Raw genomic sequence first — 115,343 nt, 5'->3', positions numbered from 1 at the left:
AGGATGCTGCAATGTCAACGACAGTGCTAAACTGCGATGCCCTTCAGCTACCCCAGCCCCTTGATATACATCGAATAAGTTTAGGTCAACTAAATGATTTACGCCAATATTTTCAATTGCTGCGAAAATTTCACCCGCTGCAATTGAATCTTTTACCACAATGGCTAAATCACGACGAATCGATGGGTATTTCGAAATCGGCTGTGCTTGCGGCACTGTGCGCTTAGCAATCGCATCGAGTTCTAGTTCAAACACGAAGGTACGACCATTTAAGCCGAGCTTTTTCTCAAACTGCGGGTGCACCGCGCCCACATAACCAACACGTTTCTCGCCACGGAAAATCGCAGCCGATTGGCCTGGGTGCAACGCTGGGTGTTGATCGGCAACAAAACGAAACGCATGCGCAGCGCCAGTTAACGCGAGCAGTGCCTCAACATCGCCTTTGATGTCGTAAAAATCGACTGCACGTTCACCGTCACTCCAATGTTCTGGATAGGCTTTACCCGCACGGATGCCGGCGACCATGGGCTGTTGTACAACGCCATTCTCGGCTGTCTCATCAGGCAAGAAGCGCAATCCGGTTTCACAGAACGCTAAGCTTTGTTGTTGGCGTTTTTGGTTGTGTGCCACAGCCCCAATCAAACCCGGCCATAAGCTAACGCGCATCGACGACATCTCAACCGAAATTGGGAATGGCAACGTTAAAGCGGCCGTTTCATCAAACAACATGGCTTGATGTTTTGGGTCAACGAAGCTGTAGGTAATCGCTTCTTGATAACCACGATCAATCAACGTGCGCTTCATACCGCCTGCGCTTAACTGGGCTTCTTGGCGTGGAATCATTCGCAATTGCGCCGCTGGTGCCGCCGCTTGAATGCGGTGATAACCATAGATACGGGCTACTTCTTCAATCAAATCTTCTTCAATACTGATATCGAATCGGAACGTTGGTACTGTCACATTCCAACCAGAATCGGTGGTGATAACCACGAACCCGAGACGCTGCAGAATTTCAGTGACTTCTTCGGTGGCAATGCGGATACCAAGCACTCGCTCTAAACGCTCTGCACGCAAGGTGACATGCGCCGCCTCAGGTAAATGCTCAACACTGACGGCCTCAACAATTGGACCAGCTTCGCCGCCACAAATCTCGAGTAATAGTGCCGTTGCACGTTCCATCGCGGTACGTTGCAGTTCTGGGTCAACACCACGCTCATAGCGATGCGAAGCGTCCGTATGCAAACCGAAACGACGGGCGCGACCAGCAATCGCATCGGGGCTAAAGAACGCACTCTCTAAAAACACGTTTGTGGTGTTTTCAGTCACACCGCTGCCTTCGCCGCCGAAAATACCGGCCATCGCGAGTGGTTTTTGCTCATCGGCAATTACTAATACATCGTTTTGCAAGGTCACTTCGTTACCATCAAGTAACGTCAGTTTTTCTTCTGGCTTCGCCATACGCACATGCACAGCGCCTGCTAACTTATCGTTATCGAAGGCATGCATTGGGTGACCCAGCTCGAGTAGCACATAGTTGGTAATATCAACCACAGGGTCAATGCTACGAACACCGCTGCGACGCAAGCGTTCTTGCAACCACAACGGTGAGCTCGCACTGACATTAACGTTACGAACCACACGGCCTAAATAACGCGGACATGCCGCTGGTGCATCAAGTACTACCGCACGCTCTTCGTCATGAGCCGCCGGAACAGCTTTAATTTCTGGCTCAGTGACTTCTAGACGATTCAATACGCCAACTTCACGCGCAATACCACGTAAACCTAAACAATCGGCACGGTTTGGCGTTAAATCAACATCCAGCACCACATCGTTGAGCTCTAAATACTCACGGTAATCCATGCCTATCGGTGCATCGAGCGGCAGTTCAATAATACCGTCATGATCGTCGCTCAGCCCTAACTCTGAGCTCGAGCACAACATACCGTGTGACGGCTGACCGCGCAGTTTCGCCTTTTTAATTTTGAAATCACCTGGCAATACAGCGCCAACGGTTGCTACAGCAACTTTCAGGCCCTGACGGCAGTTTGGTGCACCGCAAACAATTGTCGCCAACTCATCAGCACCAACGTTTACTTCCGTCACTTGCAGCTTATCGGCATCTGGATGCTGCCAGCATTTCACAACTTCGCCTACAACCACGCCGGAGAACACTTCTGCCACTGGCTCAATGCCGTCCACTTCAAGGCCGGCCATACTTAACTGTTCAGATAACGCCACGCTATCTAGCGCAGGATTCACCCAGGTACGTAACCACTGTTCACTAAATTTCATCTGCTTACCCGGCTAATTAATTGAATTGTTTCAAGAAACGCACGTCATTTTCGAAAAATGCGCGCAAGTCATTGACGCCATAGCGGAGCATAGTCAAACGCTCAACGCCCATACCGAAGGCAAAGCCCGTGTATTTTTCACTATCAATACCAACCGCTTGTAAAACACTTGGGTGAACCATGCCACAACCAAGTACTTCAAGCCATTTGCCATCTTTACGGCGTACATCAACCTCTGCTGAAGGCTCAGTAAACGGGAAGTACGATGGACGGAAACGTACTTCGAGCTCTTCTTCAAAGAAGTTCACTAAAAAGTCTTCTAAAATGCCCTTTAACTGCGTGAAACTCACGTCAGTGTCTACCATCAAACCTTCCACCTGATGGAACATTGGCGTATGTGTTTGATCGTAGTCATTCCGATACACGCGACCAGGCGAAATAATTCGCAGTGGTGGTTGCTCTTGCTCCATGGTACGAATTTGAACGCCTGAGGTTTGCGTACGTAACATGGTGGTTGGCGTGAAATAGAACGTATCGTGATCAGCACGCGCAGGATGATTCGCTGGAATATTCAGCGCATCAAAGTTATGGAAGTCATCTTCCACTTCAGGGCCTTCCACCGTACGAAAACCTAAATCACCAAAAAACGCTTCAATGCGCTGAATGGTTTTCGTGACTGGGTGAAAGCCACCAAGCTGAGCACGACGGCCTGGCAAGCTCACATCAATGCGCTCGGCGGCAAGTTTTTGCGCGAGCTCAGCTTGTTTTAATTCGTTGTTACGTGCGTTGATTAACTCTTGCACACGTTGTTTGGCTTCGTTAATGGCTTGTCCTGCCGCAGGACGCTCTTCTGGGCTTAGCTTGCCTAAGCTTTTCAACTGCTCAGTTAATTGGCCTTTTTTACCCATATATTCCACTCGAACAGCGTCGAGTTCTTGCGGGGTCGTTGCGTGTGCAACGGCTGCTTCAGCGGCAGCAACAATGTCAGATAACGCCATGATCGTCCTCAGTTATGACCCGTGCGGTTTCACGATGATTTTTCAAAACTAAATAAAGTGCTCAATGATACCGAAAAAGCACAAAAAAAGGGAGCAGTTACGCTCCCTTTTTCAACTTTTCAACCTGCTTACAGAGAGCCTTTCGCTTTCTCTACCAAGGCAGCAAAACCGTTTTGGTCGTGAACTGCGATGTCAGCAAGGATTTTACGATCGATTTCTACAGATGCTTTTTTCAAGCCATTGATAAAGCGGCTGTATGACAAACCGTTTTGACGCGCTGCAGCGTTGATACGAACAATCCACAATTGACGGAATTGACGTTTCTTCGCACGGCGGTCGCGGTATGCGTACTGACCTGCTTTGATAACAGCTTGCTTCGCTACGCGATAAACGCGTGAACGAGCACCATAATAACCTTTCGCCTGCTTCAGGACTTTCTTGTGACGCGCACGCGCGATCACACCACGTTTTACTCGTGCCATTTGCTATCTCCTTCCCTTACGCGAATGGTAACATACGCTGAACTAAGCCAACATCAGACTCGTGCACCATGCTCTTCGCACGTAGGTGACGCTTCCGCTTTGAGCTCTTTTTGGTCAGGATGTGACGCAAATGAGACTGTTTACATTTGAAGCCGCCTGAAGCGGTTTTCTTAAAGCGCTTCGATGCGCCTTTCTTGGATTTCATTTTCGGCATGAAAATTACTCCGCATTGTTAATTAAAAGTGTAACAGGGTGAGTTTGGTTCTTACTTGTTCAAGTAAAAAACCGCCCTACTTGTGTACCACAGTTACTTCTTAGCAGGGGCCAGAACCATAATCATCTGGCGACCCTCAGCACGTCTTGGGAACGATTCGCAAGTTGAAATTTCGGCTAGGTCATTCTTAATGCGCTCTAGCAGTTCGATACCCAACTCTTGATGTGCCATTTCCCGGCCACGGAAACGGATAGTGACTTTCGTTTTGTCACCTCCCTCCAGAAAGCGAGTCAGGTTGCGCAGTTTTACCTGATAATCGCCCTCGTCAGTTCCAGGACGGAATTTAACTTCCTTCACCTGGATCTGTTTCTGGTTTTTCTTTTGCTCTTTCGCGTTCTTAGCTTTCTCGTAGAGGAACTTACCATAATCCATCAGACGACAAACTGGTGGCTCCGCATTTGGGCTAATTTCCACCAGATCAACACCAGCCTCTTCGGCTGCAGTAAGAGCTTCTTGAATACCTACGACGCCAATCTGTTCACCTTCAACACCAATGAGTCGTACTTCATTGACGCGAATTTCTTCGTTGATCCGATTTTTGTCACCAGCTTTCTGAGTTCTTTTTCCGCCTTTAATGGGTCATTCCTCCAGTCAATTAACTAATTTTGCGGCTGTTTACTTCGTCGCTGAGCTCAGCAATAAATTGCTGTAGCCCTTTAACACCATGGTCTTCACCACGACGAGTACGCACCGCAACCGCCTGGTTTTCGACTTCTTTATCGCCGACAACCAATAAGTATGGAACACGTTTTAGAGTGTGCTCGCGGATTTTAAAGCCTATTTTCTCATTTCTCAAGTCAGCAATGGCTCTAAATCCAAGTTTATTCAATTCTTTTACTGTTTTGATGGCATAATCGCGCTGATTATCGGTAATATTCATCACCACAACCTGCGTTGGTGCCAACCAAGTCGGGAAATATCCCGCATATTCTTCAATGATAATTCCCATAAAGCGCTCAAGTGAGCCCAAAATGGCACGGTGAATCATCACCGGTGTGTGACGCTCGTTATCTTCGCCCACATAAGTCGCGCCTAAACGACCTGGTAACGCGAAGTCGAGTTGCACAGTACCGCACTGCCAAGCACGACCTAGACAGTCATGCAGGGTAAATTCAATTTTCGGACCATAGAACGCGCCCTCACCCGGCAAGTACTCAAACTCAATGCCGTTAGTCTTCAGGGCATCGGCTAACGCTTGTTCGGCGTGATCCCAAGTGGCGTCGTCGCCCAAGCGCTTTTCTGGACGCGTTGATAGCTTCACCACGATGTTGTCGAAACCAAACGTTTTATAGGTTTCGTACACCATCTTAATACAGCCACTCACTTCTTCTTGCACTTGTGCATCGGTACAGAAAATATGCGCATCATCTTGGGTAAAACCACGTACACGCATCAAGCCATGCAATGCGCCTGATGGCTCATTCCGATGACACGAACCGAACTCAGCCATACGCAGTGGCAAATCACGGTAAGATTTTAGCCCTTGATTGAAAATCTGCACGTGACCTGGGCAGTTCATCGGTTTAATCGCATATTCACGGTTTTCTGATGCGGTGGTAAACATCAGCTCTGAGAACTTCTCCCAGTGGCCAGAACGCTCCCACAACACGCGGTCCATCATCAACGGACCTTTTACTTCCTGATACTGATACTCGCGTAACTTTTCACGGATAAAACGCTCAAGCTCAAGGAACACTGTCCAACCATTGTTATGCCAGAACACCATACCAGGTGCTTCTTCTTGCCAATGGAACAAGTCTTGCGTTTTACCAATTTTACGGTGGTCGCGTTTTTCCGCTTCTTCTAAGCGCTGCAAATACGCTTTCAATTGCTTCTTATCAGCCCACGCGGTGCCATAAATACGCTGCAACATTTTGTTGTCAGATTTACCACGCCAGTAGGCACCCGCCACCTTCATAATTTTGAAGTGTTGGCAAAAACGCATATTGGGTACGTGCGGACCACGACACATGTCGACGTATTCTTCGTGATGATACAAACCCGGACGATCATCGCGACTAATATCATCATCTAAAATTTCAATTTTGTACGGTTCATGGCGGCTCACGAACGTTTCACGGGCTTCGGCCCAGCTCACCTTCTTCTTCACCACGTCGTATTCAGTTTTTGCCAGCTCAAGCATACGCTTTTCGAGCGCTTGCAAATCATCTGCAGTTAACGTGTGCTCCATATCGACGTCATAATAAAAACCGTTATCGATAACCGGACCAATCGCCATTTTTGCATCTGGGAACATTTGCTTCAGGGCATGGCCTAGCAAATGCGCACAGCTGTGACGAATAATATGAATACCATCGTCGTCTTTTGGCGTAATGATCTGAACGGTCGCGTCATCGGTAATTAAGTCACAAGCATCAGCTAATTCACCATTTATACGCCCGGCCACAGTCGCTTTGGCTAAACCAGGGCCAATATCTTGGGCAACGTCGAGAATAGAAACAGGCTTGTCGAATGAACGTTTACTTCCGTCGGGGAGCGTTACTACAGGCATTATTTTCTGTCCTTTTTACAGTGGTGGCACCTACCAAGTGTCACTTGTTATTTTGAAAGGCCACACTATAGCGTATGATGCCCGCCATGGAAACCCTAACCGCCACAATCATTGGCCCTCTGGCCGCATTAACCGCTGCGTTATTTTGGGCGCTGGCGACCCTTTTATATAGCCAAGCTGGCAGTTATTTGTCGGCTGCCCAACTGAATCTGGTGAAAGGCATCGTCGCTTGTCCACTATTGGTGCTGGCTGGTTGGTTTACCGGTCAGTTATTAGCGATTGAAGGTAACCTCGCTACCTACCTGCTACTTGCGAGCGGCGTTATCGGTATAACTTTAGGTGATACCCTGTATTTCGCTGCTTTGCGACGCTTAGGCCCTTGGCACACCATGCTACTTGAATATCTTGCGCCACCATTTGCTGCATTGCTGGCATGGATACTGTTGGCACAAGGTATGCGCTGGTTCGAAGTGGTTGCTGCTTTGGTGATTATTAGCGGTATTTTTGTGGTCATCAGCGAGAAGCCGAAAAGTGCCGAGCGCGTGCAACTGAATATGAGCGGCATTGCCGCAGGTGTCGGTGCCGCACTCTGTCAGGCCTTGGGCCTCGTCATGTCGTTTCATGCCTTACAAGAATTTGAAATGAGTCCGTTAAATGCGGCGTTGCTGCGATTGCTTGCCGGCACCTTTGCGTTAACCATTGCCTTACTGCTGTTAAAACCCAGCTTGATTCAATCCACTCGTTCAGCCTTGCGCCATACCTCTATTCCTTGGTTACTCGTAGCGATTATCATGGGCACCTTCTTAGCTATTTGGCTACAGCAAACCGCCATTGCTTATATCAACCCAGGGCTTGCACAAACCTTGCTCGCCACGGCGCCGCTATGGCTTATTCCCATTCAATGGTTTCGGGGCCAACCATTATCAGCGCGGAGCATTGTCGGAGCACTCATTGCGGTAAGTGGCATCGCACTGTTATTTGGAATTCAATAAGTTAGGTTTTGCCTACGCCAAATTGGGTTAAATTCGAGTGAACTTCCAAGCAAAATTTCAATTCTAAGCCATACTCAAAGGTAGTTATTGCATAGCACTTGGAGGTATTCATGAACGCCGACAAACTGTATGACGCCGGCCTACGCTGCCCCTACTGTGGGCATCACATTCACGTGAGTATTGACGCCTCAGCGGGCGATCAAGACTACCAAGATGAATGCCGCGCTTGCGGTGCCGATATTCACTTGTTAGTCAAACTCGACGAAGTTAACGACAAAATATTTGTCCGCGTCGCCAGCGACGACGAGAATTTCTATTAACGTTGAACCACTTCAACATGCATAGCAGCTAAGCGCTGAAGTAATTGTTTGTGGCGGAAGAGCGGCCACCATTCGTACAAAAATATTTGTAACGGCTGCCACATCGCAACCCAACACACGATGAGAAGTCCTTCAGATACAAAATCCAATGGCTTCGAGTGTGGGAAATAGTGCTGAAGCGCATCACTTGCGCCAAAGCAGATAATCAAGAAGATAACACCGACCAGTAAACTGAATCGTCCGCGGCGCATCAGGCGGCTGAACTCTTGACCTGAACGCGCGACACTTGCAGTAAAGTAACTTCGTACCGCGTCACTAACTCGCGATTGAGCGCGTTCAATATCGGCAACTTCGGTCACTGTAATTTGTAGCTTAAATGAACCATGACGGGGATGTTCTTGCGCCCATCCTAAGATGAACTCCTCGGCAGCAGGATCTAGATCGCGTCCAACAAACGGCGATGGATCAAACGAGTTGAACAGTTGTTCGACGGTGCGTAACTGCAACTTGATAATATGTTCGTTGTTTTCCACACCGTTCTACCTCGTTACTTAACGCCGCGTTGATTTAACACCCGTTCAACGGTTTCAACAATGGTCATGGTTTGCTGATCGAATTCAAGATTGACGATGTCAGCATGTTCCAAATTGGTTAAACGCAGTGTTTCTGGAATCAAATGTAAGCTAAAACGGTTACTTTCGACTTGCCCGACCGTTAAACTTGCACCGTTGACACTAATAAAGCCCTTCGCCAATACATAGGCCTTGAACGATTCAGGAAACTCAATCCACAGTGCCAGATTATCGGCGCTACGCTCACGTTTCACAATGGCGCCGGTGCAATGAATATGACCCGATACATAATGACCACCCATTTCATCGCCAACTTTTAATGAGCGTTCAAAATTGACTTTATCACCTACCGCTAATCTGCCAAGGTTAGTTAACCGTAAGGTTTCATCAATAATGTCAAAACTCACAGTGGTTTCAGTAAATGCCACCACGGTTAAACAACAACCGTTAATCGCAATACTCGCGCCTAGCGCTACGTTATGCAGAAACTCTGGTGAAACTTCGACAGTGAGTTGGCGAAAGTTGTCGCGATCGTGTAACTGGGCAACCGTCGCCTGAGTTTGTACAATTCCAGTAAACATGATATCTCTTTAAAGGCTTTATGAATGACACAGATTGTAACGCTAAAACAACTTATTGGCTACGCTAGACGGGTGGGTGCGGCGGTTATCCTATTGCTAGCGGCAACCGCCTGCAGCCCTGCGCCAAGCGGCCTAATGCAACTGCATGATTACCAGCAGCGGGTTGCCAATACGTTGTCGCGCGAAGCAATACCCTATCAGCCACAAACACCAGAACAGATTCCCGCTGCCCGCGAACTGCGTGTGACGATTCCGCGTCTGCAATTATCATTGTTAGACTCAATGCGATTGGATACCTGTCGCGCCGGTTCGCTCATAGCCGAACGTAACAGCTCACTCGGCCGATTAACCAGTGGTGTAATGCGTTATTATCACGATCGCGAGTTGTTAGATGCGTTGTACGACTGTGCCGAACAATTAGAAACCAGCGAGCCCGAACTTGCACAGCGTGTACGCCAACAGGCACAAGCAAAGCAAGCCACGATGCCGCAATTGCGTATGCAGGCGATTGTTTCAGATGATAGCCTGCGCAATGTTTTGCGTAAGGCAGATAGAGCATTACCTGAAGTTGAAGGCGCACAGCTCGCGCCACTTTTTCAAGCCTTCAACATCATTTTAAACACGCTAAATAACGACGCTGAATTGCCAGCAGAAAATCAGCTCGAACAAGCCCTTGAAGCATTGGCGAAAAGCGCCTATTTAAGCCAATTATGGCGAGCGTTATTCGATAACCAGCAATACCTACAACAGCTCAACCCCTTAGTCATCAATATAAGTGCAGAAGCGGGCTGTTTAAGCAAAGGTGTACCGGAACGCGCGCGCGTTTTACGACAGGTTTTTATTGCACGCTTTAGTGGCCCAGTACAACAACACATTAGTGCGCTGGTGCGGCAAGCTCAGCAACTTGAAGCGTATTTAGATGCACTTTATGCAGAACCAGAATTATTGCAAACACAACCCACCCTGGTTAAGTGGAATAACTACCTGCGGCATATCGCCGCACTTGATGATCAACTGGTTGCAGAAACCCGTAACCACGTTGAATTTTGGCAACAATTATTTACTGACTGCGAGTTTACGCCCGGCGCCTAATTCGAGAATAAGCGGGTATAAACAGTTGGCGACACCGACAAAAAATGGTAATTTGTTGATAACGATTCTCATTAACGAACTGAATTTCGCTTACAAGGAGCACCTATGAAACTTTTATCAATTGCAAGCGCCATTGCGCTTTCCTTTGCGTTTGCAGCAGCACCTGTCATGGCTCATGACGATGGTAAAAAAGGTCACAAACATGAAGAGCAAGAGCGTCCTGATCACTACAAAGGCAAGCCTTCGGAAAATCTTGTTCAGGCGCTAAATAACTTGCGTGAGTACAACAAGCTTTTGAACGCTGAACTGCAAGGCGAATTAACGCCGCAGAAAATGGCAGAAATTCATCAATTGACGTATACCCTTGAGCGCGCGCTTGAGCGTATTGACCATGAAGTGGATGAAATGAAAGAAGTATTAGAGGAAGTGCATTTGGGTTCTGAGCGTATGGAACTGGATAAAGTGAAGAAAAACGGCGCTAAATACCTCGATTCATCAAACAAGTTAGTTGAAGCTGGCCGAGCGTACAAATAATGAGTTTTAAAAGTACCGACAGCTATATCGTGGCCGATGACCTCGGCCTTGCGGTCAATGCGGCAGTAACCCTCGAAAAGCCACTGCTACTCAAAGGTGAACCCGGTACTGGTAAAACCCGGCTGGCGGAAGAACTTGCCGCCAGTTTGGGGGTGCCGCTGATTCGTTGGCAAATTAAATCGACAACCAAAGCGCAACAAGGCTTGTACGAGTACGACGCCGTATCGCGGTTGCGTGATAGCCAGCTCGGTAGCGACAAAGTGCATGACATTGCCAATTACATAAAGCCAGGCAAATTATGGCAAGCCTTTACTGCGGCTGAACGCCCCGTACTGCTCATCGATGAGATTGATAAGGCGGACATCGAATTTCCGAATGACTTGCTTCACGAGCTCGACCAGATGGAATTTCATGTGTATGAAACTGGCGAGCAAGTACGCGCCGAACATCGCCCAATTGTCATCATCACCTCAAATAATGAGAAAGAACTGCCGGATGCGTTTTTGCGCCGTTGCTTCTTTCACTACATCAAGTTTCCGGATGCCGACACCTTGGCGCAAATTGTGCAGGTGCACTACCCTGATATTCGCAAAGACTTGCTTAGCACCGCACTCGAAGTGTTCTTTGATTTACGCCAAGTGCCAAGCTTGAAAAAGAAACCGTCAACGTCGGAGCTGATCGATTGGTTGAAGCTTTTGTTGGCCGAAGACATCAAACCGGCGGAGCTTACCAAGAGCAATGGCTTAATGCCGATGTTTGGTGCGTTGCTGAAAAACGAACAAGACGTGCAGCTGGTTGAAAAATTAGCGTTTATGGCACGCCGTCAGTCATCCTAATTTATGCTCATTGAGTTTTTCTTATGCCTGCGTAAGCACGGCCTCAAAACCAGCCTCACCGAGCTTTTAGACTTGCTCAGTGCGCTGGAGCGCGGTGTCGTATTTGGTAGCGTGGATGACTTTTACACCCTCGCCAGATTAGTGTTGGTGAAAGACGAAAGCCAGTACGATCGTTTTGATCGGGCGTTTGCTGAATACTTTGAAGGCGTTGAACAGGTGGACTTAGCCGCAGCTATTCCCGCCGATTGGCTTGAGCGCAGTCTGCAACGGCAGTTGAGTGACGAAGATAAAGCGAAACTGCAATCACTCGGCGGCCTTGATGAACTGCTGAAAACCTTCCGCGAGCGCCTCGCTGAACAACAAAAGCGACACGCTGGTGGCAATAAATGGATTGGTACAGGCGGCACCTCGCCGTTTGGCGCCTACGGTTATCATCCTGAAGGCATTCGTATTGGCCAAGATGGTAGCAACGCACGACGTGCCGTGAAGGTATGGGATAAACGTGAGTTTCGTGATCTCGATGGTGACGCCGAGTTAGCGAATCGAAACCTGCAATTGGCGCTACGCAAACTACGAAAGTTTGCACGCACCGGCGCCGCCGAAGAGCTGGATTTAAACGGCACCATTCGTGCTACATCGCAAAAAGGCGGATTACTCGATCTGCAATGGCAACCAGAACGTCATAACGCCGTGAAAGTCTTGTTGCTATTTGATGTCGGTGGCTCAATGGATGACTACATTTACGAGTGCGAACAATTATTCGCCGCCGCTCGCAACGAATTCAAGCATCTCGAGTTTTTCTATTTTCACAATTGCGTGTACGAGCACGTTTGGAAGGACAATAATCGGCGTTACGACGAAAAGCTACCGCTGCTAGAGCTGATTAATCGCTATGGCCGTGATTACAAGCTGATATTTGTCGGCGATGCCACCATGGGGCCGTATGAAATTGCCTACCCCGGCGGTAGCGTCGAACATTGGAATGAAGAGCCAGGCGCGGTATGGATGCAACGCCTACTAAACCATTTTACCGATGCGGTATGGTTGAACCCGCAGCCAACCAGTCACTGGCGCTACTATCAATCAATTGATTTAATGCAGCAGTTGATGAGCCAACGCATGTATCCGCTGACTCTCGACGGCATTAGCGCTGCCATTACGACGCTGTTGAAAAAATCTGTCGCAGCTGCGGCGCCTTCACCATTAAACTCTTAAGCGAATACTGGCTTAGGTAGTCATAAAACAACTCTTTACCACGTGCGACAATACCCTTCAGTTCGCACGCTGGTAGCGCCACACAGTATGGATTTTCACACTCAATCCATTTTTCATCGCCTTCAAGCTGGCGAATCACAAACGCAAGTGAGATATCTTCCGGTTTTTTCGCCAGTAAAAATCCACCGTTCTTACCTCGACGCGTTTCAATGAGTTCTAATCGCCCCAAATGATGTACCACTTTATTCACATGGTTGGCTGACAGACCAAAGGTGTCACAGATTTCACGAATTGTGGCTAGCTTCGGCTCGGCGCAGTTTTCATCTGCTTCAAAGCTCGCCAAATACATCAAAATGCGCAAGCCATAGTCTGTATATTTTTTCAGCTGCATAGATTGTCCAAAAAGGTACATTTTCGAAGCATTATAGTATAGCAAACCTTGATCTCCATCAAACATGCATTCATAATGCGTTTTATATAAACATGTATTGGAGATGTATTTTATGAATCAGCAAAGTTCCGGTCATAAATTACTCAAGGGCGCTAACTTGGCCATGGTGATTTTCTTAGTCTTATTCTTAGTTGTTGCCTATTTAGCTTGGGGATTAGAAGCGCAGTTTCCATTGATGGTGATTGCCGTATTACATTTCTTACAAATATTATTGGCCGGCTTGTTTAAGCTTTCGTACGTGGTGCGGTTAATCGCGCAAAACCAATTAGGCCGTCCATTGCACTAATGGTTTTTAATTTTGGGTAATTGGTTTGACCAAACGCAAAGAATTCACCAGCTAGTTTCATATACTGACACTTACATACATTTCAGTTGTGGAGGTGATCATGAGCGCTGTATTAACCCGTCATCATGATGTACTCGCTGCGCTTCATGCGCCTGAGCAATTTAGTAATAAGGTTTCCTCTCATTTAAACGTGCCAAATGGTATGGATGGTGCTGAGCACCTGGCTTACCGCGCTCTTATTGAACCATTCTTTAGCGACGTTGTACTCACACAATTTCAGCCTAAATTGCAAGTGGTGATTGACGAACTTCTCGTTAATCTTGATGCGTATGATGACGTGGAAGTAATGGCGACGCTTGGTCATCCATTCGCATTGCGTGTGCAGTGTGCATTTATGGGATGGCCCGTGGCATTGGAGCAACGTTTGACTGAATGGATCGACGCGCAAAATGCCGCGACCTTGGCGCAAGACCGCCCTACTCTGCGGCGCTTGGCTGACGAATTTAGCGATATCGTTATCGAACAATTTGATCGCGCTCTGCGTGGCGAAGGTGACCCGGACTCTATTACCGCACAGCTCACACGGTTGCGCTTAAATGGTACCCCTGTAAGTGATGACTATTTAGTCAGCATTGTGCGCAATTGGACGGTCGGCGAACTCGGCACCATTGCCGCTGCCATTGGCTCAATTGTCGGATTTCTTGCACAAAATCCGGTTGTACAAAAGCAATTGCGCGAAGCACCAATGCACATTGATCATGCTATTAATGAAATACTACGGCTTGATGCGCCGTTGTTGACCAATCGCCGTCGCACCACCTGCCCTGTTAACTTCGGTGATATGTCGTATGAAGCGGATACCACAGTGACCATCGATTGGCGCGCAGCAAACAACGACCCAAAGGTATTTGTCGAACCCCAGCAATTTAAATGGGATCGCGACCCTCACTTGAATCTGCTCTACGGTGCTGGGGTTCATGTATGCCCAGGCAAACCATTAGCGCAACTTGAGCTTGGTTTGTTCACACGCAGTTTGCTCAATAAATTTGAAACCATTCAACTCGGTGGGCAACCATTCGAACGCGCACAACCGCCGCGTGGTGGCTATCGGCGTATCTGGGTGAAATTTAATCATTGATCTAAAAACTGAATCATGATTCACTTCTTGGTATACATGACAACAAACCAAGAAGCATATGGCCTATCGAGAAACATCGCGAGTGCGCGAGCGCAAGCAAGCCACTCGCACGAATATTCTGACAAACGCTTTAGCATTACTTAATGAAGTCGGTTTTGGCGGCTTGCAAATGGCTACCCTCGCCCAACGCTGTTCGGTCGCTACCGGCACGTTATATCGTTATTTCCCATCTAAAGAAGACTTATGCACAGCGGTTTTTGAGCACGCAACCGAAATTGAAATCGCACAAGTGCAACAACACCTTGAAGCACCAGAGACCTCTACAGATGGACTCACCGCCGCCGATCGCATTGCTGATGCGTTGACCACCTTTGCCAAACGGGCACTGCGCGCACCAGTTACTGCATGGGCACTGATTGCCGAGCCGGTTGAGCCTGCCGTGGTTGCCGCTCGTTTGCGTTACCGTGAACGCTATGCGGGATTATTCGCACAAGCAATTCAACAAGGCATACGGGATAAAACACTCCCACCACAAGACTGTGCACTGAGTAGTCGCGCGCTGGTTGGTGCTATTGCCGAAGCGTTAATCGGCCCACTTGCTCACAAAAGCGAATTTGATCCAAACCAAGCCATTACCAACAGCGTGCGCTTTTGCTTACAAGCTATCACCGCCAGCAGCTATACCGATAGCGATACGAAAGGCTAACAAAGGAATCATAACCATGAACACAACCGACCGATTTCTGGCACAAACTCACACCGTTGAGAACCAACCACCGGCATTAGAAGACTACAACCTCTTCGCTGAAGACCAAGCCTTGCAAGAAGCGGTAAAGCGTGAGGGAGCAGCATGGGCCGAACAAGAATTGCTGCGCTTCGGTGCCGAATGCGGTTTACCCGAGCGTATCGCTCTGGGCTTCGCTGCGAATGCCAACAAACCGCAATTGGTTACTCACGACCGTTTCGGTCATCGCATCGATCAAATCGAATTTCACCCAAGCTATCATCAGCTTATGGATATTGCGATCAGCGAAGGCTTACATGCGAGCCCTTGGGCGAATCCAAAGCCCGGCGCTCATGTTGCGCGTGCCGCAAAATATTATCTTCACACGCAAGTCGAAGCCGCCCATGGTTGCCCGATTACCATGACATTTGCTGCTATTCCGGCATTGCAACACCAACCCGACCTGTTAGCAAAATTTGGCCCGAAGATCATGGCGCCTGACTATGACGGACGTAACGTTCCCGACACCATGAAACACGGTATGACCATTGGCATGGCCATGACTGAAAAACAAGGTGGTTCGGATGTACGAAGCAACACCACGAAAGCGTATGCCATCGGTGCAGAAGGCTCTGGGCAAGCGTACGAGCTTGTCGGTCATAAATGGTTTGTATCAGCACCAATGTGTGATGCCTTTTTAGTACTGGCGCAAACCAATAAAGGGCTATCGTGCTTCCTATTACCGCGCTGGCGTCCCGATGGCAGCAAAAATGCCCTGCACATTCAGCAATTGAAAAACAAAATGGGCAACGTCGCAAATGCCTCAAGCGAATGCGAGCTACGTGGCGCTTTTGCCTGGATGGTTGGCGAAGAAGGCCGTGGCGTGCGCACCATCATTGAGATGGTCGCGATGACACGCTATGACTGCATGATTGGTTCATCATCAGGTATGCGTCAAGCGACTGTGCAAGCGGTTCACCATGCTCGTCATCGCAGCGCCTTTGGCGCAACACTCGTTGATCAGCCGTTAATGCAAAACGTGTTGGCCGATCTTGCCCTCGAAAGCGAAGCGGCAATGACCTTAACCATGCGCATGGCACGTGCTATGGACCAACAAGACAATGAGCACGAACGATTATTAGCGCGTATCGCCACACCAATTGGCAAGTATTGGATTTGTAAACGCACACCAAATCACGCCTACGAGGCCATGGAAGCCATTGGCGGTATGGGCGTGATGGAAAACACCATCATGCCACGATTGTTCCGAGAATCACCTGTAAACGCCATTTGGGAAGGTAGCGGCAATGTCCAGTGCCTCGATATCTTACGTGCGATTCAGAAAGAACCTGACGTGTTAGAGGCCTATTTTAACGAACTTCATCGTGCGGCTGGCACCGATAAGCGCTTTGATGCCTTTGTTACCAAACTAAAAGCAGATTTTAGTAACACGCCAAAAGACCAATGGCAGTATCAAGCGCGCTATTTCGCCGACCATATGGCGCTTGCGCTGCAGGGAGCATTATTGCTGCAGCACGCCCCTGCCTACATTGCCGATGCCTTTTGCGCGGCTCGCTTGAGTGCCCACACCAGCGCCAACTACGGCTGCTTACCAACCGGCCTCGACCACCGCGCCATTCTCAGTAGAACACTGTAGCCCGGCGTTATACGCCGGGTGGCGCAAAGCGCCGTTATCGCCGACTGAAAAAAATAAAAACAAGGAGCCCAACATGATCATCCCAGCATACGTCGCCCGCAACGCGCGCAAGTACCCCAACCAAGAAGCCGTTATCGACGGCAGCTTGCGTGCCACCTGGCAGCAACTCGATCAACACGTCAACCAATTCGCCGAGCATCTCGCCTGTGACCACAATATTAAAGCCGGCGACCGCGTTTGCCTCGTGCTGCCGAACAATTACGCATTTATCGTAGCGCATTTCGCCATACAACGTCTGGGCGCCATCGTTGCCCCTATTAACGTGAAACTTACCGCTACCGAGTTAGCCTATATTTTTGAGAACGCTGAAGCCAGTTTGGTCATCACCTGCGATTTAACCAGCGACCAAGCACTCAAAGCCTGCGGCGTAAGTAAGTTACCAAGCCTTGTCATCAACGACATGCCAGCACACGCCGCAGAAAATAGTAGCGGACGTCAGTTCGAAACGCTCAACGAGCAAGCGATTACCGAATCAGCAACCTTACTTTACACCTCCGGTACGACAGGCCTCCCCAAAGGTGTGTTGTTCGACCACAAAGCCCTATTATTCGTGGGCATGATGTTTGCCACTGAAATGCACTACGGTCCACAGAGCCGGTTGTTGTCGCTAATGCCATTCACTCATTCTGCTCCCCTGAATCTGTCGTTGGTTGGCGGCACCTTGGTTGGCAGTACTCATGTGATTGCCCCAACTTTCACTCCCGATCTCCTACTTGGGCTCGTACAAAAAGAGCGCACCACACACTTTTTCGGCGCGCCAGTTGCGTATTTGCTCACCGCACAGCACCCTGAAATAGCCCACGCTGATTTCAGCAGCATGAGCCATTGGATTTACGGCGGTGGCCCACTTGCCGGTGATCATGCACGCCGGGTGCAGCAAGCCTTCCGTAGCGACCAGTTCTACTGCGTTTACGGCTTAACCGAAGCGGGCCCAACAGGCAGTTTATTGCTACCAAACGAACATGCCGGCAAAGCGGGTTCCGTCGGTCAGCGCGCTGCGGCGTTCACGGAAATACGTGTGGTCAATGCGAGTGGCAAAATAGCCGACATTGACGAAGCTGGCGAAATTCACATTGGCGGCGAAGGTGTCATGCGCGAATACTGGCGCAATGAACAAGCAACCCGTGAGATATTTACCGACGATGGCTGGATTCGCACCGGCGACATTGGCGTACGCGACGCCGATGGCTTTTACTGGGTGAAAGACCGCATTAAAGATCTCATCATTAGCGGCGGCGTGAACGTCTATCCACGTGAAGTGGAAGATGCTTTAGCGAGCCACCCCGCGGTGCTTGAAGCGGCCGTAATTGGGGTACCGCATGATGAATGGGGCGAAACCGTGAAAGCCTGCGTGGTGCTTCGCGAAACCATCGATGAAGCCGAACTGCGCACCCACGTTGCCGAGCGACTCGCCGACTACAAACGACCGCGTGTGTACGCCTTCATGGATGAACTCCCCCACAACGCTAACGGGAAAGTGCTCAAACACCAACTACGCTAACCAGAATGCACTCGGCAAAGGAATGCCGAGTGCTACGAATCGGCCCAAGTCGCCGCCAACCCTCGACACCACCAACAAACTTTAATACCATCAGCCAAACCCTAACCAATAACCAACAATTAATTAGGAAGTACCCGTGTCATCCAACCAAACTCCAGCCTCCGAAAACGGTGGCTTCATCGCGTTTGTTGAACGTGCCGGCAAACGGATCCCAGACCCCGTTATCATTTTCATTTATTTTCTCGCTGGTGCCCTTCTACTTACCTGGGCCATCGGTGGCCTAACCTTCACAACCTACGGTGGTGACGGGCAACCCATCGAGTACGAAATTCGGAACATGCTGGCCACAGAAAACGTGATTTGGTTGTTCGACAATGCGCTACTGGCAAACTGGCTTGGCTTTGGCGGCGGCGTACTTGGCGTCATCTTAATTGTCATGCTCGGCGTTGGCGTTGCTGAACATTCCGGATTATTCGCTGCCATCTTGAAAAAAGTTTCACGCGGACTGCCGCTTAACTGGCTGCCACTATTTTTAGTTTTCATCGGTATTATGAGCTCCATTGCCACCGATGCCGGTTATCTCATCCTAATTCCACTCGCCGGCCTTTTATACGCCGGCCTCGGCAAAAATCCGCTCATTGGCATGGCCGCGGCCTTTGCAGGTGTATCAGCAGGCTTCAGTGCCAACCTCATTCCAGCGACACCAATTGACGTGATTATCGGCGTAAACGCCAAAGTATTCGCCGAAGCGCAAGGTATTCCATTCGTCAACGCAGGCGGTGAGGCCTTAACCCCTGCCACCATGAACTACTATTTCATTTTGGCTTCAACATTCATCCTTGGTGGTGTTGGCGCATGGGTCACTCTAAAGTTTGTGCAACCGCGCCTTGAGCAAAAGCCGTACACCATTCCAGAAGAGCTCAAGCTCGACGATTTTAACGTTACCAAAGAAGAGAAACGTGGTTTACGCGCTGCTGGCATTGCACTGGTGGTGGCGTTAATTGCTATTTACGGCCTAGCTGTTGGCCCCCTTGCGCCGTACGAAAATGAACAAGGCGCAACAGTCACCCCCTATTTAAACAATGTGATTCTGCTTATAACCTTCGTATTTTTGGCGGTGGGTGTTGCATTTGGTGTTGCCAGCGGTCGCTTTAAGTCCATGCAAGACGTGGTAAAAGCCATGGTCAAACAGATGGATACCATGGGCTACATTCTGGTACTCACGTTTTTCTGTTATAACTTTTTAGGGGTACTGAGCCACAGTGGCTTAGGCGCGTATATCACCTACTTAGGTGCGACATTACTGACAAACCTCGGCCTACAAAGCTTCCCAGTGTTACTGCTGATTGGCTTTATCATTGTGACCGCCATTATCAACATTTTTGTGGGTGGTTTAACGTCGAAGTGGATGTTGCTTGGCCCCATTTTTATTCCGATGTTGTATCTCGTGAATAACGAAATGACGCCAGACCTCGTTGCCGCGGCCTTCCGTGTTGCTGATTCATCCACGAATATCATTACGCCAATGATGAGCTACGCCGGCATTATTCTTGCGTTTATGCGCAAATATAATCCACAGTTAACCTTTGGCGAGATGATTGCGATGATGTTGCCATATTCGCTGGCATTTATGGTGGTATGGACGGCATTACTCGTGGCGTTCTTCAGCTTCGGCATTCCGCTTGGGTTCTAGCGGCTGGTTGAAAGTTATTCAATTGAACCGCGGCGGCGCAAAAAGCACTTGCACCGCCGCATTGGAATGACTAATATAGCGCCCGTTCGCATTCGTGAACGTCAGCAATACAATGTGCGTCCGTAGCTCAGTTGGTTAGAGCACTACCTTGACATGGTAGGGGTCGGTAGTTCGAGTCTACTCGGACGCACCATCTTCCTAAAGTTTCTGAGTATTCGCAAACAATCGATTTAAAACAAACTTAATTGGTTGTCATCTAACTGCGACTTTGTGCGGCGTTTTTTTCGTGAGGCCGGCTGACGGCGGCGCTCATTGAAGCCTTTGGCGGGCTGTAAGTTATAGCGACTTCGAAGTTCCGCAATAGCAGCTTTGATTTGGCGATGGGATTGTTCGAAATCGACTAACGGCGCAGGATAGTAAAAATCATCGTGCCAACCAGCTTGTTGCTTCAGTTTATTGGGCATCTGCCATGGCTCGAATAACCATGCGCCCTCTACGTTCTGCAACTCAGGTATCCAGCGCTTTACGAACACACCATCTGGATCTAGCCGCTGCGCCTGCATCACCGGGTTATAAATTCTAAGAATGGAGTTACTCGCCTGCCCGCTTTGCATTTGTACTTGCGGATAGTGAATGCCAGGTTCGTAATCGACAAACAGTTGCGCGAGCCATTTGGCGACAGGTTGCCAGGGTAAACCCAGTGAATACGTTGCTGCCGAAACCAACATGGCCCGCATACGAAAGTTAATCCAGCCGTGGTGATGCAAATAGCGCATACAGGCATCAACCATTGGCCAACCGGTACGTCCGTGTTTCCATGCTTCAAACTTTACGGCGTCAAATACGGGTTCTAGCTGCGCCATTTGCGGAACTAACGGTCGGTTTTCCATGTAGCAATAGCTTTCAAAGCGCTGAGTAAAATAACAGTGCCACCACAATCGCTTGGCAAAATCGTTCAAACTTCGTAGCCAGTAACTGTTCACAGTGCACTCTTGTGCCGCATCAGTTTGCTGAAATAATTCTTTCAGGCTAATACAGCCGTACGCCAAATAAGGGCTCAACCGTGAGCAGGCAGATGGCGCGGTAAGTGGTGAGCTGATTGAACCACGATAGCGTTCACTTCGGCGGGTTAGAAAGCTCGTTAAAGTCGCCAAGGCTTGCGTACGTCCGCCGCTTTGGCGTTTTAGGCACGGATATTCATCTTGCGTGACATCTACAGGTAAGTTGATTGATGGCTCATCGAAATTGACGAAATTAATTTCACGAGACAATTCAGCCTGTGGCTGCGACATATGCGCAAACCAGTGCTCGTGAAACGAACCTTCACGTTGTTTTACCGGTCGCACTACACCAAACTGAGCATATTCATGCCATACAACACCGTTTGAACGACACCAGCGTTTTACCGCCTTATCACGCTCAAACGTCCACGAGTTGCCCTGCTCTTCATGGCTATGTAACGTGAATGTCCCAAACCGCTGCTTTAATCTTGTCAGCGTTTCGACCACGTTTCCCTGTGTTATCCACAAGACACCGCCAAGGCGCTGAAGCTGCTCTTGCAAGTCAATCAACGATTCGCGCACAAATTGCCATTGTCGATTACTGGTATCTGGTAATTGCCAGTAGTCCGGTTCAACTACATAAACGCACAGCACAGGCCCTGTCTTGCTTGCTGCAGCCAAAGCTTGGTGATCAACTGTACGTAAATCGCGTTTAAACCAGACAACTTGGAGATTCATGAAAAGCACTTAGAGTGAAATACCTAAGTGCTAAAACGTGGGGAAAAGATGAACAGATCACCAATAGCTAATCTCACACGCTGCAACCACTTTACTATGCGTTATCGTTCTTCTTGAAAATGGTTTCGCACATCCATATCCTGATGCAAAACACGAACAATGGTAATTTGGCTTGCATTGGATGTATAAAACACAGAATGCTTTCCGAGAACCAATCGACGATACCCAGGGATTATATGGTCGCAATTTGTTCCAAGTAATGGATGTTCGCTTAACTGCTCAATGCCATTTGCTAAATGATCAAGATAATCATTCGCTTGGGTTTCACCAAATAATTCTGCGGTAAACTGCCAAATTTGAACGAGATCACTTTCCGCCTGTGGTCTTAACGAAATACCGATCATTTTGTGTGTGCGTTCAAGCGCTCTTGCGCTTTACGCTTAATAGCATCAAGGTCGAGAGCCTTAGCTTCACCACTCTCTTCACCAGCAATTAGTGCCATTCGAAGACGCTCTAATTGTTCTTGTGACTGTTGATCACGACGAATTAACTCACGAATATATTCGCTGTCATTTCCAAAGTGACCACTTTTAATTTGTGTTTTCACCCAAGCATCCTGCTGTTCGGTCAATGTAATGGTTTTTCGTTGCATGCTCATAGGAAAACCTCTCAACTAAAAAGAGTATGATAAAATCATACTCACGATTTTGGAGTCTGTCCAACTGTAATGCGCAACCGAGTATTTCTTGTCAATTGAAAACGAAGTAGCAAACTAGAATCAAAAGACATTTTGTACAAGTTTATTAATTTGTAAGAGATCTGAGACTAGTCTTGTAACTACGTCGCTTTCTCAGAAAACTTATTGATTTGTATGAGACTCACTAGTATGAGTTATCTTGGTCATTGAGAATTGTGCGGTTTTATTTGCCCATCCCAGTGCCCTTCACTTACTCTCGCTCAAGGTCAGTTAATATGAATAAAGTTTTAAGATCCAGTTGCTTAATACTGCTAATTTTCTTTGGGAATGATATTCAAGCCACCGAAAGCCAAGAAATGAAACAGGGGCCTCTAGAACGCTACACGACGGAGTTAATGTCGGCCGTAAAGACGAATTTACCAGAAACACCACAAGTGAGTAACGGCGAAAGTTGCCGAGTCTCGATCAAGCAAGACCGTTCTGGATACATCCGAGAATTGAGAGTGTTAAAGTGCTCATCTGGTACCCTTGGTAATTTAGTAATGAAAGCTATCATTGCCGCATCACCTTTACCTCAACCAGAAAATTCAGGGGATTTTCAAGAGGATGTGACAATTGTTTATATCGTCGATAACTAGTTATAAAGAATCTAGAGCATGACTGCTATGTGCCAATTCCAGACGATGGTGATTATTCAACCACGCGTTCGCTGTCGACTTAGAGCGGACGTTTCATGCCCGATTTTTTAACTGTTCAGAGCGTAGCCGAAGTCTTTTTCAAGTGTCTGTAACTAAAAGGGGAGGCTCCAAACTATGCCTCCTAATACATTTTTATTTCATCATACTCTTGTAATGGTCTTCATACTCAGTTCGGACAAAAACCTGCCGGAATATTTCCAAAAACCTGCCGGTATCAATGTCTCCAAAATCTGTTAAGTTCACCATATCTGAATGCGACTCTCTGCTGATGTATCTGAGCAACGGTCTAAAGTTGATGTGCTCATCTCCCAAGTTACCTAAAACTTCTGACAGCTTGTCTTTTTTATGAACAAACGAAAAGAAGTGTTCGAGCACATTCCGCATCGCGTTAGGAAGAGTTGGGCTACAAACCATATCAGCTTTAGCGTCTCGGATTATTTGCCAATAGCCATCATATTCGTTACGAATATCGTTTCTTTTAATGGGTACGATGTTGCTAACCTCACCCTTGCGTACTCTATACAAGCTATATTGTTGGGCAAATTCATCATTCTTGAGTCCAGATTGATTCATAACCTCATGAAAGAAAAACAGGTTGTGAGTCAGTAAGAAAACTTGCTGGTACGCTTTTTTAACAATATCTTTTTGGAAAAGCGTTGCTATTTCGTAGACAAAATTATGCGATAAGCTAGATACAGGATCATCAATTACAACTATTTTATCCGCTACCCCCAAATGTGAATCTGGCTTAAGTAGCCCCTTACACACCTCCAAAAAGTATAAAAAGGTTACGAGGGTCTTCTCACCTTCACTTAGCGTCTCGTATACATTGAGGGATGCTCCGCTTTTTCTAACTATCCTGTATCTAGCTTCAGCATCATCAACTTTTTCAATATGAAAATCATCAACTCCAACGCTGATGAGCTTATTCCTTATGTTCTGAATTGCTGTTTCTATATTAGAGGTTTTTTTTCGTTGTTCAGCAATAACGGTTTGTTGTTCTGCAATAGCTTCTGATTTCTCTCTATATTGCTTCCTAAGCTCCTCAAGCTCTTCATCTAAGCTTTTAAGTCTGTCATCGACTAAATCTATCGCTGCACTATAAGTTCGTTTATGAATCTGCCAAAAATGTTTCTTTATTGTTGCTCTGATTTGAGGCTTACTGGAGATGCGGGCATTGAATGCGTGAATTTTCTCGTTTATTGCATCGATAGAGCGATTTAGTTCGGCTAGATATCCATCAGAGCTAACAAGTGTAACCTCCTTACTTGGCTTTGCCTCTTTTTCTCTCAGGAGAGCAAGATTGTTTAGGTAAACTTCTAATAGTTTTGATTTTGCGTTAGCGAATTCAACGCTTTCAATTACGTACTCATCATTAAATGCTTCAGTTGAGAGGACTGATTGAATAGAATTTACAGCTTCTTGATAGCTCTTTCTGTTTGATTCAATATTAATGCATTTCTGCTTATATGTTTCATCAAACAAGGACTTCAGATTTGCTTCAAAAGATTCACTTGGTGTCTCCTGACAAAATGGACAAACACCCTCTGAATTTTCGTAGTGAACAAGTCCCTCACTAACCCAATCAGAATGTCCAACTCTATCAATCAATGCAGATAGATAAGAACTCGATGACCCCACTATTACTTCAGAGCTAATCGTATCAAGTTCAATCGAATTGCCATCAAAGCCGACAGTAGGAACAGTTGTCTTCGGTTTAATATCAGGCTTTTCAAGTTCCTTAGCCTGTTCCTTCAGGCTCTCCAGTGTAACTTCGTCGTTAGCTATGTCCGCTTTTTTAACCGCCTCTAAAAACAAGTTTTTTCTTAGTTTCCCTTCCAAACAAAACTCTAATGGGGTTTTCACGAACTTTTCTTTCTCTGACCAAACTTGATTCTCTAGATCTGTTTGCTCTTGGAGCTTTTGTTTTTTTAATCGATCAGCCTTTTCTTGCAATTCAAGTTGCAACCCCTTTATCTCTTCAATTTTTGACTCTGCAGTCTCAATTGCTTTTTCCGCCTCAACGTTACCCTCATTGACTGTAAAAACACCGGGCTGATCTTTACTATCCCAAAAGTTATCTTTGATAAATTTTTGGTTGTATACAAAGACGCGTTCTCTAAGGTCTGGCTTGATTGAACAAGAGGAATAATCTAGTTCGGAAGGTGCCTGAAGGTACTTGGCAATCGTAGACTTACCGGACCCGTTCAACCCATAAAAGCAGTTTATTCTTTTTAAGCCATCTATTAGCTGAGGAGTAGCAGCAGAATAACTGGCTACTCCTTGAATTTTTATGACTTCAATCATTATTAGTTCCCTCTAATCTACCTTTGGAGTTTAAACCCCAAAAACAACCTGAGTTATGGCTTAACCACATTTATAATTGCTCTATCAAACATTCTCTCACTGAAGCATTCTTAAACGAATAGAAGAGAGCTTACGCATAATCCAGCAGCGTAATGATTTGAGTCGCTTCTTATTCAGTAAACACATCATAACCTTATTTTCTAACGGAGGGTAAGCATGTGATTGAATGTCTGCTTTGGAGATGTATTGAAGTTAAGCAGTCGGCCTTGTGAAGGTCGGCAATTCGCTCATAACGGACCTTGATTATTCACTAAGTATCGATTTACCGAATTCAACAGAGCTTAACCGACCACTACTGGTGTTGTTTCAATCTCATGTGTCTCGATTTTCTTTATCGCATCGTCGACATCGATAAAGAAAAACTCCTTTCGCTTATTGATAAGGTTTAAGCGCTTATCATCAAATGTTTTGTGAATGTCTGACTCTAGTCTTGGTGCATCCTCACAGTAGAAGAAACCATGTACATCGAAAGTATCCGGTACTGATGCATCACCCAACTCACGGACTCGCTCATTCGGGTCGGCACGGCGTGTCATTCCGATCTTCACAACCCCCTCACCAAATGAATTAACGTTCGAGATAACATAAACAAAACCAGCTCTGGTCTGCTGCGCCATCGACACAGCTCTTTGTTCGCGACTTTTAAGCTCCTCAAGCTCCCTCTTATGCATTTCCAGCTCTTGGCGTTGTGCCTCGGTCATTTCATCTAACTTAGCCAACTCTCTTTCGACAAGCATCTCCATGCGTTCTCTGTCTTTTCTCGCTTTCTCAGCTGCCTCCTTTATCCTTTGCTCTTCTCTCTCAGCTTCACCCTCTAAAAGACGTTCTTCGCGCTCTTCTTCCTTTTTCAAAGTCTTCAGCTCGGATATTTCGAAACTCAAATTAAGCTCTTTAAGGCTAAGCTCTAGATATTTTTTATCTATGAATGTTTTAACCAATTGCCCTCGGTCATTAATCTCTTTGAACACTCGTCTAACTCGCTCATTTAGTCGTCCAATATTATTCCAATTAGCCAACGCAATGGCTGATTTCACCTCATTATCAAAACATCTGAGACGCAGCCGTATTTCACGATTGAAAAGCGTCTTAACACCGGCCTTACGACCATTAATGGTTATGTCATCCCCCATATAACAAGCACACGCACGCTTGGCCTTCACCATCGCTTTTATTGAGTCTTTCACACTTGATAGCTGAATCTGTAAGTCATCAATATCGTCCGTGCTATGCGTTATTTGTATTAGCGAGTCATCAACCGTGCCTGCGCCAATTTCATATTGCGCTATAACTCGGCGGTTTGACTCTAACTCTTGTTTTTGACGGGCATACTGTGTTTGTAAATCTCTGTACTCCTGCTCAACCTCATCAAGCTCAGCCTGACCTTTTTCAACCTCGGAAAAAACCGCAGACAGCCGCTCATAATCTGCCGCGACCGATGCTGCCCGACGACGAGCTTTAACTGCAAAATAGGCACTTACACTAAAGGCCAGTATGGTGATCCCCCAAATAATTAGTCCTGTCATCATATTGCTTCCGGTAGAGCTGAGTCTTCACGCTCTTTACGTGCACGCTTTGCCTGTTTCATAGCGTTTCGCATTAACTCCGACTCATGGTACTCCTTAGCCTCTGCTGTCAGGTACCAGTCCGTACCAATTCCCTTTTCTTCTAGGGCCGATCGCACCTCTTCCGGTGACACACGGAAAAATTCTTTACGGAAGTTCTGCGTGTTCACCCGTCGATCATTAAAGACATTATGTAGTGTATTTTCTAATGTTGGAGCATCTTCAACAAAAAACAGCGCATGGACATCAAATCTGAACGGCACTGATGCATCACCAAGTTCTCGCACCCTATCCATTGGCTCTAAGCGCCGAGTCATACCAATCTTAACCACACCTTCACCAAAACTGCCGTTATTCGAGATGACATAAATATAACCGGCTCGCGTAATCTGCGCTTGTGACATCGCCCGAGTCTGCTTTTCTTCTAACCGCGCTTTCTCCGCCTTGATATCTTCAATCATCCGCTCTAATCGCGCCCGCTCAGCTCCTGCCAGCTGCTCAGCCTTCTTCTGCGCTTTAAGTAACTCAATATCCCGTGATGCAATCTCTTCTGACAACTCTTCAGAATCGTCCCCCGAACTTTGCTGAGAACGCAATAACTCTCTCTGCCGCTTACGCTCCTGCTTGAGCTCTTCGCGATGGTCAAGCTCTGTATGCCAACACTTAAGTTCATCTTCTTTAAGCAATGCATAACGCCGCGATATTTGAACCCCCGCTGTCTCACCAAGCTTGGAAAGCTGATCAACTAACCGTTCTAGCTTCTCCAAGGCTTTATCAAACGTGGCCGCCCGCATTTGTCGCCGGATAACCTCAAACTCAGCATTAAAAGCATCGAGTAACAATTTTCGATAATCACTGATCATACGGTTCCCATCTGAGCGACTTCCCATCCACTCCCACCGAGTATATGAATCTGTTGCTAAACCTGAGCGAATACACTCAAACTGTTCTTTTCGGCACTTTCGAATGCTCTCTTTTAGACCTTCACTGTCGTCGAACCGAAAAATAGGAGGTACCAAACCCACTTCAATTCGCTTTAGTTGCGCGGTTGTTGGTTCAATCGCTTTCTCAAGTTTATCCAAGTAGTCGCGCCCCACACGCTGTTTCTCCTGAAAATATCCTTTTTGCTTTAACTGTCTGGAGAGGCGCTCGTCAACTGATTCGTCCGATAACATAGACTCTCGTTGCGCAATGTACTTCATGCGTGTTTGGTATTCTTTGTTTTTGGAAATACCGTAAAAAGCTAAGATAATCGATACGGCAAAAAGGCCTAAAGGTAGGTACACTGCTATGCTATCCATCGCACATTGCCCTTTTTGTGATTAATTGGGAAAGGTTCGTTATAACATGGTTACAAATTAAGCCAAATTGAAAATTAGGCTCTGTATCTGAGCTTTCAAAGTGGCTAGCAAACATTGTGTATTTTACGGTGGTAACTACTTGCCCGACGCTCAGCGCTTTTTAAATGTGACGCTAAACTGGCCGGCCGCAGCGAGCAGCTGACGCTCTCGTGGACTGTAATTTAGTCCGCTCCTCGCTCATACCAGCCCTTCACGCCACCACCCCGCGGCATTTCGGAAATTCAGAGCAGCCCCAAAACTGTCGCCCTACATGTTCGCCTCGTTTTACCGTTCTCTTAACCATGCTAGAGCCGCATTTTGGGCAAACAGGCTCTGAGCTATCCGTTACAGGTGACGTCTGCTTAGTTCGAAGCTCTTGTACGTGTTTTTTATGGGCTCTATTGGTGGTAAATGACTTTATCAATGCTTGGTTTTGAATCGCATGAATAATGCTGTTTACTTGCTCTTCAGTCAGAACCTGAGTGGTTTTAGACAATATGTAATTTACATATCGCCCGCCAAAAGCAACATTCTCCGGCATTGCTGACTTGAATTGACTATCGCCGGTGAACACGACCAATGAGAATATTTGTTCGTCTGACAATTGCAAAAGCTGTTTCAAGGTCTGCACGTGTTTGTAATTCTGATGCAGGGGATTTTGAAACTTGTACTTATTTCGATAAATGGTTTGCGTCCAAATTTTTTCCTTCTCAGAACCAAATATCCAGCCTCTAAAAAATTTGGTTTCAACAACAAATACGCCATAAATCGAAACGATAATGTGATCGATTTGCGTCGTGCCCTCGCCGCTAGGTAATGTCACGTCGTTAATGATGTGGTAGGTATTTTTATCCAAGTGAATCTTAGCGGCAAGGCTCACTAAAAATTCACCAACTTTGCCTTTGAACCACGGTGTTTTGAAAATTGTGATCAACAACAGCATTACGGCCACAAGACCAAGGTTCGTCATTAACTGTTCGTTCTCAAAAAGTGCCTGAAAAATTGTATCCAACATTACCGTTGTCCTTCACCAGACATGCCGGTCAACGCATACATCACTGTCTCAATTTGTGCCCCATTCACCATATCGTCACCAAAGCTTGCACATAGCGCTTGGTCAAGTGCGGCCTCCATGACCATACCCTGTTGAATATGCTGTAGTACTTTTGCTGCAATTTCCTCATACTCATCTTGGCAATTGTTTTCTTTGCAGCACGTGTTCATCGGGTCAGTCTCAAATAGCGCGGCATTAATGGTCTCAACGCACATGCGCTGTAATTGACGCGATGGACGCGATCCTGTGTAGCCACGTTTATCAAGCTCGGCATGTAATGCATCAAATCGTGATTGACGGTTCTGCATTGCCGCAGAGTCTGCACACGGCAGTGTATGCAAGCGCATGAGTTGATGAATAATTTGGCAAATGGACGATGAGGTCATTACTTCTCTTTTTATTAATTATTTTTTAATATTTTTACAACATCAGAACTATACAGGATGTCAGCGACAGAACGTGTCGTGTATCTTCAAATTCGAGTTATTATTCCGTTCCAAACCAATTTCACAGTTCAGCAGGTACGAAAATATGCTATTGAAGAAGTCAGATATCGACGCGATGCCAGATGAGCATAAAATCCATTTTCTCAATCCGAATGCACAACGACTGAATAAATCACTCGGCGATGCCACTGGAATGAAGTCGCTCGGTATTCATTTAATTACAATACAACCAGGGCACGACTCCACTGAACATCACTTTCATCATTTCGAAGAGGAAGCGATTTACGTGCTTTCAGGGGAAGGAATTGTGACCATTGGGCAAGAACAGCATGCAATTGGCGCCGGCGACTTTATCGGCTGCCCGATTGATCACGTACCGCACTCAATGCATGCGACTGGCGCCGAACCGCTACAGTGCTTAGTTGTTGGCAACAGGCTACAAGCTGATGTTAGCGATTACCCGAATGCCGGGAAGCGCCTCTATCGTTACCCTAGCGCTTGGGATTTGGTTGATATCAGCGACGCGACGAACGTCAAATAAGTGGGGTGCAGTCCAAGGACTGCACCCCTCCTTTACCTAAGTACGAGGGTTGGGGTGCGGCTCTCTTTCAGCATCGCCATGGTGGTACTACCTACCAAGAATTGGCGAATGCGCGAGTGGCCGAATGCGCCCATGACCATGAGGTCAATGTTGTGTTCGGTTTGATACTGGTGCAAGGTCGCTTCCACGTCGCCGGCACGCAGCGCGACGTGAACCTCGTGGCCGCCTTCACTCAGAGCCTTTTCCGCCCACTTGAGTTTTTCCCAGTTGTTCGCGGTGTCAGCGTCAACCATCACCACATGCACCGGCATGCCTTTAAACAATGGGCTTTGCGCGAGCATTTCAACGCCCTTCTCGGTGGTTTTGCTGCCATCGAAAGCGAGCATGGCTGAGCGCGGCTCGTTGAACGTATCTGGTGTTAATAATAGCGGGCGATGTACCGTGCGAATCACGGTTTCCAACTGGCTTCCTACTTGATGCAGTTGATTCGCCGATGCTTCGCCATGCAGACCTAACACTGCAAGACGCACATCACCTTCCAACGCTAACAAGTTTTCAGCAAGCTCGCCGTGGCGCTGACGCTGTGTCACGTCGCTCACACCCAACTTCTTTAACTTTTCATCGGCTAGTTGCAACAACACATGACCGTGCTCCAACGCCACTTTCGCGCGCTGTGCATCCAATTCAGCGAGTTGCTCAAGCAAATGTTCACGCGTACCCAAACCAATATTGCCAGAAAGCTCGGTTTCAGCCTGCGTTTTTAGCTCATCTAAAACATGTAATAACATCACTGGCGCAGCCAATTGCTTCGCCGCCCAGGCGGAATATTCACACACGGCTGTGTTGCGCGAAGCGCCATCAATACAGCTAACTACGTAAGACATAATCATCCCTTATTATTCTAATGGCCGCCCATAATGCTGTCGGCAGCGTCGGGTTTATCATGAACACCAAAACGGTCGACGATGGTCGCGCTGGCTTCGTTGAGCCCTTGCACCTCGACTTCAGCGCCCTCGCGACGGAATTTGAGCACAACTTTATCAAGCGCTCCTACCGCAGTGATGTCCCAAAAATGTGCTTTCGTGAGGTCAATAATGACCTTATCCAGCGCTTCTTTAAAGTCGAACGAGTCAATAAACTTATCAGCAGAAGAGAAAAATACCTGACCGATCACCTGATAACGGCGTTCGCTGCCTGATTCATCAATGGTTGATGTCACACTCATAAAGTGGCCAATTTTGTTCGCGAAGAACATGGCAGCAAGTAATACACCCACGCCAACACCAATCGCTAAGTTGTGAGTTGCCACAACAACCACGACGGTGCTGACCATCACAATGTTGGTCGACAACGGGTGTTTCTTAAGGTTACGAATGGAGTCCCAACTAAAGGTACCAATGGAGACCATGATCATCACAGCAACGAGCGCCGCCATCGGTATTTGTTTGAGCCATTCGTCCAGCACAAGAATCAAGACCATCAGGAAAATACCAGCCGTTAACGTCGACAAGCGGGTGCGACCGCCTGATTTCACGTTAATCACCGACTGACCAATCATCGCACAGCCAGCCATACCGCCCATCAAACCAGCACCGATGTTGGCGATACCCTGTCCTTTACACTCACGGTTTTTGTCACTTGGTGTATCGGTTAGGTCATCAACGATGGTCGCTGTCATCAGTGATTCGAGCAAACCAACCACAGCCAAACCAGCAGAGTACGGAAAGATAATGGCTAAGGTTTCTAGGTTCAGCGGTACATCAGGCCATAGGAAAATTGGCAAGGTATCCGGTAACTGGCCCATATCCCCAACAGTACGAATGTCAATGTTCCAGAAAATAGCCACAACGGTTAACGAGATGATGCACACCAACGGCGACGGCAACATCTTGCCGATGACAGGCACGTACGGGAATAGGTAAATAATACCAAGTCCGGCCGCCGTCATGGCGTACACATGCCAAGTTACGTTGGTCAGCTCAGGTAGTTGCGCCATAAAAATCAAAATAGCGAGCGCGTTAACGAAGCCAGTCACCACCGAGCGCGAAACAAACCGCATCAACGAGCCCAGTTTTAAGTACCCTGCTCCAATTTGAAGCACACCGGTTAATAATGTGGCAGCCAATAGATACTCAAGGCCATGGTCGCGCACTAAGGTGACCATCAACAACGCCATTGCGCCGGTTGCGGCTGAAATCATGCCAGGACGACCACCAGTAAACGCAATGATCACGGCAATACAGAACGAAGCATAAAGCCCTATTTTCGGATCAACGCCGGCGATAATCGAGAAGGCTATCGCCTCAGGAATAAGAGCAAGGGCTACGACAATACCCGCGAGCAGATCGCCACGGATATTCGAAAACCACTGGTTCTGAATGGTTTTGAACATAAGTTTATTTTCGCTTATTGATTAAAGGTATTTTAAATAAAACAGAAATACAGAAATGCGCCACGTTCACACTCTTGTTTATTAAAGAGATTAAACGCAACGTTTAAAGAAAATATGAACGCTAGGGTGGCGTAAGGTTGAACAAACCAACTTTCTCCGTGCTCGTTCTTACCCCATGTAAGAACTACCCAATTTAAGAAGCGGCGGATTATACGGAAATGTTTGATTAAACGCAAAAGACAGACTTTGAAATATAGTTTGACTTATCTAGGAATCAGCGTAGAGTGGGCGGCGTTGGTTAGAAACAGCAAGTTAAATCTCCTCTACGTCGCATTATTAGCATTATTCTTCGTCCTGTAGCTTTAAATTTCCTTTTTTTACCCCGCATGACTCTGTCAGTGGCATTTGCCATGGCAGCAAATTTTTAAATTTTCAGGATTAATATTATGTCTAATACAGTAACTGGCGTTGTAAAATGGTTTAACGAAGCAAAAGGTTTTGGTTTTATTGAGCAACAAGGTGGCGCAGACGTATTTGCTCACTTTAGCGCAATTGCTAGCACCGGTTTCAAAACCTTAGCCGAAGGCCAACGTGTATCGTTTTCGATCACTCAAGGTCCTAAAGGCCCACAAGCTGAAAACATCGTTGCCGTTTAATCGCCGATAGTTTTGCTTGATAATGAGGAGCTCTTTTGAGCTCCTTTTTTTATGCCTTGAATTTGCTTCTGTTCAATAACCCGCTATGATTGTGTTAATTATTCACACACCTTCTTGGGTATGACGATGGCACGCACAACAAGTATCACTATTGGTTCTCAACTTGATGAATTCGTTAACGAGCTCATTGAATCCGGTCGCTATGGCTCCACCAGCGAGGTAGTACGATCAGCGTTACGTTTGCTTGAAGCACAAGAGCGCCAACTTCATATGCTGCGCAACGCTATTGCTGAAGGCGAAGCTAGTGGCATCAGCGAATTATCCCTTCGCGACATAGCTAATCAAGTAAAGCAAAAGCATGGCTTATAAACTCTCCTCACTTGCAGCTGAAGATTTCGCTGAGATATACGAATATACGTTGGTAAACTTTGGAGAGCTGCACGCACAAAGCTATTTGTTGGACCTTGAAAAAATCATGGATTTGCTGGTGAGTTCACCAATGATTGGATATGAGTGCGATGATATATCGGAGGGAGTTCGACGCTTTAATCACAACCACCACGCTCTCTTCTATCGTATCATTAAAAAAGACAATTTAAGTTCTGACGTTGTCATCGTTCGGATATTGCATCAACAGATGAATCCTCATCTTTATTTCCCCAGTTAAAAACCTTCTACATTTTATTTCCTTGAATTAATTCAAGTTAGAGCCCATATACTTGGTATAGAGTTTTCTTAAAGAGAAAGTATATGTCTGACAATATCATCGTGGCATGCCCCATTTGCCACAAGAAGAATCGTGTCGCTACCGATAAACCGAGGAGTGAAGCGAAATGCGGTGCGTGTAAAGCGCCTCTTTTTACTGGAAAAGCGTTTGCTGTTAACGCCGATGAGTTTCGCTTGCATCGCGACAGCGATCTACCATTAGTGGTGGATTTTTGGGCGAGTTGGTGCGGGCCATGTAAGCAATTCGCACCGATATTCGAACAGGTTGCGCAGCAATATGCTGAGAAAGCTCGCTTCGTGAAGGTTAGTACCGAAACGGAGCCTCATTTGGCTCAGCACTTTATGATTCGGAGTATTCCGACATTAATGGTGGTTAAAAACGGACAAGAAGTTGCGCGCCAAGCCGGAGCGATGGGCCCGGCGCAATTGGTGCAGTGGCTGAATCAACACCTTTAAAAGCGTTATTGGTTAGTCGTTATTGGTTATTCGTCCTTGGTTATTCATCAAGAGAGCACTGTAGGCAGCGCTCCTTACCGGTGATTAACTTCGAAATGCCGTTACGATTGCGGGCAAAGAACAAATAGCCTTTGTCTGCAAACCATTTGATGACTGGCCAGCGTAACATCGCCGTCATCCAGCCACGCCCGACTGCCGACCACGCTGCGTGCGTCACATCTAGGCCATAAATCATCTCACCGTTTGCTTTTTGCCCATGCAAAATACGGTTGGCTTCCGCTACATCAATTTGCGGATAACGCTGTGCAAAATCGGCCGCCCAAATATTCTCAAACTTGAGTTGCTGCCGTGTATCTTTGGCTTTTAAATGCTTCATTTCTTTTACGCACAGCGGACACCCGCCATCGTAAAAAAGAATAAGTTGTGTCGCCACGAGCACTCCAACTGACTACAAATGATTGTTAATAACAATACGTGAAGCTGAAGAATTTGATCACGCTCTATAAATCAATGACAAACTGTTTAATTTTCAATCAGTTGATTTGTTAATAACTTGATTACATCTCTCTATATCAATATGATTCGGTCACCGTATATTTACGGATTCTTTACAATAATTAAAAAAATGGACTTCTAATGAAAAACTATAAACTAATACTTGCTTCTTCAATTGCAATTATCGGCCTTTCTGGCTGCGCCTCTACTACCCCAACCACAGAAACTTCAAAGTCATATATTATTTATGATCTTAAAGGCCATGATGTGCCAGGCGATATTATCTCAAATGCAATTGTGAAGGGTATTCAGTCTCAAACAAGTAGCGTAAAAGCAGTTCGCGATATACCTCCTTACCCTTTGCCAACTGAACCGGGTAGATTTGAATTAACTCGCCCGCAAGTAACTGGCAACTTGGCTGCATTTGTTGGTGAATTACCGCAGCGTCCAAGCTGTAAAAATTCGATTCTAACTATTAACGCAGCAAATACAGGTATGGCGGCGCAAGGTGAGAAGACAACATTCTTTGCTTGCTTGATTCCTTACACTGAAGGATATCGATTGAGCATTTACACCACATTTATAAAGAAAAGCGGCGCATTTAGCGCTGAAATGCTCGGTGCAACACTTGCACGTAGCATCGTGGGTGACTCGAGCCAATTCATACCTCGTACAGTTAACGCAATTATGGAAGAAGTTGGTACGCTGAATGTTAACTACGAAGTTGTAGAACAATATCCTACGCCAGTTTCCAACGCTGGCTAAATAGACGGGTGCAGTCCTTGGACTGCACCTTTCTGCCGCTTTTTCACCTCTATCACATTCACCTTTGACTTTACCTACAGATCTTATAAACTCTGCGCCATTGTATTTAAGTAGTTACTAAATTACGGTGGTAAGCTGCGATGAAGAAATTGATTTTCCCAGCCTTAATGAGCTGTTACATGGCGTTGTTGATGACCTGTTTAATCACGTGGATCAACACCGGCTTTGACTCTGGATTTTGGGGTCGTTGGTTTACAGCGTTTTATATCGCTTGGCCAATTGCTGGCTTATTGGTTTTAATCGGCGGTCAGCGTATTCGCGCTATTAGCGAAAAAATCGCGCAAAAACTATAAAAAAGAGGGGTGCAGTCCTTGGACTGCACCCCTCCTCTTTCGTCACTCGAGCGGTTAGCCTTAGAAGGTGTAGCGCACACCTACCATCGCCACAGTTGGGTCAATTTCAACGGCTACGCTTTCAATAGTAGTGCCGTTCAAACGAACGTCGGCATCGGTGTCGATATCCATTTTCGATACCATCACATGCACACCCCACTCGTCTGTTAACTTCCAGTTCAAGCCCGCTTGTAGCGCGTAACCGAAGCTGTCTGACAGTGCCAAATCGACGTGGTCGTCAGCGGTTGCAACGCCTAGCGCCCCAAGAGTCGAAACCAATTCGTTCGATACGTTATCTTCAAAGAACGTGGTGTAGTTCAAGCCGAATCCAACGAATGGCTTTACGTTTTCTGAGCCGATATCGAAGTGATACTGGGCTAATAATGTCGGTGGCAAATGTTTCGTTTCACCAATCTTCATGCCTGCTAACACCCCAGTACCATGAATTTCGTGGCTGAATGGTGTTGCCGCTACTAATTCTAACGTCCAATTGTTCGTCATTTTGTAGTCGATGGTGATACCAAGTTGGGTGTTGTTATCAACCGTGACGCCGGTACTGCCGGTTTCAAATCCAGCAATAGATTCAATAACTGGCAGGTTCGAGCTACTATCACTTGGCATAACGCCGATGGCGCCAACATTCACGCTGAATGTATCTGCGTAAGCCGGTGCTGCGCCAATAATGGCGACTAAACTACAAACTAATAATGACTTTTTCATACAGCTCTCCTTAGTAATTTCCGCACATTTTATAGGGTCACTGTCGAAATAAATTGATCGCGATCAATAAATGTAACCACAAGAAAATCAGGGGTATTTCTTGGAGCAGCCAATACCTACTTGGTGGTACGAGGAGGGGTGCAGTCCTAGGACTGCACCCTTCTTTTCTCTATAATCAGTGGAACCAAACAAGAGGAAGTGCGAAATGAAACTGACTGTCGACATCAGCAAATATCCGTTAGCTGAAAATTACATAGACCCAATTCGCGAGTTTATTGATGAACTGACGAAGCACCCAAACATTCACATCATCACCAATACACTCAGCACCCAAGTTTTTGGTGACTTCGATGACGTGATGGAAGCCATACAGGCGTGTATTAAATGGTCATTCAATAAATACGGGAAAGTCGTATTCGTATGTAAGTTCCTGCACGGCGATCTTCGCCCAGAATAAGAGACGTGCAGTCCAAGGACTGCACCCCACCTTCTTTTCTGTAAACTTACAATCTCTTACAAATCAATCTATTGCCTAAAAGATATATCCACACATAGACTGCAGTTGAAGTCCCCCAAAACTACAACAAGGAATTTCTCGTGAATAAATGGACAAATTGCGCGTTAGCCATCGCTTTAGCTACTTCATCAACCTTGGCTTTTGCTCAAACAGCAACTTCGCCGAGTTTTGATTTTATCAGTGGCGGTTATTTAAGTGCTGATTATGAGGATGAATCAGTCAACGGTTTGACTGCTTCATTCAGCCAATCTTTTGGAAACGATTGGTTCGTTACCGCTGATTACATGACAGCGTCTGAAGATTATGAAGAAGCATTAATGGACGACATTATTTATCGTGCTAAAGCTGAGATTTCGCGCTTGTACGGAAACGTGGGTTATAAATTTTATAACGAGGGTAACACCACCGCTTATATTTCTGGTGGTCTCGCGTGGGTTGAAGCCGTTATCAAAACCGATACATTCGGAGATTTCGGTGCTGATGAGACAGGCTGGAACCTAAAGGTTGGTGTACGTAACCGCTTTACCGATTCGCTCGAGGTCGACGCCAGTATTCGCCACTACGATGTCGGCAACATGGATAGTCAGGAAATCAGCGTAGCCGGACGTTACTTCATCAATTCAAATGTCAGCGTTGGTCTTGGTTACAGCATTGTTAGTAGCGAAGAGAATCATACTTTCTTAACTGCTTCATATCATTGGTAAAAATAAGGGTGCAGTCCAAGGACTGCACCCCACCTCTTACTCCACGGCGTGGCGGAATAAGGTCTCAAAACGCTCAAGCGCTTCATCAAGAATTGGTTCTTCAATTGTCAGAGCAGGCAAAAATCGAATTACATTCCCGTAGTACCCGCAGGCCAATAGAATCAACCCGTACTCCGGCGCCAAGCTAATAATCCGCTGCACTAATGCGGCATTGGGTTGCGCTGCATCACCGTCTACTACTAATTCAAGTGCGATCATCGCACCCACTTGACGCACTTCTAAAATCAATGACGGAAATTCCTGTTGAAGCTCATGCAAAACGGTAGAAAATTTCTCACCAACCCAGCTCGCGCGTGAAACTAATTGCTCTTCTTCAATAACCTGCAATACCGCAAGCGCTGCGGCACACGCAACCGGTGAACCACCATAAGTACCGCCCAAACCGCCTGGATGCGCCGCATCCATGATTTCAGCTTTTCCAACTACCGCAGCCAGTGGCAAGCCACCAGCAATTCCTTTCGCCATAGTCATAAGGTCAGCTTCAACGTCACTGTACTCGGCACAAAACATCCGCCCTGTACGACCAAACCCAGTTTGTATCTCGTCAAGAATCAACAACATGCCATGCTCGTCGCATAAAGCACGTAATGCCTGCAGAAACTCAGGCGATGCCATATAAAATCCGCCCTCACCTTGCACCGGTTCGACAATAATGGCTGCCACATCAGACGGTTCTATCGAAGCCTTAAACAAATGCTTCAAAAAACCAAGTGTTTCAGCAACAGTGACGCCGTGCGCTTCGTTAGGAAACGGCACATGATAAATATCGCCAGGGAAAGGACCAAAACCTGATTTATAAGGTGCATTTTTACCGGTTAATCCCATCGCCAAATTTGTACGACCATGAAATCCTCCGGTAAATGCAATCACCCCGCGTCGTCCTGTCGCTGATCGCGCAATTTTCACGCAGTTTTCCACAGCCTCAGCACCGGTACTGACAAACACTGCTTTTTTAGGCGTATTGCCGGGCGCTAAAGTCGTTAATTTCTCGGCAAGTTCAATTGCTACTTCGTATGGATTAACCATCACGCAAGTGTGCGAAAACTCTTGCAGTTGCTTGGTTGCCGCTGCCACCACCGCCGGATGTGAATGCCCCGTGTTACACACCGCAATACCAGTTCCTAAATCGATGTAGCGTTTGCCCTCAACATCCCAAACTTCGGCATTCTTCGCTTTCGCCACATACACCGGGTAAACATTGCCTTGGCCGCGAGCGATAACGGCTTGTTTGCGCTGTTGCAGTTGATTATTCGTTGTCATTCTTTGTTTCTCCTGCAGATATTACTGTGCCAAGCCACCGAAGCTTAGATATTTTGTTTCAAGGTAGTCATCAAGCCCGTATTTTGAGCCTTCACGACCGTATCCACTTTGTTTCATGCCACCAAATGGTGCCGCAGCGTTTGAAATGGCGGCGTCGTTGATGCCAACCATGCCAAATTGTAATTTCCGACCCATACGCATGCAGCGTCCAACGTCGCGGGTATAAACATAAGCAGCAAGACCATATTCCGTATCATTCGCCATATATAAGGCTTCAGCTTCGTCTGCAAAGCGCACAATACTTACAACTGGGCCAAACAATTCACTTTGTGCTAATTCAGAGTCGTTCGCGACGTTATCAACAACAACGGGTGCAAACCAAGCGCCTGATACCGCTTTTGTTTCTGTACAAATTCGTGCGCCATCAGCTACTGCTCGCATTACAAGCTGTTGTAAGTTTTCCGCCGCTTTGGGATGAATCAACGGCCCTACTTCGAGTTGCGATAATTTTGCCTGAAGTAATGAGATAAACTTATCCGCTACCGATTCATCAACCAGTAATCGATTGGCGCAGACACAGGTTTGCCCAGTATTTCGGAACTTCGCCAACATAAATCCTTCTACAGCGGCTTCAAGGTCGGCATCATCGAACACAATAAAGGGTGCATTTCCGCCGAGCTCCAAAGAAACGCGTTTGACGGTACTTGCACATTGCTGGGCAAGTAATCGACCGACCCGTGTTGACCCAGTGAAGCTAAATTTGGCAATAGCTGGATGTTGCGTTAAAACTTTACCGATAGCGGCGGAATCAGTACCAACAACAAGTTCAAATGCGCCGGCGGGCAAGCCACTAACCAAAGCCAACGCTCTTAACGCAAAAGCTGACAGCGGCGTCTCGTGCGCAGGCTTGGCAACAACGGTACAACCAGCCGCTAACGCCGCCGCAGCTTTACGAGCCAGCATGGCCATCGGGAAGTTCCAAGGCGTAATCACGCCAACCACTCCCACCGGCTGCTTTATCACCATAATCTGCTTGCTCGAATCTGGAGCTGGAATCGTATCGCCGTATGCGCGCGGTGCTTCCTCAGCAAACCAATGCAAGTAGCTTGCGCTGTAGTCGATTTCACCTATCGCTTCACTCAGCGGTTTGCCTTGTTCAAGACTCAAGATTTGCCCCAGCAGCTCGCGATGTTCTAACAACGCATCGCCCCAGCGCCGCAATAGTGTTGAGCGCTGCCGCGCCGGCACCTCTGCCCAAGTTTCAAATGCACCTGCAGCAGCGATAACGCATCGCTCGGCTTCTTCGGTCGATTGCTCTGGCAACCAAGCAACGTCTTTTTGGCTCGCCGGATTATTCACCGCGAAGCGTCCATCACCAGCCGTTTTGCCATCAAACCAACTGGACTCAAGTAGCCCTAGTTCAAGCGCTTCAACTATAAAATCTGCACTCATCGAATACTCCTGAAGTGGCGTGGAAGGAGGGGTGCAGTCCTTGGACTGCACCCCTCCTCTTTTTAAGCGGTGGCGGGGCTCACGCGCATAATCCGAACATTAAAGAAGCCATACGCCACGGCAATCACAGGCGTCAGCAAACATAAGAATGCCCATGGCGCATAATCAAAGGTTGCAACGCCGAGGCTGGCTGCCATGAACGCACCACAGGTGTTCCAAGGCACAAGCGGTGATGTCATGGTGCCCGCATCTTCTAGGGTACGAGACAAGCTCTCAGGTGCTAAGCCACGACGTTCAAATTCCAATTGATACATCCGCCCAGGTAATACAATGGCGATGTACTGGTCGGCTGCAACCACGTTTAAGCCGATGGAGGTTAAAACCGTTACAAGGATCAACGAACCGGTACCTTTTACGCTGCTCAATGCTGCTTTTACTAATCGCTGTAAAAGGCCGGTTTTTTCCATCATGCCGCCGAAGCACATCGCAGAAATAATCAGCCACACCGTAGTGAGCATGTCTTCCATACCGCCACGCGATAACAGCGAATCTAATGTTTCATTGCCGACCGACGCGACAAAACCGGAGGTCATGACTGCCCAAATGCCTTTAAAGTAGGCCATGCCTGCCGCCATCTCACCTGCGGGATCGGCGAATTGCAACACGACGTCTGATTGAAACACCACCGCGATAATGCAGCCCGCAACGGTGCCGGCAACAATAGTTGGTAACGCTGGGACTTTACTCCAAGCCAGAACGAGCAACAGAATCAATGGAACAAAGGCGAAAAAGCCCAAATAAAACTGCGAGCCTAATAACGCCTGCGTTTGTTTAATTTCACGTAACGTACCCGCAGCATCCGTAACATCGCTACCAATAAAACTAAACAAAATGACGGAAATGACTGCCGCCGGGATCGTGGTCCAGAGCATATTCCGAATATGACTAAACAAATCCGCCCCCACCATGGCTGGTGCTAGGTTTGTTGAATCTGAAAGTGGCGACATTTTGTCACCAAAATAGGCACCTGAAATAATTGCTCCAGCCGCAATTTCAGGTTGCAAGCCTAATATTTGAGCGATACTGATAAGCGCCAAACCAACAGTTGCGGCTGTTGTCCAAGAGCTTCCTATAGAGACAGAAACTAACGCGCAAATAATAAAACAGGCGGGATAAAACCAGCTTGGGTCTAATATGCCAAGGCCAAACGAAATAATTGCTGGCGCAGTGCCCGCCAGCATCCAGGCGCCGATCATTGAACCGACCATTAGCAAGATTAAGCATGCTTTAAACGTCAGCGAGATACTGCGAATCATTGCCTGTTCTAATTCATCGTAGCTCTGCCCAAGTAGCAAGCCAATGGCTGCAGTAAATACCGCAGCAAAGATCAAGGCGAGTTGACTAGGCCCGCTAGAAGCGTTGTCGCCAAACAGCACAACCGCTAAGCCGAGCAATAAGATCAGGAATAGAATGGGTAATGCTGCAACAAGTAGTGATGGCTCTCGTGCTTGTTGTTCTGTGTTATCTGACACGGGCATCTCCTTTTTTATAATTATTTTTGTGTGTATGCACGTAAGAATGCTGTCAGGTTCGCACCTAAAGAAGAGCTGATGTAGCCGCCCTCCTGTACAATCACTGTTGGGCCACCAAACGAACTTTTAATCGCTTGACCAATGTGATGGAAACCGTCAGTTGATACCGCCAACCCACCAATTGGGTCATCAATTGACGCATCAATTCCCAACGCCACCACCAACGCATCGGGAGCAAAGGCTTCAATGCGAGCCAATGCGGTGTTCAACGCCTTTAAAAATGCTTTGTCATCGGATTGGCGCGGTAATGGCAGGTTCAGGTTATAACCGAGTCCTCGCCCCTCGCCACGCTCGTCGGCATGCCCCCAAAAAAACGGGTAAAAACGTACCGGGTCAGCATGAATCGATACGGTGAACACATCGTCACGTTTATAAAAGATTTGCTGAGTGCCGTTGCCGTGGTGCAAGTCCACATCCAAAATCGCAACACGTGGATATTTTTGCTGCAACTGAACGGCGGCAATGGCGCTGTTGTTGAAGTAACAAAAACCGCCGGCTACTTCCGCGCTGGCATGATGACCCGGTGGACGACATAACGCATAAGCGTGGTTTTCACCGTGCAAGACCGCCTGCGCTGCAGCCACAGCCGTCCAAGCACTCCAACAAGCGCTATTCCAAGTGTCTGCGCCAATCGGTGCTGCCGCATCAGACATATGATATCCCGCTTGCGCGACTACTGATGCAGGATACGAACCATCGCGCGCAACCGGACGAATATCCGCCACAACAGCATCTGACGCGCCCTCAATGTAGCTCCAACGACGATGTGCATGCTGTAAAAAATGGAGATATTCCGGCGTATGCACCGCAGCAATCGGTCCTAAACCAACATCAACAGGTTGCTGAAATTCGCAACCGGCAGCAAGCGCCCCATCTTTCAAGTGGTCAATACGTGCTGGATGTTCCGGATTATCGACAAATACACCATTCACCAAATAATGTTTGGGATAATGGCACTTCTGGTCATTATGTAAGAACGCTTTCACAACAATTCCTTTCTATAGTCTTAGCTCACGCATAAATTGCTTCATGCTTACGGTGAGTTTCTCGAGAATTTCGTCAATGTGGTTATCATCAACAATGAACGGCGGACAAATCAGTACATGATCGCCCTCGTAGCCGCCGCGCGTGCGGCGTGGGTAGATAACCAAGCCTTGCTCGTAAGCAAGCTCAGTCAGTTGTAAAAAGGCATTTCGCGACGCCGGCAGTGGCGTCATTGTCACCGGGTCAGCCACCAGCTCAATGGCGGTCAGCAAGCCTTTACCGCGTACATCACCAATGACAGGGAAAGTTTGCTGCAATTGTTGTAAGCCCTGCTTAAGCTTGGCGCCCATTACAGTGACGTTCTGCATTAAGTTCTGACGCTCAATTTCTTCTAAAACGGCTAAGCCCGTGGCGCAGGCAATGGGATTACCCGCATAGGTATAACCGTGTTGGAAGCCGCCATCACTGAGCACTGCTTCAACGATATGATTCTTCGCAGTAACTGCGCCTAACGGCACATACCCAGCACCAAAACCTTTCGCTAGCGCAACAATATCTGGGTTAATATCCCAGTGCTCAGCTGCTAAAAAAGTTCCAGTGCGGCCAACACCAGTCATCACTTCATCGTAAATTAATAAAACGCCGTATTGCTGACAGATTTCCGCAATGCGACGGTAATACGAATCAGGCGCAACTAAGGCACCGGTTGATGCCCCACCGATTGGTTCCATAACGAACGCAAGAACCGATTCCGCACCCTCTTCTTCGATTTTTGCCCGTAACATTTCGGCATAACGAAGACCGCGTTCTTCGTGAGTCAAGTCATCGCGGTCTAGGTAACATTGCGGGGCGGGTATTTTGGGCATCGCCGTTGTTAACGGAATAAACGGGTCATTCAACGGACCGTAACTGGTTAATGACAACGCTCCCATGGTCGATCCATGATACGACGGTGAACGTGAAATAACTTTCCAGCGCTGTGGTTCACCTTTTGCTACAGCGTATTGACGCGCTAACTTCACGGCGCTCTCAACTGCCTCAGAACCACCAGAAACGAAGAATACTTTGTCATGACCAACAGGGCTTAAACTGGCAACTTTGGCGGCTAACGCTTCGGCGGGCTCGTTTTCGAAATGCATGCGATAGCCGAACGTTGATTTCGCCATCTGCGCCTGCATGGCGGCCAGAACTCGGGGATTACTGTGACCAATATTGGAGACCATGGCGCCGCTTGAACCATCAAGATAACGCTTACCCGAAACATCCCAGATATAAACACCTTCCGCGCGATCTAAAAGCGGCCGACGTGAGCGTGATTGATAGAATAAATGTGATTCAGCCATGCAATAAATTCCTAATAATAACAGGCGTTAATATGAAGCGCCGTATGTGCGCTCGTTCAGTGGTGTTTGTTTGATTCGTAACTGAAGTAATTCGAGGAATTTAGCCTCAGCGCGATTCAGTTTTGCATCAGGATTTCGTACCAAGTGGATATCGATGCTTGGCGTATCGGTATAGGGCGGCAATTGCCATAAGCGCCCAGTCTTAATATCTGTCTCAACCACGTGAATGGGCAGTGGCCCATAACCAACGCCAGCTACAATCATGCGGCGAACTTCTTCCAAATGGTCAGAAACACCCGCTAATTGCTCCGATAAATTGGCTTGCTGACGCAATAATGCGACCGAACGCAGGTAACCGTTTGCCGAATCGGTGTAGAAACTCACTCTTTCATAGTCGCGAAGATCACTCAGTTGAAGGTTGGAACGGCCAAATAAAGGATGTAGCGGTCCGCAGAAGAACCCAAAATGTTCTCGGTAAAACAACGTGCCTTCCACTTCATTACCGTAGTCATGCGCTAAACAAACGCCGAAACTTGCTGATTTATCGCTTACCGCTGCAACTACTTGGCTACTACTGCGTACGGTTACTGAAAAACGAGTTTGTGGGTACAACTGATGAAATTCAGCAAGTGTTTCATCCAACAAAGGGGTGATGACATGGCTCGCCAAACACACACGGATTTCGCCAGTTACTTCGTCACTTAAACTTGAAAACAAGTCAGGTAAACGAGATACCGAACCAAAAATTTGTTTGCATTCGGCATAAAGCGCTTCACCGGCAGCTGTTAACACAAAGTTGCGCGGGTCACGCTCAGCAAGTTGAACCTGCAAGCCTTCTTCTAATCGACGCAGTGCACTACTTACCGATGGCTGCTTTAAGCCCAGCTGTTCTGCGGCGCGCGTAATACCGTTGCACTCTGCGATAACCATAAATGTACGCAACAAATTCCAGTCCACGGACCAACTGAAACCCTGCAATGGCTTACTCGACAATGGGCTATCATCTTTCACATCAGTCATATCATTACTCAAAACTATGGTTGACTTGTGTATCATTTTATTAATTAATCACATGACCAAGTAAAAATAAACAACTTTTTAATGAGAGGTTCGAGTGAGTAGAAAAGTCATCATAACCAGTGCCATCACAGGTTCAATCTACACGCCGACAATGTCTCCGTACCTGCCGGTAACCGGCAAGGAAATTGCTGAACAGGCGATAGGTGCAGCGGAAGCTGGTGCCTCGATTATTCATTTACACGCTCGCGTGCCGGAAACCGGACAACCAAGTGCAGAAGTTGAGCACTTCCGTGGATTTATTCCTGAAATTGCAGCCAATAGTCGTGCTGTGTTGAATATTTCGACCGGTGGTAGTTCGCTGATGAGTTTAGAGGAGCGCCTTCGCCCTGCTACAGCAATGGCACCCGAAATGTGTTCATTGAACATGGGTTCTATGAACTTCGGTATTTTTACTTTGAAGCGTCGATATTCCAACTGGAAACATGAATGGGAACCACAACTACTTGAGGCGACTAAAGAGCGAATTTTTGCCAATACCTATGCCGACATTGAAAACACCATTTGTCACCTCGGCCATGATTTAGGTGCGAAATTTGAATTTGAATGTTACGACCTCAGCCACATTGAAACGCTGGCTTATTTTGTACGTAAGGGTTTTTTAACTGGTCCTCTTTATGTGCAGTTTGTTTTAGGTGTTATGGGCGGCGCTGGAGCAACGCCTGAAAACTTAATGGCAATGAAATCAGCAGCCGACAGATTACTTGGCGATCAATACCACTTCTCAGTTCTTGCAGCCGGCAAACACCAAATGGAATTAGCCACCATGGGCATTGTTCTCGGTGGACATGTTCGCGTCGGATTAGAAGATAGCTTGACGTTACCTAGTGGTGAATTCGCCAAAACCAATGCCGAACAAGTTGCCATTATTCGCAACATTATTGAAGCACTGGGTCATCAGGTGGCCTCACCAGATGATGCACGAGAGATGCTACAACTCAAAGGTGCCGAAAAGGTAAACGCATTATGATAACGATTCGCCCTGCAACAGCTAATGATGCTAACGAATTACAACGCTTGCTAAAAGAACTAGCCAGCGGTCTCGGACAAGCCGACGACTTAACCAGCAAAGCTGAAAACTTAGCTGCCATTGCGCTTACCAAAGTACCTGGTTTTCATGCCCACATTGCTATTGATGAAACAACGGATCAAGCCGTCGGTATGGTGTTCTTCTTTGCAGAATATTCAACTTGGCGCGGCGAAGCTGGTGTTTATATTCAAGATCTCTACGTGGATAAGAATCAGCGCGGTTCAGGCTTAGGCGTAAGGTTATTAAAAGCCGCGGCAAAAACTGGGCAACAGTGGCACGCGAAGCACCTTCGTTTAGCGGTAGATTTCGATAACCCATTAGGCCGAAAATTTTATGAGCGGGTCGGTTTTAAAGAACAGCCGCAATACTGTATTACGCAACTGACAGGCTCTTCTTTTATGACGTTGTTGGAGGCGGATGTATGAAGCTATTATCGCTCCAATTAAGCGCGTGCAGCATTGCAATTCTCGGCATTCTTGGCTGCTCACCTGAGGCTATCACAACAGCGCAAGCCAGTAATTCAACTAACGAGCAGCCTGCTCGAGTGCCAGTTCTAGAGCAAGTAAAACACCCTCACACCTACTATTGGCGCGAAATGTATGCGCCACAGCTAACCAATGGGCCAAGCGGCCTTAGCTTCACTCCCGATGGCAAAGCAATCATTTATAGCATGGCTGGTTCATTGTGGCGTCAGGCGCTCGACAGCGACACCGCCATCGAGCTAACCGCTCAAAACGGCTATGACTTTCAGCCGGATGTGCGCAGTGATAATAATCACGTCGTTTTTGTGCGCCAACAGCAAAACCGCACTGAGCTAATGGCGTATGCGCAAGCGACGCAAACAGAGCACACGCTAGGTGAAGCTAAATACAGCTACTTTGAACCCCGCTTTAGCCCGAACGGTCAACGCATCGCCTATGTCAGAACCAACGATCAGGGCCATTTGGGCGTTTTTGTTGCGGATATAAAAGAGAACGACGGCTCGCTAGCGTTAACAAATGAAACCGCAGTCATGTCTGGGCATGTTACCGAGAAGTACCGTTATTACTATTCGCAAGCCGATCATGCGGTGAATCCTTCTTGGACACCAGACGGCAAGTCGCTGTTATTGGTAACCAACAAAGATACGGCTTGGGGATCTGGCGGTATTTGGGAAGTTCCTATCGATAATCCAGAGCAAGCAAAGCTGCTTATTGATGAAGAGACAACGTGGTCCGCAACACCTCAGCTTGCTAGTGATGGTAAGCGCTTGTTGTATGCAAGCTATCGGGGGCGTCAATTCCAACAACTCTGGATTACGAGTCGCAATGGCGATTATCCCTTCCCCATTACCTTTGGCGAATACGACATTCGTGCCCCGCGCTGGAGTACCGATGATCAACATCTAGCTTATATTTCGAATAAAAATGGCAGTCCGCAGTTGGTGTTACATGAATTCGTAGGTGGCAAAACCAAAATCATTGAAGCCGCAAAACGCGAATATAAACGGGCTATGCAACGCGTTACCGTGAAACTACAAGACGAAAACGGCAATCCACTGAGTGGCAGAATTAGTCTGCTTGGCTCTGATGGCCGACACTATGCACCGAATAACGCTTGGATTCATGCGGATGATTATGTTGATACGGTTCATGGTGATCACGAAACCCATTATTTTCATTGTCATCAACAGTGTGCGCTCAATGTTCCAGCTGGTGAATTTGAAGTTTTCGCAATGCATGGTTTCGAGCACAAATCAGCGAATCAAGTTTTTTCAAACACCAACGAAGTCGTTATGACATTAAAACAGAGCAGTTTGCCGGAACGGTTTGGCAAGTTCATTAGTGCCGATTTTCACGTTCACATGAACTACGGCGGACAATATTTACAAACTGTTGATAGCTTGATTGATGGCGCGTTGGCTGAAGATCTCGATTTGGTTTACAACACGATAGTCAACAAAGAAGAACGAATTCCAGATATCAGTCAATTCAAAGTTGAACCGGATCATCGTGATGGCGTTTCTGTGTATCAGGCGCAGGAATTTCACACCAGCTATTGGGGTCACCTCGGCTTAGTGCATCTTGATTCACACTATCTGCTGCCTGACTTTTCAACCTATTGGCACACGGGACTTGCCTCGCCTTACCCCGCCAACACACAAATACTTGATTTAGCACACCAACAAAGCGCGTTAACCGGCTACGTACACCCCTTTGATTGGATTCCTGACCCATCGAAAGAAATCACAACTCACGGTCTGCCGCTTGATGTTGCGCTTGGTAAAGTCGATTACTTTGAAGTGGTTTCATTTGCAGATCACTTTATAACCAATGAAATTTGGTACCGCTTGCTCAACCTCGGTTTCAAATTAACTGGCGCCGGCGGCACTGATTTTATGGGTAATTATGCATCGGTTCGCGGCCCTATTGGGCTAAACCGAAGCTATTTACCTGATGTTGATCCGAGCAATCCAGCCACAGTTAAACGTGCTATTCATAACGGCGAAGGCTTCGTTACCAATGGTCCATTGTTGGGTTTTCTTGCCAATGAGCAAGCGCCAGGCTCAACGCTCACTCTCAAAGCAAATGAGGCCATTAATTTAGATGTTTCCCTGCGCTCATTAACCAAAGTTGAGCGCCTCGAAATTATTCACAACGGCAAAGTTGTCGAAACGCTTTCAATTGACGAGAACGGTAAGCACGCTGACCACCGCATCCAATTTACGCCAGAAACATCCGGTTGGATTCTTGCTCGCGCCTACCGCAAGGCTCCAAATCGCGAGGTTCAAGATACGTCCACTTATGCAACGACTAATCCGGTTTGGCTAAATGTCGAAGAACGTTCTTATGATGCCAGCGAAGAAGCCACCTATTTTATTGCGTGGCTCGACAACATGAAGCAACACGTTGAAACAAATAAAGATTTTAATCAGGAATGGGAGCGCGAAACCATTCTGCGCGACATTGCGCGCGCTCGCAAAGTTTATGAGGGACATCTAAAATGAAGCTAACGCAAGTTATTGCTCTGAGCTTACCGCTAACCTTTTTAGCCACTGCACAGGCAGAGAAAATACCGTTTACGGTTGCCGACACTAATGCTGTGATTGATGTTGCAGCGCCCTCGCTTTCTGCCGACGGCGAATTGCTTAGTTTCACCGTGAGCTCTGAACATAAGCCAACGGATGCGTTTACTTCCGATGTCTGGCTAGCCAACAGTGACGGTTCACAACAGCGTAATCTATCCAATACGCCAGAGCACGATGAATGGTCTCCCGCCTTTAGCCCTGATCAACGTCACCTGACGTGGCTGGCGACAGACGAAAACGACCTAACGCAAGTCTTCGCTTATAACTTAGAGGACAACACAACCAAGCAACTGACGAAGCTTGAACATAGTGTAGACGGCTATCTATGGTCACCTGATGGCAAACAATTGCTATTAACTATGACGGTGGGTGCACCTAAGCCAAACGAAGCTGGCACCCCTGCGCCAGTTGTCGTAAACCGCTTTAAGTACCTCGAAGACGGTGTTGGTTATTTAACCAGTCAGCGCACTCATCTATTTGTCTATGACATTGCCAGCCAAAAGCTGACACAAGTAACCGAGGGTGACTACGATCACTGGTTGCCGTCGTGGGCACCGAATGGCAAGTCCATCGCCTATTTTTCTCGTCGCGATTTAGACACGCATCGCTCGATCAACTACGACGTATTTGTTCGTTCTCTTGAAGGGGAGCGCACGGAAAAGCAAGTTAGTACCTTTAGCGGCTCAGATGGCGACCCATACTGGATTTCTCCACCGGCATGGTCACCTGACAGTCAGCAACTCGTATGGCTGCAAGGTGGTGAGCAAAAATGGATGTATTATCACCCGTGGCAGATGATGCTCGCCGACTTAAACAGCGGTAAAACACGAAAGTTGGCGCATCTTGATCGTAATATTTATCTCCCCCGCTTTGCGCCTGATGGCAAATCAGTCTACGCATTGCTTGAAGAAAAGCATGTCACCCCATTAATTCAAGTCGACATCGCTTCTGGTGAGGTGAATCAATTAACGCATGGCAAGCACTTTTTAATGGACTATGCGCTGAGCGCTGATGGCAGCCAGATTGTGGTACAGCGCGGTACCGACAACCAGCCATTCGAGCTTTATTCGGTAACGCAGGATAAGCCGCTAACCAACTTCAATAGCTGGGTTGATAACCGTCAATTAGCCAAAACCACCACATTTAGTTATGACAGTGACGGTCATACGATTGATGGATTTTTAGTACTACCGGCCGATTACCAAGGCGATAAACCGTTGCCGACGATATTCCGTGTTCACGGTGGCCCAGTTTACCAGTTTAGCCACGAATTCATGATTGATTGGCAAATTTACGCAGCAAACGGTTTTGCTGTGGTAGGGATTAATCCGCGCGGTTCATCAGGTAAAGGCTTCGATTTCGCCAAACATATCTATGCCGATTGGGGTAGCGTTGATGTTCAAGACTTACTTGCTGGCATTCGTCACCTTTCGCAAGAAAAAATTATCGATGCAAACCACCTTGGTCTTGGCGGGTGGAGCTACGGCGGCATTTTGACCAACTGGACTATTGCCCAAACCAACGTATTTAAGGCTGCGGTGAGCGGTGCTGGCACTGCGAACACTCTCGGTAACTATGGTGTGGATCAATACCCGATTGATTATGAAATTGAGCTCGGTACGCCGTGGGATAATTTCGAGAACTATGTGCGCGCCAGCTACCCGTTCTTGAACGCCAACAAAATCAAGACACCAACGCTCTACCAGTGTTCTGAGGACGATCTGAACGTTATTTGTGGCGGCTCGATGCAAATGTATCAAGCGCTGAAGTCTGTCGGTACGCCGACGCAACTCATCATTTATCCTGGCCAAAATCACGGTATCAGTGTACCGAGCTACCTGACCGACCGTATGCAACGCAATTTGGATTGGTACAGCAACTATCTGCTGAACAACCAATCAGGGCAATAAGGAGTATGTTATGTCGACTGCAACCGCAACAACCGGAACTAAAGCGGCTATGCCAAATATACCAACGCCAATAAGAGAAGCGCTTGAAGCGTTTTATGACGGTAAGCTGGCTGTGGCTGAAAAGCTCTGCCGACAGTGGTTGATGAATCAGCCCACCGATGTCAATGCTATTCGTCTGCTTGCCGATATTGGTATTCGATTAGGCCGCTTCGGCGATGCGCAAAACTTGCTAGAGCGAGCATTAGAGCTAGCTCCCGATTATCATCTTGCGCGTTTTAACTATGCCACCGCTCTGAGTCGCCAGACACAATACGAAAAAGCCATTAAAGAAATAAATCATCTAATCAAGCATGATGGCGAAAAACCAAATTATTTAATGCTCAAAGCATCCACCCTTGTACGTCTTGACCACTACCCTGAAGCTATCCGTATATACGAGCAACTTGTCGCACATAACTCACCGCAACCGAAACTCTACCTTAGCTATGGTCACGCGTTAAAAACTGTAGGACGCACCGACGAGGCGATTGCCGCTTATCGCCATGCCATAAAACTTGCACCGACCCTTGGCGAGGCCTACTGGTCATTAGCGAATTTAAAAACCAAACCATTAACGGATGCTGAAGTTGACGCGTTAGAGCAAGCCCTCAAGCAACCGCGCTTAACGCCTGAGGATGCCGCTCAATTGAGCTTTGCGTTGGGTAAAGCACTCGATGATCGCGGCGAGATTGATAAGGCCTTTAAACATTATTCAGAGGGTAACGAAGTGCGACGTCGCTTGGTGCAGTACAGTGCTGATGAGCATCAGCAACGCACCGAAGAAACAATGCGTACGTTTACAGCTGAATTTTTTGAAACGCGCCAAGGCGATGGCCATGATGATGACGCACCGATATTCATTGTGGGTTTGCCTCGCGCAGGTTCAACTCTCGTAGAGCAAATTCTCGCGAGTCACAGCCAAGTGGAAGGGACTCACGAACTACCGAACATTATCAATATGGCTCGCCGCTTAGGTGGCAAGAAGCGCCCTGCTGATCCTTCACGCTATCCGGAAATCTTAACCGAATTAAGTGCCGAAGAATTACAGAAACTCGGTCAAGAATATATTGAACAAACCCAACGTTACCGTTCTGGAAAGCCCTACTTTATTGACAAAATGCCCAACAATTTTGAGCACATTGGCCTGATTCACGCCATGTTACCTAACGCCAAAATTATTGATGCGCGACGCCACCCGGTCGCCTGCTGCTTGTCTGGCTTTCGCCAATACTTCGCCCGCGGTCAACGTTTCAGCTATAGCCTGAGCGACATTGGCCGGTATTACCGCGACTATGTGGCACTTATGGATCACTTTGACACGGTTCTGCCTAATCGTGTCTATCGTGTGCAGTACGAAAATATGGTGAACGACACCGAGATGGAGGTTCGACGATTATTAGACTATTGCGGTCTGCCATTCGAGGAGCAATGTTTGGCCTTTTATAAGAATAAACGTGCAGTAAAAACTGCCAGTAGCGAACAAGTTAGGCAACCGATTTTTACCAGCGGCATGACGTATTACCGCGATTATCTCCCCCACTTAGGGCCGCTCATCGACGCTTTAGGCGATGACGTATTAGCCCGTTACCCAATCCATAAATAATAACTAGAGGAATGCTTATGGCTACCCAAAAGAAACAGAACAATAACGGATGGTTTAAACGCCACCCGCTACATGTTGCTGTCTCATTTGTGCTTGCAAGTCACTTGCTACCTGCCTACGGGCAAGAAGTTGACTCGACGCAAGACCAAGCAGAACAACAAGTTGAAGAACGTTCAGGGCAAATTGAGCAAATTACGGTCACTGCAACCAAACAATCGAGCAATATGCAGAAAGTACCGCTTTCCGTTAATGCGCTTACCAATGAAACATTGGAAGACCTAAATATTCAGGGGTTTGAAGACTATATAAACTTCTTACCGACGGTGTCTTACCTTTCGTACTCACCTGGTCTAGCCCAAATTTACATGCGCGGCATTTCATCGGGCGGCGACGGTATCCACTCCGGTTCACAACCTAGTGTGGCGGTGTACTTAGATGAACAGCCAATTACCACCATCAATAACGTACTTGACGTTCACGTTTACGATGTTGCTCGTATCGAAACTTTGGCTGGTCCTCAAGGCACACTTTATGGCGCCAGTAGCCAAGCCGGTACCATGCGTATTATTACCAACCAGCCGGATAATACTTATTTTGATGCGGGCTTTGATGTACAAGCCAAAACCATCAAAGAAGGCGGCACGGGCTACACCTTTGAAGGTTTCGTGAACGTACCTATTAATGACGCTGCAGCTCTGCGTGTTGTTGCTTGGTATGACAAAGAGCCTGGCTACATTGATAACGTTTACTCGGAGCGACTATTCGCCGCTTCGGGAATTCGCATCAATAACGCTGATTTGGTTGAAGAAGACTTCAACGAAATCAATACCGAAGGCCTACGTGCCCTATTAAAAATTGATTTGAATGAAAACTGGAGCGTTACCCCAGGTATTACCGTTCAAAATTCAGACTCAACCGGTGTGTGGTCACATAATCCGGATAAACAAGGTGACTTGAAAACCGGCAGCTTTAACGATGAATTTACTGATGACGAATGGTACCAAGGTACCCTCACCGTAAACGGTAAAATTGGTGATCTCGATGTCGTGTACGCCGGTGCGATTATGGACCGTGATTACTACAACGAAACCGACTACAGTGCATATGCCGAGTACATGGAAGACCTGTACGCGGAATACGGTTACTACTGCTTGTATTACGATGACATGTACAACTGTATCAATCCAAACCAGTACATCAGTAGCGACGAAGCGTTCTCGAAGCAAAGCCATGAAATTCGTTTCTCATCGCCGCAAGACGAGCGCTTTCGCTGGATAGCAGGTGTGTTTTATCAGAAGCAAGAGCATGATTTTGACTTGCGCTGGGTTGTTCCCGAATATCCAACTACCGAAGACTATACGCCGATAGTTGGTGAACCTGTGGTTTGGGTAACCGACCAGTTACGTACTGACAAAGATATGGCAGTATTCGGTGAGGTTTCCTACGATATTACCGAAAAGCTCACTGTTACCGGCGGGTTACGTTTCTATGAACTAGAAAATAGCTTGCTTGGCTACTACGGTAACAATGGCTCTGATTACTGTGCGGCACAACCATGTCTTGATTATCCAAATTTAGACAAAGAAACCGATGAGAGTGGCAGCACTTGGAAAGCGAACGCCTCTTATGAAGTTACCGACGACGCCCTTGTTTACGTCACCTACTCGAAAGGTTTCCGTCCGGGTGGTACCAACCGAGCATTAACCGGAACGGTTGCGCCATCGTACAAGCAAGACTTTGTTTACAATCATGAATTTGGTTGGAAAACATCGTGGATGGATAATCGATTGCGATTCAATGGCGCCGCCTACTTCATGCGTTGGGATGATTTCCAATATGCGTTCCTAGACTATCAGGTATCGCCGATTACGTTGATTACCAATGTTGGTCAATCTGAAACCTTAGGTTTTGAGTTTGATACTGCGTTTGCAGCAACACCTGACTTGATGTTGAATTTCTCAGGTAGTTATAACGATGCGACCTTGCAGGAAGATTATTATCAAACCATCGACGACCGCGAGGCTGGCGTTATCAGCGCCCCGAAAGGCACGAAAATGCCATTAGTTCCGGAGTGGAAACTAACAGGTAGTGCACGTTACCACATGGAAGTTGCGGGTTTACCTGCTTACATGCAACTTGCAGCATCCTTTACGGGAGCAAGCTGGAACCTACTGGAAACCGACTGGCGTACCGAGCAAGATGCTTATACCCTGTTGAACTTCAGTGCTGGTTTCGAGCATGAAGATGGTTGGAATATGGAGTTCTTTATCAATAATATTACTGATGAACGGGCTCAGGTGCATATTCCATGGAGTTATGGTGTCGATAATCCGGAATACACCACAACGCCACGCAAGATGGGTATTCGATTTGGCTGGCGTTACTAAGTTAAATTGAGAGTACACCTAGGGTGGATTGAGTGTGGTCATGCACTCAATCCACTTTCTTGTTTTTATTGAGGTTACTTATGAAGTTTGCGAAATTATTAATTCCTTTTATGTTCGCCTCGCCATTGGTGTTAGCCGATCAGGTCGCGACTCTGGAACAAGAGGAAGTGCCTTTTCATCGCGCTGCTTTTGATTTGCTGAAGCAAAGTATTCCAATGCAGACCGTACCAGGTAAAGGCGAAGTGCCGCGCTATGCTGCATTAATCAAAGAAAATTTACTTAGTGCCGGCTTTTCTGACAAAGATGTCCAGATAATTCCGTATAAAGATACGGCAGCCATGCTCATTCGCTATCGTGGTGACGGTAGTAGTGGTAAAAAACCGATTCTTTTCTCCGCACACTTAGACGTGGTTCCAGCTGATTCCGATGATTGGGAACGTGACCCATTTACCCTGATTGAAGACGACACCTTCTACTATGGTCGCGGCACGAGCGATAATAAGTTTGATGTCGCGGTTATTACTGCAACATTTATGCGTTTGAAATCAGAAGGTTTTGTACCGAATCGTGATCTGGTTATAGCTTTTACCGGCGATGAAGAAACGGATATGGCAACAACAATGATGCTAACCCGTGATTACCGTGATGAAATTGATGCTGAATATGCCTTTGTCATTGACGGTGGCGGTGGTCTGCTTGACGATAACGGTAATGCCACTCAATTCATTGTGAACAGCGCCGAGAAAACCTATGCCACATTTACCGTGACCGCGCGCAATCCTGGCGGCCACAGCTCTGTTCCACGTCAAGATAATGCAATCTATGACCTTGCCCAAGCGCTGCAAAAGTTAGATGCATACGAATTTCCGGTTCGTTATAACGAGCTAACTCTGTCTTATTTTAAGCAGGCGGCGCAGTTTGAGGGCGGCGAATTGGGAGCAGCCATGCTCACATTTGCAGATGACACAACAAACAAAGAGGCATTGGCTAAGTTACGCAGTGAACCGACCATGATAGGAAACACGGGAACAACCTGTGTGCCCACAATGCTGGACGCAGGCCACGCTGAAAATGCGTTGCCGCAATCAGCTACGGCAACCATTAACTGTCGCATTTTTCCCGGAGTGTCTGTTGAAGAAACTTTGGCGCGATTGCAGCGAGTGATGGACAACCCCGCGCTTGAATGGAAAACCTTAGGTGAGCCAATTGCGAGCGATGCCTCGCCGTTGTTACCAGAGGTGTTCGCAGCTATCGAGAAGAATATTCGGGTTGATTATCCAGCTATTCCTGTGGTTCCTAAAATGGCGCCAGGTGCTTCAGATGCTTTGCATTTCCGTGCTGCAGGCATTCCAAGCTACACCATGACCGGCATTTTCTTACGCCCGGAAGATGAAATGTCTCACGGTCTCAATGAGCGCGTTACTAAATTTAGTCTGCCTCGCTCACTGACACTGTGGCACAACATGATAAAAACATTAGCCAGCGATACCGCTAATTAATCCGCAAGCTCTGGCTGTTGATTGATGATTGCAGCGCGCAAATCAGATGGTATTCCCGCTGCTTTGCGCGTTTCTTTATTGACAAACACTTGCGTCATTTGACCTTTGGCGAGCATTTCTCCCTGAGCATTTGTTAATTCAAATACGACGTCGGCACTGCTTGAACCTAGCCGACTGTAACCAACATGGCAGTGCACATCTTCATTCGCCTGACATTCTCGCAAGTAATCACACTGAATATTCACCATATAAATTAAACATGGTGCTTGCTGCGGATTCATTGCACTGTATCCAAGCTCTTCCATAAATTGGCACACTGCCTCATCGGCATAAACCAAGTAATTCGCAAAATACAAATGGCCTTGACTGTCGGTATCACTGAACCGCACCCGAATCACTTCGCAAAACGGCAACTCACTTGGTTTCACAGCCCTATCCTTCTGGTTTAATTTGAAGCACTTAACATAGCAAAAAGTGGGGTGCAGTCCAAGGACTGCACCCCACCTCTGCCGCATGTTAAACTGGGTGCATTGACTCAACAACAAGGTTGAAAACATGCCGTTTCGCCCAGAACACATCTACCAAGATTTATCGGATCAGTTATTCGCACCATGCGAAGCAACCCCGGTGCGAGCGCCGCAGTGGATAGCATTTAACGATGACTTGGCAGAGCAGTTGCAGATTCCACAAGAACTATGGGCAACAGACGAAGGTTTACAGGTATTTTCGGGTAATCAAACACCTGAATGGGCAGCACCGGCAGCTCTTGCGTACGCTGGGCATCAGTTTGCCAATTTTGTGCCACAACTTGGCGATGGCCGCGCACTGCTACTCACAGAAGTACTCGACAAGAACAATCAGCGCTTCGACATTCAGCTCAAAGGTTCAGGCCGCACGCCATATTCACGCGGCGGTGACGGTCGCTCGCCTATCGGGCCTGTAATTCGGGAGTACTTAGTCAGTGAAGCCATGCACAAGCTTAACGTGCCGACCACACGCGCATTAGCAGCTGTAGCCACCGGTGAATGGGTACAACGTGAAACGGCGCAGCCTGGCGCTATTTTGACGCGCGTGGCCAAAAGTCATCTAAGAGTAGGTACCGCGCAGTATGTGTTGCAGCTACGAGATTACAACCTGCTCAAGCGCTTCGCCGATTACGTCATTGACCGTCATTATCCTGAACTCAACAACAGCGAAACGCCTTATCTCGCACTACTTGAAAGCGTTCAAAATAACCAAGCAAAACTTATCGCCAAATGGATGAGCCTTGGTTTCATTCATGGCGTGATGAACACCGACAACATGACGCTTAGCGGCGAAACCATTGATTACGGCCCGTGTGCGTTCATGGAGGCGTATGAGCCTGCCACTAAATTCAGTTTTATTGATAAGCGCGGCCGCTATGCCTACCAAAATCAGCCCGCCATTGGGCTCTGGAACATCGCACGATTCGCCGAAACACTATTACCGTTAATTCACGATGACCCCGACACGGCGGTAACACAAGCCACAGCTATCATCGAAAAATTCCAAGAAACCTATGAAGCCTGTTACTGGCAGGAAATGAGCGCCAAGATTGGTGTCAGTGACATTAACGCCGCGAAGCCGCTTCTTGAGCGCTATTTAAACCTCATGCAAGCGCAGCAAATCGACTTCACTCAAGCGTTCCGCTTTTTAGGTGACCAAACGCCAGAGCGCGCGCAACGCCTATTCGAAAATAGCGATTCATGGCAGCTTTGGTTCAACGACTGGCGAGACGCGACTGATAACAGCCAACTTCATCAAGTGAACCCAGCATATATTCCGCGTAATCACTTAATCGAACAAGCCATTCAGGCGGCTTTAAACGATGGTGATTTAACCATTTTTAACCGCTTACAACGAATGCTTGCAGAGCCATTCACCGAACGTGAAGAATTTAGTGATTGGTTTGAACCAGCTCAAGCCGAACAAGCGGTCACGCAAACATTTTGCGGTACCTAACTCAACGAATTGTTAGCTTCATAATTGGCAAAATCATGAACAATTCAATATGCTTATCAAGGATAATAAAACAACGATAAAGGACGTTAACCTATGTCAGATTTCAATCACGAAACATCATCAGTTAATAATATTGCCGTGCAGCAATTGGCCGCCAATAAACAATACACCCAGATTATTTATATTCTGCAGTTGGTGTCATTAGTTTTTGGAATTACGGCGATTATTGGCGTGGTGATGAACTATGTGAAGTTAAGCGAAGTGCGCGGAACCTTTTTAGAGTCGCACTTCCGCTGGCAGATTCGTACCTTTTGGTTCATTTTACTGTGGACAATTATCGGCGGCATTTTATCGATGGTTGGTATTGGATTATTAATATTACTAGTGGCGGCTGTTTGGTACATCTATCGAGCAATTAAGGGTATCAATGCGTTGAATGGCAACCGGCCAATGTACTTTTAAATCATTGAAAACGAAGTGCAGATCAATCCTGCACTTCGCCCTCTAAGTAATACCAACGCCCGTCTTCACGCACAAAATGTGACTGCTCTTCCATCACGCCAATGTCGTCGTCGATTTGAAAATAAGCTTTGAAGTGCACGTAGCCCCGATTGCCGTGGGTACCGGTGGCAATCAGCTGTAGCTGCAACCATTGCGGGTTGTCATCTAACGAGAAATTCTTAGGTAAGGTGCTTGGATGCCAGCTTGTGGCAACATAATCAGCTAACCCGCGAGCATAAGCACTATAGCGCGAGCGCATTAGCTCTTCCGGCGTACGTGGCAGTGCTTTCCCTAAATGAAACGGCTCGCAACATTTAGCATATTTACCGCCACCGCATGGGCATTTTTTACCGAGTGGTTTATTCATAGGGCCACCCTTTCTTGCTGCGCGTACTACTTCCATTCGATGGTTTTTGCTCTGAACGTTTAGAGCCGCTCCTCTTACCTCGACCAGCCGATTCAGAACGAGTGCCGGCACCAGTGCGCTGTCCGCGTGTGTCGCGCCGTTGCTCGCTCCCTGCACCTGGCGGCCGCTGTGGTTTCGGCCGACGACTCTTATGCCCTTCAGGCGCTAAGCCGCTAGAATGTTCAATGGATGCCATGAGTTCACCGAGTTCGCGCTCGGTTAAATTACGCCATTGCCCAACCTGCAAAGCTCCTAAACGAATATTCATGATACGCGTACGTTCAAGCTTGCGAACTTCATAGCCAAAGTGCTCGCACATGCGGCGAATCTGACGGTTCATGCCTTCAATTAGCGTCAAACGAAAGACAAATGTTGATAGTTGTTCAACTTTACAACGTTTCGTCATGGTGCCAAGAATTGGCACACCGCTTGCCATACCACGAATAAAATCAGGTGTAATAGGACGATGAACGGTGACCACGTATTCTTTTTCGTGTTTATTACCAGCACGTAAGATCTTATTAACCAAGTCACCGTTGCTAGTCAGAAAAATCAGGCCTTGTGAATCTTTATCTAAGCGCCCAATCGGGAAGATCCGTTCTTTATGTCCAACAAACTTCTGAATGTTGTTACGCTCGGCTGAATCGGTTGTACTCACCACACCAACCGGCTTATTGAGTGCAATAAAGACAAACTTTTCTTTGTTCTGCGCCGCCACTAAGCGGCCATTGACTCGAACTTCGTCGCCAGCACCAACTTTATCGCCGACCACCGCTTTACGGCCATTCAGAGTAACTTGCCCTTGCTCAATAAATCGATCCGCTTCACGACGCGAACACATGCCGCTTTCGCTAATGAATTTGTTCAGGCGAACGGCTTCGCGTTGCTGAGGTTGGTTTGGCTGCATGGCTTTAAAATCACCTTGATAGACTGAATTCACCCGCGCAGTTTATCAGATTGTCAGCAAAATCATGAAACAAAAGACGAGTGTGTCTGCTAGCAGATAATGCATTGGAAATAGAAATCATCGCCATCCCTGGCGGTCAAGATTTAGAAACGTGGCTCTAGTCTTGTGGTACGCGTACCCAACCTTCCATGAGTACACGAGCACTACGGCTCATAATCGCCTTCGTGACCGTCCATTCACCGTTCACTTGCTTCGCTTCGGCACCAACACGCAAGGTGCCTGACGGATGACCAAAGACCACTTGGTTACGATCACCGCCACCAGCAGCTAAGTTCACCAACGTGCCAGGCACTGCTGCCGCTGTAGCGATTGCCACCGCTGCTGTACCCATCATGGCATGGTGTAATTTGCCCATCGACATAGCGCGAACTAGCAGGTCGATATCACCTGCGTTGATGGCTTTACCACTTGATGACACGTAATCAGCCGGCGGTGCAACAAACGCAATCTTCGGTGTATGCTGGCGTGACGCCGCTTCTTCAATGGATGAAATTAAGCCCATCTTCAGCGCGCCATGCGCACGCAACGTTTCAAACTTCAGTAGCGCATCGGCGTTTTCATTAATGGCGCCCTGCAATTCCGTACCGGTGTAGCCAATATCGGCAGCATTCACAAAAATCGTCGGAATGCCGGCATCGATGAAAGTCGCTTGTAACTTACCAAAACCTGGCACTTCAAATTCATCAACGACGTTGCCGGTTGGGAACATAGAACTGCCCTTCCCGCTCTCATCAGCGTCTTCATCTGAAGCTGGGTCCATAAATTCAACCTGTACTTCGGCTGCTGGGAACGTCACACCGTCCAGTTCAAAGTCACCAGTTTCTTGCACTTCACCGTTGGTGATCGGCACATGCGCAATAATGGTTTTCTGAATATTCGCTTGCCAGATACGCACCACACAGGTGCCATTATCAGGAACGCGTGAGGCATCAACCAACCCGTTACTAATGGCAAATGAGCCGACGGCTGCGGTTAAGTTGCCACAGTTACCGCTCCAATCAATAAATGGCTTATCAATCGACACTTGGCCAAATAAATAATCCACATCGTGGTCGGCACGTGAGCTCCGCGACAAAATCACCGTTTTACTGGTGCTTGACGTTGCGCCGCCCATACCGTCAGTGTGTTTGCCATAAGGATCAGGGCTACCAATCACGCGTAATAGGAGTTTATCGCGAGCGGGGCCTGGCGTTTGCGCCGCCAAAGGCAAATCGTCGAGTTTAAAAAACACCCCTTTTGAGGTGCCGCCACGCATATACGTGGCGGCAATTTTCAGTTGTGGAGGAAAAGCCATGGCGATTATACCTCACCCGCTAAAAAGTCTTGTGCGAAACGTTGAAGCACACCACCGGCTGAGTAAATTGACACTTCTTCGGCGGTATCCAAACGGCACTTGGTTGGCACTTTAACGGTTTCACCATTGACGCGATGAATCACTAATGTCATCACGGCACCTGGCTTCACGTCACCTTCAACATCAAAAGTTTCGGTACCATCAATGTTTAATGTTTTACGGGTGGTACCCGCTTCAAATTCAAGCGGTAACACACCCATACCAATTAGGTTGGTGCGGTGAATACGCTCGAAGCCTTCGGCAACAATACATTCAACCCCAGCAAGACGAACACCTTTGGCAGCCCAGTCACGTGATGAACCTTGGCCGTAATCAGCACCCGCCACAATAATCAACGGTTGCTTGCGCTCCATGTAGGTTTCAATCGCTTCCCACATGCGCATGACTTTGCCTTCTGGTTCAACACGCGCCAACGAGCCTTGAATCACTTCACCGTCGTCGTTCAATACCATTTCGTTGAACAATTTCGGGTTAGCAAAGGTCGCGCGTTGCGCCGTCAAATGGTCGCCGCGATGCGTGGCGTAGCTATTGAAATCTTCTTCTGGTAAGCCCATTTTTGCCAAGTACTCGCCAGCCGCACTGTCTGCCAAAATTGCGTTTGAAGGCGACAAGTGATCGGTGGTGATGTTATCACCAAGTACCGCTAATGGACGCAGGCCTTTTAGGCTGTTACCCGAAGCAAATGAGCCTTCCCAGTATGGTGGACGGCGAATATAAGTGCTCTGCGGACGCCAGTTGTACAGCGGATCGGTTTTCTCACCATAATCCACATCAATGCTAAACATTGGGTCATACACTGTGCGGAACTGCTCCGGTTTCACCGCTTGTTTCACAATCGCATCAATTTCTTCATCGCTTGGCCAGATATCTTTTAAGGTGACGGGGTTACCATCGTGATCAAAGCCCAACACGTCTTTTTCAATATCAAAACGAATGGTACCCGCAATGGCATAAGCTACAACTAATGGTGGTGATGCCAAGAATGCTTGCTTCGCATACGGATGAATCCGACCATCAAAGTTACGATTACCTGAAAGTACTGCGGTTGAGAATAAATCACGCTCAATAATTTCTTTTTGAATTTTCGGATCTAGCGCGCCACTCATCCCGTTACAGGTGGTACACGCAAAACCAACCACACCAAAACCTAAATTCTCAAGTTCAGGTAGGAGTTCGGCGTCTTCAAGGTACATTTTTACAGTTTTCGAACCTGGTGCCAGCGAGGTTTTAACCCATGGTTTGCGGGTTAATCCCAGTTTATTCGCGTTACGCGCAATCAAGCCCGCAGCAATCATGTTGCGTGGGTTACTGGTATTCGTACAACTTGTGATGGCTGCAATGATCACGGCACCATCAGGCATCAAACCGTTCTCTGGTTGCTCAATGTGTTTCGCAATACCACGTGAACTCAGTTCGGCTGCCGGTAATAAGGCGTGCGGATTCGAAGGGCCAGCTAAGTTACGTTCAACTTTTGACAAATCAAAGGTTAATACACGTTCATATTCAGCACCTTTCATGCTGTCAGCCCATAAGCCTGTGTGCTTAGCGTACTTCTCAACCAGTTCAACTTGCTTGTCATCACGACCGGTTAACTTCAAGTAGTCAATGGTCTGCTGATCAATATAGAACATGGCCGCGGTGGCACCGTATTCTGGCGTCATATTTGAAATCGTCGCACGATCACCAACTGACAAGGCATCGGCTCCCTCGCCAAAGAATTCCAAGTACGCACCAACCACGCGCTCTTTACGCAAGAAATGTGTAATCGCTAAGACTAAGTCTGTACCCGTGATGCCCGGTTTCAATTTACCGGTTAATTCAACACCGATGATATCTGGCAGGCGCATGTAAGAAGCACGACCCAACATCACGCTCTCGGCTTCTAACCCACCAACACCCACGGAGATAACACCAAGCGCATCAACCATTGGCGTGTGGCTATCAGTACCCACACAAGTATCTGGAAATGCCACGTTGTCACGTATTTGCACCACTGGAGACATTTTCTCAAGGTTGATTTGGTGCATGATGCCATTACCTGGCGGAATCACATCCACGTTTTTAAACGCAGTCTTTGTCCAATTAATGAAATGAAAGCGGTCGTCGTTACGACGGTCTTCGATGTCACGGTTTTTCTCAAAGGCGTCTTTTTCAAAACCCGCATGCTCAACCGCCAGCGAGTGGTCGACAATCAACTGAGTTGGCACCACTGGGTTTACTTTTGCAGGGTCGCCGCCTTTAGCAGCGATAGCATCACGTAAACCTGCTAGGTCAACTAATGCGGTTTGACCAAGGATATCGTGACAAACCACGCGCGCTGGATACCATGGAAAATCTAAGTCACGTTTGCGCTCAACAATTTGCGTTAAACACGCTGTTAAATCTTCCGGATTACAGCGACGCACTAACTGTTCAGCTAAAATTTTTGAGGTGTATGGCAGGCCGTCATATGCGCCTGGCTTTATCGCTTCTACCGCGGCACGTGTATCGTAATACTGTAACGTGGTGCCCGGGAGCGGTTTACGAAATTCGGTATTCATGGCTATGCCCCTTCATTAACATCAGTGTTTTCTATCGGAAAGCCAAAAAGAGGCACCGAAGTGCCTCTTTTTCATCTGCTTAGCGGTCTTCCAAAGCAGGTACTGGACGCGGTGCCGGACCGATATAGTCGGCACTTGGGCGAATAATGCGGTTATTCGCGCGCTGCTCCTTCACGTGCGCAGTCCAACCGGTGACACGCGACATCACGAAAATGGGCGTAAACAACTTGGTTGGAATGCCCATGTAGTGATAAGCCGAAGCATGGAAAAAGTCGGCGTTCGGGAACAGTTTCTTCTCACGCCACATCACTTCTTCACAACGCACAGATACATCATATAAACGGCTATCACCAAATTCCTTCGAAAGCTTCTCAGACCATTCTTTGATGATATCGTTACGCGGATCGAATTCACGGTAAATCGCATGCCCGAAGCCCATGATCTTCTCTTTACGCTCAAGCATGCCCATTAACGTCTTCTCAGCATCATCGGCATCTTTCATGTTTTCAATCAATTCCATGGCCGCTTCGTTCGCACCGCCATGCAATGGACCACGCAATGAACCAATTGCGCCGGTTACACATGAGAAAATGTCTGACAAGGTTGAAGCACAGACGCGCGCAGTGAAAGTTGACGCGTTAAACTCGTGCTCTGCATAAAGAATCAGCGAGGTGTTCATTACATCAGTGTGCAACTTCGATGGTGCTTTATCATGCAATAAATGCAAGAAGTGCGCGCCAATTGAATCGTCGTCGGTTTGCGTCTCGATACGCTTGCCTTCATGGCTAAAGCGATACCAGTACAGCAAGATGCTTGGGAAAGCTGCCAACATGCGCTCAATTTTCGCATCCGCTTGGCTGAAATCTTCTTCTGGCTCAATGTTGCCTAAGAACGAACAACCGGTACGCATTACATCCATCGGGTGCGCATCAGCTGGAATGCGCTCAAGCACATCTTTCAGTTCTTGTGGCAAACCACGCTGCTTTTTCAAGCGTGCTTTATAGTCAGCCAGTTGCTTTTTATTCGGTAACTCACCGTGCGACAACAAGTAAGCCACTTCTTCAAAACTCACTTTGTCAGCTAATTCTTTAATGTCATAACCGTAATAGGTTAGGCCTGAACCGCTTTTACCAACGGTACATAGTGCTGTTTCGCCTGCGACTTGTCCGCGCAAACCCGCGCCTGTTAATTTCTTATCAACCATCTCTAACTCCTTAATTGAAAATCTTAAGGCGATATTAGCTATTCGATATTTGATATTAGCGACTCGTTTTTCCCAATATCCAATATCTATTATCTAATAGCGCTTTTGTTCTTATTTCTTGAATAACTGATCGAGTTTGTCTTCGAACGCGTGATAATTCAGGAAGTCATACAACTCCGCGCGCGTTTGCATACTATCGACAACATCTTTCTGGTGACCGTTCGCCAAAATGCTCTCATAAACGTTGAGAGCCGCTTTGTTCATGGCGCGGAAGGCGCTTAACGGATACAACACCAGCTCAATGCCAACTTCGGCTAACTCGTCTTTGCTAAACAATGGCGTAGCACCAAACTCGGTGATATTCGCAAGTACTGGCACATCAAGTGCTTTGGTAAACGCTTGATAGTGTTCCAAGGTGTGAACCGCTTCTGCGAAAATAGCGTCTGCACCGGCTTCAACACAGGCTTGTGCGCGCTCAATGGCCGCTTCTAAACCTTCCTGTTGGAACGCATCGGTGCGCGCCATAATGAAAAATTGATCGTCAATGCGTGCGTCTACAGCAGCTTTCACGCGATCAACCATTTCGGCTTGCGAGACAATTTCTTTGTTCGGGCGATGGCCGCAACGCTTCTGCGCAACTTGGTCTTCAATATGGAAGCCTGCAGCGCCAGCGCGAGTCATTTCTTTAACGGTGCGGGCAATGTTGAATGCCCCGCCCCAACCGGTATCTGCGTCCACCAACAATGGCACATCAGTCGCGCCAGTGATGCGGCGAATATCTTCACATACGTCATTTAATGAGGTCATGCCCAAATCAGGCAAACCAAACGATGCATTCGCAACACCTGCACCAGACAAGTATAGCGCTTGGTGACCTACACGCTCAGCCATCATTGCAGTATAAGCGTTAATGGTTCCGACAATTTGCAGTGGCTTATTGTCAGCAATAGCTTGGCGGAATTTTGCACCCGCACTGTGAACTTGTGTCATGTTACTTCCCCAATTGTTGCAGTTTTAATTCGATATTACCGCGCGAGGCGGCAATGTGGCGGCGCATCAACAGATCCGCCAATTCGCCATCGCGATTGGCAATGGCATTGATAATTGCTTTGTGCTCATCGAAGGCTCGTGAAACGCGCGGGCCGTTCATACCGAGCTGAACACGGTACATGCGTACAAGGAAATAAAGTTCGTCGCACAGCATATTAATCAGATATGGGTTTTTACTGCCGAGGATAATTCGGTAATGAAAATCTAAATCGCCAGCTTCTTGATAATAGCTCTCGCCTTCGCGTACACGCTGAGTCGTTAAATGTTGGTCAAGCAGGCCGCGTAATTGTTCAATTTCATGATCGTCCATATTTTCCGCCGCCAGTCGACACGCTAACCCCTCGAGTTCTTCACGAATTTGATAGAGTGCACGAAGACCTTCAGTGGAAAGTTTCACTACTCGCGCGCCCGCATTCGGAATACGCTCAATCAGATGACAGCGCTCTAAACGTGCCATCGCTTCGCGCAAAGGGGCGCGACTCACGTTGAATTTGCGCGCCAGTTCAGGCTCGCTAATCTTACTACCCGAGGCTATTTCGCCTTCCACGATAGTCCGCTGCATCTCAAGCAGAAGTCGATCGGATGAAGTGACGGGCGACCGCCATAATGGGCTTTGAGGTGAATTCGTCATGATTGTCGACATATTTTATGAACCGCGTGAATGATACGCTTATTCTCAACGAATTCCAAGTGAGAACGCGCCGCTATTGTCGACAATTTATTTTTTTAAACTGTGTACTCTATTTTCCCGTACTATGGGAGTATCAATGGGTAAAAACCGAAAAAATTAAAATAAAGAGCGTCGATAATTTTATGGAACTATTTTTCGATTTAGGACAAGCAAATCAGCCGCTCGTCATCGGGCATCATAATTGGCTACTTGTCCTATTATCTTATGCTATCGCATTGCTTGGTGCTTACACATCCCTGTTGACGCTCACGCGAGCAAGTTCTTATAAACAACCGCGGTTTCGCCATATTTGGTTAATCGTCAGTGCAGTTATCGCTGGGCTTGCCGTTTGGAGTATGCATTTTATTGGCATGCTGGCATTTGAAATTCCATTAGAAATCTCTCATCACGTCGGATTAACCTTTGCTTCTGTGGTACCGGCAGTTATTGCGAATTGGTTCGCCCTCAAAACACAAGTCTCTCAACATGCCCCCTACACCGCTTCAATTTGGACAACCCTAATTGCCGGGTTAGTTTTAGGTTTTGGTATTGGTGCTATGCACTATGTTGGTATGGCTGCCATGCGATTTGACGGTATTTTGCTCTATAACGTGACATGGTTTTCAATTTCAATCGCGGTCGCTTTGGCTCTCGGGGTGATTGCAATGTTGACTTATCGCGTGATGAATCGATGGTCACGGGATACTGAAACCAAACGCTTGTTAAGTCGCGTTATTTCGGCGGCCATCATAGCCCTTGCAATCAGTGGCATGCATTACACAGCAATGTTCGCGGCGCGCTTTTATGGTGTGTCGGAAGTGAACGGTCAATTTCAACACGCTCATTGGCTTGCTTACTTCATCGGTATTTGTGCTGCGATAGCAATCCTTGTCGCAGTATTTGGCACCTTTGTCGATAAGCGCCTTTATGCGCAGGCTAAATCACAAAAAGAAGCGCGTTCGATCATTCACAATTTAGCCACACGCGACAGCTTAACAGGCTTAGCGAATCGCCAAATGCTCATCGAACATCTTGAAGGAATTGCTAACGCAACACATGCTCTCGCAATCTTTGATCTCAATAAATTCAAGGCGCTAAATAATACGTTCGGAGCAAGTAATGGCGATTTAGTGTTGCAACAAGTTGCCGATAGATTACAAAATTATCTGTACAATCGGGTCGACAAAAAATGCTTTGTTGCGCGTCTAGCTGGCAATGAATTTGCTGTGGTGCTGCCTTGTTCAGCTAGCTCCGACCAAGATCGAACAAAAGCGGAGACATTTGCGCTGATCAAATCCATTCAAGCCTTACTTGAGCAACCCTATAAACTTGGCCACTTTACCCATCTATTAACCGTATCTGTTGGCGTCACCCGATTTGATAAAACTAGTTTACCCGATTCAATTTTGGGGGAAGCGAGTTTGGCATTGGCTCACGCTAAACTAAATCATCACCGTAGCGGAGTTGAAGTTTTTCAAGCTAGTATGGCTGAACAGGCGAAACAGCAGACAAAACTCGAGAACGAGTTGCGTAACGCACTATCCAAAAACGAACTGCAATTGTTCTTGCAGCCTCAAGTCAATCATGAAGATAGAATCGTTGGTGCAGAAGCCTTATTGCGTTGGTATCACCCAGAGCAAGGCTGGATTTCACCTGCAGCGTTCATTCCAATTGCCGAAGATTCTGGACTCATCATTGAAATTGGTGATTGGATTATCCAGCAGGCGTGCGAAATTTTGAAAAATTGGGGTCATCGTGCGCATACTGCGTCATTAACACTTGCCATCAACGTAAGCGGTCGCCAATTTCAACAACCGGACTTTGTCGAGAAACTGTGCAACGCACTTAAACATCACGGTATCAAAGCTCAAAACCTAAAGCTTGAAATAACGGAAAGTCTCATGCTTCATGATATTGAAATTGTGGCTGAGAAAATGCATGAGCTCACAAGGGTTGGCGTACAGTTTGCTATTGACGATTTCGGTACCGGCTACTCATCGCTTCTATATCTAGCCGAGTTGCCGTTTGAAACATTAAAGATTGATGTTCAGTTCGTGCGCGATATGCTTCATCAGAATTCAACAGCTTCAATTGTGCAGGCAATCATACAATTAGCACAAAGTTTAAATCTGTCGGTTATCGCTGAAGGTGTTGAAGAACCAGAGCAACGCCAGTTCCTAAGTAAGTTAGGCTGTCATACCTATCAAGGTTACTTATTTGGTCGTCCGGTTGCTGTTAACGATTTTAATTCGTTAGTAAATAGCGTTAAAACACCGTAACTTTTAATTGGTGCTTTTTATCGTATTGCACCATGTAGCCAACGGTACGATTCAACTCGGTGTTAGCGTATGCATCATGTACTTCGACCTTCGCCGAACACAATACCTCACCGGTTGCATAATTTGTTCGCAATGTCGTGACACCAACCATCGTTAATTCAACATGACTCGGTAACTTTACTGAAATTAACTGACGAATTTCACGTTTAGCTTGTGCCGCATCACAGGAGGGACTTAGCTCACTACAACTCGTGAACAAAAAACAGCTTGCACCGATTATTACAAAGCGAATTGTGCTCAAAATTGCCCCTTCTAATGCGGCTAAGTTAAAAGGAATCCCTTCCTGACCACCTATCCCTGAAGTATCTATCGGGAGATAGATAACATTTTATAAACATTTAAATATGTAAATTGACTTTGAATAGAATAGAAAGCTCTCGAGCGAAACGCAATATAACATTCGCTAGTAAGCGTAAATTATCTGACGAAGAGAGGCTTATTGCTCAGCAAGTTCCGTTTTGCTTTGCTTGGTAATCGGCGTGAAGTCATTGTGTTGGAACACATCGTTTAGTATGGACTGCTCCATAAAGCTCCGCATTCCCGATTTACATGGGAAACGAATAATAAGATGAATTTCACCGGCGGCTGGCACTGAGATAGTGACACGAGGGTCTGCAGATGGCACGTCGATACCGCGATGATCACTCATCCGCTGCATATAACGGCGAGCTTGTTCAACATAGTCGGCGCAGTGACGGTTAGCTGACTCTAACAAAGCTGATTGCGCGGCGTGCCAGTTGTCCTCACGTTTGAACGGTACGGTGAATACATGAAGTACGAAGTCGTGTGTATAGCTTTCATTTACCACAGGTTCAGAAACAAATAACGAGTTGGGAATGGCGATCATTCGCCCTGTACGTTGATGTGAGTGCTTGCCTGGCCCTACTTCCAAAATAGTTGTGGTTAATAGGTTTTGATCGATCACATCACCACGAAACTCTTTAATTTGAATACGATCACCAATACTAAATGCACTGCCCCCTGATTTAACTAGGCTTCCAGTCAAACACATAATAAGTTCTTTGGTAGCCACCACAAAAGCTACTGCTATCGCAACGATACCAAGCGCTAGGGTACGCAGTTCTTCCGCCCAAATCAGCATCAGACCGATAACCATTAACAACAATAATGCATTACGCGTTTGTACGAACCAACGGCGACGCAAATCAGTTGAACGAACGCTCTTGCGGATAAATTTTGACAATATGGCACGAATGATCACTATCGCTGTCACCAGTATCAGAGTGGCGATAATCGGGCGTAGTAGCTGCTCAGAAAACTGAAATTCGTTAAACAAATTTGTCAATGTATCCGTATACATAGGTTGGCCTAGTCGGTTTTAATTTTTATGACGAATATCTTACACCAGATTGGTAAATATTCCGTCAGTCCCTCGAGTAAAAATGATGTATATGCTATCTTTTATAGCCCAACATGAGGAGTAACTGTATGTCTATTAAAAATATTTTGTTAACTGGTTTATGTACAGCCGCGTTATTTACTACAACGGTTACCCAAACGGCACGCGCTGATACTTGGCAACTTGACAGTGAAAGCTCTGTACTCAACTTTGTATCGGTTAAAAATGATCATGTGGCAGAAACTCATCGTTTTACCGATTTACAGGGCTCCTGGGAGGATAACCAGGTTAGCATTGAAATTCCTGTGGTTAGCTTAGATACCCAAATTCCTATTCGAAACGAACGAATGCTCGAGCATTTATTCCAATCGACCGAATATTCAGTGGTTACTGCGACAGCAAAATTAGAAGATGATGTGTTGATGGCAATGTCAATCGGCGATTCTGTACCGATTGCTGTTGAACTCGATGTGTATATCGCCGGCGAGAGCGAAAACGTCAGTTCCTATTTGCAGGTAACGCGTCTTGCTACGGATCGATTTCTAGCGACGACAACGCAGCCTGTTATTATTGATGCCAAAGCATTTAATCTAGTTGCTGGTATCGACAAACTGCGCGAGATTGCAGGGCTTTCTCGCATCGATTACAGCGTTCCAGTAACCTTTAGCGTACAGTTTACGCAATAATGGCGGCAGCTGTTCGCCCGGCTACAGCAACCGATGTAGCGCAACTTGCAGCCCTCGAAAGCAACACTTATGCGGACGAGGGCTACCCTGCTCCGCTGTTTTATCAAGCCTTGGCGCAATGGCCGCAATGGTTTCTTGTCGCTGAAAGCGACAACATCGTTGTCGGTTACGTTTTGGCCGCGCCAGGCTCGGATAAAACCTTATGGATTATGTCGGTACTCGTCGACAAAGTAGCTCGCGGACAAGGTGTTGGACGACAACTAATGCAGTCGCTCATTGCTAATGTACACAACCATACGCGTGAATTTTCTCGATTAGCGTTAACCGTCTCTCCTAATAACCACGGCGCTATTCATTTGTATCGCCAATTAGGCTTCAAAGATATTAAACAAATCAATGATTTTATGGGACCTAGCCAACATCGTTTATTAATGCACTACGATGCCTGTTGACGGTGAGATTAAAACTCTCCTATAGTGGCTTCATAATAATTTAATAAAAATGTAAGGCACGAAGTCTCTTGTCGAAAATACGGATCAACCCTTTTGTTGTTTCGGCAACACTATTTACAACGCTGGTAGCGACCTTAACAATAGGCCTGCTTGGTCTAGTCATGAACGCGATTGTCGAGCCGCAAAGCCTGTTTGAACGGATGCTATCCAATAACTCATCGCTCATCTGTATCGCGATTGGCATTGCTATCGCCGGCCTATTATTTAAACGTTATCAATTACAGTGGCTGGGTGCAGGTATTATCATTGTTGCCGCTCTCCACAGCTTATTGGTCAACACGAGCTTGCATGACATCTTCTACATGTCGTGGTTAAGCGAGTACGAAGCCGCCCTCTACTTGCCTATGATTCTTTTATTCATCGTACTTGGTGTCATGCTGGCGATGAACCCGAAGCATCCGATACAACGCATCTGGATGCGCGTATCTTCGGCTGTGGTAACTGTTTCAGCGGTGATCATGCTTGCTCTGCATGTCAATCCGAACGGTTTTATGCTTCTCGGCCCGCATCCAGATATTACGAGTGTGGCTGCCGTGTTACTTTTGTTTTTGGGGGTTGGCTACAGTTTGCTTTCAAGGCAAGAAAGGTTTGCTTCTGCTTTACCTGGAAAGCAAGCCATGGCTATTGGCTTTATGACCGTATTCCTAACTAGCGTGGCTTGGTATTTTATGGGATACGCTAGCCTCAAGGAAATTCAACAACAAGCCGAGCGTGAAGTGGTCAGGCTGGCAAGTGCTCGCAGTACCATGGCCATGGTGAATGTGCAATTGATGAGCCGAATGACAGAGCGTTGGGAGCAAGCGGCCAGTAAAAATTTCGAGTTTGATCGACGCGCCGATGTCCAAGCCTATCTTCGAGATATCCCTCATTTGCTGAGTTTATCCGCACTCGATACCAATATGAGAACGTTATGGACGGAAGATCGTCCCGACAGCCGCATGCCGAGTCTTGAAGTGCTCGCGATGCCCGAAGTGCAAAATTGGTTGGTGCAGCACCACATTAAAACAAACTTTATGATTCCTGAGTTGCAATTCATGCAATCAGAAGCACCGGCGGTTGCGCTCATGATTTTGCCAATCGCCGATGTGGTTGACGACATGCGCTATTTGTTAGCTGTATTCGATCTGAATCAAATGATGAATCCGGCTACTCGCCTTACGAATGATAGTATCAAGGTCTATACTCGGCTTTCAGAGCAAGCAGAGCGTAGCTTTGAAGATAATAAACCGACCCATGAAAATGAATTGGCGCTCGCATCAACGATTCTTCCATTACCGCACGGACCGGAGCTAGAACTTCACGCAACGCTCTATGAGTTTAAAGAGCTTTCTTACGCCGCCAATATGCGAACCGCAATTGTTAGCCTTGGTTTATTGTTCAGTCTCGCGTTTGTTCTGATGTTTGAACAAAATCGTGCATTACGCCACCACAGTCACAAAATCACACTCACTCAAAAACATTTACGCAAGCAACGCCAAGAGCTGTCAGTAAACGAGCAACGCTATCGCAGTTTGTTTAGTCAGCACCCAGATCCGGTATTTTCACTTGATTGCGAAGGTAAGTTCACTCATGTAAACGATGCTTTTTGTGAACAAGTTGAGGTGACTCGTGAACAATTACTTGATATGCACTTTAGGGCGTTTTTAGACGACCATGAATATGCTCGCATTCTGCCAATCTTTAACGAGATTATTCAAACGGGACAAAGTCATCGTTATGAAGCAGAAGTAATTACCTATGTTACTAAAACGAGAAAGATTTTTGACATTACGAATCTGCCAATCATTATTGGTGGCGATGTTTTAGGTACGTTCGGTATCGGTAGAGATATCACACAAATTAAAGAGCAAGAGCAACAACTCAATTATCAGGCGCGCCATGATAACCTGACGGGCTTGTTCAATCGTGCTGCATTTGAAAGTGAGTTAACGCACCTTGTAAGGCAACAGCAAAGTTCGCCTTCGGAACAACTACTCGCTGTTCTGTTTATTGATTTAGACGGCTTTAAACCTGTCAATGATAGTCTTGGTTTACAAGTTGGCGATGAAATTTTGCAGCACGTCGCCGCGCGTCTGCAACACCACATTAAACAACCAGATATTCTTGCGCGTTTCAGTGGTGACGAATTCGTACTTGCCACGAACCGTTGCGAGTCAATTCCGCAGCTTGAAGCCTTGGTTGCTGAAGTCATGGATTTTATCGATGAACCCTATACGATTGGCAAGCAGAAAATATATTTAACCGCCAGTATCGGCGTGACCGTATACAAACCAAGTGACAAAGATGCATTGAGTCTAATCCAACAAGCAGATGTCGCCATGGCTCAGGCGAAACAACAAGGTCGCAATCATTGGCAATTTTATAGTCAACAGCGCAAATCCATGTCTGCGTCCGACATTATTTTACGTAGCCAGTTGCAACAGGCTATCGATAGTGAATCATTGCAACTCTACTACCAGCCTATTATTGACTTTAGTTCAGGCAAGATAGTCTCGGTCGAGGCGCTGATGCGCTGGTTTCTTGATGATGGAACCGCCATTTCACCGCTTGAATTTATTCCCTTAGCAGAGTCGACAGGGCAAATTATTCCGGCGGGAGCTTGGGCTTTGAAACAAGCCTGTCAGGATATGCAAAAGCTACATGCTGCCGGAATCCAACGTGTTGCCGTGAACTTGTCGGCACTGCAGTTCCACCGAGCGAATTTCTTCGAACAAATCGAGACAGTTCTTAAAGAGACACAAACATCTCCTGAAATGTTGGAGCTCGAGCTCACTGAGAGCATCTTGATGGAAAACACTAATAATGCCATCAGTGTACTCGAGCGTCTGCGAGAACGCGGTATTCGTGTCGCAATTGACGACTTTGGTACTGGATTTTCTGGCTTGAGTTATCTGAAAACTTTACCGGTAAGCAAGTTAAAGATTGATCGGGCGTTCATTAAGGAGCTCGAGCAATCATTAAGCGACCAAGTGATTACGCAAGGCATAATTAAGATGGCCAAACAGGTTGGCCTAGAAGTCATTGCTGAAGGCGTTGAAACAAAAGAACAGATTGCTTTATTAAAACAATTCGGCTGTGGCTATGGGCAAGGTTTTTATTTTGCTCGCCCAATGCCACTTGCCGATTTATTAATATTTCTCCAAAACCAAGACCTGACTTAATCAATTATTTCAGGTCATCATCATGCTGCTCAAGATCCCACGGTAAGCTACCCGGTGAAATATGCATAAACTGTAAGTAATTCTCGAACTGGTTAATCACATCGTTAATGATGTCATTTGGCTCATAGCCATACAGATCATAAGCTTGTCCACCTTGGCGTAAGAACACCTCAGCACGATAATATTCAGTATCTCGTTTATCGCGCTTGTCGGTTATCGCAAACTGCGGACGTTGATAAGCGCGCATGCGCACTTCATAACTGAAATCAACTTCATCTTGTCGACGAATGGTAAGTATTGCACGAACATGATCAGCGTCGAATGCGGTTTCCGTTTCCCAGTCTTTGGTGCCAAGTTCTTTCGCTACATCGCCAAGGCATTCCATAACCGTATGCTCAACAAACTCGCGCACTTCTGTCTGACGGGGGAAATCAACAACCCCAGCTAGGCGTTTTTTCCAATACGAAGGGCCTGCGTGCACGCCACGACGATGGGTTCGCATAGCGGTTTTTAAGCTCGCATATTGATGCCCTTCTATTACCAGCGCCCGCCACATACCAAACGCAGCAATTAAAATAATGACCGCAAACGGTAACGCACTAGTAATGGAAGCGGTTTGCAATGCGCCAAGTCCACCAGCTAGCAATAGCACCCCCGCCACCACGCCTTCGGCACTGGCCCAAAACACGCGTTGCCATACCGGCGTGTCGGCAATACCGCCCGACGCAAGTGAATCAATAACCAGTGAGCCTGAGTCTGATGAAGTGACGAAAAACGTGACAATCAAGACCACCGTGGCAAAAGATAGAATATTCGTCCACGGTAACCGTTCATAGAGCTTAAACAAGGCAATTGCCTCATCATTTTGAACTTCGGTTATTAGCGCTGTGTAGCCTTCATTCATAATCATGTTTAGCGCGGTATCACCAAACACGCTAAACCAGAAGAACGTAAACATGGTTGGGACAAACATGACACCGAATACAAATTGACGAATCGTGCGACCGCGGCTAATTTTCGCGATAAAGAGGCCGACGAATGGTGCCCAAGCAATAGTCCAACCGAAAATAAACAAGGTCCAATTACCAATCCAGTCACTACGCGAATAAGCCTGAAGGTTAAAGGTACGCTCTACAATATTGTTTAAATACGAGCCAGTATTCTGTAGATAGGTTTCTAAAATATGAACCGTTGGGCCGGCAAAAAATACAAACAATAAGATAAACAGCACAAGCGTCATATTCACGTACGATAACCGTTTGATACCTTTATCTAAGCCAGCAACCACCGACATAATCGCAAACACCGTAATCACCGCAATCGCAATCAGTTGGACCGTCGTATTCACAGGAATCTCGGGCCACAAGTAGTTGAGCCCCGCATTAATTTGAATCACCGATAAACCAAGCGTAGTCGCGATGCCGAACATGGTGCCAAGAATCGCAAAGGTATCAACAGCGTGCCCCATTGGACCATGAATCTTTTCACCAATCATTGGGTAGAGCGTTGAACGCATCGACAGTGGAAGGCCATGACGGAAAGAAAAATAAGCAAGTACCAATCCCACCAGACCATAGATTGCCCAAATATGAAAGCCCCAGTGAAAGTAAGCAATCTGCATGGCTTGCTTCGCCGAATCGACGGTTTGCGCCGCACCTACTGGCGGGCTCGCATAGTGCAGTACTGGCTCGGCTACACCGAAGAAAAGTAAGGCAATACCGTAGCCGGCCGAAAACAGCATGGCGAACCACGCGGGGAAACTGTATTCCGGCTCTGCATGGTCCGGGCCCAATTTAATACGTCCCCATTTGGAGATAGCGACAACCACAATAAAAACCAAAAATATGGCAACAGCCAACATGTAGAACCAACCGAAATCCTTGGTTATCCATGCTAATACATCACTGAACAATTCACCGGCAAGTTCGGGACTACTCAATGTACCGATGACTAACAACGCAATCACTGCAACGGCTGGTATAAAAACCGGCACTAAAATTGCGGAGTTCCATTTCGCTTTTGTGTTCGACATGCGTACTCACTCCCTTTGATTTTTGTTATTTAACCCTATGCGCTAAGAGGAAAAATTTCAAATCTGCGGCAACTCTGATAGCCTATTTCGAAACTTCCTGGAGCACTACAGACTATGTTTCACCGAATTGCTGGCCCAATTGCTGCGGTTTTATCTTACTTGTTGGCTCATTTCCTATTTGGCATGCCTACCGCCGCGGCATGGACGTTAGCAACCACGGTTTGGGTTGCTTGGTGGTGGATAACTGAAACCATTTCGCTTCCAGCCACGTCACTGCTACCCTTTGTACTGTTACCACTTGGCGGTATTGCAAGTGTTAACGAGGTCTCTGCGGCACTTGGTAACCCGATTATTCTGCTCTTCATGGCAGCGTTCATGTTGGCCAAAGCTGTCGAATTAAGCGGTGTACACAAACGAATCGCTTTGAGTTTAGTTCGTAAACTCGGCAACAGTAGCGCCCGCCGCATGATATTTGCCTTTATGATAGCTACTGCTTTTTTGTCGATGTGGATCTCAAATACGGCCGCAGTACTTGCATTATTACCTGTTGCGTTGGCACTGGCTGACGCGAGCCCCGATCACAAATTTCAACGCGCACTGCTTCTCGGACTCGCTTATTCAGCGTCAGTAGGTGGTATCGCGACATTGATTGGTACCCCACCAAATTTAATTTTTGCCTCGGTTTACGAGAGTTATACCGGCACCAGTTTTGGCTTTATGCGATGGATGCAAATTGGACTACCGCTTGTCATCATTGGTATTCCAGTTATGGCCTGGTGGTTAACGCGAGGATTAACCTCAGAGGCTCATCTCGAAATCGCCGAAAGTGGCCCAATTCGTAGTGCGGAAAAACGTGTGTTGCTTATTTTTGGCATGGTTATCCTGCTATGGATGACGCGCACGGCGCCATTCGGCGGCTGGTCCGAGGCGCTCGGCTTAGGCACCATGGGCGATGCAACCGTTGCGTTCATGGGCGTTTTAGCGCTGTTTATTTGGCACGATAAAGACGGTGTTTCATTGTTAGAGTGGCGCGATGCGGTGTCGATTCCTTGGGGTATTCTATTACTTTTCGCCGGAGGTATTGCACTCGCACAGGGCTTTGTCAGTAGTGGATTAAGCCAAATTATTGGCGATGGTTTGGTGGGTCTGGCAGGCCTCCCGACCTGGCTTTTAGTATTCCTGTTAGCCATTTCCGTTAGTTTTCTTACCGAGGTCACGTCAAATACGGCCACCGCAACGCTGCTTATGCCGGTGTTAGCAGCTGCTGCAGGCGCGCTGAACTTACCTCCAGAGTTGCTTATGATTCCAGCGGCTATTGCTTGTAGCTGCGCGTTTTGTTTACCGGTAGCCACACCTCCGAACTCGATTGTATTTGCGTCGGAACGGCTGACAATCAAGATGATGGTACGTGAAGGTATGGTGTTAAATGTGATTATGGCGGCATTGACTGCCGCCATTGTAATGTTATTTGTGTAGCTATTACTCGTTGAAATTAAAAGTGGATAACGCCCATATAGTCAGCGATATTGACGTCATATGATGTGGTTTGTTTGAGAAAATCTGACATCGCTTCTAATGAGTCTGGTTCGCCATGAACTAAGTACACCTGTAGATCAGGTGGCAATGGCGAGCTATGCAGCCAATCGCCTATTTCTTGATAGTCAGCGTGGCCAGATAAGCCATCAAGGCTGCGGATCCGAGCTTTAACCGGGAGCCACTCACCATGCACTTTAATGCGTTCGACACCCTGTTCCATCTTGGCGCCGCGCGTTCCCCCCGCTTGATGGCCAGAAAACAGAACAGTCGCGCGATGATCACCCAACCAATGTTTAAAGTGGTGTAAGATGCGCCCGCCCGTAGCCATACCACTACCAGCAATAATGATATGTGGCCCATGTTGCTTCGCAATCGCCTTTGAATCTTCAACATGCGGGGTATAAATTACTTGTTGTTCGGCAGCTTGACATTGCTCAGCCGTTAAACGATGAAACTGATGATAATCACCATAAATATCGGAGGCTTTTATCGCCATCGGACTATCTAAGAAAATCGGCATTCGCGGTATTTTTCGCTCAGCCATTAAGCTAACTAGCATATGCTGAAGTAATTGGGCGCGCCCTACTGCAAAACTTGGGATAAGTAATACGCCGCCGCTTGCCGCCGTTTCATTCACTACCTCTGCAAGTTGCTCCCACGGGTCGTCTGCCTCATGACGACGGTCACCATAGGTTGACTCAACCAACAGTATGTCCACCGACGGCATTGGCTCCGGCGGTTTCATCAAGATATCGTTAGGGCGACCGATATCACCACTAAACCCGATTCGTTTACCTTTATGCTCGGCAACAATACTTGCAGCGCCGAGAATATGCCCCATCGGATATAACGAAAACTCAATATCGCCAACTGCAAACTGTTGCTTAAAATCAATTGGATGAAGCAACTTTAAAGCGGCCTCTGCAGTGGCTTCATCATACAAGGGTTCAGGGTTTTCGTGGCGACTTAACTTATGGCGACCGTAGAACTTCGCATCCTCTTCTTGAATTTTTCCGCTATCCGGCCACAACAAACCACATAATCTAGCCGTCGCATGGTGGGTAAAAACAGGACCTCGATAACCATGTTTGTAGAGTACAGGAATAAACCCTGAATGATCGAGGTGTGCATGCGTTAGTACAATTGCATCAACATCTTGAATGCCCATTGGCAAAGGCTGCCAATTGCGTCGACGCAGCCACTTGTAGCCCTGATACATACCGCAATCTACCAACACGCGTGTTGTATCTGTTTCAAGTAAGTACTTCGAACCAGTAACCGTTTCACAACCGCCTAGAAAGGTTAAATGCATAGACGACTCCTTGTTTGCTGGCTATTTTGCTATCGCCAATTAAAGCAACCAGTCAATTGGTAATAATGCCAGCGTTTTCATGCCTAATCGACGCCACCACGATACGCCAGGTTCAAAATGATAGCGAGTTATTCGTGGACCTAACCGCTCTTCCCAGTAGAGTTTACCTTGTTTATCAAGATCAACACGATACGCATAATTAGGTACGGTATCGCGAAACGCTTGATCAATTTTTTGCGCGAGTGCGGCGCTATGAATAATAAATCCAAGTTCGGTGTTGAGCGCTATCGATCGCGGATCAAAGTTAAAAGAACCTAAAAAAACTCGCTCTTTATCAACACTGAAGGTTTTTGCGTGCAGGCTAGATGCTGAGGTACCGAATCGCTCTTTACCTTTCAGACGCTGACGCCGCAATTTACGCTCTTGTTTACGCGCAAGTGGCGATACCTTTTGCACTTCATAGAGTTTAATGCCCGCCGTAATTAACGCTTTGCGCCATTTGGCATACCCTGCGTGAACAACAGCGACATCGGTTGCCTCTAACGAATTAGTTAAGATGGTGATATCGACACCGCTAGCCGCTAGTTCACACAATTGTGCGACACCGGTCTTTGTTGGCACAAAGTAAGGCGAAACCAACTTCACACAGTGTTGCGGATTGCCGATTGCTTGCTGAAGTTGGTAAGCCAGCAAGTGTTGCTGCTGTGCTAAACCTAACGTCTTAGTTGGACTATCCGACATCAACCGAACGTCAGCCCAGACAAAGTCTAACGTTTGGGTCAAAAAATCTTGCACAAACGGTAATTCACGAATGGCTTCTATGTATTGCCGTGCGCTAGGGTCGGCTTCAATCACGCTCGCGCGTTGCTCCAATTTCGTCAAACTTTGTGGCTTCGTTAACGTGAACAATTGACTGAGTGGAACCGCTGAGGCGCTATTCCAATATTTCTCAAATTCTTGTTGGGCCTGCTTTACTACCGGACCAATCATCAGCGCATCGAGATCGGCAAAAATCATATCATCGTGCGCACCAAAATATTCATCACCAATATTACGACCACCACTAATCAAAACCTGTTGATCAGCAATAAAGGCTTTGTTGTGCATGCGGCGATTAACCCGAGCAAAATCAAAGAAATAATTAAGAAATCGCGGGCGACGAAGTTTCAGCGGATTATAAAGACGAATTTGAATATTTGGATGGCTTTGTAAGCCAATCAACACCGCATCTAAGCCAGCAGTGTTGTGGTCATCCAGCAGCAATCGCACGTTTACACCACGTTCAGCCGCTTCATGTAGGGCCTCAAACAGTAACGTACCAGTGCGATCGTTACGCCAAATATAATATTGAATATCTAGGGTATATTGCGCGTGGCGAGCTAACACAACCCGTGCTGCAAATGCTTCACGAGCATTAATTAGCGGCACCACACCACTTTGCTTTGGGTGTTCAGCTAGTAACGGCTGTATAGCGGTTGCAAATCGGCCTTCAGGCGCCTCGGTCATGGTTTACTAGTAGCATCCTTGTTATCGTCTTTAACCGTCGTCGAATCGTCCGGTAATGCTGAAGATTCCTCGTCGGGGCTCAACGCCCCTACACATAAGCGACAATCGCCGGTGTCACTGACCGAACTCTCAACATAGCGCAATTTATGTCGAGAACGCCCACGGTTAGCGGAAATTTGAAACACGCGCTCGCGCTCATGTTCCGCTTGCTTATCATCGGATTTGTCTACCTTATCACTCATGCTTCGCCTCCAATGCAGTGGCGCGTTCGGCGCGTTGCGCCTCATCGTGAGTTAATTGCCAGCCATGCAACTGCTTATCGATAATATCAGCGAGCGCATCAATATGAGCTGGCTGTGCATTCAAAGCTGGAATATAAGCGTAGTCGATACCGCCGGCTTCCATGAAATACTCGCGATTTTCCTCGCCAATTTCTTCAATTGTTTCTAAACAATCGGCACTAAACCCAGGGCAAACAACCTGAACACGCTTAATTCCCTGCTCTGGTAATGCTTTTAAAGTAGCATCAGTATACGGTTGTAGCCACTCTTCACGACCAAATCGTGATTGAAACGTGGTCATATATTCGTGTTTTTCAAGACCTAATTGCTCGGCGATTAAGCGCGAGGTCTTATGGCATTCACAGTGATAAGGATCGCCATCATGCAAATATCTAAGCGGCACACCGTGATAACTTAGAATGAGCTTCTCTGGCTTACCATGCGTCTCCCAAAATTTTCGAATACTATCGACTACTGCAGCAATATATTTGGGCTCATCGTGATAATGCCCAACAAAGCGAAAATCAGGAAGCCATCGACGCTTGTTGAAATCTTGACTGATAGCATCAAAGGTTGAACCGGTAGTTGCGGCCGAGTACTGCGGGTAAAGCGGCAATACCACCAGCTTACGAACACCAGCGTCAAACAATTTTTGTAGGCCTGAGGCAATGGATGGATTGCCATAACGCATCGCATACTCAACCACCACATCATCGCCATATCGCTCAGCTAACTTCGCTTGCAACGCCTGCTGCTGATCTTGCGTATGAAATAGAAGTGGCGAACCTCGCTCTGTCCAAACCGTTTTGTATGCAGCCGCAGAACGACGTGGGCGAATTCGTAAAATAATACCGTTTAAAATTAACCACCACAGTAAACGCGGTACTTCGACCACTCGGGGATCTGAGAGAAATTCGCGTAGGTAACGGCGTAGCGCTGGCGTCGTGGGTTCATCCGGCGTACCAAGATTGGTAACGAGTACGCCAATTCTATCGGTTTGTGCATGACTAAACTTAGGACTACCTTGAAAACGCATGCTTACTACTCCTTTATGTCCACATTTAGGTCCACAATTGAACTTTTTGACGAATTTCGCCCGACTCTATCCACTCACGCAATTGATCGGCCATACGATGGCCGTGCTCAACCGCTTGTTGCCAATACTTAAAGCGATCTTCAACACTTAGTTTGGCGAAATCGGTGCGATCCGGAATCTTGCCATATGGTAATGACGCAATAAATTCGGGTGACGGTGACATAAGGATCACATTCGGCCACTGTTTCCCGCGCGTGCGTCGCCATTTCAGGCTTTTATCAAACCAGCCTGGTACTACTTGATGGTAAAAATGCGGATACAGCACCAACCCATTCACCGCACTAAAATCGAGATCAAAGTGATAATCGGTGATGCCTCCATCGCGGTACATTCCAGGCGGCGCACCCGCGATATCCATCACCCCTTCCAGAACCATCGGAATCGAGCCGGTAGCCAATAGCGCTTGTTTAAAATTTTCCTGACTAAGAGGCACCGTATAAGTCGGAATATCTTGCCAACCTTTAGCAAATTCAACGGTGGACTGCGGATGGTGCATAATTACCCGATCATAAAAACGCCCCAAATGCCGACGACTCATGGCATTGGCAGCCGCAGACCCAAGTAATCCAGCAATTTGCCGACGTCCGTTGGTACCAGTTAAACCACGACACCGAGTGACAATCCAATGATGTCTATATTTATCTTGCTGCAACAAGTCATTCACTGCGGCATCAGGAACATATTCATGCAACAATTTGATGGCTTCATCGGTAATTTCGCGCACATCAGGTTTCGCACTATAAGTTTGTTGGCGATACAACCGGCAGAATAAATCGCTTGCGGCCACCGGATCAGCTTGCCCTAAACTTGCAAAACGCCAAGCCCCAGCGGAAGTTCCCAGCATATCGAGCGGTTGCGTGCGCTGGCTGAAAAAGTCACCGAATAAATAACGATCAATGCCCTGCAAAACAAACCACTTAGGACCACCAGAAGCGCCTAACAATAAGCCAATATCATCTGCGTTTAAGCCGTTATCTTGAATATGTAACCAAGCGTCGCGCCCTGCCTTAATGGTCAACCAATCGGTGGTCATGTTCTCTGTATTCCTTGCTCGTACAACGTGTTATATGGTCTGAGTATATCGAAAAAGCGCACGTTAAACAGCTATTGTCGCCTCGATTGTGGCAATCTGATATGCTTGCCGCACTTACCGAATTTCCTTTGTTAAAATTGACCTAAACGAATTCAAGAGAGTAAAAATGAAAGTCATTTCATTCAACATTAATGGTATTCGCGCGCGCTTACATCAGCTTGAAGCGCTCATTCAGAAGCATCAACCCGATGTGATTGGATTGCAAGAAACCAAGGTTCACGACGAACAGTTTCCGCTCGCAGATGTTGAGGCGATGGGCTACCACGTGATTTTTCACGGTCAAAAAGGCCATTATGGTGTGGCGCTGTTAAGTAAAAAGCCGTTAGAAAATCCAACGTTTGGTTTTCCAAACGATGGTGAGGAAGCCCAACGTCGAATGATTATGGGTGACTATATTACTGATAGTGGCGAGCGCGTGCGCGTATTAAACGGTTATTTTCCGCAAGGTGAAAGTCGTGACCACCCGCTAAAATTCCCAGCTAAAGAAAAGTTCTATGCTGACTTGATGAATTACCTGAATAATGAGCTCGACAGCGAACAGTCGGTTGTTGTTATGGGTGATATGAATATTTCGCACCAGGATTGTGACATCGGTATTGGTGACGACAACGCAAAACGTTGGTTGCGTACCGGCAAATGTAGCTTCCTTCCAGAAGAGCGCGTGTGGCTGAATACGCTGCTAGATTGGGGATTAATTGACACCTATCGTCAGCAACACCCAGAAGTAACCGATCAATATAGCTGGTTCGATTATCGTTCACGGGGCTTTGACGACAACCGAGGACTACGAATCGATCTCATTTTGGCAACAAAAAAGCTAGCAGCGGTTTGTAATGATAGCGGCATTGACTACGAACTACGCGGCATCGAGAAACCGTCTGATCATGCGCCAATTTGGAGTTCGTTCTCTATTTAAGTAATCTTGCCGCCAGGTTAATGCTCGTCTGGCGGCAGTTCTTGTAGTGCTTTTTTTAATATTTTTGCTAAATCCATATAGGTCGGCTGCGCCTGCGGTTGCACCTTCAGTTTTTTCGCCAAGTCACCATACCAATGCTTCAAGCGCGGATCTAACTTCGTATTTGCGCGGCGTCCAAGCCAAAACCAGCCCTGAAACGGCAACGATAGCAGGAATAACGACGTGACCAACGCCTGCGGCACCAGCATGTGTCCCTGCCACTGCCATTGCACCGCAAGATTAATCACCGCCAGAGCCGGCATCCACCGAGCTGCAAATTGCACCGCAGGCACCACTCGGCTCTCGGTCATTGCAGCGACAACGGCGTGCCGAGGCCAAATGCTGGCGTAATGCTGGCCATCTTTCATTAATTTAAATAAGTTCATAAGTGCGTTATTCGTCCGCTTCGCTATTCGTTATTCGTCCGCTTCGCTGTTCGAAGCTTCTTTTCTAATATCTAATATCCAATAGCTAATATCCAGCTTCTTTTCTTCGAACAGCGAAGCGGACGAACAGCGCAGCGATCGAATAACGAATAACGGTTTTTCTAGCCAACTGTACGGAAATCAATCATTACAAAATATCTATATAATTCATCACGTTACACACTTCACTGCAGCTAACTCACAGAGTTATCCACATAAATTGTGGAGAATTCACAGCGGCTTTGTCACAATGCGCCTACAGATGTTTTACAAGAAAGAGAAAATCGACACATGAGTATTACAGTTTACGGTATTCCTAATTGCGATACGGTTCGCAAAGCACGCAAATGGCTCGAGCAACAACAGGTTACGTTTCATTTCCATGATGTGCGTGCTGAGCCAGTTCCAACGAGTACTATCGCTGTTTGGCTAGAGCAACTTGGTAGCGATACAGTTATTAACAAACGCAGTACGGCATGGCGGCAACTCAGTGCTGAGCAACAACAAATAGCGACCAACGAGGATGCGGTGCGCCTATTGCAAGAGCACCCAACGCTAATGAAACGCCCCCTATTGGATTGTCATGGTACGTTATCTGCAGGCTTTAATGAAAAGCTGTGGCAGTCTGCATTGGAGCAGCGCTAGTGGATACAGTTGCCCTCACCTGTGAGTTAATCCAACGCCCATCGGTTACGCCAAATGACGAAGGCTGCCAAGAACTCATTGGTCAACGTCTGGCGCAGCTCGGCTTTCGATTAGAAACCATGGTGTTTGAAGATACAACGAATTTATGGGCTCGTCGGGGTACCGATGGACCCGTGTTTTGTTTCGCCGGCCACACCGACGTGGTACCTGCAGGAGCCGAACATGCTTGGATCTATCCACCATTCTCGGCGACGCGAAAAGACGGCTATATATACGGCCGTGGCGCCGCTGATATGAAGGGCAGCTTGGCGGCGATGGTGGTTGCCACTGAACGGTTTGTCGCAAGCCAGCCGAATCATAAAGGCAGTATTGCATTTCTTATCACCAGTGACGAAGAAGGCCCTTTTATAAACGGTACGCCGAAAGTCGTCGAAACGCTTGAAGCACGGCAAGAAAAAATAACTTGGTGTCTGGTTGGCGAACCATCGAGTACAGCGGAACTTGGTGATGTGGTCAAAAATGGTCGCCGCGGTAGCCTTACCGGAGATTTAACCGTGTTTGGTATTCAAGGGCACGTTGCCTACCCCCATTTAGCTGAAAATCCAATACATATGGCATCATCGGCTTTAGCCGAGCTAGCGCATTCGCATTGGGATGACGGTAACGATTCGTTTCCACCAACCAGTTTTCAAATTTCCAATATTCAAGCAGGAACTGGCGCTGGCAACGTTATTCCTGGCGAAATGCATGTTCAGTTCAATTTTCGTTTCAGTACGGAATCAACCTCAGAACAACTTAAACAGCGCGTCATCGACATTGTTGAGCACCACAATTTAGACTATTCGTTAACGTGGAAACTCAATGGCGAGCCGTTTTTAACCGAATCCGGTGAATTGGTTGATGCGACGGTGAAGGCTATCGCGGAATTTACCGGCCGACTCCCAGAGTTATCCACTGCTGGCGGCACCTCGGATGGGCGCTTTATTGCGCCAACAGGAGCCCAAGTCATCGAGTTGGGGCCAGTGAACGCCACAATTCATAAAGTGAACGAATGTGTCAGCGAAGAGGATTTAGAAACATTGACGCGAGTTTACGAAAAAGTCCTTGAGAACCTATTATGTTAACCCTTGAGCAGTTGTACGGTATTAACTCCAACCATACCGAACAGGTCGCAGGTGAACGCGATGGTGTGCGCCTACAGGAACCCGTTGCGCAAGCTTATATTGCCATGCGCGACGCTGCAGCCGAGGCTGGAATAACCATGGCAATTGCTTCTGCTTTTCGTGATTTTGAGCGTCAACGCACCATTTGGAACCGAAAATTCAATGGCGAAGCGCCGCTGTATAATGATCGCGGCGAGTTACTCGATGCGACAAACCTCTCGGTAGGTGAAAAAATTGAAGCGATATTAACTTGGTCAGCGCTACCCGGCGCTTCCCGACATCATTGGGGTACTGACTTTGATGTGTACGATCCGACGCCATTCGCCACCGGTGAGCGCAAACTCGAATTAATTCCGGCAGAGTACCAAGAATCTGGGCCGTGTTATGAGCTACATCAATGGTTAATAAAACATGCTCGCGATTTTGGTTTTTTCTTCCCATATGCACGCTATCAAGGCGGCGTTGCAGCCGAGCCTTGGCATCTTAGCCACCAACATCTGGCTAACCAAGCACACGCGGAGATAAACGTTGAGCAGCTTACCAACGTACTAACCAAGTATGATGTAGCTGGGCGCGAATACGTCATTGAGCAACTGGCTGAAATTAAGCATCGTTATATTGACAGTATCTGCAATGCAGATATCACATCAGGTGACATATGGTTTGGTTAATGATTTTACTTGCGGTTGGCATTATTGTCGGTAATTTAATGCTGTTAAAACATACCGCACATATAAAAATGCCGTCGCTGAAAGATAAACAGCAACGGCATCAAGATGATTCAGATGACGATGATTGGCGTGACGATTAAAGCGGAACGCCCAACCGTGCAGCCACCTCTTCATAAGCTTCAACAACACCGCCTAGACCTTGACGGAACCGATCTTTATCAAGCTTTTTACGCGTTTCTTTGTCCCACAAACGGCAACCATCTGGACTAAACTCATCGCCCAAGACAATATTGCCATCGCCGTCGACACCAAATTCAAGTTTAAAATCAACCAACAACATACCAGCGTCGTCAAACAACTTTTTCAGTACGTCGTTTACTTTGAAAGTAAGCGCCTTCATTTGTGCCAACTGCTCAGCGGTTGCCCACCCGAAACTGATTGCCAGAGATTCGTTGATCATTGGGTCATGTAGCGCATCGTTTTTCAAAAACTGTTCGAACGTTGGTGGATTCAACTCCTGCCCTTCGGTTACTCCTAAACGGCGCACTAAAGAACCTGCCGCATAATTCCGAATAACGCATTCAACTGGAATCATCGCTAGCTTTTTAACCAATGTTTCCGTATCGCTCAATACTTGATCCAATTGAGTTGGAATGCCTGCATCTTCAAGCTTCGCCATGATGAAGTTGTTGAACTTATTGTTCACCATACCTTTGCGATCCAGCTGCTCAACTTTCTCACCATCAAAGGCTGAGGTATCGTTGCGGAACTGAAGAATTAAGCGTTCAGGGTTATCCGTGGTAAATACGGTCTTGGCCTTACCCCGATACAATTCAGTACGTTTTTCCATGAGCAGCTGTATCTCCGAACAGTTAGCGAATTAAAGTGGCGATATTATACGCCACTTTGGGTGCGAATTTCAGCAGCAAACGGTGCAAAAATTTGCATCACTTCGTCCGCACTTAACGCTTCTCGGTCACGGAACAGAGTAATCGATGTGCGCTTCGCATCGCCGGTTACTTTCACTTCATAGGCGCCTTCAGGTAATTCTAGTTTCCCGTCGGAACGACCACCCCAGAATGATTCTTCAAGTTCGTAAGTAACATAAAAGCGACCGATTTCACGGTTATAATCGTCAACTTTAAAACCTACTTCTGGCAACACGTCTCGCATCAATGCCCAGGTATAACTGAAGCTAGCGCCCATAATAAAGCTTGCATAGCCGTCTTCATCAAAGCCCATATCAACAAGCACAGCGCCTTCATCATCAACATCGGCAACACCCGTTTGTTGCGTAATCGCAATTTCACTAATCACCATGTTGAGTGCTGTAGTGGCGGCATCACGATCACGGAAATCAAGGTAGCTATTGTCAATTTCAACGGTATCCTCGGCTGTTAATTGACGTTCTATAACCGAGCTATTAACCGCCGTTGTTCTGCCATGTTCTGCGGTTGCAAAATCAAACCGGAAACGGCGGCGAATACTTACTTCCTCTTCATCTTCACCGTATACAAACGTCTCAACCACCCAATCTGTTTGAATACTTTGACGATTAACCTGCTCAGTGACGCCGATATTTCGCATCCGTAAGGCCTGCAGTGCCCCCTGCCAGACATACTGTTCGATATCGGACATCCCATCAAGCTCATCAAAATAAATACGAACTTGATCTTCCGCCTCTTCAACTCGGCTACCATCAGCCACTGGCCACACTAATTTCGGTGCTAAGATTGGCACAGCTGTTCCGATCGGTCCTAAACGTTCTGCATCCGGCACTGTGTAACGATTGGTCGGTTCCGGTAGTTGTTTATTTGGTGCAGGTTGAATTGAACCTTCGACGGCAAGCTCAGTGTAATCAAACTTACCTTCTGCTTGTTGTTTAGGGGTAAACGTACATGCACTAGCAAGTACCGTGGCAGCACCTGCTAGTACCAATAAATTAGCTTTCATTATTACTCCGCTTTAGATTAAACCTGCTTGTTTTAATGTTTGTTCGATATGTTGTTGCTGCGGAAGTTCCGGTTCCGTCATCGGTAATCGATAATTCGCTTCTAATTTGCCCATTTGCGCAAGCGCCCATTTCACTGGAATTGGGTTCGATTGCACAAACATCGCCTCATGAATACTGGCCATTTCAGCGTCAATTGCTTTCGCTGTTGCGGCATCACCTGCTGTTGCGGCTACAACCATCGCTTTCATTTTTTCCGGCACCACGTTGGCGGTAACACTAATAACGCCGTGTCCACCCAACAACATAAACTCGCAACCGGTCGGGTCATCACCGCTCAACAAGATGAAGTCGTCGCCGCAGAGTTTACGTAATAACTCAACACGAGCAACATCACCTGTCGCTTCTTTAATGCCAACGATATTTGGAATTTGTGCCAGTTCTGCTACTTGCTCCGGCAGAATATCAGACGCTGTGCGCCCTGGTACGTTGTACAATAACTGCGGTAACTCTGAAGCTTCCGCGCAGGCTTTATAGTGCGCTAATAAGCCGCGCTGAGACGGCTTGTTGTAATAGGGGTTAACGTTCAAAAAACCTTGAATGGGCAAGCTACTCATCCGCTCCGTGAGCATCACCGCCTCAGCGGTTGCGTTCGACCCGTTACCGGCAATCACAGAAATACGGCCGTCTGCAATCTCCGCCACAGCCGCCACCACCATGATATGCTCTTCGTGACTCATTGTGGCAGATTCACCCGTTGTTCCCATCGCCACAATCGCATCAGTGCCTGCTTTGCAGTGCCAGTTCACTAGCTCTTCCAGAGCATTAAAATCAACATTGCCTTGATGTGTAAACGGCGTCACGAGTGCGACGATACTACCTGTTAACATATTGCCCCCAATCTTTAATGTACGTCTCATGGTACTTTTACCACATGCTAATGACAAGGCTGGCACAGGCTTTGCTTCATGCCAATGCATCTTTTATCATGATTGCCTCGTATATAAATATTCACACGCGATGGAACGGAGCGATTATGAATACTTTAAAAGCAGGTGATAAAGCACCTCAATTTACCCTTCTTGATGCAAATGAGCAGTCTGTTGCACTCGCTGACTTGCTCAAAAAAGGCCGTGTTCTTGTTTATTTTTACCCTAAAGCGATGACACCGGGCTGCACAGTTCAAGCCCAGCAGCTTCGCGATCATCAACAACAATTGCGCGAACATAATGTGCAAGTGGTTGGTATCAGTACCGATGAACCAAAACGGTTAGCCAAGTTCACTGAACGTGACCAACTCAACTTCACCTTGTTAAGCGACGTTGATCATCAGGTTGCCGAAGCGTTTGGTGTCTGGGGCCTGAAAAAATTCATGGGTCGCGAATATGACGGTTTGCATCGTATCAGTTTTCTAATCAACCAAGACGGCAACATTGCCCATGTGTTTGATAAATTCAAAACCAAAGATCATCATCAAGTGGTCTTAGATTATCTCGCAGACGCCTAATTTTTGTCTTCCAGCAATTCGGTTGGTTCTGGCTTGGTAGATAACGCTGTAATCACGGCTTTTACCAAGCTAGCCAACGGGATTGCAAAGAACACGCCCCAAAAGCCCCATAGCCCGCCAAATACTAGCACCGCAGCAATGATATAAACTGGGTTTAAATTAACAACTTCGGAAAACAAGAGCGGCACCAATAAGTTGCCGTCTAACGCTTGAATAATCAGATAAACCACCATGACCCAAGCAAACATGCCAGTCCAACCAAATTGGAACAATGCCACGAGAAAAACTGGAAGTGTCACAACCGCAGCACCAATATAAGGAATTAATACGGAAAACCCGACAAGCACAGCGAGTAACGCGGCGTAACGCAACTCAAAAAAAGCAAAGCACAGATAGGTAAACACACCGACCACAACAACTTCGACAGCCTTACCGCGAATATAATTCATAATTTGCATATTCATTTCATCGCTGACTTGGGCAATCAAACGACGGTTGCTGGGTAAGATGCGGCTCACATGACGCAAAAGTTGGTGTTTATCCTTCAGCATAAAAAACACCAGTAAAGGCACAATAATCAAATAAATCAATAATGCCATGATGCCCACAATACGACCCAACGATTGGCTTAATAATGTTTCACCAAATAGCAGTGCTCTACTCGTTGTCGTTTCAATAAACGTATTAATGTTGGCTTGGCTAATGTATTCAGGAAACATCTCTGGCAGTCGGTTCAGTAGTACTTTTACTTGGGCAAACATTTGTGGCAACTCGCCAACCAGCGCTACTGACTGCTGCCAAATAACGGGTACCAAAAAAAGCAATAAGACAACGTTGAGTGCAACAAAGCTAAGAAACACAATACCAACAGCACTCAATCGGGGTATTCCGGTGCGTTCTAATCGTTGCACCGGCCACTCAAGGAGGTATGCCAATACCAACGCAACTAATATGGGCGCCAATATATCGCTGAACAAAATAATCAGCGCAAACGTAGTCAATAACAGCAAAAACAACGTGACCGCATCTGGGTCTGAAAACTTGCGGTTATACCATTGTTTTAAGTAATCAAACATTTGTTGCAGCTCCAAAATTTCGGGTAAAGATATTGCATGCTACCCATAGATACCACATCATAGCTTTGAACGTACCAGAGTAACAGAGCTGCGCGATGAAAACGGGAACCTTTTCACAATTTTATACTCGAAGCAGCAGGTTAATTAGGCGTATAAAATGAAGCAGTTTATCGGAACAATCGCAGCAATCGCTCTCGCTCTTACTGTAGCTACGAGTGCTAATACCACTCATGCCCAAGATCGCATTCCAGAAATTGGGACTGCTGGCGCAGCCGTAATGACTATTGACCGCGAGCGCATTTATGGCGATATGTATATGCGTCAGTTGCGGGCGCAGGCTCCGTTAGTCGGCGACCCTGTCTTAGATGAGTATTTACGCGACATCGGTTCTCGCATGGTTCGAGAAGCTGACGGTGTGCGCTTTCCATTTAACTTTTTCTGGGTGAATCAAAAAGATATCAATGCGTTCGCATTCTTTGGCGGATACATTGGTGTTCATACGGGGTTAATTTCAGAAGCTCAAACCGAGAGCGAACTAGCTGCGGTGCTAGCTCACGAGATTGCTCACGTTTCACAACGTCATATTGTTCGTAACATGGAACGTATGTCGAATGCCTCACCAACAACCATGGCAGCCATGTTAGGGTCAGTAATTTTGGCTGTCATTAACCCGCAACTGGGTATGGCTGCATTAACCGGAACCATGGGCGTATCGCAGCAAATGCAAATAAATTATACGCGACAATTTGAGCAAGAAGCCGACCGTATTGGTCTTTCAATTCTGGTCAATTCGGGCTTTGACCCAATGGGTTCACCTGACTTCTTCGGTCGTTTGAGCGAGAAATATCGCTATACCTCTCGCCCACCTGAAATTTTATTAACGCACCCGTACAGTGAGAACCGTTTGGCTGACATGCGAGCTCGCGCCGAATCGATGAGTCGCCCTGAAGTTCGTGATTCACTCTCATTTTTACTAGCGAAGTATCGAATACAGGCACGTCACCTCCGGCAGCTCAGTGAAGCGGAATTACGGCGACAAATGGAGACGGCGCCAAACGATCAGGTAAAAATTGCCGCAACCTATGCTCTGGCAATTGTACTATTGGATAATCGGCGTTCAGAAGAAGCCGAAGATGTCTTAGCGTCGTTACTAAAACGCGACCCCATGAATACCTTTTTCATTGACGTTCAAAGCGATATTTTATTAGCACAGAATCGTTATGACGATGCCTTGGCAATGCTCGAAAACGCTTATATGCGCCAGCCTAACGAGCAAACAATTACGCTAAACTTTGCCAACGTTGCTGTTGAAGCAAAACAATTCGAGCTAGCTATTACATTATTACGAGAATTTTTAGAGCGTCACCAAAACAATGTACTGGCGCTTGATTTATTAGCAACCGCCTACCGATTAAACGGCAACAGCAGTTCAATGCACGAAACCCAAGCCGAGCTTGCGGCATTGCATGGGGCTTTTGATCAAGCGATTGACCACTTGCATAAAGCGCACAAGCAAAGTGGCTTGGAGATTGAAAAACGGCGCTTGCAAGCGCGCATTGAACAATTAATGGAACAAAAACAGTTATTACAGAAGCTCAGTTCGTAAATTTAGTGTGCTTCTTTTAACTCCAAGCCGGTTGCTTTTGCCAGGCTCGCTAAGGTTTGTTCACCAAGCAACGGGCCTTTAATTTCACCACTTGGCGTGACCACAAAAGTCGCCGGTAAGGCATTTGGCTGGGTAAATGGCAACATCGGCACAGGTTCGTTTTGAATTAATGGGAATTGAATGTCATATTCCGCTCGCAACGCCGCAAGTTCCTCATTATTCAACCCGTCAAAACTAACACCCAGCAATGTCACCTGATCGCCGTAAAGTTCATGAAACTCATTTAACTCAGGTAGCTCACGCAAGCACGGCGCACACCACTCAGCAAAGTAGTTGACCACAACATAACCACCTTCGAGCTGTTGCCAGCTATGACTACCAGCAGTGTCGGTATGAAAATCAGGTGCCGGCTCACAGCCGCTCAAAAATACTGCAGACGCCAGCATTGCAACTGGCAAAAATCGACAACGCATAGAGTTTCCCTTAAGCTAACGCATTATTTACTAGAGGATTCATAGTTATGGCACAGGTCACGATTTATCATAACCCACGTTGCTCTAAGAGCCGCCAAACCCTACAACTACTCGAACAACATAACATTGAACCAGAGATAGTTGAGTATCTTAAAACTCCGCCTAGTGTGACAGAAATTCAGACCTTGATACAACAACTCGGATTTATTTCAGCGCGAGAATTGATGCGCTCCAAAGAAGATACGTATAAAACGCTCGATTTGGCCAATGAACAAGATGAAAAAAAGCTAATACAAGCCATGGCTGAACATCCGAAGCTTATCGAGCGCCCTATTGTCGTGGTTGGTAATCAAGCTCGCTTAGGACGTCCACCTGAAGCGGTACTCGAGATTTTGCCAGAATGAGTGCCAGTATTATCATTCTTTACTATAGTCGCAGTGGCGCCACCCAAACGCTGGCTGATGCTATTGCGGACGGCGTATTAAAGGCCGGCGGCGAGCCATTGATGCGCACCGTTACAGGTGCCGGCGACCCAGCAAGTCAGCGTGACCTAGAAATTAGTCAAGACGAGCTCAAGCAGTGCGATGGTTTGATTCTTGGCAGTCCTGTGCGATTTGGACACATGGCAAGTGCATTACAACAGTTTTGGGAGCAAACCAGTGTCACTTGGCTCAAAGGTGAGCTCGAAGGTAAACCAGCAGCAGTCTTTACTTCGGGTAGCAGTATGCATAGCGGCCAAGAATCGACTCTGCTGTCAATGGGGGTGCCGCTGTTACACCACGGCATGTTATTATGCGGTATTCCTTATACTGAGCCAGCAATTCAGCAAACCCAATCCGGTGCATCACCGTATGGCGCAAGCCATGTTGAGCATGGTCATGGTAAACAACTAACAGAACATGAATATCAGGCCGCCGTTGCACTAGGGCAACGAGTCACAGTGGCAGCCTTTGCATTAAAAACTGCACGTACACAGGGTAAGTTATGAACCTCGATCAAAAAACTCGGCAAATTCGATTCCTTGCTCTGGCAAGTTATCTCGGTTTATTAGCGTTAATGATTATTTGGCAAGTTTGGTGTCAGCGGGATAGTGAGTTTAGTTTGGTTTTTCGACTGGGGCTGTGGGTCGTTCCGCTATTGTTCGCGTTACCAGGCATGCTGCGTGGCAAACCGTACACCTACGCGTGGGCCAACTTCATTCTCATGTGGTATTTTTTGCATAGTCTCACCATGCTGTATGTTGCACCGGAACAACGTGGATTTGCGCTAGCGGAATTACTATTAACTAGTGCCGCGTTTGTAGGTTGCACATGGTATGCACGACGCCAAGGTAAGGCGCTTGGTTTAGGTTTGAAGAAACTTAAAGATAGCAACTAAATAGCCAAAACATCTTTTATAAATGGAATGGTTAAACGCCGTTTAGCTGCAATCGACGCCCGATCTAATCGGGCGAGGCATGCTAATAAACTACGCATATCCCGCCCTAATCGCTGCACCATAAACTGTGCAGCTTCCTGCCCTAAATGCAATCCAAGCGCTTTAGCACGCACTTGTAGGGCTCGTACTTTCTCGTCGTCATTCAAGGCATGGACATGCATACTCAATCCCCATTGCAAACGCGAATGCACATCAGCCAAAGCTACTTGAAGATGACTCGGCGCATGTTTCGCGGTCACCACAATGCTTCCCTGCCCCGCATCTTTCACACGGTTTAACAGCGCGAACAATTCAAAACACCATGATTCACTCGTACTAATAGCATCTAGATCATCGAGGCAAATAAGTGAGTAATGTTCTAAACCCTGTAATATTTGTGGCTGCACTTGATCATGTAACTCCGCCAACGGCACATACATGACTGTATCTTCAGCCGTGGCGCACAGAGCATGCAACAAATGACTTTTACCTACCCCGTCAGCACCCCATAAATAGACCAATCCCTTTGGCAGATTCTGTAAAACTTGCACCAACTCGTGATTTGACCCGCGCACAAATGTCGTGAAGGTTTCATCATCAGGTAATTGAATCGCTAATGGAAGCTGGGCAATTGCACTCAAGATTGGCTCCAACGATATATTGGCATTTCAAACTCCGAGCGACGATCTGGGTTTACCGCTGTAAACGGTTTACTTAAGTCGATGGCCTGCATGATTTGGGCTACATCTGTTTGGATAAACAATTCAAACTCGGCTTCATGCTCGCCGTATTGAATAAGCTGAACACGATTGACTGAAGGTAGTTCAAGCAATAACTTTTCTGCTTTTAATACATCCATGAATTGGCTAAGCTCGCGCACTTTTATCCGCCATGTTCCCGCCATCTCTGCATTGCTACCGATGCGAAAGCGCTGTGATAATTGTTGCGTAACATCTGCAACCAACATGCTTCCTAGCTGTTCTGGCTGCATTGCGGTCACTTCGCCGCGCCAGCGAATACCACCCAACACTAATGTCCAATCGAGCATCCAGTCATCGTCGGTGACGGCACTATCAGCTTGATACATGCGAGCGACAACTACCCCGTCGGTATCATAACGACTGCTAGCAAAGGCGATGCGATCTTCAAATCGCGCCCACAAATCAACGACAGAAAGACTCATTGAATCGTTTAAATCGAGTAACGGTAATTTAACCGGCAGTCCACGTGTTTCTGCCGCCGTTTTAAGTTCATTGATTACCGGCCAATCGTCACCGCCACCTAATATTTGGCGCTGTAAATTCTCATCTTCCGCCACTACCCAAAATAATAACTCTGGGCGTCGACTGCTCCATACACCCGAGTCGGCCTGCTGAATTACACGATCGATTTGTGGCTGGTCAAACTGAACCCATAACAGCAATTCTTCAGCTTCTTGTTGATAACCGTACTGAACCACAAAATTACGCACATTTTGCAATGCTAATTGCACCGATTCATGCTCAAGAACCGCATCGTCACCGGAAACTTTCAACAATGTATTCGTTAGCGCAGTGCGCAAAGCTTCGTTACGTTCGCTAGCGGTTTGGCTTTCTACGGCTACACGAGCCTGATAAAGCTGCTTCACCTCCACTGCTGCATGCCCCGTCCGTAGCGGTGTCAGCAGGTTAAAGCTGATTAAAAAGAATCCAATTAAGGCGATTTTTAGGGTTCGCATAGCTACCTCATCACAACATCTTGTGCTCATCATAAACAGCCCTATGCTTGCTCGCAAGTAACAAGCTGTGGATAACCTCTTGACGTTTCCGAAAATTTACCAACGTGATAAACTTGCCCGATAAAAACACCGAAACCAAGTCAAGGAATGCCTCATGCTTAAGCAACAATTGCGCGCCATCAGCTCACTGCTGACGAGTATCACGCTTATTGGCATATGCACCGGCATGACCAGCACGCTCTTGAGCTTACGTGCCACTATTGAAAACTTTGGTACGCTCACCACCGGTATCATCATGTCGGCGTATTTCATTGGCTTTTTGTTCGGCACCACCCGCGCACCAAAGGATATTCGCCGTGTTGGATATATCCGCGCCTTTGGGGGGCTTGCGGCATTGGCTGCGGCATCGATATTGATTCAGGCCATCTGGATTGATCCCATCGTATGGTTTGTCATGCGTTTTCTAACCGGTTTTGCAATCTCGGCAATCTTCGTGATTGTTGAGAGCTGGCTAAATACTATGGCCGATAACAAGAATCGCGGTACCCTACTTTCGGTTTACCTCGTACTTATTTATGGTGGCTTAGTTGCCGGTCAGCTTATTCTTGGTATCACCGACCCGGCAGGATTTATCGCATTCGCACTGGTTGCATTGCTAATAAATCTATCTCTTATTCCGATATTAGTTAGTGTAACCGTTGAACCCACTTCGCATGAACCACGCAAAGTCGCTATTCGCAGTCTTCTAAAACTCGTTCCTCTGGGTATGGTTAACGCATTTATCATGCAGGCCTGTTACGCCATGTTTTATGGTATTGGCCCCATGTACGCAACTTACATTGGGCTATCGGTGGCGCAAGTTTCATTATTTATGGCAGCATTCATACTCGGCGGAATGCTGGCTCAAGCCCCTATCGGGCTTCTCTCTGACCGCATTGACCGGCGCATTGTCATGGCCTTTTGTGCTGGTTCTGCAGCAATTATGGCGTTCGTGCTATCGCAATTAGATGCAAACGTAGCTTGGCTGATTTACTTGTGCGTTGGCTTGTTCGGCGCCTGCGCATTACCGTTATATTCGTTAGGCATGGCGCATACCAATGACTTTTTAGAAAAAGACCAGATGGTTGGCGCAACGGGTGCCATCATCAAAGTCGGTGGTATTGGCTCGATTATTGGCGCGCCATCGGTAGCCGCCTTGATGCAGTTTGGGGCGGTAAATTACTTCTTTTTACTCATTACGGTGTTAACAAGTATTGTGTGCGGTTACTCACTCTATCGCGTGACCCAGCGACCCAAAGCAGGTGACCAATCGCATAGTGCATACGCTATGTTGGCGCCAACGCAGACGTCTGATGAATTACTCACCACATTGGCAAGTGAACAAGAAATGTTAGATGAGGAATATCAAGAGGCGCAGTTAGACGCTGATCCGGAAAATGATCAGCGTCCGTCTGGCGGTGCAAGCACTTAAGCTTGCACCCAACTGGTAACCAATTGCTGAGCTTGTTCGGCCAACTCATCAAGATGCTCGGCACTCACAAAACTTTCGCAATAAATCTTATAAACTGGCTCAGTACCGGATGGACGTGCGGCAAACCAGCCATTTGCCGTGGTCACTTTCACGCCACCAATTAATGCATCGTTCGCTGGTGCTTTGGTAGTGATCGCCGTCACTGCATCACCTGCTAACTCGGTCAATTTGAGTTTATAAGCACGAATATTGCCGAAGCCAGCATTCATTTCTGTCGACGAGGCTACGTCAATACGCTTGTAATACGCAGTGCCATACTCTGCACAGAGTTCATCATAATATTGGCTTGGATTCTTTCCGGTTTTTGCGCAAATCTCCGCTGCTAATAAAGCAAGAATAATCCCGTCTTTATCGGTCGACCAGGCTTGCCCTGCACGGTCGAGGAAACTCGCACCAGCACTTTCCTCACCACCAAAGGCTGTAGTTCCCGCAAACAGCTCTTGAGCAAACCATTTGAAACCAACCGGCATCTCACGCAATTGGCGTTGATGCTTTGCAACCACGCGATCAATCATGGCGCTAGAAACGAGTGTTTTTCCAATCGCTAGCTCAGGTTTCCAACTGCGATGCTGACACAGATAATCGATGGCAACGGCAAGATAATGATTCGGGTTCATTAGGCCATGCGTAGGCGTCACAATACCATGACGGTCGTAATCAGGGTCGTTACCTACCGCAATATCATATTGGTCTTTGAGTTTTAATAAGCTCGCCATCGCATACGGTGACGAACAATCCATGCGAATTTTGCCGTCTTTATCCAAGCTCATGAAGCGGAAGCTAGCGTCAACGTCCGCATGATGAACTTCGATATTCAGACCATAATGCTCAGCAATCAGTGCCCAGTAACCAGCACCCGCGCCGCCCATTGCATCGACACCAATTCGTAACTTCGCATCAGCAATCGCTTGCATATCAATAACTTCATGCAAGTTCTCAATGTAAGTTTTACGCCAATCAACCTGCTTGAGCTTCTTGCTCGCACGTGCTTCAGCGTAGGAAACAGCGTTGACGCCCATCAACTCTGAAGACAACAACGCATTGGCATACTTTTCAATGGTTTTTGTCGCATCGGTATCGGCTGGGCCGCCATGGGGTGGATTGTATTTAAAGCCACCATCCGTTGGTGGATTATGAGACGGGGTAATGACCACACCATCGCACAAGTCTTTCGTGCGGCCACGGTTATAGCGTAAAATCGCATGGCTAATTACCGGCGTTGGTGTATAACCATCGTCTGTTTGAATATGCACTTCAATGCCATTACCAATAAACACCTCAAGCGCTGTCATATATGCCGCTTCGGAAAGTGCATGGGTGTCGCGTCCTAATAGCAGTGGCCCTGTGATGCCCTGCTCCTCACGGTACGCCACTAAAGCTTGGCTAATAGCAAGTATATGGGCTTCGTTAAATGAACGAGTTAGGGCGCAACCACGGTGACCCGATGTGCCGAATTTTACTTGCTGTTGGGGATTCCTTGGGTCGACTTCGTTAACAAAATAAGCACTCACGAGTTGTGCAATGTTCGTTAGATCTTCAGCTGCTGCCGGTTGGCCGGCGCGAGGATGCAAAGCCATTATAAAAAGTCCCTAATTTTTTCTGCGTGTTCCTGTGAATAACCCAGTTCAAGTGCCACCTGGGTTAACATTGATTTCTTACGCGTCGTGTTATTGTTGGTCACCACAAAGTAAGGCGCATCCGGTATTTGCTTCGGATTCGTACTGGTACCTGACGCTTCAAGCTCGGCTTCGGTTTTTGCAAAATATTGTCGATCGCGTCCACTAATTTGCAGTACTGCATCAAACTTTTTACTGTGGCATTTATATAACATGCTCAATATGTACAAAAACCGAGCCACAATGCTACGTTGACCAGCGAGGTCGGCACGGGTCATCACATCAAAAATGGTGCGGCGTCCAAGTCCTTCATTGCTGGCATTGGCTGTTGTATCCGTTGTCTCAGGCATTGCAATCACCGGTTGTCCGGTAGCTTGCTCAGCCGGCCCTAACCCCAATAAGCGACGCAATATTGCCGATGCACTCTCGCCAATATGTTGGGTATGGCTGGCAATATAGCGGTATAATTCGTCATCAATTTCAATGCGTTTGGTCATTAGCCGATCGCTTCTCGTTAGCTATATTAAATATGGATGGTGCTTTAAGGCACGTCTTTTGCACGCTATTATACCCAAGCATCAGCTAGGGTACAGGAATTCAACATGAGCACAGCACAGATTCTTAATTATGAAGTGATAGGTAGCGGCGAGCCCGTGGTTTTATTACATGGCTTATTCGGTGATTTAGATAACCTCAAGGGTCTGGGGCGTGATTTGAGCGAAGATTATCAGGTGATTCTGGTTGATGCGCGAAACCATGGGGATTCGTTTCACAGCGATCATATGAATTACGCAGATATGGCCAATGACCTTGCCGCAACGCTTGACGAGCTCGATATTGATTCTGCTCATATTGTCGGTCACTCCATGGGCGGGAAGATCGCGATGGAATTTGCTCTTACTTACCCTAAAAGAGCGCGCAGTGTGATTGCAGCTGACATCTCGCCAGTGGCTTATGATCCAAAACATCGTCACATTTTAGACGCATTGCGTGCGCTTGACCTGAGTCAAGTAAACAGTCGTACTGATGCTGACAAGCAACTTGCACAACATATCGATACCAAAGGTGTACGCCAATTCTTGTTGAAAAACTTACGCCGTGACGACACGGGTTACCAGTGGCGTATTAATCTTGAAACGTTAGATAGTTGCTATGAAGAAATTTCTGGTGCTGTGCGCAGCGGAAACTATGATGGCCCTATTTTGTTCATTAAAGGTGGTGATTCAGACTACCTAATGAATGAACACGCTGATGAAATTAAAGCGCGATTTAGTCAGGTTGAGGTGAAAATTATTGAAGGCGCGGGACATTGGCTGCATGCCGAAAAACCACGCATTTTCAACCGACTGGCGCGGGCGTTTATTGAGAATCATTCTCGCACCTAAGCGGCCTTCATGCTATACTCTGCGTTCTTTTTTGAAATTATTCATACAACCAAACATCAGGTGTTGCTGTTATGCTGTCAGAACATTATGAATTGATTGAAACCTTAGGGACGAACTTTGCCATTGCATTTTTGTTTGTGCTAATTGGGTTGGCTATTCAAGATGTTCTGAAGAAAGGCGATGTGCCAAAATTTGGGCGCTGGTTTGTTTGGTTGGTATTATTTTTAGGGTGCGCTGGCTTTATTGCGAAAGGCATTATTCAAGCATTCTGGGAAGCAGGTCTTTAATTTTTACAGCAGGTAGTAAGACTCTATGGCAAGTGTAGGTATATTTTTCGGTAGCGACACTGGAAACACTGAAGCTGTTGCGCAAATGATCCAAAAAGAATTGGGCAAACATTTAATTGATGTGTTTGATATCGCAAAATCAAGTAAAGAAGACATCGCTTCTTATGATTTGCTCATGTTTGGCATTCCAACTTGGTATTACGGTGAAGCCCAGTGTGATTGGGATGACTTTTTCCCTGAACTGGAAGAAATTGACTTCAATAACAAGCTGATTGCAATTTTTGGCTGTGGCGACCAAGAAGACTACGCTGAATACTTTTTAGATGCGATGGGTACCATTCGTGATATCGTGGAAGCACGTGGCGGAATTATTATTGGTCACTGGCCAACCGATGGTTACGAATTTGAAGCATCGCGAGCATTGGTTGACGATAATCACTTTGTTGGTTTAGGTATTGATGAAGATCGTCAGCCTGAGCTAACGAAAGAGCGTGTACAAAAATGGTGTGCACAAATTCGTGACGAAATGGGCTTAGATCAATTAGGCTAAGCAATATTAGCGAATCGAACTCGAGTAGCGAAGAAATCATGAGCAACAAAGACGAATTACAATTAAAAAAAGCTGGCCTGAAGGTCACGTCTCCACGAGTAAAAATCTTAGAGATCTTAAAAAATCCAAACAACCAGCACATTAGCGCTGAAGATGTTTACAAGATTTTGCTCGAAAAGAACGAAGAAATTGGCTTAGCCACGGTATACCGCGTGCTTAACCAATTTGATGACGCCGGTATTGTAAGTCGTCACCACTTTGAAGGTGGCCGCTCGGTGTTTGAGCTTAGTGCGAAAGATCACCACGATCATCTGGTTTGCTTAACTTGTGGCCATGTCTTTGAGTTTGAAGATGATGTTATTGAAGAGCGTCAACTGCAAGTGGCTGAAGCAAACAATATTAAGCTAACGAATCACAGTTTATATCTTTATGGTGAGTGTAAAACGCCTGATACGTGTGTAAATAACCAAAATACGGATATGGACTAAACTGATTTCGAATTTTGATTGAAAAAACGCGACTCAAAGTCGCGTTTTTTATTGCTTACTAACAAGTGCGATTATTACTCGCTATCACTCCAAGTATCACGCAATCCAACCGTCTGGTTAAAAACGAGTTTACCTGCTTGACTGTCTTTACTATCGGCGCAGAAATAACCAATACGTTCGAACTGATAAGCTTTCGTCGCTTCAGCGTTAGCTAGGCTTGGCTCAACAAAGCCATGTTTCACAACCAATGATTCAGGATTCAAGGTACTGAAAAAGTCTTCTTCAGCACCTGGGTTTGGTACTTGGAACAAACGGTCATATAAACGGAATTCACACGGTAGTGCATGTGCTGCCGCAACCCAGTGAATCACACCTTTCACTTTGCGCCCGTCAGCCGGATCTTGACCCAAGGTCTCCGGATCATAGGTACAATAGATGGTGGTGATATGACCTTCCGCATCCTTCTCAACACGCTCAGCCTTAATGACATAAGCGTTACGCAGGCGAACTTCCTTACCTAACACCAAGCGTTTGTATTTTTTGTTCGCTTCCTCACGAAAATCTTCACGCTCAATTAGAATTTCACGCGCGAATGGCACTTGACGCATGCCCATGCTGTCGTCGTTAGGATGATTCGGCGCATTTAACTGCTCTTCATGAGTTTCTGGATAATTTTCGATTACCAAGCGAACCGGATCGATAACCGCCATTGCTCGTGGTGCACTTTGGTTCAATTCATCACGAATACAAGCTTCAAGCATACTCATCTCAACCTGGTTATCCATTTTGGTAACCCCGATGCGGTGGCAGAACTCGCGAATTGAACCTGGTGTATAGCCACGGCGGCGCATTCCCGCAATAGTTGGCATACGTGGGTCATCCCAGCCACTCACTTTGCCCTCTTCCACTAATAAGTTCAGCTTACGCTTACTCATGACCGTGTACTGAAGGTTTAAGCGCGAAAACTCAATCTGTTGCGGATGACAATCAATACTGATGTTGTCCAGTACCCAGTCATACAAACGACGGTTGTCTTGAAATTCTAAGGTACATAGCGAGTGCGTAATGCCCTCAATGGCATCCGAAATACAGTGCGTGAAATCGTACATTGGATACACACACCACTTGTCACCCGTTTGGTGATGATGCGCAAAGCGGACACGATAGATTACTGGGTCGCGCATACACATAAATGGCGAGCTCATATCAATTTTGGCGCGCAAACAAACTTCACCTTCTTGATATTTGCCGGCTGTCATATCCGCAAAAATCGTTAAGTTTTCTTCAACCGATGTATCGCGATATGGGCTGTTGCTACCTGGCTCTTTCAAGGTACCGCGCATTTCACGCATTTGCTCTTGTGACGAAAAATCACAGTACGCCAAGCCCTTTTCAATGAGTTCTACAGCGAAGCCATGCAACAGCTCAAAATAATCTGATGAATAACGTGGTTTACCTTCCCACGTATAGCCAAGCCATTTCACGTCTTCTTGAATCGAATTGACGTAATCCACTTTCTCTTTCAGTGGGTTGGTATCATCAAAGCGCAGGTTACAGCTGCCCTTATAGTCTTCCGCGATGCCGAAATTCAGCACAATCGACTTAGCGTGACCAATATGCAGGAATCCATTTGGTTCAGGTGGGAAGCGCGTATGAACGCTCTGATGCTTTCCTGAAGCCAGATCTTGGTCGATAATTTGGCGGATAAAATTACTACGAGGCGCGTTCGCTGCCATATCTGCGGCCATGAATTACTTTACTCCGATGCTAATTCGAAAAATGACCGTTATGATCGCAGTTTATCGGCACCTGCGCAAGACCTATAGATTGAGGTTGAAGAATCGATAGGCCTGTTTTATTTCAGCTTGAGCTTGTTCTAACGAGGTGATTTCAAAACGTAATGCCGTTCCCGCTGTTGCTTGCGCTAGCGCCATCCGCCCAGACCAGCTCACCACGCCTATTTTGGGGTATCCGCCAAGGGTTTGGCAGTCATTTAGCATGACAATAGGCTGTCCATCCGGTGGTATTTGAATTGCACCGAGCGGCAATGGTTCAGAGATTATTTGCGGCCGTGTCCACGCTATCGGTTGATTGCCCTGTAAGCGCACCCCCATACGATCTTGCTTTGCCGTAACTTGTAGCGATTGCTTTACTAAACTTTGCTGCGCTTGTAGCTCAAATTGGGCATATTGAGCCATCGGTACAATTGGAATGCGCAGCTCTGTGGTACTCGATATCCGTGGAATTAAATCATGTTGAGGGCGTCGGTAAGGTACCGGCTGCGTCAACTCATAATATCCAGCATCCAGTTCATCGCCGCTTTGCAATGGCTTGCCGTCACCGCGCAGCCCCCCTAGCCCATCTCGCATCACCGTAGCAACTGAGCCAAAAGTTGGCGTAGCGAAAAATCCACCTGCCACCGCAAGATAACTACGCAGCCCTCGTTCAGGCGCATCGATACGTACTTGATCGCCTGCGTTAACACGAAAAACTTCCCAAGTTGCAATCGGCTGTTGGTTCTTCGTTAGTTTCACTGGTGCGCCGCAGACCACCCAGTAACTCGTGCTTAGCGCAGTCACACTTAATCCACCCAGTGTGACTTCCAGTTGTGCTGCTGATGCAGCATTACCGAGCAATTTATTAGCCCACAAAAACGCACGCTCATCGATGGGTCCACCGCGAGTGATACCTTGTGATAAATGACCAAACCGCCCCCAATCTTGCAACGTTGTCAGCAAGCCCGGTTGTTCAATACGAAGCGCCGGATAACTCTTCGTATTAGTCATCATGGCGCTCCTCAATGTGATTCGATTGGCTGTTTGCTTCAATTTCTAAAAAACGTTGTTTGGAAACGGATGTGAAACGCACCTGATCGCCGGCTTGCAGTTTTAATCCTGATCGATCCGTCCACCCAGCGACGCGACCGATAATATTCCACCCACCTGGCGAAGTACGCGGATAAATGGCTGTTTGTTGATTGGCTATCGCCACGCTGCCCGCGGGTACTTTAGTGCGCGGGGTATCGAGTCGTGCCACTTGCAATGCGTTAGGTACATCACCTAAATAAGCAAAGCCGGGAGCGAATCCGATGGTATATACATGGTACGTTTCCGCACTATGACGCTGGCTAACCTCTTCTGCGCTTAGCCCCGTGTAATGGCAAACACGCTCGATGTCGAGCGCAAATTCAGGTTCGTAACACACGAAGTACTCGTGAATACCAGCAACCTTCGGTGTTACCTGTCGCTGCCGTAGCTCGATAAGTTGTGCTTTCAGCCAGTGCTGAACGTGTTCAAAAGTGGTGCGTTGAATGTCGTACACAACCATTAGTGTGTGATAAGCAGCAACCACGTCGCTCAACCAAACGGGCTGTGCTTGAATAATGGCCTCACGTAATAAATGAACCTGTTGGTTAATTTGCTTATCGACTTTCGCGTCAAACACGATCATTACCGCATCAACGCCAGCTATTTCAATTGAAGCTTGTAGGTTAAATGCCATTTAGAACCTGTCGGATTGCGACAACGGTTGCAATCGATTCAGCGTTATCACCGTGCACACATAATGTTTGCGGTTGTAAACGCAATTGTGAACCATCGCTTGCAATAATTGGCTCACCACAAGCAAACGCTTTTGCTTGGTCAAGAATCGTTTCGCGATCAGTAAACACTGCATCTGCATATTGGCGCGACCGCAAAGAACCATCAGGTTCGTAACGTCTGTCGGCAAATGCTTCGAAACACAACTCGACGTGGCAGTATTCGGCAATACGCTGTTGCGTGGTGTTATTTGCCCTTGCCAAGGTTAATAAATACAGGGGCGGATGTGCAGGATGACTGTTGTTTTGTTCAGCTATTACGCGGCAAACCAATTCAAATAATTCTTGATCACGCTGCATATCGTTATATAGAGCACCGTGAGGTTTTACGTAACTTAACTGTGCACCGGCTTGCAAACACAAAGCTCGTATTGCACCAATTTGATAATGCAAGATGGCCTTTAATTCGGCCTGCGGAAAATGCAAGGTTCGACGGCCGAAACCCGCTAAATCTGGATACGCCGGGTGAGCACCAATTTCGACCTGGTGTTCGACGGCTAATTGAATGGTTTGCGCCATAATTGCTGGGCCACCGGCATGAAAACCACAGGCAATATTGGCCATATCAACATGCGGCATTACCGCGGCATCATCACCCATCGTCCATGCCGCAAAGCTTTCTCCCATATCACAATTGAGTTTGATCATAACTACTTATCAACCGAATCCTCTGATTCTTCATTTCGTGCACCACGGGCGCCGGCGAAGCGAGCATAACTGTAGGCAAACAAATAAACGCCAACGCCAACGCTTGAAATAAATAATGGTGCAAGCGTTAGTCCACCAATCTGATGCGCACCGTAAACAGCTGCAGTGCCGGTTAACCCTAACGTAGTCAATGATGCTGCGACCAAGGTGATTGGCTCAAGCCACTTCAGCAATACGCGACCCCCCAACAAGTTCACCAAAGCACCGAGAATAATCCCCCAAGCAATTGGCACGCCAAGTTTATACCAGCCTAGCTGCCAATCAATGATGGCTGCCCACAATTGTTGTTCGCTAGCATTATAAAACATCAGGCCGACAAGACCCGCTAAAATAACTAACCGTGTGGTTAACGACATAATGGTTCCCTACTTTTGCGAGCCTAGATAAATAACCAAGACAAAATAGCGATAATAATCGCAATAACCGGCACCCACAAAATTGGGGATTGATACCATTTTAAAACAGGTTGTTGGTACGGTTCGGGATTGGCTTCGGCTTTTGGCTCTGGACGTTTTTGTCTTAGCAACCACACCACACCAATAACCAATAACACCACGCCTAATTGGCGATAACTTGAAGTCGCCTCGCCTGCTGGTGCTAATACGGCGAGTAATATACCCAGAACGATGACCGCAAGTGCACTAATTCGTGTCGTACTTGTTGTTTTCATAAGCTTATGTTTGCCCTTTTTGTTTTTCTTTTCGCCAAACTATTAGAAACCATATCCAACCAATGATTTGCATGAACACACCAACAATAATGGTGCTTAAGTTTTGCTCCCAGATACCGCTTAACATGGCAGCAAAACCAATAACCGCTAGGATGAGTGGATAAATCATCGCAATCTCCTTATGTGGAATCTACACCTTACTGAAATCTTCCGCTCGGCGAAAGACTTCAAGCATTATATTCGACTATTGTCGGGGCGAGTGCCATACTGTTTTTAGTAACAATTATGATGAGGCAGCTATGACCAGAGCCCCGCAAGAAACTCAACTTGAAACCTGCGAATCAGAGCATTTACAACATGATGCCAGCGTCTACGGATCATTGCAGCGACAGTTAACGCCCCATTTAACGGTTCACCGTATTCTGCCACAACGCGCTATTCGAATGATTGGACCGTGGTGCTTCTTAGACCACTTTGGTCCAGTTGCACCAGCCAATTACCGCCAGTTTGATGTTCCGCCACACCCACATATTGGCTTGCAGACCATCACGTGGTTGCTGTCTGGGCAACTTCTCCATCAAGATAGTTTAGGTTATGAACAGTCTTTACGCAGCGGTCAGTTAAATTTAATGACAGCTGGACGAGGCATTACCCATGCTGAAGTGGCCGATAACGATCCTGATCAACCGTTACATGGATTACAACTGTGGCGAGCACTTCCGCCTGAGCATGAACAAACAGAACCGCGCTTCGATCATTATCAACAGGTGCCAAAGTTTAGTCTCGGCGATTGCACCGCTACGCTTATATGCGGAACTTATGCGACCGAGCAGCGCCGCTGGAATAGTCCGGCACTAAGCTTTAGTCCAAGTATGGCGATGTTATTGCAGACACCACGTACAACCGCTGTCGAGTTACATCTTGATCGTGATTTTGAATACGGCATCTACGTTGTTAGTGGGCAACTCGAAACGCTTGAGAAAACCACTCGCGCGCATCAATTAATAAGTCTGGGTAGCAATCGTCAACATGTGGTTCTGGAGTTTGCTGCCGATACCCAGATTTTAGTACTAGGTGGTGAGGCATTTGAACAGCCAGTAAAAATGTGGTGGAATTTTGTTAGTGCGTCGCAGCAACGCGTCGAGCAAGCCCAGCAAGATTGGGATGCCGGCCATGAGCGCTTTGGAAAGGTTGTTCAATACCAGACAAAAAAAGGTAACTAATGGGAATTGTCAGCTTTGTGAGTAAAGCAACTCGCCGCCTTGGCTTATGGTTTCTTGCCGCAGGGGTAACGCTTGCCGTGCTGTTTACTGCGGTATTGATTTATAAACTCACGGTATTTGAACCTGATCCGCCGGTCGCTGCAAACTGTCAATCTTTGCAGCTCATTGCAACTGCCGACGGTGCAGCAGAGATTCACGTTTATGATTGTCAGCGTGGCAACTCTGGCAATAGCTGGCATGGTTTTGAAGTATGGTTGTTTGAACCCAAAGCGAATGATTGGCTACGAATTGCGACCGCTGAACAAGGCCCCTGTTTAACAATATCGTGGCAGCGTGATGGCGAATTAGTTATTCATCACGGTCACAGTCGTGGGGCCTTAAATATCGCCAAATCCTCAGTGGTGTATGATGACGCAAATGGGCGACCAGCGACCATCAGCGTCACCACCAAACGCGAAGAAAAAGAGTGCCCGCTTTAACCGAGTTTCATGACCCATTTCAATGGTAAACGCTTCATCAAAAAGCCGATAAGCGCCCATGGCCAAGTTGGCACATAGGCCTGCACGGGCTCTTTTTCTATCGCTTGAACTAACTTACGACAGCCAGTTTCGGTATCAATCATGAACGGGGTATTCTTCACTTTTTCATTAATTTCAGAGCGAATGTATCCGGGTAAAATGGCACTCACTTTGATCGGCGAGCGTGATTTAATTAAGTCGGCACGAATTCCTTCTGTAAGCGCCAGTAACCCCGCCTTTGTCGCCGCATAAACAGTCATCGCTCGCGGCATTCCGCGTAGTGCACTAATGGAACTTATGGTTACCAAATGCCCGCTATTTTGTTCACGGAAGATCTCGAGCGCTGCCTCACATTGTGCTAATGCCGCCACGAAGTTGGTTTGCGCAGTTTGCACATTGGCATAGAAATATCCGGTACCCAGCGATGCCCCTTTACCCATTCCAGCATTCACAATCACCCGATCGATACTGCCAAACTCTTCTTTGAACGCTTTAAATACAGCAAATACGTCGTCATGCTGATTCACATCTAGCGCCTTCACGCTTACTTTAATATCTGGGTAGCGTTGTTCTAACTCTTGCTTCAAGGCATCAAGGCGTTCCGTGCGCCGAGCGCACAATGCTAAATTTCGGCCATACTTGGCGAACTCTCGCGCCATGCCCTCGCCCAGTCCAGAGCTTGCGCCAGTTATCAATATTGTTTTGCGCATGAATTATCCTTGTTTTATTAGTTTGCGAGCTCTCCAGTGCAAATAATGCACTAAGAACCAAAAATTCTTGAAAGCTGGATTGCGGGTTTGTTTGTGGTGGTAACGGAAATAAATTTGTTGAGCAATCACACTCAAACGAAATAATCCGAATACCTCGTAAAAACGGAAATCTTTGACATCTACGTCCATTTTATCACAGTAATATTCAATAACTTCTTGGCGCGTTAGCATGCCCGGCAAGTGCGTTGGTTGACGACGGGTCGAGCGTGCAATACGGTCATCATCGGCCTGAATCCAATAAGCGAGGCTATTCCCTAAATCCATCAACGGATTACCTAACGTCGCCAACTCCCAATCGAGCACACCAATGATCTTGGTCGGATCATTGACATCTAGCACCAAATTATCAAAGCGAAAATCATTGTGGGTCATACAAATCGTTTCATGTTTGGGCATATTCGCTGCCAACCACTGCATCAATTTTTTGCCCGAAGGTACGTTCCAAGTTTTCGCTTTTTTATAGCGTTCGCTCCAACCATGAACTTGGCGCTCGGTGTAACCAGCGCCCTTGGCTAAATCGCTTAGGCCAGCAGCTTCGATATCAACTCGATGCAGCTCAATAAGTACATCGAGGGCATTCAAGCATAGGGTTCGAGTTTGCGCTTCAGTTAAAGCTAATTCACGCGGCATGTTCTTGCGTGGAATAATCCCAGCAACCCGATCCATGACATAAAATTCATCGCCAATAATACTTGCATCATCGGTATACAATCGCATTTGGGGCACATACGGAAATACTGGTTTCAAAGCCTTCTGCAGACGATATTCGCGGCCCATATCATGAGCCGACTTGGCTTTGGTTCCAGCCGGAGGTCGGCGCAATATGAGATCAGCATTATCGAATTGTATGCGATAAGTCCAATTTGAAGCGCCGCCACTATATTGCGTAACGCGCATTGCTCCTGAAAGTTCTGGCAATTGTGTTCGTAGCCAATCACTCAAGCGCTGCTCGGGCAATTCTTCGCCAGAGCGCACTGATGTAGCTTGATCTTCTAGCTGGTTATCGGTCACTTAGGCCTCCCGATACTTGGCGAGCTCAACCTTGGCTATGGTGCTACGATGCACTGCATCAGGGCCGTCAGCGATGCGTAATGCCCGAGCCATCGCAAACAGTGCGGTAAGCGGCGTATCATGGCTCATGCCGGCTCCGCCATAAATTTGAATCGCTTCATCCACCACCTGCTGCAATACATTCGGAGCCGCAACCTTAATTGCCGAGATTTCAGCGAGCGCTTTCATTGCGCCAACTTGATCGATTTTCCACGCTGCGTAAAACGTTAACAAGCGGGCTTGATCAATTGCAATCCGCATATCGGCTACACGTTCAAGGTTACCATTTAATTGCAGTATCGGCTTACCAAAACCAATACGTTCCTGCCCTCGACGTATAAACAGTTGTAACGCTTTCTCGGCAGCTCCTAAAGCGCGCATACAGTGGTGAATGCGACCCGGCCCCAATCGTCCCTGGGCAATTTTGAAGCCATCGCCAAGACCACCGATAACATTTGCTTTAGGCACCCGAACGTTTTCAAATAGTACCTCGCCATGTCCGTACGGCGCGTCATATTCACCGAATGCAGGAAGCATACGCTCCACCGTCACACCAGCCGTATCAAGCGGCACGAGCACCATTGAGTGTCGTTGATGCTTTGGTGCATCAGCGTCGGTTAAACCCATCACTATGGCAAACTTAGCATGAGGATGACCAAGCCCTGTCGACCACCATTTGCGTCCATTGATAACAACTTCATCGCCATCAGCGACAATACGCGCTTGCATATTTGTGGCATCAGAAGAGGCAACATCAGGTTCGGTCATACAAAATACGGAGCGAATCTCACCGTTCAATAATGGCGTTAACCACTGCTGTTTTTGTGCATCGGTACCAAAGTGATACAGCACTTCCATGTTGCCCGTATCCGGTGCATTACAATTGAAAATCTCAGGGGCGAGCAAACTATGGCCCATCACCTCAGCAAGCGGCGCATACTCAAGCGTCGTCAGTCCAGCCCCTAATTTGGCATCGGGCAAAAATAAGTTCCACAGCCCAGCTTGCTTAGCTTTCGCTTTTAATTCTTCAACAATGGGCGCAACTTGCCAATGCCGCCAATTCGAATCAGGGTTTAAGCGGCGATTTTCTTTGTGATAATTCGCTTCAATCGGTTCAATATGTTCTCGCATGAACGCAATCAAGCGCTTGCGATAACTGAGAGTTTTTTCACTTGGCGTAAAATCCATAAGCCTGCCCTGCTGATTTTGAGTTTAATTATTATTTAAACGACCGTTTGAATGATTGTAGTGAGTCAGCGTGAAAATAAAAGCCTTTATATCGTATTTAATGATCGTTGTACCGTAGCGGGAAGTCGCTCGGCGAGAAAATCAATAAACACCCGGACGGCCGGCAACAAGCCGCGACGGTAAGGGTAAACCATATGCATAATACCAACAGGCAATGCCCAGTCAGGCAGCACCGGCTCAAGTAAGCCTTCTTGGATGGCTTGTTCGCACAGGTAGTTCGGCAATGAGACAATGCCTAAGCCTTCAATTGCCGCTTCACGTAACACAATCATGTCATCGGTGATTAAGCGCGGACGAAAACTTACGGTTAGTTTTTCGCCGCTTTTTGATGTTAAATCATAGCGATACCGACCGCTGGTATAGTGCAAACTCAGGTGCGGATAGTGCACAAGATCAAGTGGATGCTGCAAAGGTTTTTCTATACGCGCCACCTCGCCTCGAGTGGGACTGCGATAGAGTGTGCCTGGGGAATCCGCCAGCGGGCGCGCTATCAATGAGGAATCTTCGATATAAGGTCGGACACGTAACGCAACATCAATACCTTCATCGATGAGATTCACTGGCCGATTTGTCACCATTAAATTAATCCGTACCTCAGGATACAACGCCATAAACTCAGGTAATAAGGTAACTAGCATGCTTTGGCTAATGGCATAAGGCGAGCTAACGTGTATTTCACCTCTTGGCGTTTCCTGCACCATTTGCGTAACTTGTTGTGCGGCTTC

Annotated in this window: 117 protein-coding genes and 1 tRNA gene (2 of these 118 cut by a window edge); 54 read left to right on the top strand and 64 right to left on the bottom strand. The window is 47.0% G+C overall.

Features of this window, described 5'->3' with window-relative positions:
- The 6 genes from pheT to thrS all read right to left on the bottom strand — a co-directional run.
- On the bottom strand, nt 1-2,295 hold the 5' portion of the coding sequence (gene pheT / locus LG272_RS07335; RefSeq protein WP_404407658.1) for a phenylalanine--tRNA ligase subunit beta. 93 nt of this gene lie to the left of the window's left edge; only the first 2,295 of its 2,388 coding nucleotides appear in the window; its start codon is at nt 2,293-2,295; its stop codon lies beyond the left edge, outside the window.
- A 16-nt stretch (nt 2,296-2,311) separates the two neighbouring features.
- Complete coding sequence (gene pheS / locus LG272_RS07330) at nt 2,312-3,292, bottom strand: phenylalanine--tRNA ligase subunit alpha (protein ID WP_404407656.1); 981 nt, start codon at nt 3,290-3,292, stop codon at nt 2,312-2,314.
- A 128-nt stretch (nt 3,293-3,420) separates the two neighbouring features.
- Nucleotides 3,421-3,774 (bottom strand): 50S ribosomal protein L20, encoded by a 354-nt coding sequence (rplT, locus tag LG272_RS07325; RefSeq protein ID WP_055437818.1) that lies wholly within the window; start codon nt 3,772-3,774, stop codon nt 3,421-3,423.
- A gap of 16 nt (nt 3,775-3,790) precedes the next feature.
- Nucleotides 3,791-3,988 (bottom strand): 50S ribosomal protein L35, encoded by a 198-nt coding sequence (gene rpmI, locus LG272_RS07320; protein ID WP_034729724.1) that lies wholly within the window; start codon nt 3,986-3,988, stop codon nt 3,791-3,793.
- A 93-nt stretch (nt 3,989-4,081) separates the two neighbouring features.
- Nucleotides 4,082-4,624, bottom strand: a complete 543-nt coding sequence (gene infC, locus LG272_RS07315) for a translation initiation factor IF-3 (RefSeq protein WP_126758699.1) — start codon at nt 4,622-4,624, stop codon at nt 4,082-4,084.
- Nucleotides 4,625-4,643: 19 nt separating this feature from the next.
- Complete coding sequence (gene thrS / locus LG272_RS07310) at nt 4,644-6,560, bottom strand: threonine--tRNA ligase (protein ID WP_404407653.1); 1,917 nt, start codon at nt 6,558-6,560, stop codon at nt 4,644-4,646.
- A gap of 86 nt (nt 6,561-6,646) precedes the next feature.
- Between thrS and LG272_RS07305 the strand changes: the two genes are divergently transcribed.
- Both LG272_RS07305 and LG272_RS07300 read left to right on the top strand, forming a co-directional pair.
- A complete protein-coding gene (locus LG272_RS07305; RefSeq protein WP_404407651.1) occupies nt 6,647-7,552 on the top strand; it encodes a DMT family transporter in 906 nt (301 codons plus the stop codon).
- Nucleotides 7,553-7,662: 110 nt separating this feature from the next.
- Nucleotides 7,663-7,872, top strand: a complete 210-nt coding sequence (locus tag LG272_RS07300) for a CPXCG motif-containing cysteine-rich protein (protein ID WP_404407649.1) — start codon at nt 7,663-7,665, stop codon at nt 7,870-7,872.
- On the opposite strand, the gene LG272_RS07295 is transcribed toward LG272_RS07300, so the two are convergent.
- Nucleotides 7,869-8,405 carry a hypothetical protein gene (locus LG272_RS07295; protein WP_404407647.1) on the bottom strand — a complete coding sequence of 179 codons (537 nt, stop codon included), beginning with the start codon at nt 8,403-8,405 and terminating at the stop codon, nt 7,869-7,871. The genes LG272_RS07300 and LG272_RS07295 overlap by 4 nt on opposite strands.
- A gap of 14 nt (nt 8,406-8,419) precedes the next feature.
- Complete coding sequence (locus LG272_RS07290; protein ID WP_404407645.1) at nt 8,420-9,025, bottom strand: riboflavin synthase subunit alpha; 606 nt, start codon at nt 9,023-9,025, stop codon at nt 8,420-8,422.
- 24 nt (nt 9,026-9,049) lie between these two features.
- Between LG272_RS07290 and LG272_RS07285 the strand changes: the two genes are divergently transcribed.
- The 4 genes from LG272_RS07285 to LG272_RS07270 all read left to right on the top strand — a co-directional run bounded on the left by LG272_RS07285 (nt 9,050) and on the right by LG272_RS07270 (nt 12,702).
- Entirely contained in the window at nt 9,050-10,117 is a 1,068-nt protein-coding gene (locus LG272_RS07285) for a DUF3080 family protein (RefSeq protein WP_404407643.1), read from the top strand.
- Between the two features lie 105 nt (nt 10,118-10,222).
- The gene (locus tag LG272_RS07280; protein ID WP_404407641.1) at nt 10,223-10,651 is read left to right on the top strand and encodes a DUF6746 family protein; all 429 of its coding nucleotides are present in this window, start codon (nt 10,223-10,225) and stop codon (nt 10,649-10,651) included.
- Complete coding sequence (locus LG272_RS07275) at nt 10,651-11,487, top strand: MoxR family ATPase (protein ID WP_126758692.1); 837 nt, start codon at nt 10,651-10,653, stop codon at nt 11,485-11,487. The genes LG272_RS07280 and LG272_RS07275 overlap by 1 nt, the downstream gene beginning before the upstream one ends.
- Nucleotides 11,488-11,490: 3 nt before the next feature.
- Nucleotides 11,491-12,702 (top strand): VWA domain-containing protein, encoded by a 1,212-nt coding sequence (locus LG272_RS07270; RefSeq protein ID WP_404407639.1) that lies wholly within the window; start codon nt 11,491-11,493, stop codon nt 12,700-12,702.
- Here the strand turns inward: LG272_RS07270 and LG272_RS07265 are convergent.
- Nucleotides 12,644-13,093 carry an Rrf2 family transcriptional regulator gene (locus LG272_RS07265; protein ID WP_126758690.1) on the bottom strand — a complete coding sequence of 150 codons (450 nt, stop codon included), beginning with the start codon at nt 13,091-13,093 and terminating at the stop codon, nt 12,644-12,646. The genes LG272_RS07270 and LG272_RS07265 overlap by 59 nt on opposite strands.
- Nucleotides 13,094-13,205: 112 nt before the next feature.
- On the opposite strand from LG272_RS07265, the gene LG272_RS07260 reads away from it, so the two are divergent.
- The 7 genes from LG272_RS07260 (at nt 13,206) to LG272_RS07230 (ending at nt 20,405) form a co-directional block, all read left to right on the top strand.
- Nucleotides 13,206-13,439: a hypothetical protein gene (locus tag LG272_RS07260; protein ID WP_404407637.1), complete on the top strand. Its 234-nt coding sequence runs from the start codon at nt 13,206-13,208 to the stop codon at nt 13,437-13,439.
- 100 nt (nt 13,440-13,539) lie between these two features.
- Nucleotides 13,540-14,577: a cytochrome P450 gene (locus LG272_RS07255; RefSeq protein WP_404407635.1), complete on the top strand. Its 1,038-nt coding sequence runs from the start codon at nt 13,540-13,542 to the stop codon at nt 14,575-14,577.
- Between the two features lie 58 nt (nt 14,578-14,635).
- The gene (locus tag LG272_RS07250; protein ID WP_404407633.1) at nt 14,636-15,283 is read left to right on the top strand and encodes a TetR/AcrR family transcriptional regulator; all 648 of its coding nucleotides are present in this window, start codon (nt 14,636-14,638) and stop codon (nt 15,281-15,283) included.
- Between the two features lie 16 nt (nt 15,284-15,299).
- Complete coding sequence (locus LG272_RS07245; RefSeq protein ID WP_404407631.1) at nt 15,300-16,958, top strand: isovaleryl-CoA dehydrogenase; 1,659 nt, start codon at nt 15,300-15,302, stop codon at nt 16,956-16,958.
- A gap of 73 nt (nt 16,959-17,031) precedes the next feature.
- Entirely contained in the window at nt 17,032-18,519 is a 1,488-nt protein-coding gene (locus LG272_RS07240; RefSeq protein WP_404407629.1) for a class I adenylate-forming enzyme family protein, read from the top strand.
- Nucleotides 18,520-18,655: 136 nt separating this feature from the next.
- Nucleotides 18,656-20,212: an AbgT family transporter gene (locus LG272_RS07235; protein ID WP_126758684.1), complete on the top strand. Its 1,557-nt coding sequence runs from the start codon at nt 18,656-18,658 to the stop codon at nt 20,210-20,212.
- A gap of 116 nt (nt 20,213-20,328) precedes the next feature.
- Nucleotides 20,329-20,405, top strand: a tRNA-Val gene (locus LG272_RS07230).
- A 37-nt stretch (nt 20,406-20,442) separates the two neighbouring features.
- On the opposite strand, the gene LG272_RS07225 is transcribed toward LG272_RS07230, so the two are convergent.
- From LG272_RS07225 to LG272_RS07215, 3 genes are all read right to left on the bottom strand, one after another.
- Nucleotides 20,443-21,951, bottom strand: a complete 1,509-nt coding sequence (locus tag LG272_RS07225) for an FAD-binding domain-containing protein (RefSeq protein WP_404407626.1) — start codon at nt 21,949-21,951, stop codon at nt 20,443-20,445.
- Nucleotides 21,952-22,052: 101 nt separating this feature from the next.
- Entirely contained in the window at nt 22,053-22,355 is a 303-nt protein-coding gene (locus LG272_RS07220; protein WP_404407624.1) for a type II toxin-antitoxin system RelE/ParE family toxin, read from the bottom strand.
- A complete protein-coding gene (locus tag LG272_RS07215; protein ID WP_404407622.1) occupies nt 22,352-22,609 on the bottom strand; it encodes a type II toxin-antitoxin system ParD family antitoxin in 258 nt (85 codons plus the stop codon). Before LG272_RS07215 ends, LG272_RS07220 begins: the two co-directional genes overlap by 4 nt.
- A gap of 314 nt (nt 22,610-22,923) precedes the next feature.
- On the opposite strand from LG272_RS07215, the gene LG272_RS07210 reads away from it, so the two are divergent.
- Nucleotides 22,924-23,286, top strand: a complete 363-nt coding sequence (locus tag LG272_RS07210; protein ID WP_404407620.1) for a TonB C-terminal domain-containing protein — start codon at nt 22,924-22,926, stop codon at nt 23,284-23,286.
- Between the two features lie 192 nt (nt 23,287-23,478).
- On the opposite strand, the gene LG272_RS07205 is transcribed toward LG272_RS07210, so the two are convergent.
- The 5 genes from LG272_RS07205 to LG272_RS07185 form a co-directional block, all read right to left on the bottom strand.
- Nucleotides 23,479-25,653, bottom strand: a complete 2,175-nt coding sequence (locus tag LG272_RS07205) for an AAA family ATPase (protein WP_404407618.1) — start codon at nt 25,651-25,653, stop codon at nt 23,479-23,481.
- 341 nt (nt 25,654-25,994) lie between these two features.
- The gene (locus tag LG272_RS07200) at nt 25,995-27,239 is read right to left on the bottom strand and encodes a DUF4041 domain-containing protein (protein ID WP_404407616.1); all 1,245 of its coding nucleotides are present in this window, start codon (nt 27,237-27,239) and stop codon (nt 25,995-25,997) included.
- The gene (locus LG272_RS07195; RefSeq protein WP_404407614.1) at nt 27,236-28,576 is read right to left on the bottom strand and encodes a DUF4041 domain-containing protein; all 1,341 of its coding nucleotides are present in this window, start codon (nt 28,574-28,576) and stop codon (nt 27,236-27,238) included. The genes LG272_RS07200 and LG272_RS07195 overlap by 4 nt, the downstream gene beginning before the upstream one ends.
- Nucleotides 28,577-28,826: 250 nt before the next feature.
- Nucleotides 28,827-29,630 carry an NERD domain-containing protein gene (locus LG272_RS07190; protein WP_404407612.1) on the bottom strand — a complete coding sequence of 268 codons (804 nt, stop codon included), beginning with the start codon at nt 29,628-29,630 and terminating at the stop codon, nt 28,827-28,829.
- Nucleotides 29,630-30,055 carry a hypothetical protein gene (locus LG272_RS07185; protein ID WP_404407610.1) on the bottom strand — a complete coding sequence of 142 codons (426 nt, stop codon included), beginning with the start codon at nt 30,053-30,055 and terminating at the stop codon, nt 29,630-29,632. The genes LG272_RS07190 and LG272_RS07185 overlap by 1 nt, the downstream gene beginning before the upstream one ends.
- A gap of 145 nt (nt 30,056-30,200) precedes the next feature.
- On the opposite strand from LG272_RS07185, the gene LG272_RS07180 reads away from it, so the two are divergent.
- Nucleotides 30,201-30,656 carry a cupin domain-containing protein gene (locus LG272_RS07180; protein ID WP_404407609.1) on the top strand — a complete coding sequence of 152 codons (456 nt, stop codon included), beginning with the start codon at nt 30,201-30,203 and terminating at the stop codon, nt 30,654-30,656.
- 32 nt (nt 30,657-30,688) lie between these two features.
- On the opposite strand, the gene LG272_RS07175 is transcribed toward LG272_RS07180, so the two are convergent.
- Both LG272_RS07175 and LG272_RS07170 read right to left on the bottom strand, forming a co-directional pair.
- A complete protein-coding gene (locus tag LG272_RS07175; RefSeq protein WP_404407607.1) occupies nt 30,689-31,540 on the bottom strand; it encodes a universal stress protein in 852 nt (283 codons plus the stop codon).
- Nucleotides 31,541-31,557: 17 nt separating this feature from the next.
- Complete coding sequence (locus tag LG272_RS07170; RefSeq protein ID WP_404407605.1) at nt 31,558-33,048, bottom strand: SulP family inorganic anion transporter; 1,491 nt, start codon at nt 33,046-33,048, stop codon at nt 31,558-31,560.
- 446 nt (nt 33,049-33,494) lie between these two features.
- Here LG272_RS07170 and LG272_RS07165 point away from each other — a divergent pair, with 446 nt between their 5' ends.
- The 4 genes from LG272_RS07165 to trxC all read left to right on the top strand — a co-directional run bounded on the left by LG272_RS07165 (nt 33,495) and on the right by trxC (nt 34,886).
- Nucleotides 33,495-33,704: a cold-shock protein gene (locus tag LG272_RS07165; protein WP_126758645.1), complete on the top strand. Its 210-nt coding sequence runs from the start codon at nt 33,495-33,497 to the stop codon at nt 33,702-33,704.
- Between the two features lie 126 nt (nt 33,705-33,830).
- Nucleotides 33,831-34,073: a type II toxin-antitoxin system ParD family antitoxin gene (locus LG272_RS07160; RefSeq protein ID WP_404407603.1), complete on the top strand. Its 243-nt coding sequence runs from the start codon at nt 33,831-33,833 to the stop codon at nt 34,071-34,073.
- On the top strand, nt 34,063-34,371 hold the full coding sequence (locus LG272_RS07155) for a type II toxin-antitoxin system RelE/ParE family toxin (protein WP_404407601.1): 309 nt from the start codon (nt 34,063-34,065) through the stop codon (nt 34,369-34,371). Before LG272_RS07160 ends, LG272_RS07155 begins: the two co-directional genes overlap by 11 nt.
- 83 nt (nt 34,372-34,454) lie before the next feature.
- On the top strand, nt 34,455-34,886 hold the full coding sequence (gene trxC, locus LG272_RS07150; protein WP_404407599.1) for a thioredoxin TrxC: 432 nt from the start codon (nt 34,455-34,457) through the stop codon (nt 34,884-34,886).
- A gap of 40 nt (nt 34,887-34,926) precedes the next feature.
- Here the strand turns inward: trxC and LG272_RS07145 are convergent, their stop codons facing one another.
- Nucleotides 34,927-35,319 carry a thiol-disulfide oxidoreductase DCC family protein gene (locus LG272_RS07145; RefSeq protein WP_404407597.1) on the bottom strand — a complete coding sequence of 131 codons (393 nt, stop codon included), beginning with the start codon at nt 35,317-35,319 and terminating at the stop codon, nt 34,927-34,929.
- A gap of 203 nt (nt 35,320-35,522) precedes the next feature.
- Here LG272_RS07145 and LG272_RS07140 point away from each other — a divergent pair, with 203 nt between their 5' ends.
- On the top strand, nt 35,523-36,146 hold the full coding sequence (locus LG272_RS07140; RefSeq protein ID WP_404407595.1) for a hypothetical protein: 624 nt from the start codon (nt 35,523-35,525) through the stop codon (nt 36,144-36,146).
- 140 nt (nt 36,147-36,286) lie between these two features.
- The gene (locus LG272_RS07135) at nt 36,287-36,499 is read left to right on the top strand and encodes a DUF2798 domain-containing protein (RefSeq protein ID WP_404407593.1); all 213 of its coding nucleotides are present in this window, start codon (nt 36,287-36,289) and stop codon (nt 36,497-36,499) included.
- Nucleotides 36,500-36,559: 60 nt separating this feature from the next.
- Here the strand turns inward: LG272_RS07135 and LG272_RS07130 are convergent, their stop codons facing one another.
- Nucleotides 36,560-37,258 (bottom strand): OmpW family protein, encoded by a 699-nt coding sequence (locus LG272_RS07130; protein ID WP_404407591.1) that lies wholly within the window; start codon nt 37,256-37,258, stop codon nt 36,560-36,562.
- Between the two features lie 205 nt (nt 37,259-37,463).
- Between LG272_RS07130 and LG272_RS07125 the strand changes: the two genes are divergently transcribed.
- Both LG272_RS07125 and LG272_RS07120 read left to right on the top strand, forming a co-directional pair.
- Nucleotides 37,464-37,715 carry a YkoF family thiamine/hydroxymethylpyrimidine-binding protein gene (locus LG272_RS07125; protein ID WP_404407589.1) on the top strand — a complete coding sequence of 84 codons (252 nt, stop codon included), beginning with the start codon at nt 37,464-37,466 and terminating at the stop codon, nt 37,713-37,715.
- A gap of 140 nt (nt 37,716-37,855) precedes the next feature.
- Nucleotides 37,856-38,479, top strand: coding sequence for an outer membrane protein (locus tag LG272_RS07120; protein ID WP_404407587.1), 624 nt, complete (start codon nt 37,856-37,858; stop codon nt 38,477-38,479).
- Nucleotides 38,480-38,515: 36 nt separating this feature from the next.
- On the opposite strand, the gene gabT is transcribed toward LG272_RS07120, so the two are convergent.
- From gabT to LG272_RS07090, 6 genes are all read right to left on the bottom strand, one after another.
- The gene (gabT, locus tag LG272_RS07115; RefSeq protein ID WP_404407585.1) at nt 38,516-39,799 is read right to left on the bottom strand and encodes a 4-aminobutyrate--2-oxoglutarate transaminase; all 1,284 of its coding nucleotides are present in this window, start codon (nt 39,797-39,799) and stop codon (nt 38,516-38,518) included.
- Nucleotides 39,800-39,820: 21 nt separating this feature from the next.
- On the bottom strand, nt 39,821-41,251 hold the full coding sequence (locus LG272_RS07110) for an NAD-dependent succinate-semialdehyde dehydrogenase (protein ID WP_404407583.1): 1,431 nt from the start codon (nt 41,249-41,251) through the stop codon (nt 39,821-39,823).
- 62 nt (nt 41,252-41,313) lie between these two features.
- On the bottom strand, nt 41,314-42,783 hold the full coding sequence (nhaC, locus tag LG272_RS07105; protein ID WP_404407581.1) for a Na+/H+ antiporter NhaC: 1,470 nt from the start codon (nt 42,781-42,783) through the stop codon (nt 41,314-41,316).
- A 20-nt stretch (nt 42,784-42,803) separates the two neighbouring features.
- Nucleotides 42,804-43,829 (bottom strand): histone deacetylase family protein, encoded by a 1,026-nt coding sequence (locus tag LG272_RS07100; protein ID WP_404407579.1) that lies wholly within the window; start codon nt 43,827-43,829, stop codon nt 42,804-42,806.
- A gap of 12 nt (nt 43,830-43,841) precedes the next feature.
- Complete coding sequence (locus tag LG272_RS07095) at nt 43,842-45,170, bottom strand: aspartate aminotransferase family protein (RefSeq protein ID WP_404407577.1); 1,329 nt, start codon at nt 45,168-45,170, stop codon at nt 43,842-43,844.
- Nucleotides 45,171-45,197: 27 nt separating this feature from the next.
- Entirely contained in the window at nt 45,198-46,190 is a 993-nt protein-coding gene (locus LG272_RS07090) for a LysR family transcriptional regulator (RefSeq protein ID WP_404407575.1), read from the bottom strand.
- Between the two features lie 94 nt (nt 46,191-46,284).
- Here LG272_RS07090 and LG272_RS07085 point away from each other — a divergent pair, with 94 nt between their 5' ends.
- From LG272_RS07085 to LG272_RS07055, 7 genes are all read left to right on the top strand, one after another.
- On the top strand, nt 46,285-47,217 hold the full coding sequence (locus LG272_RS07085; protein WP_404407573.1) for a 3-keto-5-aminohexanoate cleavage protein: 933 nt from the start codon (nt 46,285-46,287) through the stop codon (nt 47,215-47,217).
- Nucleotides 47,214-47,702 carry a GNAT family N-acetyltransferase gene (locus LG272_RS07080; protein ID WP_404407571.1) on the top strand — a complete coding sequence of 163 codons (489 nt, stop codon included), beginning with the start codon at nt 47,214-47,216 and terminating at the stop codon, nt 47,700-47,702. Before LG272_RS07085 ends, LG272_RS07080 begins: the two co-directional genes overlap by 4 nt.
- Entirely contained in the window at nt 47,699-50,263 is a 2,565-nt protein-coding gene (locus LG272_RS07075) for a CehA/McbA family metallohydrolase (protein WP_404407569.1), read from the top strand. The genes LG272_RS07080 and LG272_RS07075 overlap by 4 nt, the downstream gene beginning before the upstream one ends.
- Complete coding sequence (locus LG272_RS07070; RefSeq protein WP_404407567.1) at nt 50,260-52,254, top strand: prolyl oligopeptidase family serine peptidase; 1,995 nt, start codon at nt 50,260-50,262, stop codon at nt 52,252-52,254. The genes LG272_RS07075 and LG272_RS07070 overlap by 4 nt, the downstream gene beginning before the upstream one ends.
- A 10-nt stretch (nt 52,255-52,264) precedes the next feature.
- Nucleotides 52,265-53,896 carry a sulfotransferase gene (locus tag LG272_RS07065; protein WP_404407565.1) on the top strand — a complete coding sequence of 544 codons (1,632 nt, stop codon included), beginning with the start codon at nt 52,265-52,267 and terminating at the stop codon, nt 53,894-53,896.
- Nucleotides 53,897-53,913: 17 nt separating this feature from the next.
- Nucleotides 53,914-56,283, top strand: a complete 2,370-nt coding sequence (locus tag LG272_RS07060; protein ID WP_404407563.1) for a TonB-dependent receptor — start codon at nt 53,914-53,916, stop codon at nt 56,281-56,283.
- 80 nt (nt 56,284-56,363) lie between these two features.
- Nucleotides 56,364-57,782, top strand: coding sequence for a M20/M25/M40 family metallo-hydrolase (locus LG272_RS07055; RefSeq protein ID WP_404407562.1), 1,419 nt, complete (start codon nt 56,364-56,366; stop codon nt 57,780-57,782).
- On the opposite strand, the gene LG272_RS07050 is transcribed toward LG272_RS07055, so the two are convergent.
- Nucleotides 57,779-58,210: an acyl-CoA thioesterase gene (locus tag LG272_RS07050; protein WP_404407560.1), complete on the bottom strand. Its 432-nt coding sequence runs from the start codon at nt 58,208-58,210 to the stop codon at nt 57,779-57,781. The genes LG272_RS07055 and LG272_RS07050 overlap by 4 nt on opposite strands.
- A gap of 127 nt (nt 58,211-58,337) precedes the next feature.
- Here LG272_RS07050 and LG272_RS07045 point away from each other — a divergent pair, with 127 nt between their 5' ends.
- Together LG272_RS07045 and LG272_RS07040 are read left to right on the top strand one after the other, a co-directional pair.
- A complete protein-coding gene (locus tag LG272_RS07045; protein WP_404407558.1) occupies nt 58,338-59,765 on the top strand; it encodes a YdiU family protein in 1,428 nt (475 codons plus the stop codon).
- 93 nt (nt 59,766-59,858) lie between these two features.
- Nucleotides 59,859-60,227 carry a DUF4870 family protein gene (locus LG272_RS07040; protein ID WP_404407556.1) on the top strand — a complete coding sequence of 123 codons (369 nt, stop codon included), beginning with the start codon at nt 59,859-59,861 and terminating at the stop codon, nt 60,225-60,227.
- A 22-nt stretch (nt 60,228-60,249) separates the two neighbouring features.
- Here LG272_RS07040 and LG272_RS07035 read toward each other — a convergent pair whose 3' ends face one another.
- The 7 genes from LG272_RS07035 to LG272_RS07005 all read right to left on the bottom strand — a co-directional run bounded on the left by LG272_RS07035 (nt 60,250) and on the right by LG272_RS07005 (nt 68,430).
- Nucleotides 60,250-60,633, bottom strand: coding sequence for a YchJ family protein (locus tag LG272_RS07035; protein ID WP_126758636.1), 384 nt, complete (start codon nt 60,631-60,633; stop codon nt 60,250-60,252).
- Nucleotides 60,626-61,579 carry a 23S rRNA pseudouridine(2604) synthase RluF gene (gene rluF / locus LG272_RS07030; protein ID WP_404407554.1) on the bottom strand — a complete coding sequence of 318 codons (954 nt, stop codon included), beginning with the start codon at nt 61,577-61,579 and terminating at the stop codon, nt 60,626-60,628. The genes LG272_RS07035 and rluF overlap by 8 nt, the downstream gene beginning before the upstream one ends.
- A gap of 157 nt (nt 61,580-61,736) precedes the next feature.
- A complete protein-coding gene (gene prpF, locus LG272_RS07025; RefSeq protein WP_404407552.1) occupies nt 61,737-62,933 on the bottom strand; it encodes a 2-methylaconitate cis-trans isomerase PrpF in 1,197 nt (398 codons plus the stop codon).
- A 5-nt stretch (nt 62,934-62,938) separates the two neighbouring features.
- Nucleotides 62,939-65,533: a Fe/S-dependent 2-methylisocitrate dehydratase AcnD gene (gene acnD / locus LG272_RS07020; RefSeq protein WP_404407550.1), complete on the bottom strand. Its 2,595-nt coding sequence runs from the start codon at nt 65,531-65,533 to the stop codon at nt 62,939-62,941.
- 79 nt (nt 65,534-65,612) lie between these two features.
- Nucleotides 65,613-66,737 (bottom strand): 2-methylcitrate synthase, encoded by a 1,125-nt coding sequence (gene prpC, locus LG272_RS07015; protein WP_126758632.1) that lies wholly within the window; start codon nt 66,735-66,737, stop codon nt 65,613-65,615.
- A 111-nt stretch (nt 66,738-66,848) separates the two neighbouring features.
- The gene (gene prpB / locus LG272_RS07010) at nt 66,849-67,727 is read right to left on the bottom strand and encodes a methylisocitrate lyase (protein WP_404407548.1); all 879 of its coding nucleotides are present in this window, start codon (nt 67,725-67,727) and stop codon (nt 66,849-66,851) included.
- A 1-nt stretch (nt 67,728) separates the two neighbouring features.
- Nucleotides 67,729-68,430: a GntR family transcriptional regulator gene (locus tag LG272_RS07005; protein ID WP_404407546.1), complete on the bottom strand. Its 702-nt coding sequence runs from the start codon at nt 68,428-68,430 to the stop codon at nt 67,729-67,731.
- A gap of 170 nt (nt 68,431-68,600) precedes the next feature.
- Between LG272_RS07005 and LG272_RS07000 the strand changes: the two genes are divergently transcribed.
- The gene (locus LG272_RS07000) at nt 68,601-70,736 is read left to right on the top strand and encodes a putative bifunctional diguanylate cyclase/phosphodiesterase (protein WP_404407544.1); all 2,136 of its coding nucleotides are present in this window, start codon (nt 68,601-68,603) and stop codon (nt 70,734-70,736) included.
- On the opposite strand, the gene LG272_RS06995 is transcribed toward LG272_RS07000, so the two are convergent.
- Both LG272_RS06995 and LG272_RS06990 read right to left on the bottom strand, forming a co-directional pair.
- On the bottom strand, nt 70,723-71,037 hold the full coding sequence (locus tag LG272_RS06995; RefSeq protein ID WP_404407542.1) for a hypothetical protein: 315 nt from the start codon (nt 71,035-71,037) through the stop codon (nt 70,723-70,725). The two genes, LG272_RS07000 and LG272_RS06995, sit on opposite strands and share 14 nt — an antisense overlap.
- 195 nt (nt 71,038-71,232) lie before the next feature.
- Entirely contained in the window at nt 71,233-72,117 is an 885-nt protein-coding gene (locus LG272_RS06990) for a mechanosensitive ion channel domain-containing protein (RefSeq protein ID WP_404407540.1), read from the bottom strand.
- 128 nt (nt 72,118-72,245) lie between these two features.
- On the opposite strand from LG272_RS06990, the gene LG272_RS06985 reads away from it, so the two are divergent.
- The 3 genes from LG272_RS06985 to LG272_RS06975 all read left to right on the top strand — a co-directional run bounded on the left by LG272_RS06985 (nt 72,246) and on the right by LG272_RS06975 (nt 76,515).
- Nucleotides 72,246-72,842, top strand: coding sequence for a YceI family protein (locus LG272_RS06985; protein ID WP_404407538.1), 597 nt, complete (start codon nt 72,246-72,248; stop codon nt 72,840-72,842).
- On the top strand, nt 72,842-73,294 hold the full coding sequence (locus tag LG272_RS06980) for a GNAT family N-acetyltransferase (protein WP_404407536.1): 453 nt from the start codon (nt 72,842-72,844) through the stop codon (nt 73,292-73,294). Before LG272_RS06985 ends, LG272_RS06980 begins: the two co-directional genes overlap by 1 nt.
- Nucleotides 73,295-73,455: 161 nt before the next feature.
- Nucleotides 73,456-76,515, top strand: coding sequence for a putative bifunctional diguanylate cyclase/phosphodiesterase (locus tag LG272_RS06975; protein WP_404407534.1), 3,060 nt, complete (start codon nt 73,456-73,458; stop codon nt 76,513-76,515).
- 4 nt (nt 76,516-76,519) lie between these two features.
- On the opposite strand, the gene LG272_RS06970 is transcribed toward LG272_RS06975, so the two are convergent.
- Entirely contained in the window at nt 76,520-78,547 is a 2,028-nt protein-coding gene (locus tag LG272_RS06970; RefSeq protein ID WP_126758625.1) for a BCCT family transporter, read from the bottom strand.
- 114 nt (nt 78,548-78,661) lie between these two features.
- Here LG272_RS06970 and LG272_RS06965 point away from each other — a divergent pair, with 114 nt between their 5' ends.
- Nucleotides 78,662-80,023, top strand: coding sequence for an SLC13 family permease (locus tag LG272_RS06965; protein ID WP_404407532.1), 1,362 nt, complete (start codon nt 78,662-78,664; stop codon nt 80,021-80,023).
- A gap of 16 nt (nt 80,024-80,039) precedes the next feature.
- Here the strand turns inward: LG272_RS06965 and LG272_RS06960 are convergent, their stop codons facing one another.
- Genes LG272_RS06960 through LG272_RS06940 form a run of 5 tightly spaced genes read right to left on the bottom strand, consistent with a single transcriptional unit; the run spans nt 80,040 to nt 85,311 of the window.
- Nucleotides 80,040-81,395 (bottom strand): MBL fold metallo-hydrolase RNA specificity domain-containing protein, encoded by a 1,356-nt coding sequence (locus LG272_RS06960; RefSeq protein WP_126758623.1) that lies wholly within the window; start codon nt 81,393-81,395, stop codon nt 80,040-80,042.
- A gap of 39 nt (nt 81,396-81,434) precedes the next feature.
- A complete protein-coding gene (locus LG272_RS06955) occupies nt 81,435-82,901 on the bottom strand; it encodes a phospholipase D family protein (RefSeq protein WP_126758622.1) in 1,467 nt (488 codons plus the stop codon).
- Nucleotides 82,898-83,143, bottom strand: a complete 246-nt coding sequence (locus LG272_RS06950; RefSeq protein ID WP_126758621.1) for a hypothetical protein — start codon at nt 83,141-83,143, stop codon at nt 82,898-82,900. The genes LG272_RS06955 and LG272_RS06950 overlap by 4 nt, the downstream gene beginning before the upstream one ends.
- The gene (gene hemH, locus LG272_RS06945; RefSeq protein WP_126758620.1) at nt 83,136-84,218 is read right to left on the bottom strand and encodes a ferrochelatase; all 1,083 of its coding nucleotides are present in this window, start codon (nt 84,216-84,218) and stop codon (nt 83,136-83,138) included. Before hemH ends, LG272_RS06950 begins: the two co-directional genes overlap by 8 nt.
- 25 nt (nt 84,219-84,243) lie before the next feature.
- Nucleotides 84,244-85,311, bottom strand: a complete 1,068-nt coding sequence (locus LG272_RS06940; protein WP_404407529.1) for an alpha/beta hydrolase — start codon at nt 85,309-85,311, stop codon at nt 84,244-84,246.
- 166 nt (nt 85,312-85,477) lie between these two features.
- On the opposite strand from LG272_RS06940, the gene xthA reads away from it, so the two are divergent.
- Nucleotides 85,478-86,287, top strand: a complete 810-nt coding sequence (gene xthA / locus LG272_RS06935) for an exodeoxyribonuclease III (RefSeq protein ID WP_126758618.1) — start codon at nt 85,478-85,480, stop codon at nt 86,285-86,287.
- Between the two features lie 17 nt (nt 86,288-86,304).
- On the opposite strand, the gene yfbV is transcribed toward xthA, so the two are convergent.
- A complete protein-coding gene (gene yfbV, locus LG272_RS06930; protein ID WP_404407527.1) occupies nt 86,305-86,712 on the bottom strand; it encodes a terminus macrodomain insulation protein YfbV in 408 nt (135 codons plus the stop codon).
- A gap of 330 nt (nt 86,713-87,042) precedes the next feature.
- Here yfbV and LG272_RS06925 point away from each other — a divergent pair, with 330 nt between their 5' ends.
- The 4 genes from LG272_RS06925 to LG272_RS06910 are packed head-to-tail and all read left to right on the top strand — an operon-like array spanning nt 87,043 to nt 89,370.
- The gene (locus LG272_RS06925) at nt 87,043-87,396 is read left to right on the top strand and encodes an arsenate reductase (protein WP_126758616.1); all 354 of its coding nucleotides are present in this window, start codon (nt 87,043-87,045) and stop codon (nt 87,394-87,396) included.
- Nucleotides 87,396-88,520 carry a succinyl-diaminopimelate desuccinylase gene (gene dapE / locus LG272_RS06920; RefSeq protein WP_404407525.1) on the top strand — a complete coding sequence of 375 codons (1,125 nt, stop codon included), beginning with the start codon at nt 87,396-87,398 and terminating at the stop codon, nt 88,518-88,520. Before LG272_RS06925 ends, dapE begins: the two co-directional genes overlap by 1 nt.
- Nucleotides 88,514-89,230: a M15 family metallopeptidase gene (locus LG272_RS06915; RefSeq protein ID WP_404407523.1), complete on the top strand. Its 717-nt coding sequence runs from the start codon at nt 88,514-88,516 to the stop codon at nt 89,228-89,230. Before dapE ends, LG272_RS06915 begins: the two co-directional genes overlap by 7 nt.
- Entirely contained in the window at nt 89,218-89,370 is a 153-nt protein-coding gene (locus LG272_RS06910; protein ID WP_126758614.1) for a DUF2897 family protein, read from the top strand. Before LG272_RS06915 ends, LG272_RS06910 begins: the two co-directional genes overlap by 13 nt.
- Here LG272_RS06910 and purC read toward each other — a convergent pair.
- The 3 genes from purC to dapA are packed head-to-tail and all read right to left on the bottom strand — an operon-like array spanning nt 89,367 to nt 92,071.
- Nucleotides 89,367-90,080: a phosphoribosylaminoimidazolesuccinocarboxamide synthase gene (purC, locus tag LG272_RS06905; RefSeq protein ID WP_126758613.1), complete on the bottom strand. Its 714-nt coding sequence runs from the start codon at nt 90,078-90,080 to the stop codon at nt 89,367-89,369. The genes LG272_RS06910 and purC overlap by 4 nt on opposite strands.
- A gap of 44 nt (nt 90,081-90,124) precedes the next feature.
- Nucleotides 90,125-91,183: an outer membrane protein assembly factor BamC gene (gene bamC / locus LG272_RS06900; protein ID WP_404407520.1), complete on the bottom strand. Its 1,059-nt coding sequence runs from the start codon at nt 91,181-91,183 to the stop codon at nt 90,125-90,127.
- A 12-nt stretch (nt 91,184-91,195) separates the two neighbouring features.
- Nucleotides 91,196-92,071 carry a 4-hydroxy-tetrahydrodipicolinate synthase gene (gene dapA / locus LG272_RS06895; RefSeq protein ID WP_126758611.1) on the bottom strand — a complete coding sequence of 292 codons (876 nt, stop codon included), beginning with the start codon at nt 92,069-92,071 and terminating at the stop codon, nt 91,196-91,198.
- A 146-nt stretch (nt 92,072-92,217) separates the two neighbouring features.
- Between dapA and bcp the strand changes: the two genes are divergently transcribed.
- Nucleotides 92,218-92,688, top strand: coding sequence for a thioredoxin-dependent thiol peroxidase (bcp, locus tag LG272_RS06890; protein ID WP_126758610.1), 471 nt, complete (start codon nt 92,218-92,220; stop codon nt 92,686-92,688).
- Here bcp and LG272_RS06885 read toward each other — a convergent pair.
- Nucleotides 92,685-93,764 (bottom strand): AI-2E family transporter, encoded by a 1,080-nt coding sequence (locus tag LG272_RS06885; protein WP_126758609.1) that lies wholly within the window; start codon nt 93,762-93,764, stop codon nt 92,685-92,687. The genes bcp and LG272_RS06885 overlap by 4 nt on opposite strands.
- A 157-nt stretch (nt 93,765-93,921) precedes the next feature.
- On the opposite strand from LG272_RS06885, the gene LG272_RS06880 reads away from it, so the two are divergent.
- Nucleotides 93,922-95,370, top strand: coding sequence for a M48 family metalloprotease (locus LG272_RS06880; RefSeq protein WP_404407517.1), 1,449 nt, complete (start codon nt 93,922-93,924; stop codon nt 95,368-95,370).
- Between the two features lie 2 nt (nt 95,371-95,372).
- Here LG272_RS06880 and LG272_RS06875 read toward each other — a convergent pair whose 3' ends face one another.
- Entirely contained in the window at nt 95,373-95,843 is a 471-nt protein-coding gene (locus tag LG272_RS06875; protein ID WP_198678546.1) for a TlpA disulfide reductase family protein, read from the bottom strand.
- A gap of 47 nt (nt 95,844-95,890) precedes the next feature.
- Here LG272_RS06875 and arsC point away from each other — a divergent pair, with 47 nt between their 5' ends.
- From arsC to LG272_RS06860, 3 genes are read left to right on the top strand one after another with little or no spacing between them, the layout of a single operon-like run.
- Entirely contained in the window at nt 95,891-96,247 is a 357-nt protein-coding gene (gene arsC, locus LG272_RS06870) for an arsenate reductase (glutaredoxin) (RefSeq protein ID WP_404407514.1), read from the top strand.
- Complete coding sequence (locus LG272_RS06865; protein WP_404407512.1) at nt 96,244-96,831, top strand: flavodoxin family protein; 588 nt, start codon at nt 96,244-96,246, stop codon at nt 96,829-96,831. The genes arsC and LG272_RS06865 overlap by 4 nt, the downstream gene beginning before the upstream one ends.
- A complete protein-coding gene (locus LG272_RS06860) occupies nt 96,828-97,220 on the top strand; it encodes a DUF2069 domain-containing protein (protein ID WP_404407510.1) in 393 nt (130 codons plus the stop codon). The genes LG272_RS06865 and LG272_RS06860 overlap by 4 nt, the downstream gene beginning before the upstream one ends.
- Here the strand turns inward: LG272_RS06860 and hda are convergent.
- Nucleotides 97,217-97,900, bottom strand: a complete 684-nt coding sequence (gene hda / locus LG272_RS06855; protein WP_404407508.1) for a DnaA regulatory inactivator Hda — start codon at nt 97,898-97,900, stop codon at nt 97,217-97,219. The two genes, LG272_RS06860 and hda, sit on opposite strands and share 4 nt — an antisense overlap.
- Complete coding sequence (locus tag LG272_RS06850; protein ID WP_157980791.1) at nt 97,897-98,976, bottom strand: DUF2066 domain-containing protein; 1,080 nt, start codon at nt 98,974-98,976, stop codon at nt 97,897-97,899. Before LG272_RS06850 ends, hda begins: the two co-directional genes overlap by 4 nt.
- Nucleotides 98,977-99,130: 154 nt before the next feature.
- Between LG272_RS06850 and LG272_RS06845 the strand changes: the two genes are divergently transcribed.
- On the top strand, nt 99,131-100,447 hold the full coding sequence (locus LG272_RS06845) for an MFS transporter (RefSeq protein WP_126758603.1): 1,317 nt from the start codon (nt 99,131-99,133) through the stop codon (nt 100,445-100,447).
- On the opposite strand, the gene pgm is transcribed toward LG272_RS06845, so the two are convergent.
- Both pgm and seqA read right to left on the bottom strand, forming a co-directional pair.
- Nucleotides 100,444-102,084 carry a phosphoglucomutase (alpha-D-glucose-1,6-bisphosphate-dependent) gene (pgm, locus tag LG272_RS06840; protein WP_404407506.1) on the bottom strand — a complete coding sequence of 547 codons (1,641 nt, stop codon included), beginning with the start codon at nt 102,082-102,084 and terminating at the stop codon, nt 100,444-100,446. The genes LG272_RS06845 and pgm overlap by 4 nt on opposite strands.
- Nucleotides 102,084-102,620, bottom strand: coding sequence for a replication initiation negative regulator SeqA (seqA, locus tag LG272_RS06835; RefSeq protein WP_126758601.1), 537 nt, complete (start codon nt 102,618-102,620; stop codon nt 102,084-102,086). The genes pgm and seqA overlap by 1 nt, the downstream gene beginning before the upstream one ends.
- 105 nt (nt 102,621-102,725) lie before the next feature.
- On the opposite strand from seqA, the gene LG272_RS06830 reads away from it, so the two are divergent.
- The 4 genes from LG272_RS06830 (at nt 102,726) to fur (ending at nt 104,833) form a co-directional block, all read left to right on the top strand.
- Nucleotides 102,726-103,508 (top strand): alpha/beta fold hydrolase, encoded by a 783-nt coding sequence (locus LG272_RS06830; RefSeq protein ID WP_126758600.1) that lies wholly within the window; start codon nt 102,726-102,728, stop codon nt 103,506-103,508.
- A 71-nt stretch (nt 103,509-103,579) separates the two neighbouring features.
- Nucleotides 103,580-103,795 (top strand): DUF2788 domain-containing protein, encoded by a 216-nt coding sequence (locus tag LG272_RS06825; RefSeq protein WP_092854554.1) that lies wholly within the window; start codon nt 103,580-103,582, stop codon nt 103,793-103,795.
- Nucleotides 103,796-103,820: 25 nt separating this feature from the next.
- Nucleotides 103,821-104,345: a flavodoxin FldA gene (gene fldA / locus LG272_RS06820; protein WP_126758599.1), complete on the top strand. Its 525-nt coding sequence runs from the start codon at nt 103,821-103,823 to the stop codon at nt 104,343-104,345.
- 38 nt (nt 104,346-104,383) lie between these two features.
- Nucleotides 104,384-104,833, top strand: a complete 450-nt coding sequence (gene fur, locus LG272_RS06815) for a ferric iron uptake transcriptional regulator (protein ID WP_126758598.1) — start codon at nt 104,384-104,386, stop codon at nt 104,831-104,833.
- Between the two features lie 74 nt (nt 104,834-104,907).
- Here the strand turns inward: fur and glnS are convergent, their stop codons facing one another.
- From glnS to LG272_RS06780, 7 genes are all read right to left on the bottom strand, one after another.
- Nucleotides 104,908-106,569, bottom strand: coding sequence for a glutamine--tRNA ligase (gene glnS / locus LG272_RS06810; protein ID WP_126759347.1), 1,662 nt, complete (start codon nt 106,567-106,569; stop codon nt 104,908-104,910).
- A gap of 84 nt (nt 106,570-106,653) precedes the next feature.
- The gene (locus tag LG272_RS06805; RefSeq protein WP_404407502.1) at nt 106,654-107,622 is read right to left on the bottom strand and encodes a biotin-dependent carboxyltransferase family protein; all 969 of its coding nucleotides are present in this window, start codon (nt 107,620-107,622) and stop codon (nt 106,654-106,656) included.
- Nucleotides 107,612-108,334, bottom strand: a complete 723-nt coding sequence (locus tag LG272_RS06800; protein WP_404407500.1) for an allophanate hydrolase subunit 1 — start codon at nt 108,332-108,334, stop codon at nt 107,612-107,614. The genes LG272_RS06805 and LG272_RS06800 overlap by 11 nt, the downstream gene beginning before the upstream one ends.
- On the bottom strand, nt 108,324-109,079 hold the full coding sequence (locus LG272_RS06795; protein WP_404407498.1) for a 5-oxoprolinase subunit PxpA: 756 nt from the start codon (nt 109,077-109,079) through the stop codon (nt 108,324-108,326). Before LG272_RS06795 ends, LG272_RS06800 begins: the two co-directional genes overlap by 11 nt.
- Nucleotides 109,080-109,081: 2 nt before the next feature.
- Nucleotides 109,082-109,495: a hypothetical protein gene (locus LG272_RS06790; RefSeq protein WP_404407496.1), complete on the bottom strand. Its 414-nt coding sequence runs from the start codon at nt 109,493-109,495 to the stop codon at nt 109,082-109,084.
- A 23-nt stretch (nt 109,496-109,518) separates the two neighbouring features.
- On the bottom strand, nt 109,519-109,809 hold the full coding sequence (locus tag LG272_RS06785; protein ID WP_126758593.1) for a hypothetical protein: 291 nt from the start codon (nt 109,807-109,809) through the stop codon (nt 109,519-109,521).
- A gap of 4 nt (nt 109,810-109,813) precedes the next feature.
- On the bottom strand, nt 109,814-109,978 hold the full coding sequence (locus LG272_RS06780; protein ID WP_157980790.1) for a hypothetical protein: 165 nt from the start codon (nt 109,976-109,978) through the stop codon (nt 109,814-109,816).
- A 130-nt stretch (nt 109,979-110,108) separates the two neighbouring features.
- Between LG272_RS06780 and LG272_RS06775 the strand changes: the two genes are divergently transcribed.
- Together LG272_RS06775 and LG272_RS06770 are read left to right on the top strand one after the other, a co-directional pair.
- A complete protein-coding gene (locus tag LG272_RS06775; protein WP_126758592.1) occupies nt 110,109-111,032 on the top strand; it encodes a pirin family protein in 924 nt (307 codons plus the stop codon).
- Nucleotides 111,032-111,511: a hypothetical protein gene (locus LG272_RS06770; RefSeq protein ID WP_404407493.1), complete on the top strand. Its 480-nt coding sequence runs from the start codon at nt 111,032-111,034 to the stop codon at nt 111,509-111,511. The genes LG272_RS06775 and LG272_RS06770 overlap by 1 nt, the downstream gene beginning before the upstream one ends.
- Here LG272_RS06770 and LG272_RS06765 read toward each other — a convergent pair.
- The 4 genes from LG272_RS06765 to LG272_RS06750 form a co-directional block, all read right to left on the bottom strand.
- Complete coding sequence (locus tag LG272_RS06765) at nt 111,508-112,260, bottom strand: SDR family oxidoreductase (RefSeq protein ID WP_126758590.1); 753 nt, start codon at nt 112,258-112,260, stop codon at nt 111,508-111,510. The two genes, LG272_RS06770 and LG272_RS06765, sit on opposite strands and share 4 nt — an antisense overlap.
- Nucleotides 112,261-112,263: 3 nt before the next feature.
- On the bottom strand, nt 112,264-113,331 hold the full coding sequence (locus tag LG272_RS06760; RefSeq protein ID WP_404407490.1) for a phosphotransferase family protein: 1,068 nt from the start codon (nt 113,329-113,331) through the stop codon (nt 112,264-112,266).
- On the bottom strand, nt 113,332-114,558 hold the full coding sequence (locus LG272_RS06755) for an acyl-CoA dehydrogenase family protein (protein WP_404407488.1): 1,227 nt from the start codon (nt 114,556-114,558) through the stop codon (nt 113,332-113,334).
- An 86-nt stretch (nt 114,559-114,644) separates the two neighbouring features.
- Nucleotides 114,645-115,343 carry the 3' portion of a LysR family transcriptional regulator gene (locus LG272_RS06750; protein WP_404407486.1) on the bottom strand. It continues 234 nt past the right edge of the window, so the window shows 699 of its 933 coding nt (coding positions 235-933); its start codon lies beyond the right edge, outside the window — the gene reads right to left on this strand; it ends in the stop codon at nt 114,645-114,647.

Origin of the sequence: Pseudidiomarina marina (assembly GCF_044807045.1) — a bacterium.
GTDB lineage: Bacteria > Pseudomonadota > Gammaproteobacteria > Enterobacterales > Alteromonadaceae > Pseudidiomarina > Pseudidiomarina marina.
Note: the sequence above shows the minus strand (reverse complement) of the source record. Positions and strands in the feature narration are given on the sequence as shown.

Bases quoted from the DNA above. Each gene is read 5' to 3' on its own strand.
- purC (WP_126758613.1), bottom strand. From the start codon at position 90,080: ATGGAAAAACGTACTGAATTGTATCGGGGTAAGGCCAAGACCGTATTT.
- LG272_RS07165 (WP_126758645.1), top strand. From the start codon at position 33,495: ATGTCTAATACAGTAACTGGCGTTGTAAAATGGTTTAACGAAGCAAAA.
- LG272_RS07000 (WP_404407544.1), top strand. From the start codon at position 68,601: ATGGAACTATTTTTCGATTTAGGACAAGCAAATCAGCCGCTCGTCATC.
- LG272_RS07180 (WP_404407609.1), top strand. From the start codon at position 30,201: ATGCTATTGAAGAAGTCAGATATCGACGCGATGCCAGATGAGCATAAA.
- bamC (WP_404407520.1), bottom strand. From the start codon at position 91,183: ATGAAAGCTAATTTATTGGTACTAGCAGGTGCTGCCACGGTACTTGCT.
- LG272_RS07205 (WP_404407618.1), bottom strand. From the start codon at position 25,653: ATGATTGAAGTCATAAAAATTCAAGGAGTAGCCAGTTATTCTGCTGCT.
- seqA (WP_126758601.1), bottom strand. From the start codon at position 102,620: ATGACCAAACGCATTGAAATTGATGACGAATTATACCGCTATATTGCC.
- pheS (WP_404407656.1), bottom strand. From the start codon at position 3,292: ATGGCGTTATCTGACATTGTTGCTGCCGCTGAAGCAGCCGTTGCACAC.
- LG272_RS06970 (WP_126758625.1), bottom strand. From the start codon at position 78,547: ATGTCGAACACAAAAGCGAAATGGAACTCCGCAATTTTAGTGCCGGTT.
- LG272_RS07280 (WP_404407641.1), top strand. From the start codon at position 10,223: ATGAAACTTTTATCAATTGCAAGCGCCATTGCGCTTTCCTTTGCGTTT.
- LG272_RS06860 (WP_404407510.1), top strand. From the start codon at position 96,828: ATGAACCTCGATCAAAAAACTCGGCAAATTCGATTCCTTGCTCTGGCA.
- LG272_RS07210 (WP_404407620.1), top strand. From the start codon at position 22,924: ATGAATAAAGTTTTAAGATCCAGTTGCTTAATACTGCTAATTTTCTTT.
- LG272_RS06825 (WP_092854554.1), top strand. From the start codon at position 103,580: ATGCTGTCAGAACATTATGAATTGATTGAAACCTTAGGGACGAACTTT.
- LG272_RS07060 (WP_404407563.1), top strand. From the start codon at position 53,914: ATGGCTACCCAAAAGAAACAGAACAATAACGGATGGTTTAAACGCCAC.
- LG272_RS06885 (WP_126758609.1), bottom strand. From the start codon at position 93,764: ATGTTTGATTACTTAAAACAATGGTATAACCGCAAGTTTTCAGACCCA.
- LG272_RS07270 (WP_404407639.1), top strand. From the start codon at position 11,491: ATGCTCATTGAGTTTTTCTTATGCCTGCGTAAGCACGGCCTCAAAACC.
- LG272_RS07045 (WP_404407558.1), top strand. From the start codon at position 58,338: ATGCCGTTTCGCCCAGAACACATCTACCAAGATTTATCGGATCAGTTA.
- LG272_RS07110 (WP_404407583.1), bottom strand. From the start codon at position 41,251: ATGAGTGCAGATTTTATAGTTGAAGCGCTTGAACTAGGGCTACTTGAG.
- fldA (WP_126758599.1), top strand. From the start codon at position 103,821: ATGGCAAGTGTAGGTATATTTTTCGGTAGCGACACTGGAAACACTGAA.
- LG272_RS07005 (WP_404407546.1), bottom strand. From the start codon at position 68,430: ATGTCGACAATCATGACGAATTCACCTCAAAGCCCATTATGGCGGTCG.
- LG272_RS07200 (WP_404407616.1), bottom strand. From the start codon at position 27,239: ATGATGACAGGACTAATTATTTGGGGGATCACCATACTGGCCTTTAGT.
- LG272_RS06980 (WP_404407536.1), top strand. From the start codon at position 72,842: ATGGCGGCAGCTGTTCGCCCGGCTACAGCAACCGATGTAGCGCAACTT.
- LG272_RS07190 (WP_404407612.1), bottom strand. From the start codon at position 29,630: ATGTTGGATACAATTTTTCAGGCACTTTTTGAGAACGAACAGTTAATG.
- LG272_RS06985 (WP_404407538.1), top strand. From the start codon at position 72,246: ATGTCTATTAAAAATATTTTGTTAACTGGTTTATGTACAGCCGCGTTA.
- hemH (WP_126758620.1), bottom strand. From the start codon at position 84,218: ATGCGTTTTCAAGGTAGTCCTAAGTTTAGTCATGCACAAACCGATAGA.
- LG272_RS07040 (WP_404407556.1), top strand. From the start codon at position 59,859: ATGTCAGATTTCAATCACGAAACATCATCAGTTAATAATATTGCCGTG.
- thrS (WP_404407653.1), bottom strand. From the start codon at position 6,560: ATGCCTGTAGTAACGCTCCCCGACGGAAGTAAACGTTCATTCGACAAG.
- LG272_RS07260 (WP_404407637.1), top strand. From the start codon at position 13,206: ATGAATCAGCAAAGTTCCGGTCATAAATTACTCAAGGGCGCTAACTTG.
- LG272_RS06875 (WP_198678546.1), bottom strand. From the start codon at position 95,843: ATGCGTTGTCGATTTTTGCCAGTTGCAATGCTGGCGTCTGCAGTATTT.
- LG272_RS07130 (WP_404407591.1), bottom strand. From the start codon at position 37,258: ATGAAAAAGTCATTATTAGTTTGTAGTTTAGTCGCCATTATTGGCGCA.
- LG272_RS06915 (WP_404407523.1), top strand. From the start codon at position 88,514: ATGTTAACCCTTGAGCAGTTGTACGGTATTAACTCCAACCATACCGAA.
- xthA (WP_126758618.1), top strand. From the start codon at position 85,478: ATGAAAGTCATTTCATTCAACATTAATGGTATTCGCGCGCGCTTACAT.
- LG272_RS07170 (WP_404407605.1), bottom strand. From the start codon at position 33,048: ATGTTCAAAACCATTCAGAACCAGTGGTTTTCGAATATCCGTGGCGAT.
- LG272_RS06765 (WP_126758590.1), bottom strand. From the start codon at position 112,260: ATGCGCAAAACAATATTGATAACTGGCGCAAGCTCTGGACTGGGCGAG.
- LG272_RS07255 (WP_404407635.1), top strand. From the start codon at position 13,540: ATGAGCGCTGTATTAACCCGTCATCATGATGTACTCGCTGCGCTTCAT.
- LG272_RS07195 (WP_404407614.1), bottom strand. From the start codon at position 28,576: ATGGATAGCATAGCAGTGTACCTACCTTTAGGCCTTTTTGCCGTATCG.
- LG272_RS06865 (WP_404407512.1), top strand. From the start codon at position 96,244: ATGAGTGCCAGTATTATCATTCTTTACTATAGTCGCAGTGGCGCCACC.
- LG272_RS07135 (WP_404407593.1), top strand. From the start codon at position 36,287: ATGAAGAAATTGATTTTCCCAGCCTTAATGAGCTGTTACATGGCGTTG.
- LG272_RS07065 (WP_404407565.1), top strand. From the start codon at position 52,265: ATGTCGACTGCAACCGCAACAACCGGAACTAAAGCGGCTATGCCAAAT.
- dapA (WP_126758611.1), bottom strand. From the start codon at position 92,071: ATGTTAACAGGTAGTATCGTCGCACTCGTGACGCCGTTTACACATCAA.
- rluF (WP_404407554.1), bottom strand. From the start codon at position 61,579: ATGCAGCCAAACCAACCTCAGCAACGCGAAGCCGTTCGCCTGAACAAA.
- LG272_RS06950 (WP_126758621.1), bottom strand. From the start codon at position 83,143: ATGAGTGATAAGGTAGACAAATCCGATGATAAGCAAGCGGAACATGAG.
- trxC (WP_404407599.1), top strand. From the start codon at position 34,455: ATGTCTGACAATATCATCGTGGCATGCCCCATTTGCCACAAGAAGAAT.
- glnS (WP_126759347.1), bottom strand. From the start codon at position 106,569: ATGGCAGCGAACGCGCCTCGTAGTAATTTTATCCGCCAAATTATCGAC.
- LG272_RS06785 (WP_126758593.1), bottom strand. From the start codon at position 109,809: ATGAAAACAACAAGTACGACACGAATTAGTGCACTTGCGGTCATCGTT.
- fur (WP_126758598.1), top strand. From the start codon at position 104,384: ATGAGCAACAAAGACGAATTACAATTAAAAAAAGCTGGCCTGAAGGTC.
- rplT (WP_055437818.1), bottom strand. From the start codon at position 3,774: ATGGCACGAGTAAAACGTGGTGTGATCGCGCGTGCGCGTCACAAGAAA.
- LG272_RS06990 (WP_404407540.1), bottom strand. From the start codon at position 72,117: ATGTATACGGATACATTGACAAATTTGTTTAACGAATTTCAGTTTTCT.
- LG272_RS06755 (WP_404407488.1), bottom strand. From the start codon at position 114,558: ATGGATTTTACGCCAAGTGAAAAAACTCTCAGTTATCGCAAGCGCTTG.
- yfbV (WP_404407527.1), bottom strand. From the start codon at position 86,712: ATGAACTTATTTAAATTAATGAAAGATGGCCAGCATTACGCCAGCATT.
- LG272_RS06925 (WP_126758616.1), top strand. From the start codon at position 87,043: ATGAGTATTACAGTTTACGGTATTCCTAATTGCGATACGGTTCGCAAA.
- prpC (WP_126758632.1), bottom strand. From the start codon at position 66,737: ATGGTTGATAAGAAATTAACAGGCGCGGGTTTGCGCGGACAAGTCGCA.
- LG272_RS07215 (WP_404407622.1), bottom strand. From the start codon at position 22,609: ATGAGCATGCAACGAAAAACCATTACATTGACCGAACAGCAGGATGCT.
- LG272_RS07300 (WP_404407649.1), top strand. From the start codon at position 7,663: ATGAACGCCGACAAACTGTATGACGCCGGCCTACGCTGCCCCTACTGT.
- LG272_RS07185 (WP_404407610.1), bottom strand. From the start codon at position 30,055: ATGACCTCATCGTCCATTTGCCAAATTATTCATCAACTCATGCGCTTG.
- LG272_RS06880 (WP_404407517.1), top strand. From the start codon at position 93,922: ATGAAGCAGTTTATCGGAACAATCGCAGCAATCGCTCTCGCTCTTACT.
- acnD (WP_404407550.1), bottom strand. From the start codon at position 65,533: ATGAATACCGAATTTCGTAAACCGCTCCCGGGCACCACGTTACAGTAT.
- LG272_RS06805 (WP_404407502.1), bottom strand. From the start codon at position 107,622: ATGATGACTAATACGAAGAGTTATCCGGCGCTTCGTATTGAACAACCG.
- LG272_RS06850 (WP_157980791.1), bottom strand. From the start codon at position 98,976: ATGCGAACCCTAAAAATCGCCTTAATTGGATTCTTTTTAATCAGCTTT.
- LG272_RS06960 (WP_126758623.1), bottom strand. From the start codon at position 81,395: ATGCATTTAACCTTTCTAGGCGGTTGTGAAACGGTTACTGGTTCGAAG.
- LG272_RS06955 (WP_126758622.1), bottom strand. From the start codon at position 82,901: ATGACCGAGGCGCCTGAAGGCCGATTTGCAACCGCTATACAGCCGTTA.
- pgm (WP_404407506.1), bottom strand. From the start codon at position 102,084: ATGGCTTTGCATCCTCGCGCCGGCCAACCGGCAGCAGCTGAAGATCTA.
- LG272_RS06940 (WP_404407529.1), bottom strand. From the start codon at position 85,311: ATGACCACCGATTGGTTGACCATTAAGGCAGGGCGCGACGCTTGGTTA.
- gabT (WP_404407585.1), bottom strand. From the start codon at position 39,799: ATGACAACGAATAATCAACTGCAACAGCGCAAACAAGCCGTTATCGCT.
- LG272_RS07305 (WP_404407651.1), top strand. From the start codon at position 6,647: ATGGAAACCCTAACCGCCACAATCATTGGCCCTCTGGCCGCATTAACC.
- LG272_RS07285 (WP_404407643.1), top strand. From the start codon at position 9,050: ATGACACAGATTGTAACGCTAAAACAACTTATTGGCTACGCTAGACGG.
- LG272_RS07265 (WP_126758690.1), bottom strand. From the start codon at position 13,093: ATGCAGCTGAAAAAATATACAGACTATGGCTTGCGCATTTTGATGTAT.
- LG272_RS07080 (WP_404407571.1), top strand. From the start codon at position 47,214: ATGATAACGATTCGCCCTGCAACAGCTAATGATGCTAACGAATTACAA.
- arsC (WP_404407514.1), top strand. From the start codon at position 95,891: ATGGCACAGGTCACGATTTATCATAACCCACGTTGCTCTAAGAGCCGC.
- LG272_RS06830 (WP_126758600.1), top strand. From the start codon at position 102,726: ATGAGCACAGCACAGATTCTTAATTATGAAGTGATAGGTAGCGGCGAG.
- LG272_RS07245 (WP_404407631.1), top strand. From the start codon at position 15,300: ATGAACACAACCGACCGATTTCTGGCACAAACTCACACCGTTGAGAAC.
- LG272_RS06845 (WP_126758603.1), top strand. From the start codon at position 99,131: ATGCTTAAGCAACAATTGCGCGCCATCAGCTCACTGCTGACGAGTATC.
- LG272_RS07075 (WP_404407569.1), top strand. From the start codon at position 47,699: ATGAAGCTATTATCGCTCCAATTAAGCGCGTGCAGCATTGCAATTCTC.
- LG272_RS06795 (WP_404407498.1), bottom strand. From the start codon at position 109,079: ATGATCAAACTCAATTGTGATATGGGAGAAAGCTTTGCGGCATGGACG.
- LG272_RS07140 (WP_404407595.1), top strand. From the start codon at position 35,523: ATGAAAAACTATAAACTAATACTTGCTTCTTCAATTGCAATTATCGGC.
- LG272_RS07055 (WP_404407562.1), top strand. From the start codon at position 56,364: ATGAAGTTTGCGAAATTATTAATTCCTTTTATGTTCGCCTCGCCATTG.
- LG272_RS07095 (WP_404407577.1), bottom strand. From the start codon at position 45,170: ATGGCTGAATCACATTTATTCTATCAATCACGCTCACGTCGGCCGCTT.
- LG272_RS07275 (WP_126758692.1), top strand. From the start codon at position 10,651: ATGAGTTTTAAAAGTACCGACAGCTATATCGTGGCCGATGACCTCGGC.
- LG272_RS06790 (WP_404407496.1), bottom strand. From the start codon at position 109,495: ATGTCGTTAACCACACGGTTAGTTATTTTAGCGGGTCTTGTCGGCCTG.
- LG272_RS07035 (WP_126758636.1), bottom strand. From the start codon at position 60,633: ATGAATAAACCACTCGGTAAAAAATGCCCATGCGGTGGCGGTAAATAT.
- LG272_RS07225 (WP_404407626.1), bottom strand. From the start codon at position 21,951: ATGAATCTCCAAGTTGTCTGGTTTAAACGCGATTTACGTACAGTTGAT.
- LG272_RS07125 (WP_404407589.1), top strand. From the start codon at position 37,464: ATGAAACTGACTGTCGACATCAGCAAATATCCGTTAGCTGAAAATTAC.
- LG272_RS07090 (WP_404407575.1), bottom strand. From the start codon at position 46,190: ATGACTGATGTGAAAGATGATAGCCCATTGTCGAGTAAGCCATTGCAG.
- LG272_RS07240 (WP_404407629.1), top strand. From the start codon at position 17,032: ATGATCATCCCAGCATACGTCGCCCGCAACGCGCGCAAGTACCCCAAC.
- LG272_RS07220 (WP_404407624.1), bottom strand. From the start codon at position 22,355: ATGATCGGTATTTCGTTAAGACCACAGGCGGAAAGTGATCTCGTTCAA.
- LG272_RS06965 (WP_404407532.1), top strand. From the start codon at position 78,662: ATGTTTCACCGAATTGCTGGCCCAATTGCTGCGGTTTTATCTTACTTG.
- LG272_RS07250 (WP_404407633.1), top strand. From the start codon at position 14,636: ATGGCCTATCGAGAAACATCGCGAGTGCGCGAGCGCAAGCAAGCCACT.
- LG272_RS07070 (WP_404407567.1), top strand. From the start codon at position 50,260: ATGAAGCTAACGCAAGTTATTGCTCTGAGCTTACCGCTAACCTTTTTA.
- LG272_RS07155 (WP_404407601.1), top strand. From the start codon at position 34,063: ATGGCTTATAAACTCTCCTCACTTGCAGCTGAAGATTTCGCTGAGATA.
- LG272_RS06770 (WP_404407493.1), top strand. From the start codon at position 111,032: ATGGGAATTGTCAGCTTTGTGAGTAAAGCAACTCGCCGCCTTGGCTTA.
- rpmI (WP_034729724.1), bottom strand. From the start codon at position 3,988: ATGCCGAAAATGAAATCCAAGAAAGGCGCATCGAAGCGCTTTAAGAAA.
- LG272_RS07175 (WP_404407607.1), bottom strand. From the start codon at position 31,540: ATGTCTTACGTAGTTAGCTGTATTGATGGCGCTTCGCGCAACACAGCC.
- LG272_RS06975 (WP_404407534.1), top strand. From the start codon at position 73,456: ATGAACGCGATTGTCGAGCCGCAAAGCCTGTTTGAACGGATGCTATCC.
- LG272_RS07160 (WP_404407603.1), top strand. From the start codon at position 33,831: ATGGCACGCACAACAAGTATCACTATTGGTTCTCAACTTGATGAATTC.
- LG272_RS06780 (WP_157980790.1), bottom strand. From the start codon at position 109,978: ATGATTTATCCACTCATCCTAGCGGTTATTGGTTTTGCTGCCATGTTA.
- prpF (WP_404407552.1), bottom strand. From the start codon at position 62,933: ATGGCTTTTCCTCCACAACTGAAAATTGCCGCCACGTATATGCGTGGC.
- LG272_RS06800 (WP_404407500.1), bottom strand. From the start codon at position 108,334: ATGGCATTTAACCTACAAGCTTCAATTGAAATAGCTGGCGTTGATGCG.
- LG272_RS07290 (WP_404407645.1), bottom strand. From the start codon at position 9,025: ATGTTTACTGGAATTGTACAAACTCAGGCGACGGTTGCCCAGTTACAC.
- prpB (WP_404407548.1), bottom strand. From the start codon at position 67,727: ATGACACAAGTTCACAGTGCGGGTGCAAAATTCCGCCAAGCTATTGCT.
- bcp (WP_126758610.1), top strand. From the start codon at position 92,218: ATGAATACTTTAAAAGCAGGTGATAAAGCACCTCAATTTACCCTTCTT.
- LG272_RS06910 (WP_126758614.1), top strand. From the start codon at position 89,218: ATGGTTTGGTTAATGATTTTACTTGCGGTTGGCATTATTGTCGGTAAT.
- LG272_RS06775 (WP_126758592.1), top strand. From the start codon at position 110,109: ATGACCAGAGCCCCGCAAGAAACTCAACTTGAAACCTGCGAATCAGAG.